The sequence below is a fragment of the Serratia sp. TSA_198.1 genome (assembly GCF_052686505.1).
This window is the reverse complement of record NZ_JBQZFP010000009.1, coordinates 1-115,343: the sequence shown is the minus strand read 5'-3', so window position 1 is coordinate 115,343 and position 115,343 is coordinate 1. Positions and strand designations below refer to the sequence as shown.

The 115,343-nt window shown below is 57.8% G+C and carries 98 protein-coding genes, 1 tRNA gene, 1 rRNA gene and 1 riboswitch (1 of these 101 running past the window's edge); of the genes, 46 read left to right on the top strand and 54 right to left on the bottom strand.

Annotated features, from left to right (window positions below; genetic code table 11):
* From ACUTSW_RS23820 to csrD, 10 genes are all read right to left on the bottom strand, one after another.
* A protein-coding gene (locus tag ACUTSW_RS23820; protein WP_445585504.1) for a ShlB/FhaC/HecB family hemolysin secretion/activation protein crosses the window boundary here: on the bottom strand, positions 1 to 243 show its 5' portion. It extends 1,431 nt beyond the left edge of the window; the window shows 243 of its 1,674 coding nt (coding positions 1-243); its start codon is at positions 241 to 243; its stop codon lies beyond the left edge, outside the window.
* Positions 244 to 511: 268 nt separating this feature from the next.
* The gene (gene tldD / locus ACUTSW_RS23815) at positions 512 to 1,957 is read right to left on the bottom strand and encodes a metalloprotease TldD (protein ID WP_004948634.1); all 1,446 of its coding nucleotides are present in this window, start codon (positions 1,955 to 1,957) and stop codon (positions 512 to 514) included.
* Between the two features lie 7 nt (positions 1,958 to 1,964).
* The gene (gene nit1, locus ACUTSW_RS23810; protein ID WP_445585503.1) at positions 1,965 to 2,825 is read right to left on the bottom strand and encodes a deaminated glutathione amidase; all 861 of its coding nucleotides are present in this window, start codon (positions 2,823 to 2,825) and stop codon (positions 1,965 to 1,967) included.
* Positions 2,822 to 6,634 (bottom strand): AsmA2 domain-containing protein YhdP, encoded by a 3,813-nt coding sequence (gene yhdP / locus ACUTSW_RS23805; RefSeq protein ID WP_445585502.1) that lies wholly within the window; start codon positions 6,632 to 6,634, stop codon positions 2,822 to 2,824. The genes nit1 and yhdP overlap by 4 nt, the downstream gene beginning before the upstream one ends.
* A gap of 95 nt (positions 6,635 to 6,729) precedes the next feature.
* Positions 6,730 to 8,199 carry a ribonuclease G gene (gene rng / locus ACUTSW_RS23800; protein WP_062868848.1) on the bottom strand — a complete coding sequence of 490 codons (1,470 nt, stop codon included), beginning with the start codon at positions 8,197 to 8,199 and terminating at the stop codon, positions 6,730 to 6,732.
* 37 nt (positions 8,200 to 8,236) lie between these two features.
* Positions 8,237 to 8,821 (bottom strand): Maf family protein, encoded by a 585-nt coding sequence (locus tag ACUTSW_RS23795; protein ID WP_004948648.1) that lies wholly within the window; start codon positions 8,819 to 8,821, stop codon positions 8,237 to 8,239.
* An 8-nt stretch (positions 8,822 to 8,829) separates the two neighbouring features.
* Positions 8,830 to 9,318, bottom strand: a complete 489-nt coding sequence (mreD, locus tag ACUTSW_RS23790; protein ID WP_004948651.1) for a rod shape-determining protein MreD — start codon at positions 9,316 to 9,318, stop codon at positions 8,830 to 8,832.
* Entirely contained in the window at positions 9,315 to 10,319 is a 1,005-nt protein-coding gene (gene mreC / locus ACUTSW_RS23785; RefSeq protein WP_445585501.1) for a rod shape-determining protein MreC, read from the bottom strand. The genes mreD and mreC overlap by 4 nt, the downstream gene beginning before the upstream one ends.
* Before the next feature lie 94 nt (positions 10,320 to 10,413).
* Positions 10,414 to 11,457, bottom strand: a complete 1,044-nt coding sequence (gene mreB, locus ACUTSW_RS23780; RefSeq protein ID WP_004948655.1) for a rod shape-determining protein MreB — start codon at positions 11,455 to 11,457, stop codon at positions 10,414 to 10,416.
* A gap of 412 nt (positions 11,458 to 11,869) precedes the next feature.
* Entirely contained in the window at positions 11,870 to 13,801 is a 1,932-nt protein-coding gene (gene csrD, locus ACUTSW_RS23775; protein WP_445585500.1) for an RNase E specificity factor CsrD, read from the bottom strand.
* Positions 13,802 to 14,109: 308 nt separating this feature from the next.
* Between csrD and acuI the strand changes: the two genes are divergently transcribed.
* The 14 genes from acuI (at position 14,110) to ACUTSW_RS23705 (ending at position 26,900) form a co-directional block, all read left to right on the top strand.
* Positions 14,110 to 15,087: an acrylyl-CoA reductase (NADPH) gene (gene acuI, locus ACUTSW_RS23770; RefSeq protein WP_020439877.1), complete on the top strand. Its 978-nt coding sequence runs from the start codon at positions 14,110 to 14,112 to the stop codon at positions 15,085 to 15,087.
* Positions 15,088 to 15,334: 247 nt separating this feature from the next.
* The gene (gene msrP, locus ACUTSW_RS23765; protein ID WP_004948661.1) at positions 15,335 to 16,336 is read left to right on the top strand and encodes a protein-methionine-sulfoxide reductase catalytic subunit MsrP; all 1,002 of its coding nucleotides are present in this window, start codon (positions 15,335 to 15,337) and stop codon (positions 16,334 to 16,336) included.
* Positions 16,337 to 16,936, top strand: coding sequence for a protein-methionine-sulfoxide reductase heme-binding subunit MsrQ (gene msrQ, locus ACUTSW_RS23760; protein WP_004948663.1), 600 nt, complete (start codon positions 16,337 to 16,339; stop codon positions 16,934 to 16,936).
* Positions 16,937 to 17,177: 241 nt separating this feature from the next.
* Positions 17,178 to 17,630 carry a type II 3-dehydroquinate dehydratase gene (gene aroQ, locus ACUTSW_RS23755; protein WP_004948665.1) on the top strand — a complete coding sequence of 151 codons (453 nt, stop codon included), beginning with the start codon at positions 17,178 to 17,180 and terminating at the stop codon, positions 17,628 to 17,630.
* Between the two features lie 32 nt (positions 17,631 to 17,662).
* Positions 17,663 to 18,130, top strand: coding sequence for an acetyl-CoA carboxylase biotin carboxyl carrier protein (gene accB, locus ACUTSW_RS23750; protein ID WP_062868854.1), 468 nt, complete (start codon positions 17,663 to 17,665; stop codon positions 18,128 to 18,130).
* Positions 18,131 to 18,140: 10 nt separating this feature from the next.
* Positions 18,141 to 19,490, top strand: a complete 1,350-nt coding sequence (accC, locus tag ACUTSW_RS23745) for an acetyl-CoA carboxylase biotin carboxylase subunit (protein ID WP_004948672.1) — start codon at positions 18,141 to 18,143, stop codon at positions 19,488 to 19,490.
* A gap of 153 nt (positions 19,491 to 19,643) precedes the next feature.
* Positions 19,644 to 19,886, top strand: a complete 243-nt coding sequence (locus ACUTSW_RS23740) for a YhdT family protein (protein ID WP_063203017.1) — start codon at positions 19,644 to 19,646, stop codon at positions 19,884 to 19,886.
* Positions 19,876 to 21,321, top strand: coding sequence for a sodium/pantothenate symporter (panF, locus tag ACUTSW_RS23735; RefSeq protein WP_004948678.1), 1,446 nt, complete (start codon positions 19,876 to 19,878; stop codon positions 21,319 to 21,321). Before ACUTSW_RS23740 ends, panF begins: the two co-directional genes overlap by 11 nt.
* A gap of 11 nt (positions 21,322 to 21,332) precedes the next feature.
* Positions 21,333 to 22,214: a 50S ribosomal protein L11 methyltransferase gene (gene prmA / locus ACUTSW_RS23730; protein ID WP_004948683.1), complete on the top strand. Its 882-nt coding sequence runs from the start codon at positions 21,333 to 21,335 to the stop codon at positions 22,212 to 22,214.
* A 192-nt stretch (positions 22,215 to 22,406) separates the two neighbouring features.
* Positions 22,407 to 23,141, top strand: a complete 735-nt coding sequence (locus tag ACUTSW_RS23725; protein WP_445585499.1) for a carbonic anhydrase — start codon at positions 22,407 to 22,409, stop codon at positions 23,139 to 23,141.
* Positions 23,142 to 23,511: 370 nt separating this feature from the next.
* Complete coding sequence (gene dusB, locus ACUTSW_RS23720; RefSeq protein ID WP_063203023.1) at positions 23,512 to 24,477, top strand: tRNA dihydrouridine synthase DusB; 966 nt, start codon at positions 23,512 to 23,514, stop codon at positions 24,475 to 24,477.
* A 21-nt stretch (positions 24,478 to 24,498) separates the two neighbouring features.
* A complete protein-coding gene (gene fis / locus ACUTSW_RS23715) occupies positions 24,499 to 24,795 on the top strand; it encodes a DNA-binding transcriptional regulator Fis (RefSeq protein WP_000462905.1) in 297 nt (98 codons plus the stop codon).
* 361 nt (positions 24,796 to 25,156) lie between these two features.
* A complete protein-coding gene (lpxP, locus tag ACUTSW_RS23710; protein ID WP_063202311.1) occupies positions 25,157 to 26,077 on the top strand; it encodes a kdo(2)-lipid IV(A) palmitoleoyltransferase in 921 nt (306 codons plus the stop codon).
* Positions 26,078 to 26,204: 127 nt separating this feature from the next.
* A complete protein-coding gene (locus tag ACUTSW_RS23705) occupies positions 26,205 to 26,900 on the top strand; it encodes a CTP synthase C-terminal region-related (seleno)protein (RefSeq protein ID WP_062868857.1) in 696 nt (231 codons plus the stop codon).
* A gap of 43 nt (positions 26,901 to 26,943) precedes the next feature.
* On the opposite strand, the gene ACUTSW_RS23700 is transcribed toward ACUTSW_RS23705, so the two are convergent.
* Together ACUTSW_RS23700 and ACUTSW_RS23695 are read right to left on the bottom strand one after the other, a co-directional pair.
* Positions 26,944 to 27,633: an LrgB family protein gene (locus ACUTSW_RS23700; RefSeq protein ID WP_004948704.1), complete on the bottom strand. Its 690-nt coding sequence runs from the start codon at positions 27,631 to 27,633 to the stop codon at positions 26,944 to 26,946.
* Complete coding sequence (locus ACUTSW_RS23695; protein ID WP_037433711.1) at positions 27,626 to 28,048, bottom strand: CidA/LrgA family protein; 423 nt, start codon at positions 28,046 to 28,048, stop codon at positions 27,626 to 27,628. The genes ACUTSW_RS23700 and ACUTSW_RS23695 overlap by 8 nt, the downstream gene beginning before the upstream one ends.
* 135 nt (positions 28,049 to 28,183) lie before the next feature.
* Here ACUTSW_RS23695 and ACUTSW_RS23690 point away from each other — a divergent pair, with 135 nt between their 5' ends.
* Positions 28,184 to 29,071, top strand: coding sequence for a LysR substrate-binding domain-containing protein (locus tag ACUTSW_RS23690; RefSeq protein ID WP_445585498.1), 888 nt, complete (start codon positions 28,184 to 28,186; stop codon positions 29,069 to 29,071).
* Positions 29,072 to 29,100: 29 nt separating this feature from the next.
* Here ACUTSW_RS23690 and ACUTSW_RS23685 read toward each other — a convergent pair whose 3' ends face one another.
* From ACUTSW_RS23685 to ACUTSW_RS23665, 5 genes are all read right to left on the bottom strand, one after another.
* A complete protein-coding gene (locus tag ACUTSW_RS23685; RefSeq protein ID WP_062868858.1) occupies positions 29,101 to 30,750 on the bottom strand; it encodes a Na+/H+ antiporter in 1,650 nt (549 codons plus the stop codon).
* A gap of 184 nt (positions 30,751 to 30,934) precedes the next feature.
* Positions 30,935 to 32,296, bottom strand: a complete 1,362-nt coding sequence (locus tag ACUTSW_RS23680; RefSeq protein WP_004948711.1) for an NCS2 family permease — start codon at positions 32,294 to 32,296, stop codon at positions 30,935 to 30,937.
* Between the two features lie 348 nt (positions 32,297 to 32,644).
* Complete coding sequence (locus ACUTSW_RS23675) at positions 32,645 to 33,052, bottom strand: VOC family protein (protein WP_062868859.1); 408 nt, start codon at positions 33,050 to 33,052, stop codon at positions 32,645 to 32,647.
* Between the two features lie 47 nt (positions 33,053 to 33,099).
* Entirely contained in the window at positions 33,100 to 33,768 is a 669-nt protein-coding gene (locus ACUTSW_RS23670) for a glutathione S-transferase family protein (RefSeq protein WP_004948715.1), read from the bottom strand.
* Positions 33,747 to 33,890 (bottom strand): hypothetical protein, encoded by a 144-nt coding sequence (locus ACUTSW_RS23665; RefSeq protein WP_445585497.1) that lies wholly within the window; start codon positions 33,888 to 33,890, stop codon positions 33,747 to 33,749. The genes ACUTSW_RS23670 and ACUTSW_RS23665 overlap by 22 nt, the downstream gene beginning before the upstream one ends.
* A gap of 193 nt (positions 33,891 to 34,083) precedes the next feature.
* Here ACUTSW_RS23665 and bhsA point away from each other — a divergent pair, with 193 nt between their 5' ends.
* Positions 34,084 to 34,344: a multiple stress resistance protein BhsA gene (bhsA, locus tag ACUTSW_RS23660; RefSeq protein WP_062868861.1), complete on the top strand. Its 261-nt coding sequence runs from the start codon at positions 34,084 to 34,086 to the stop codon at positions 34,342 to 34,344.
* 56 nt (positions 34,345 to 34,400) lie between these two features.
* On the opposite strand, the gene ACUTSW_RS23655 is transcribed toward bhsA, so the two are convergent.
* A complete protein-coding gene (locus tag ACUTSW_RS23655; protein WP_445585496.1) occupies positions 34,401 to 35,318 on the bottom strand; it encodes a LysR family transcriptional regulator in 918 nt (305 codons plus the stop codon).
* 129 nt (positions 35,319 to 35,447) lie between these two features.
* Here ACUTSW_RS23655 and ACUTSW_RS23650 point away from each other — a divergent pair, with 129 nt between their 5' ends.
* A complete protein-coding gene (locus ACUTSW_RS23650; protein WP_445585495.1) occupies positions 35,448 to 36,197 on the top strand; it encodes a 3-oxoacyl-ACP reductase family protein in 750 nt (249 codons plus the stop codon).
* Positions 36,198 to 36,260: 63 nt separating this feature from the next.
* On the opposite strand, the gene ssb1 is transcribed toward ACUTSW_RS23650, so the two are convergent.
* Complete coding sequence (ssb1, locus tag ACUTSW_RS23645) at positions 36,261 to 36,797, bottom strand: single-stranded DNA-binding protein SSB1 (protein ID WP_006317814.1); 537 nt, start codon at positions 36,795 to 36,797, stop codon at positions 36,261 to 36,263.
* Between the two features lie 277 nt (positions 36,798 to 37,074).
* Here ssb1 and uvrA point away from each other — a divergent pair, with 277 nt between their 5' ends.
* The gene (gene uvrA, locus ACUTSW_RS23640) at positions 37,075 to 39,909 is read left to right on the top strand and encodes an excinuclease ABC subunit UvrA (protein ID WP_006328337.1); all 2,835 of its coding nucleotides are present in this window, start codon (positions 37,075 to 37,077) and stop codon (positions 39,907 to 39,909) included.
* Between the two features lie 223 nt (positions 39,910 to 40,132).
* Positions 40,133 to 41,185, top strand: coding sequence for an NAD(P)-dependent alcohol dehydrogenase (locus tag ACUTSW_RS23635; protein ID WP_062868864.1), 1,053 nt, complete (start codon positions 40,133 to 40,135; stop codon positions 41,183 to 41,185).
* A gap of 34 nt (positions 41,186 to 41,219) precedes the next feature.
* Here ACUTSW_RS23635 and maa read toward each other — a convergent pair whose 3' ends face one another.
* The 6 genes from maa to ACUTSW_RS23605 all read right to left on the bottom strand — a co-directional run bounded on the left by maa (position 41,220) and on the right by ACUTSW_RS23605 (position 45,629).
* Positions 41,220 to 41,777, bottom strand: a complete 558-nt coding sequence (gene maa / locus ACUTSW_RS23630; protein ID WP_062868865.1) for a maltose O-acetyltransferase — start codon at positions 41,775 to 41,777, stop codon at positions 41,220 to 41,222.
* A 164-nt stretch (positions 41,778 to 41,941) separates the two neighbouring features.
* The gene (locus ACUTSW_RS23625; RefSeq protein ID WP_004948738.1) at positions 41,942 to 42,295 is read right to left on the bottom strand and encodes an MmcQ/YjbR family DNA-binding protein; all 354 of its coding nucleotides are present in this window, start codon (positions 42,293 to 42,295) and stop codon (positions 41,942 to 41,944) included.
* Between the two features lie 4 nt (positions 42,296 to 42,299).
* On the bottom strand, positions 42,300 to 42,716 hold the full coding sequence (locus ACUTSW_RS23620; protein WP_062868866.1) for a secondary thiamine-phosphate synthase enzyme YjbQ: 417 nt from the start codon (positions 42,714 to 42,716) through the stop codon (positions 42,300 to 42,302).
* 279 nt (positions 42,717 to 42,995) lie between these two features.
* Positions 42,996 to 44,189, bottom strand: coding sequence for an amino acid aminotransferase (locus ACUTSW_RS23615; protein WP_006328339.1), 1,194 nt, complete (start codon positions 44,187 to 44,189; stop codon positions 42,996 to 42,998).
* Between the two features lie 41 nt (positions 44,190 to 44,230).
* On the bottom strand, positions 44,231 to 44,848 hold the full coding sequence (locus ACUTSW_RS23610; protein ID WP_006317804.1) for a YitT family protein: 618 nt from the start codon (positions 44,846 to 44,848) through the stop codon (positions 44,231 to 44,233).
* A 313-nt stretch (positions 44,849 to 45,161) separates the two neighbouring features.
* Positions 45,162 to 45,629, bottom strand: a complete 468-nt coding sequence (locus tag ACUTSW_RS23605) for an Lrp/AsnC family transcriptional regulator (RefSeq protein ID WP_004948752.1) — start codon at positions 45,627 to 45,629, stop codon at positions 45,162 to 45,164.
* Positions 45,630 to 45,982: 353 nt separating this feature from the next.
* Here ACUTSW_RS23605 and ACUTSW_RS23600 point away from each other — a divergent pair, with 353 nt between their 5' ends.
* Together ACUTSW_RS23600 and ACUTSW_RS23595 are read left to right on the top strand one after the other, a co-directional pair.
* Complete coding sequence (locus tag ACUTSW_RS23600; RefSeq protein ID WP_062791596.1) at positions 45,983 to 47,371, top strand: amino acid permease; 1,389 nt, start codon at positions 45,983 to 45,985, stop codon at positions 47,369 to 47,371.
* Positions 47,372 to 47,384: 13 nt separating this feature from the next.
* Positions 47,385 to 48,152, top strand: a complete 768-nt coding sequence (locus tag ACUTSW_RS23595) for a transporter substrate-binding domain-containing protein (RefSeq protein ID WP_006328341.1) — start codon at positions 47,385 to 47,387, stop codon at positions 48,150 to 48,152.
* Between the two features lie 43 nt (positions 48,153 to 48,195).
* Here the strand turns inward: ACUTSW_RS23595 and alr are convergent, their stop codons facing one another.
* Both alr and dnaB read right to left on the bottom strand, forming a co-directional pair.
* Positions 48,196 to 49,275, bottom strand: coding sequence for an alanine racemase (alr, locus tag ACUTSW_RS23590; protein WP_445585494.1), 1,080 nt, complete (start codon positions 49,273 to 49,275; stop codon positions 48,196 to 48,198).
* A gap of 17 nt (positions 49,276 to 49,292) precedes the next feature.
* On the bottom strand, positions 49,293 to 50,717 hold the full coding sequence (dnaB, locus tag ACUTSW_RS23585) for a replicative DNA helicase (RefSeq protein ID WP_004948763.1): 1,425 nt from the start codon (positions 50,715 to 50,717) through the stop codon (positions 49,293 to 49,295).
* A gap of 180 nt (positions 50,718 to 50,897) precedes the next feature.
* On the opposite strand from dnaB, the gene ACUTSW_RS23580 reads away from it, so the two are divergent.
* The gene (locus ACUTSW_RS23580) at positions 50,898 to 51,881 is read left to right on the top strand and encodes a quinone oxidoreductase (RefSeq protein WP_241921606.1); all 984 of its coding nucleotides are present in this window, start codon (positions 50,898 to 50,900) and stop codon (positions 51,879 to 51,881) included.
* 306 nt (positions 51,882 to 52,187) lie between these two features.
* Here ACUTSW_RS23580 and pspG read toward each other — a convergent pair whose 3' ends face one another.
* Positions 52,188 to 52,406 carry an envelope stress response protein PspG gene (gene pspG, locus ACUTSW_RS23575; protein WP_013814742.1) on the bottom strand — a complete coding sequence of 73 codons (219 nt, stop codon included), beginning with the start codon at positions 52,404 to 52,406 and terminating at the stop codon, positions 52,188 to 52,190.
* A 156-nt stretch (positions 52,407 to 52,562) separates the two neighbouring features.
* Positions 52,563 to 53,573, bottom strand: a complete 1,011-nt coding sequence (gene dusA, locus ACUTSW_RS23570; protein ID WP_004948772.1) for a tRNA dihydrouridine(20/20a) synthase DusA — start codon at positions 53,571 to 53,573, stop codon at positions 52,563 to 52,565.
* Here dusA and ACUTSW_RS23565 point away from each other — a divergent pair.
* The 5 genes from ACUTSW_RS23565 to zur all read left to right on the top strand — a co-directional run bounded on the left by ACUTSW_RS23565 (position 53,572) and on the right by zur (position 56,305).
* Positions 53,572 to 53,796 (top strand): hypothetical protein, encoded by a 225-nt coding sequence (locus ACUTSW_RS23565; RefSeq protein WP_445585493.1) that lies wholly within the window; start codon positions 53,572 to 53,574, stop codon positions 53,794 to 53,796. The two genes, dusA and ACUTSW_RS23565, sit on opposite strands and share 2 nt — an antisense overlap.
* Positions 53,780 to 54,313 carry a tetratricopeptide repeat protein gene (locus tag ACUTSW_RS23560; RefSeq protein ID WP_013814744.1) on the top strand — a complete coding sequence of 178 codons (534 nt, stop codon included), beginning with the start codon at positions 53,780 to 53,782 and terminating at the stop codon, positions 54,311 to 54,313. The genes ACUTSW_RS23565 and ACUTSW_RS23560 overlap by 17 nt, the downstream gene beginning before the upstream one ends.
* An 89-nt stretch (positions 54,314 to 54,402) precedes the next feature.
* Positions 54,403 to 54,852: an RNA polymerase sigma factor gene (locus tag ACUTSW_RS23555; protein ID WP_445585492.1), complete on the top strand. Its 450-nt coding sequence runs from the start codon at positions 54,403 to 54,405 to the stop codon at positions 54,850 to 54,852.
* Positions 54,849 to 55,607: an anti-sigma factor family protein gene (locus ACUTSW_RS23550; RefSeq protein WP_445585491.1), complete on the top strand. Its 759-nt coding sequence runs from the start codon at positions 54,849 to 54,851 to the stop codon at positions 55,605 to 55,607. The genes ACUTSW_RS23555 and ACUTSW_RS23550 overlap by 4 nt, the downstream gene beginning before the upstream one ends.
* A gap of 185 nt (positions 55,608 to 55,792) precedes the next feature.
* Positions 55,793 to 56,305, top strand: a complete 513-nt coding sequence (gene zur / locus ACUTSW_RS23545; RefSeq protein WP_004948787.1) for a zinc uptake transcriptional repressor Zur — start codon at positions 55,793 to 55,795, stop codon at positions 56,303 to 56,305.
* A 114-nt stretch (positions 56,306 to 56,419) separates the two neighbouring features.
* On the opposite strand, the gene ACUTSW_RS23540 is transcribed toward zur, so the two are convergent.
* The 4 genes from ACUTSW_RS23540 to ACUTSW_RS23525 all read right to left on the bottom strand — a co-directional run bounded on the left by ACUTSW_RS23540 (position 56,420) and on the right by ACUTSW_RS23525 (position 59,482).
* On the bottom strand, positions 56,420 to 56,629 hold the full coding sequence (locus tag ACUTSW_RS23540) for a CsbD family protein (protein WP_004948789.1): 210 nt from the start codon (positions 56,627 to 56,629) through the stop codon (positions 56,420 to 56,422).
* A 318-nt stretch (positions 56,630 to 56,947) separates the two neighbouring features.
* Positions 56,948 to 58,285, bottom strand: coding sequence for an MATE family efflux transporter DinF (dinF, locus tag ACUTSW_RS23535; protein WP_445585490.1), 1,338 nt, complete (start codon positions 58,283 to 58,285; stop codon positions 56,948 to 56,950).
* A 101-nt stretch (positions 58,286 to 58,386) separates the two neighbouring features.
* On the bottom strand, positions 58,387 to 58,995 hold the full coding sequence (gene lexA, locus ACUTSW_RS23530) for a transcriptional repressor LexA (protein WP_004948794.1): 609 nt from the start codon (positions 58,993 to 58,995) through the stop codon (positions 58,387 to 58,389).
* Between the two features lie 118 nt (positions 58,996 to 59,113).
* On the bottom strand, positions 59,114 to 59,482 hold the full coding sequence (locus ACUTSW_RS23525) for a diacylglycerol kinase (RefSeq protein ID WP_445585489.1): 369 nt from the start codon (positions 59,480 to 59,482) through the stop codon (positions 59,114 to 59,116).
* A 149-nt stretch (positions 59,483 to 59,631) separates the two neighbouring features.
* Between ACUTSW_RS23525 and plsB the strand changes: the two genes are divergently transcribed.
* Positions 59,632 to 62,097, top strand: coding sequence for a glycerol-3-phosphate 1-O-acyltransferase PlsB (gene plsB, locus ACUTSW_RS23520; RefSeq protein ID WP_445585488.1), 2,466 nt, complete (start codon positions 59,632 to 59,634; stop codon positions 62,095 to 62,097).
* A gap of 61 nt (positions 62,098 to 62,158) precedes the next feature.
* Here plsB and ubiA read toward each other — a convergent pair whose 3' ends face one another.
* Together ubiA and ubiC are read right to left on the bottom strand one after the other, a co-directional pair.
* Entirely contained in the window at positions 62,159 to 63,031 is an 873-nt protein-coding gene (gene ubiA, locus ACUTSW_RS23515) for a 4-hydroxybenzoate octaprenyltransferase (RefSeq protein ID WP_197912981.1), read from the bottom strand.
* Positions 63,032 to 63,048: 17 nt separating this feature from the next.
* Positions 63,049 to 63,573 (bottom strand): chorismate lyase, encoded by a 525-nt coding sequence (ubiC, locus tag ACUTSW_RS23510; RefSeq protein WP_006328360.1) that lies wholly within the window; start codon positions 63,571 to 63,573, stop codon positions 63,049 to 63,051.
* A gap of 392 nt (positions 63,574 to 63,965) precedes the next feature.
* Between ubiC and ACUTSW_RS23505 the strand changes: the two genes are divergently transcribed.
* From ACUTSW_RS23505 to ACUTSW_RS23495, 3 genes are read left to right on the top strand one after another with little or no spacing between them, the layout of a single operon-like run.
* Positions 63,966 to 65,348, top strand: a complete 1,383-nt coding sequence (locus tag ACUTSW_RS23505) for an MFS transporter (protein WP_004948804.1) — start codon at positions 63,966 to 63,968, stop codon at positions 65,346 to 65,348.
* Between the two features lie 21 nt (positions 65,349 to 65,369).
* Positions 65,370 to 66,371 (top strand): LacI family DNA-binding transcriptional regulator, encoded by a 1,002-nt coding sequence (locus ACUTSW_RS23500; RefSeq protein ID WP_445585487.1) that lies wholly within the window; start codon positions 65,370 to 65,372, stop codon positions 66,369 to 66,371.
* Between the two features lie 21 nt (positions 66,372 to 66,392).
* On the top strand, positions 66,393 to 67,376 hold the full coding sequence (locus ACUTSW_RS23495; RefSeq protein WP_445585486.1) for a nucleoside hydrolase: 984 nt from the start codon (positions 66,393 to 66,395) through the stop codon (positions 67,374 to 67,376).
* Positions 67,377 to 67,431: 55 nt separating this feature from the next.
* Here ACUTSW_RS23495 and malM read toward each other — a convergent pair whose 3' ends face one another.
* The 4 genes from malM to ACUTSW_RS23475 form a co-directional block, all read right to left on the bottom strand.
* Positions 67,432 to 68,334: a maltose operon protein MalM gene (gene malM, locus ACUTSW_RS23490; RefSeq protein WP_062791587.1), complete on the bottom strand. Its 903-nt coding sequence runs from the start codon at positions 68,332 to 68,334 to the stop codon at positions 67,432 to 67,434.
* A 97-nt stretch (positions 68,335 to 68,431) separates the two neighbouring features.
* On the bottom strand, positions 68,432 to 69,727 hold the full coding sequence (locus tag ACUTSW_RS23485) for a maltoporin (RefSeq protein WP_139281263.1): 1,296 nt from the start codon (positions 69,725 to 69,727) through the stop codon (positions 68,432 to 68,434).
* A 29-nt stretch (positions 69,728 to 69,756) separates the two neighbouring features.
* Positions 69,757 to 70,866 carry a maltose/maltodextrin ABC transporter ATP-binding protein MalK gene (gene malK, locus ACUTSW_RS23480; protein WP_004948818.1) on the bottom strand — a complete coding sequence of 370 codons (1,110 nt, stop codon included), beginning with the start codon at positions 70,864 to 70,866 and terminating at the stop codon, positions 69,757 to 69,759.
* Entirely contained in the window at positions 70,859 to 71,830 is a 972-nt protein-coding gene (locus ACUTSW_RS23475) for an alpha-amylase family glycosyl hydrolase (RefSeq protein ID WP_445585485.1), read from the bottom strand. The genes malK and ACUTSW_RS23475 overlap by 8 nt, the downstream gene beginning before the upstream one ends.
* Positions 71,831 to 72,190: 360 nt before the next feature.
* Here ACUTSW_RS23475 and malE point away from each other — a divergent pair, with 360 nt between their 5' ends.
* The 3 genes from malE to malG all read left to right on the top strand — a co-directional run bounded on the left by malE (position 72,191) and on the right by malG (position 75,927).
* A complete protein-coding gene (malE, locus tag ACUTSW_RS23470) occupies positions 72,191 to 73,384 on the top strand; it encodes a maltose/maltodextrin ABC transporter substrate-binding protein MalE (RefSeq protein WP_063202276.1) in 1,194 nt (397 codons plus the stop codon).
* Positions 73,385 to 73,447: 63 nt separating this feature from the next.
* Entirely contained in the window at positions 73,448 to 75,025 is a 1,578-nt protein-coding gene (malF, locus tag ACUTSW_RS23465; protein WP_006328367.1) for a maltose ABC transporter permease MalF, read from the top strand.
* 11 nt (positions 75,026 to 75,036) lie between these two features.
* On the top strand, positions 75,037 to 75,927 hold the full coding sequence (gene malG / locus ACUTSW_RS23460; protein WP_004948829.1) for a maltose ABC transporter permease MalG: 891 nt from the start codon (positions 75,037 to 75,039) through the stop codon (positions 75,925 to 75,927).
* Between the two features lie 95 nt (positions 75,928 to 76,022).
* Here the strand turns inward: malG and psiE are convergent, their stop codons facing one another.
* Entirely contained in the window at positions 76,023 to 76,430 is a 408-nt protein-coding gene (psiE, locus tag ACUTSW_RS23455; protein WP_062868883.1) for a phosphate-starvation-inducible protein PsiE, read from the bottom strand.
* 224 nt (positions 76,431 to 76,654) lie between these two features.
* On the opposite strand from psiE, the gene ACUTSW_RS23450 reads away from it, so the two are divergent.
* A complete protein-coding gene (locus ACUTSW_RS23450; protein WP_063202272.1) occupies positions 76,655 to 78,088 on the top strand; it encodes a capsule assembly Wzi family protein in 1,434 nt (477 codons plus the stop codon).
* A gap of 63 nt (positions 78,089 to 78,151) precedes the next feature.
* On the opposite strand, the gene pgi is transcribed toward ACUTSW_RS23450, so the two are convergent.
* Complete coding sequence (gene pgi, locus ACUTSW_RS23445; RefSeq protein ID WP_445585484.1) at positions 78,152 to 79,798, bottom strand: glucose-6-phosphate isomerase; 1,647 nt, start codon at positions 79,796 to 79,798, stop codon at positions 78,152 to 78,154.
* 228 nt (positions 79,799 to 80,026) lie between these two features.
* Here pgi and ACUTSW_RS23440 point away from each other — a divergent pair, with 228 nt between their 5' ends.
* From ACUTSW_RS23440 to ACUTSW_RS23420, 5 genes are all read left to right on the top strand, one after another.
* Positions 80,027 to 81,835: a cation:proton antiporter gene (locus ACUTSW_RS23440; protein ID WP_445585483.1), complete on the top strand. Its 1,809-nt coding sequence runs from the start codon at positions 80,027 to 80,029 to the stop codon at positions 81,833 to 81,835.
* Between the two features lie 52 nt (positions 81,836 to 81,887).
* A riboswitch (Lysine riboswitch) is annotated at positions 81,888 to 82,082 on the top strand.
* Positions 82,083 to 82,191: 109 nt separating this feature from the next.
* Positions 82,192 to 83,559, top strand: a complete 1,368-nt coding sequence (lysC, locus tag ACUTSW_RS23435) for a lysine-sensitive aspartokinase 3 (protein WP_004948843.1) — start codon at positions 82,192 to 82,194, stop codon at positions 83,557 to 83,559.
* A 147-nt stretch (positions 83,560 to 83,706) separates the two neighbouring features.
* The gene (panS, locus tag ACUTSW_RS23430) at positions 83,707 to 84,624 is read left to right on the top strand and encodes a ketopantoate/pantoate/pantothenate transporter PanS (RefSeq protein WP_445585482.1); all 918 of its coding nucleotides are present in this window, start codon (positions 83,707 to 83,709) and stop codon (positions 84,622 to 84,624) included.
* Between the two features lie 410 nt (positions 84,625 to 85,034).
* Positions 85,035 to 86,711 (top strand): ShlB/FhaC/HecB family hemolysin secretion/activation protein, encoded by a 1,677-nt coding sequence (locus ACUTSW_RS23425; protein WP_445585481.1) that lies wholly within the window; start codon positions 85,035 to 85,037, stop codon positions 86,709 to 86,711.
* Between the two features lie 45 nt (positions 86,712 to 86,756).
* Positions 86,757 to 91,580 carry a hemagglutinin repeat-containing protein gene (locus ACUTSW_RS23420; RefSeq protein ID WP_445585480.1) on the top strand — a complete coding sequence of 1,608 codons (4,824 nt, stop codon included), beginning with the start codon at positions 86,757 to 86,759 and terminating at the stop codon, positions 91,578 to 91,580.
* Positions 91,581 to 91,631: 51 nt separating this feature from the next.
* On the opposite strand, the gene ACUTSW_RS23415 is transcribed toward ACUTSW_RS23420, so the two are convergent.
* The 6 genes from ACUTSW_RS23415 to ACUTSW_RS23390 form a co-directional block, all read right to left on the bottom strand.
* Positions 91,632 to 93,281 (bottom strand): Na/Pi cotransporter family protein, encoded by a 1,650-nt coding sequence (locus tag ACUTSW_RS23415; protein WP_445585479.1) that lies wholly within the window; start codon positions 93,279 to 93,281, stop codon positions 91,632 to 91,634.
* Positions 93,282 to 93,576: 295 nt separating this feature from the next.
* Positions 93,577 to 94,569: an ABC transporter ATP-binding protein gene (locus ACUTSW_RS23410; protein WP_062868889.1), complete on the bottom strand. Its 993-nt coding sequence runs from the start codon at positions 94,567 to 94,569 to the stop codon at positions 93,577 to 93,579.
* A 3-nt stretch (positions 94,570 to 94,572) separates the two neighbouring features.
* Positions 94,573 to 95,358, bottom strand: coding sequence for an ABC transporter permease (locus tag ACUTSW_RS23405; RefSeq protein WP_445585478.1), 786 nt, complete (start codon positions 95,356 to 95,358; stop codon positions 94,573 to 94,575).
* A gap of 17 nt (positions 95,359 to 95,375) precedes the next feature.
* Positions 95,376 to 96,215: an ABC transporter permease gene (locus tag ACUTSW_RS23400; protein ID WP_013814769.1), complete on the bottom strand. Its 840-nt coding sequence runs from the start codon at positions 96,213 to 96,215 to the stop codon at positions 95,376 to 95,378.
* Positions 96,216 to 96,224: 9 nt separating this feature from the next.
* Positions 96,225 to 97,022 (bottom strand): alkaline phosphatase family protein, encoded by a 798-nt coding sequence (locus ACUTSW_RS23395; protein ID WP_013814770.1) that lies wholly within the window; start codon positions 97,020 to 97,022, stop codon positions 96,225 to 96,227.
* Positions 97,023 to 97,033: 11 nt separating this feature from the next.
* Positions 97,034 to 98,095, bottom strand: a complete 1,062-nt coding sequence (locus ACUTSW_RS23390) for an ABC transporter substrate-binding protein (RefSeq protein ID WP_445585477.1) — start codon at positions 98,093 to 98,095, stop codon at positions 97,034 to 97,036.
* A gap of 191 nt (positions 98,096 to 98,286) precedes the next feature.
* On the opposite strand from ACUTSW_RS23390, the gene ACUTSW_RS23385 reads away from it, so the two are divergent.
* Positions 98,287 to 99,012, top strand: coding sequence for a UTRA domain-containing protein (locus ACUTSW_RS23385; RefSeq protein ID WP_445585476.1), 726 nt, complete (start codon positions 98,287 to 98,289; stop codon positions 99,010 to 99,012).
* 74 nt (positions 99,013 to 99,086) lie between these two features.
* On the opposite strand, the gene metH is transcribed toward ACUTSW_RS23385, so the two are convergent.
* Entirely contained in the window at positions 99,087 to 102,797 is a 3,711-nt protein-coding gene (metH, locus tag ACUTSW_RS23380) for a methionine synthase (RefSeq protein WP_445585475.1), read from the bottom strand.
* Between the two features lie 182 nt (positions 102,798 to 102,979).
* Here metH and iclR point away from each other — a divergent pair, with 182 nt between their 5' ends.
* The 5 genes from iclR to ACUTSW_RS23355 all read left to right on the top strand — a co-directional run bounded on the left by iclR (position 102,980) and on the right by ACUTSW_RS23355 (position 108,529).
* Complete coding sequence (iclR, locus tag ACUTSW_RS23375) at positions 102,980 to 103,810, top strand: glyoxylate bypass operon transcriptional repressor IclR (protein WP_004948889.1); 831 nt, start codon at positions 102,980 to 102,982, stop codon at positions 103,808 to 103,810.
* Positions 103,811 to 104,046: 236 nt separating this feature from the next.
* Positions 104,047 to 104,586, top strand: a complete 540-nt coding sequence (gene gntK, locus ACUTSW_RS23370) for a gluconokinase (RefSeq protein WP_062791567.1) — start codon at positions 104,047 to 104,049, stop codon at positions 104,584 to 104,586.
* Positions 104,583 to 105,920: a gluconate transporter gene (gene gntU / locus ACUTSW_RS23365; RefSeq protein ID WP_445585474.1), complete on the top strand. Its 1,338-nt coding sequence runs from the start codon at positions 104,583 to 104,585 to the stop codon at positions 105,918 to 105,920. The genes gntK and gntU overlap by 4 nt, the downstream gene beginning before the upstream one ends.
* 109 nt (positions 105,921 to 106,029) lie before the next feature.
* Positions 106,030 to 107,844 carry a phosphogluconate dehydratase gene (edd, locus tag ACUTSW_RS23360; RefSeq protein ID WP_445585473.1) on the top strand — a complete coding sequence of 605 codons (1,815 nt, stop codon included), beginning with the start codon at positions 106,030 to 106,032 and terminating at the stop codon, positions 107,842 to 107,844.
* A gap of 43 nt (positions 107,845 to 107,887) precedes the next feature.
* Positions 107,888 to 108,529 carry a bifunctional 4-hydroxy-2-oxoglutarate aldolase/2-dehydro-3-deoxy-phosphogluconate aldolase gene (locus ACUTSW_RS23355; RefSeq protein ID WP_062868896.1) on the top strand — a complete coding sequence of 214 codons (642 nt, stop codon included), beginning with the start codon at positions 107,888 to 107,890 and terminating at the stop codon, positions 108,527 to 108,529.
* Between the two features lie 27 nt (positions 108,530 to 108,556).
* Here ACUTSW_RS23355 and aceK read toward each other — a convergent pair whose 3' ends face one another.
* From aceK to ACUTSW_RS23325, 6 genes are all read right to left on the bottom strand, one after another.
* Positions 108,557 to 110,311 carry a bifunctional isocitrate dehydrogenase kinase/phosphatase gene (gene aceK, locus ACUTSW_RS23350; protein ID WP_241921597.1) on the bottom strand — a complete coding sequence of 585 codons (1,755 nt, stop codon included), beginning with the start codon at positions 110,309 to 110,311 and terminating at the stop codon, positions 108,557 to 108,559.
* 70 nt (positions 110,312 to 110,381) lie between these two features.
* Positions 110,382 to 111,689: an isocitrate lyase gene (aceA, locus tag ACUTSW_RS23345; protein ID WP_004948909.1), complete on the bottom strand. Its 1,308-nt coding sequence runs from the start codon at positions 111,687 to 111,689 to the stop codon at positions 110,382 to 110,384.
* Between the two features lie 46 nt (positions 111,690 to 111,735).
* The gene (gene aceB / locus ACUTSW_RS23340; protein WP_445585472.1) at positions 111,736 to 113,334 is read right to left on the bottom strand and encodes a malate synthase A; all 1,599 of its coding nucleotides are present in this window, start codon (positions 113,332 to 113,334) and stop codon (positions 111,736 to 111,738) included.
* A 388-nt stretch (positions 113,335 to 113,722) separates the two neighbouring features.
* The gene (metA, locus tag ACUTSW_RS23335) at positions 113,723 to 114,652 is read right to left on the bottom strand and encodes a homoserine O-acetyltransferase MetA (RefSeq protein ID WP_004948912.1); all 930 of its coding nucleotides are present in this window, start codon (positions 114,650 to 114,652) and stop codon (positions 113,723 to 113,725) included.
* Positions 114,653 to 115,034: 382 nt separating this feature from the next.
* Positions 115,035 to 115,150: ribosomal RNA gene (rrf, locus tag ACUTSW_RS23330) — 5S ribosomal RNA — on the bottom strand.
* Between the two features lie 51 nt (positions 115,151 to 115,201).
* Positions 115,202 to 115,277, bottom strand: a tRNA-Thr gene (locus ACUTSW_RS23325).
* Positions 115,278 to 115,343 lie beyond the last annotated feature (66 nt).

The following is a 115,343-nucleotide window of genomic DNA, read 5'->3' as shown; positions in this document are numbered from 1 at the left end:
CCGAAGGGTGGTGATGGTGAAGCAGGGTCCTCCAGAACTGGCGTTTGATTCTGCAGGCGCGGGCAACGTCGGCGTCAGGCTGCGTTGCAGCTCCTGCCGCTGCTGCTGATTTTGCTCAAGCAAGCCACGCTGCTGCTGTTGAATACTGTCGCGATCCGCCGGGCTAAGCAGGCTAGCGCCGGCAGTGGAGGAAAAGAAAATGCAGAGTAAAGCAGCTGAGAGCCGCCGAGTTACTGAATCCATTCAGAAGGCCATCCGTATGATTTTTCGGCATTCTAAAGGCTACGCGCGGCGGGTAACAAGGCATAAATTATGGGTAAACCATTAGGTAGACTAACCAAACAAGAAAAATCTTAAACAAAAACTCCATAAGATCAGTTTTTACACTTAAAAATGGCTTATTGGTTTTCTCTAATCGGAAAAAGCAGCGAATCCGTCTTAATTATGGCTAATGCGATAAGCGCCGCAAAAAACGAATTTCTTGGGGCCGTGAACCGGCCCCGGAAAAGGACTAGGCGGTACCGCCAACGGTCAGCATATCCAGCTTCAGGGTCGGCTGGCCGACGCCCACCGGCAGGCTTTGCCCTTCTTTGCCGCAAACGCCCACGCCTTTATCCAGCGCCAGATCGTTGCCGACCATCGAAATCTGCTGCATCGCCTCAATGCCGGAGCCGATCAGCGTCGCGCCCTTCACCGGCTTGGTGATGCGGCCTTTTTCGATCAGATAGGCTTCGGTGGTGGAGAACACGAACTTGCCGGAGGTGATGTCCACCTGGCCGCCACCAAAGTTCGGCGCATACAGGCCGTACTCCACGCTGGCGATGATCTCTTCCGGCGTGGACTTGCCCGCCAGCATGTAAGTGTTGGTCATGCGTGGCATCGGCAGATGCGCATAGGACTCGCGGCGGCCGTTGCCGGTCGGCGCAACGCCCATCAGACGCGCATTAAGCTTGTCTTGCATGTAGCCTTTCAGGATGCCGTTTTCGATCAGCACATTGTACTGGCCCGGCACGCCTTCATCATCGATGGCCAGCGAACCGCGGCGCCCCTGCAAGGTGCCGTCATCCACCACGGTGCAAAGCTCGGAAGCCACCAGTTGGCCCATCTGGCCGCTGAATACCGAAGTGCCGCGACGGTTGAAATCGCCTTCCAGGCCGTGGCCTACCGCTTCATGCAACAGCACGCCAGGCCAGCCGGCGCCCAGCACTACCGGCATATTGCCGGCCGGGGCCGCTACGGCGGAAAGGTTAATCAACGCCATGCGCACCGCCTCTTTGGCGTAGGCGTCGGCACGGACGTCGCCATCGACGACTTCCAGGAAGTAGTCATAACCGAAACGGCCGCCGCCACCGCTGGAGCCGCGTTCACGCTTGCCGTCCTCTTCCACCAGCACGCTGACGGAAAGACGCACCAGCGGGCGAACGTCCGCCGCCAGGGTGCCGTCGGTCGCGGCCACCAGGATTTGTTCATACACGCCGGTGATGCTGGCGCTCACTTCCTGCACCCGCTTGTCGGCCGCACGGGCAACCTTGTCAACGCGGTGCAGCAGGGCAATTTTCTCTTCGCGCGGCAGGCTTTGCAACGGATCGAGCAACGGATACAGCGCCTTGTGGCTGATTTCACCGAGCGTATGCACCCGGCCGTCACCGCTGTCGCGCACGATGCTGCGCGCCGCCTGAGCGCTTTGATTCAGGGCGTTCAGGGTTATCTGATCGGCATAGGCGAAACCGGTTTTCTCGCCGCTGACGGCGCGTACCCCAACGCCCTGGTCGATATTATAAGAACCATCCTTGATGATGCTGTCTTCAATCACCCAGGCTTCGTGGTAGCTGGACTGAAAATAGAGATCGGCGTAATCGAGGCGGCGTTCGGCCAGTTGCCCCAAGACAGAGAACAGGTCCTGGTGGCTCAACTTATTCGCAGCAAGTAACTGCTCACTGACAAACGTCAGGCTCATAATTTTTTCACTCTTTATTGGAGGAGGTTTTTTCAAACGGCGCCGTCAGCGACGTCTGGAATCTGTTGTGTTGCAATACCGGCATTTGCGCACGAAGGGTGTTGAGGCCGGCCGTATCGACCCGCACTTTTAACGCCGAAACCGCATCCGGGTTTTCGGCCAGCACCTTGCCCCAACCGTCCACCGCCAGTGAATGGCCCCAGGTGCGGCGGGTCGGGCCGTGGCTGCCCACCTGCGCAGGCGCCAGGATCACGCACTGATTTTCAATCGCCCTGGCGCGCAGCAGGATTTCCCAATGCGCCTCGCCGGTTACGCGGGTAAAGGCGGCAGGCACGGAAATCAGCTCTGCACCCTGAGCGCGCAGCGCCTGATACAGGGCCGGGAAGCGCAGATCGTAACATATCGTCATGCCAAGCCGGCCGACCGGCGTATCCACCACGGTCAACTGCTGACCATGCTGGTACGTGTCCGATTCCCGATAATGGCCGTGGGAGTCGTTAATGTCCACGTCGAACATATGCAGCTTGTCGTAGCGCGCCCGGATTTCACCCTGGTCGTCAAACAGCAGGCTGCTGGTGGTGATCAACGCAGGATTTTCGCGGCTGATCAACGGCATCGAACCGACCAGCAACCATATGCCATAGCGCCGCGCCAACTCGCGTACCGCCTGCTGCAGCGGGCCATCACCCTGCGGCTCCGCATGCTGGCGATAAGCGGCAGAGTTGGCGAACAACAGCGCGTTCTCCGGTGTCATGACCAGTTTTACCCCGGCATTGAGCTGCTTAATCTGCTGTTCGATCTGGGCCAGGTTATCACGCACCCGATCGCCACTGCACAACTGTAACAACGCAACGTTAGCATTTCTCATGACGCCTTATTCTCCTTTGGCTTGCGCAACACCTCGTTAATTTTCGGCTGATCAAGGCTGCCGCTGATGTGATAGCGAATCAGCGAGATCTTGTTCCACAACGGTGCCAGTACCTTAGAAGCGGCAAACACCGCCGCGCCGACGATCGGATTGATCACGAACGCCGTCGCCACGCCGACCGTGGCTGATATCTCCGGCGCCACCACCGCTTCCATATCAATCTGCCGACGCGCCAGATCGATTTGGCCGTTCATGGCGATATCCGCCGCCAGCCCGTCAACCAACAGATTGTCGGTATGCATTATGCCATCTTTCATCCACGCGGTGCTGCGGATGGAATCAAAGTAGAAGCCTTTACCGAAGGTATCGCTGAAATCAAACTGCAGCTTGCGTAACAGGGCGTCGAAACTCACCAAACGCAGCAACTGGCCGGCACGGCCGCCGCCGATGCTGTCGATCTCGCCCTTGCCCATTTTAATCGTCAACGCGCCGCTGAGGGTGTCTACCTGCGGTTTCCACGGTTGGCCACGCCAGTAGAGGTCGAAATCGACATCGTAAGGCGCCCCCTTCAGCGGGGTGGTGATACCAAAGAAGGCGGCGGTTTCGTCGATCTTGCTGCCCAGCAGCTTGCCTTTCAGCGAGCTGCGCTCTTCCTGCGCGTTTTGCTTCCACAGGCCGCTGGCGGTCATGCGCCCTTTGCCGGTATCGATGAGCCCATGATCCAGCGTCAGGGTATCGCCTTGATTGACCAGATCGGCTTCGACCTTGCCGAGGTTTTGGCCCATCACCCAACACGACTTGCAGCGCAACATCAACGACGGCCAGTCACGGAAAGAGACTTTCTCCGCAGCGGCCAACGGGTTGGTCGCAGCCGGGCCGTTCTTGTCCGTGCTGAACTGCGGGTTGTAATAGAGGTAGTTGATGTCAGCACGCCACGGCCCGCGATCCGCGATTCGCAGGTTGCCGTCGACTTCATCGCCCTTGGCGCTGACCAACGTGCCGCCAAGCTGTTTTTCCGCCGTCAGTTGCAACTTATGCCATGCCTGGCCGCCCAACATCAATTGCGGCGTTTTCAGCGCTACTGTGGTCGGGAAATTAAAACCGCCCACCTGGCCTGAACCACCGCCTTGTTTTATCGCAGGCGCCAACAGCGCCAGCCATTTCTCACCGTCCAGCGGCGGCAGGTTCAGCGTCAACGAGGGGCTACCTGGCAACGGCGGCGTAGCGCCGGCGTCGGTTTGCCATGCGGCGCGCGCCAGCGTCACCTGCTTTTTGGCAAAGATCCATTCGCTGTTGAACCGGTTCTGCTTGCCTGCGCTGCCGGTCAGCATGAAGCCATTCAGGCCGCCCTTCACCTTAACGCTCAATGGCAAGGGCTCCCCCGCCGGTTTATCCAGCGGTGACGGTAAGTGACTGCTTACTTTTCTGAGGTCGGCATCGAGGCCAATGTCATAGCTGGCCGCGCCCTGATGTGGCAGGACGATCGCAACCTGGCTCTGCCACGGCGCGCTACCGCTCAGCGCGTCACTCGCTTCCTGCGGTATGCCGGGGAATTTGGCCGGCAACCAGTCAGCTTTCAGGCCAACATTGACCTTATAGTCACTTTGGCCCTCTTGGGTGGTGAAATTCACCGCCACCGGCTGCCCGAACCAGTTAGCCGACAGCGTGTCGCTTGTCAGATTGCCATTATCAAAGCGGAATTTGCCGCTGACCTTTTTCAGCTCGCTTTCAATCGGCTTAACCAGCAGTGAATTGTTGTTCAGCTCGACCTCACCCTGCGCACGCACATCCTCGCCGTTCAAGGGGATATCGAGATGTAAGCGCCCACTGACATTACCGCCAATCTGCAGCTCATCCAAGGCGGAACCGAGCGAATCATGCAACGGGGTCTGGTTGAAATAGTTATGGATCTCTGCGCCTTCGCCCGCCACCTCGGCGTCAATCAGCAAGCGTTCTTTCAGATAGTCCGGAATGACCGCCGTAATATTCTTGCCGTCCACCTTGCCCAATTTGGTTTGCGGGGCATTCATCCACAACCCCTCGTTGGCAAAGTCGAGATCAATCGCCAGATCGGTCAGCGCCGGCCAGCCCGGCTGGAACTGGAAGGTAGAATGACGCAGCGGCACAAACACTTCAAACTGCCCTTCGTTCTTGCGATAAGGGAAATGTTGCGGATCGCCGGCGTAAATCAGCGTGGCGTTATCCACCTGCCCACCCTGAATCGCACCGCCAAGATAATCCACCAGGTGCTTGCCCATCAGCGGTTCGGGGAAGTAACGCCAGGCATCTGCGCCGTCATACAAACGAATACCGGCCAAAATGCTCAGCCAGGGATCGCCTTTCGCCGGCTGCTGATAGCGGAAATCGCCGTTAACCCACAGCGATTTGGCCTTCACATCCAGGTTCTTGCTGGCCAACTCCCAGCCTTGGTCGTTGTTAAGCCAGGTCAGCGCACCGCGCGCGCTGCTGATTTCCAACGGGGCGCGGAACATGTCGCCGTAAGGTAAGGTGCTGTTGTCGAGATCAAGCTGCAGGCGGCCATTCTCCACGCCGCCACTCAGCGCGCCGGAGAAGTGATTAACCCCCGGCAGCAGTTTCCAGTGCTGCCAGCTGACATCCTGCCAGCGGGCCTGGAAACGGGTTTTTTCCGGCTGTTTCAGCGGAATGTCCAGCGCCAGCGCATCGAGTTTTCCCTGCGGCTGCAAATCGTTCCAACGCTCCAGTACGTCCGGGCTGAGGAATGAGAACGTGGGCAACAGCGCCGACAGCCGCTCAAGCTGAATATCGGTAGCGCGGACACGTAATTCTTCGTTCTGCCCCGGCCCCATAAATTCGGTATTTTCCGGCAGCCACAGCGCTGAAAGCCAGCCCTTCGGCCAGGTCTTGCCGTCGGTTTGCAAACTGAGCTGCGGCACGTCAACTTGCCAGCCGTTGCCTTGGCGACTGAGCGCCAGCGCCTGATTATCCACATCCAGCCGGTGCTGTTCGGTTCCCACGCGCCAGTTAGCCGCGCCTTGTTTCAGCAGCACATTGCCACCGGCTATCTCGCCGTTTTTGATCTGCAGCCAGGCCGCCAGGCTGAAATCCGCGCTCTCCAGGCCGGTATTGGCGCGCAGCCAGCGGGTAAACCACGGTTTCATGTCAATATTATCGGCCTGCATATAGACCGTACCGGTGTTTAATAACCCCTGGTTATCACGCAGATCCATGCGCAGCTGTACCACGCCGTGCTGGCCATTCAGCGTGGACAGGCTAAGCTGCCCTTCAGCGCGGTGGCGATCGCGGCCATTGAGCCAGGTGAGCTGTGGGATTTCGAATTCGGCGCGCGCGCCGGAAGGCATGAGAAAAGAGATACGGCTGTCGCGCAGATCAAAATGATCGAGCTGATGCAGCATCAGATCGCTGATTTTACCCGGCTCGATGGTGTTACCCTTACGATCATCACCGCCCAGGGTGGTATTCATGTCGAGCTGGAATTGATAAAAGGTGAGATCGCGGAACTGCCAGCGCCAGTGCAGCAGCGACTGCCACACATCCAGCGCCAGCGTCACGCGTTCGATGTGCAAATTGCTCTTGGGCAGCGTGGCGCGCACGTTACGCATTTCAAGCTGTGGGCCGAAGGTTTCCCAGCTCCCCTGCATGAAATCGACCTGGAAAGGCACGCCGGAGAGGCTTGCCACTTTTTCCAGCACCTGAGGGCGGTACTTGTTCAGTTCAGGCAGCGCCAGACGCAGCCCGCTGACCAGTAACGCCACAACAACAACCAGAGTGGCGCCTGTTGCTAACAAAATCCCAGGCAGTCGCCTCACACAGTTCTCCTTGCTTCCGCTGCCTGGCAACGGGAATATCTCGACTGTTCGTCCTCACCCTACCTCAGGGAGAGGTATGGGGCGAGGGCCAACGATCACATCATGACAACGTCAAACTGTTCCTGGCTGTACAAGGGTTCGATTTGCACCTTAACCTGTTTGCCAACAAAGATTTCCACTTCCGCCAGCGCATGTGACTCTTCGCTTTTCAGCGCTTCGCCAACCGCCGCAGAGGCATATACCAGGAAACGATCGGAATCGTAAGCATGGTGTACGCGAACAATTTCACGCAAAATTTCGTAGCAGACGGTTTCCACCGTTTTCACGGTGCCGCGCCCATTACAGGTAGGACAGTCATGACACAGCACATGTTCAATGCTTTCTCGCGTGCGTTTACGCGTCATTTCCACTAAGCCTAGCTGAGAGAAGCCGTTGATCGTGGTTTTTACCCGATCTTTACTCAGCGCCTGCTCCAACGAGTGCAGCACCCGGCGGCGATGTTCGTCATTGTTCATGTCGATGAAGTCAATGATGATGATGCCGCCGAGGTTGCGCAGCCGCAGCTGGCGTGCAATGGCCTGCGTCGCTTCGATATTGGTATTGAAGATGGTTTCGTCGAGGTTGCGGTGGCCGACAAAGGCGCCGGTGTTGATGTCCACGGTGGTCATCGCCTCGGTCTGGTCGATGATCAGGTAACCGCCGGACTTCAGCTCCACCTTGCGCTCCAGCGCCCGCTGAACTTCGTTTTCGACATCGTACAGGTCGAAGATCGGTTGCTTGCCGGCGTACAACTCCAGCTTGTCGGTGATGTCCGGAATGTATTCGCCGGTAAATTCCACCAGTTGATCGTGGGTCTGGCGCGAATCAATGCGGATCCGGTCCAACGCCGCACCGGCGAAATCGCGCAGAATACGGTGCGCCAACGCCAGCTCGCCGTACAGTTTGTATTTGGTCTGATTGCGCTTTTTGCGCTCCATGACCTTGGTCCACAGGCGCTTGAGGAATGCGGCGTCCTGCGACAATTCTTCTTCGCCGATGCCTTCTGCCGCCGTGCGGATGATAAACCCCCCCAGCTCGTCGCAGTAGGCGGATACGGCCTTTTTCAACCGCTCGCGTTCGGCTTCGCTTTCAATGCGCTGCGAGACGCCAACGTGCGCCGCACCCGGCATGAACACCAGATAACGCGAAGGCAGGGTTATGTCGGTGGTCAGGCGCGCGCCTTTGGTACCAAGGGGATCTTTCACCACCTGCACCATCAGATCCTGCCCCTGGCGCACCAGTTCGGCGATATCGCGCACGTGGAAATTCTTCTGCTCATCGCCGGCAACGCATTCGGTGTGCGGCATGATATCGGAGGCGTGCAGGAAGGCGGCCTTGTCCAGGCCGATATCGACGAATGCCGCCTGCATGCCCGGCAAGACGCGGCTTACGCGCCCTTTATAAATATTGCCGACGATGCCGCGTTTGGATTCGCGCTCGATGTGGATCTCTTGCAGGATGCCGCCATCAATATAGGCAACCCGCGTTTCAGACGGTGTGATATTAACCAGTAGCTCAGCTGTCATGCCTTCTCCTCAGAGCCGGTCGATATGGCAGCGCCCATCAACCGGTTCTTACATCACGTAATGCGACAAAATGACTGAGCAGCTCATGTGTTTCGACCAGCGGCAGGCCCATCACCGCGTGATAACTCCCGGTTATCGTTCTGACGAAACAACCACCCTTTCCTTGAATTCCGTAGGCGCCCGCTTTATCCATTGGCTCGCCCGTTGCAATATAATCGCAGATATCCTGTTGTGACAGGTTGCGGAACGTCACGTCCGTGACCACCAGTTGGCACAAAACGTCCTGGCTATCGGCGATCGCCACTGCGGTCATCACCTGATGTTGCTTGCCCGAGAGCACCGCCAGCATTTCTGCCGCATGCGCTTCGTCGCGCGGTTTTTCCAACACCCGGCCGTTGAGCACCACAATGGTATCCGCGCCCAGCACCGGCCAGTTCTGCTGCGCCAGCGCCACGCCCGCTTTGGCCTTGTCCTGCGCCAGACGGCGCACGTAAGTTTCCGCGGCTTCCCCTTCCCGACGCTGCTCTTCGGTATCCGTCAGGATAATTTCAAACGGAACGCCCAGCAGGGTCAGTAATTCACGTCGACGCGGAGAGCCGGAGGCCAGATAAAGCGAAGTCATTGATATCCTCATTGTACGGCGAACTGACGGCGTATTTTGCGCATCAGCAGGAACAACCACGGCCACAGAATGCCGTTAACCACACTACTCCAGAACACCTCTGGGCGGAAAGAGACGTTGATCACTAAAAACTCAGCCCAGAACACCACAACGTCCATCGCCAAGGATAACAGTACGACGATCAGCGCCTGTTGCCATAGCGCCATGTTGCGGAACAGCTGGAATTTGAACGCCACCAGATAGGCGATGATGCCCAACGCCAGCGCGCGTACGCCCAGCGTGGAGCCGAGGATCAGATCCATGACCAGCCCCAGCACAAAGCCGGTGCCGACATTCACCCGGTGTGGCAGCGCCATCACCCAGTAAATCAGGATCAAAGCCAGCCAGGACGGCCGGAACATATAGATTTGCTCCGGCCACGGCATGATTTGCAGCACCAGCGCCACCAAAAATGACAGCCAGATTACCCAGCGCCCGTTGCTGCGGTAGCGGTTCATTGCGTGGCTCCCGCAGCCGGTGCGGCGGTCTGCGTCGCAGCGGCACCGGTTGCAGCAGCAGGCAGGGAGGGCTGCGGGCCCATGGCATCGGCCGGCGGCAGCACCTGCGGCATCATCTGCATCAGGCGTTCATTGGCGACACGGTGAACTTCGTCCGGTGGCAGCGGCATATCGCCATTGCGATCGGCACCCCACAGCAGCAGCAGGTAGCGCAAGCGTTGCAGGCCTGCGGTTGGCCGCGCCTGGATCACGGTATAAGCACGCTGGTTATCCACTTTAACCGAGGAGACCACCGCTACCGGATAACCTTCCGGGAAGCGGCCGCCCAGGCCGGAAGTGACCAGCACGTCCCCCACGCGGATATCGGTATTGTTCGGCAGGTGCTCGAGTTGCAAGTCGTCAGCGCAACCGCTGCCTGCGGCAATCACCCGGATATCGTTGCGCAGCACCTGAATCGGCAATGCGTGCGAGGCGTCGCAAATCAGCAGCACGCGGCTGGTGAACTTCGCCACCGCAACCACCTGGCCGACTACGCCTTTATCGCTGATCACCGGCTGGCCTTCATAGACGCCGTTGTCCGAACCTTTGTCGATCACGACCTGATCGCTATAAGGATCGGAACCGGTAGAGATCACCTGGGTGACCATTTTGTGTTCATCCTGGCGCAGCGGCGAGCCTAGCAGCTCACGCAAGCGGGCGTTTTCCTGCTTGAATTGGCCAAGAAGAAGAGTGTCGCTGTTTTTCAGCAGCAGTTCCTGCCGCAGAGCTCGGTTTTCCAGCTCCAGCTGTTGGCGGGTAGCCAGCGTTTCTGAAACGCCGTCCAAAACTTTACGTGGCCCATTGGCCAAAAAATAGAAAGGGCTGACGGCCGTGTCCATGTAGTTGCGAATTTTCACGAACGTACCGAGACGGCTATCGGCAACGATCAGGCCAATGGCCGCAATCACCGCCAAAAAAAGTCGGAGTTGCAGGGAAGGCCCCCTGCTAAAAATCGGCTTCATAAATTATGCGAGTTCCTCGACAACAGAAAAAGGAACCGTACCTGATTTCCGCTTTGCGCTGTCATCCGATACGGTTCCTCTTTCCTGGGGCTGACTATTCTTCGCTGAACAAATCGCCGCCATGCATGTCGATCATTTCCAACGCCTTGCCGCCGCCGCGGGCTACGCAGGTCAGCGGATCTTCTGCCACGACAACCGGGATCCCGGTTTCTTCCATCAGCAGGCGATCCAGGTTGCGCAGCAGTGCACCACCGCCGGTCAACACCATACCGCGTTCGGAAATGTCGGAGGCCAGCTCCGGCGGACACTGTTCCAGCGCCACCATCACCGCACTGACGATGCCGGTCAACGGCTCCTGCAGCGCTTCGAGGATTTCATTGGAGTTCAGGGTAAAGCCGCGTGGCACGCCCTCAGCCAGGTTACGGCCGCGAACTTCAATTTCATGCACTTCATCGCCCGGATAAGCTGAGCCGATGCCGTGCTTGATACGCTCGGCGGTCGCTTCACCAATCAGCGAGCCATAGTTACGGCGCACATAATTAATGATGGCTTCGTCGAAGCGATCGCCGCCGATACGTACGGAAGATGAGTACACCACACCGTTCAGTGAGATCACCGCGACTTCAGTGGTACCGCCACCGATATCAACCACCATGGAACCGGTCGCTTCAGACACCGGCAAGCCGGCACCGATCGCGGCAGCCATCGGTTCTTCAATCAGAAACACCTCACGCGCACCGGCCCCTTGGGCGGATTCGCGAATGGCGCGGCGTTCAACCTGAGTTGCGCCAACCGGTACACACACCAACACGCGCGGGCTTGGCCGCATGAAGCTGTTGCTGTGAACCTGTTTGATAAAGTGCTGCAGCATTTTTTCGGTCACGAAGAAGTCGGCGATTACGCCGTCTTTCATCGGGCGAATAGCCGCGATATTGCCGGGCGTACGGCCCAGCATCTGTTTTGCCGCATGACCCACGGCCGCAACGCTCTTGGGTGAACCGGCACGATCCTGGCGAATGGCAACCACCGACGGTTCGTTCAGTACAATGCCTTGCCCTTTAACATAAATCAGGGTATTGGCGGTACCCAAGTCGATGGACAAGTCATTGGAAAACATGCCACGAAATTTCTTAAACATAACTAAAGGATAATCCTGCAAGCTGGGGGCGGAAAATAAAATCCGCCTACTTTACCAACCACACGAAGCAGCGACAAGGCGCAAAAACGTTCTACTTCGGTGAAAAATAGTCTGTATTGTTTCTGCTCGAATGCACGGAAATTGGATGAGGCCTGAATTCCCTGAACAAAGGCTCAGTTTACCACCCTGTCAGCGTACGAAACGGCGTAACACAGCTCATAAAATCTAACATATTCCCTGATTGACGCGGGTGGTAAGCACCTACCAACGTACAACAGAAAAGGACTGACAAGAGCCTATATCAAATAGGCGTTCTTGTCGCAGGCAGTTTGGGGATAATCCCAAAATGACAGATAAGATAGCCCGGATGAATTGGCGCTCATTCTACGTCAATTTTTGCCCGGCATTCAGGTTAAACGCGATAACGACGCGAATATTTTTTACGCCCCACGTCTATCGGCTCCGGCGGCGCAAAAAAGTCACCTTGTCCGCCAAGGATCCCGCGCTCTTTCAGCGTCTGCCATTCGTTGCTCGTCCGCACGCTGGCGGCAAACACCTTGGCACGGGTGCCTTCGCAGGCGCCGGTCAGGCTCTGAACGAACAGCTGATTTTCATCACGCTTATCAATCCCCCGCACTAAACCCGGGTGGAGTTTGACGATCTCCACCGGTAAGGACTTGATATAAGAGGCACTGACCACGGTTAACCCCGCCTGAGAAACGGCAAGACGACACCCCAATCCTGAAAGCAATCTCAGCACCGGTCGCAAACGGTCGATATGTTGACACACGTCTGCCTCCGCAAGTTCAATCAGAATTCGTCGACGGTGGTTTTTTTCACACTGTAGCAGGGTATCGCGCAGCCAGCGCTGGAAACTGCGCTGCAATAATGAATCGACGCACAGCGTAAATGCCAGCGTCTCTTCCGGCCACAACGCCAGCAAGGGAAGAATGCGGCTGATATGCTGACGATCGTAACTTTCGGCCAGCCCCAACTGCTGCACCAGCGGCATATATTCCGAGGGTAGCAACTCTTGGGTTCCATCATAAATCCGGCTCATGATCTCGCGGTGATGAACGTCCCCTTCCACCGTTACCGCCGGTTTCTGATACAGGCGTGGGCCGCCCCGTACCAATACCTGTTCCAGCAGGGTGCGCCATTTAACACTGCCGCGCCCTTTCTCGGGCACCTGGCTGTCGTAAACGTACCAGCCGTTTTCCCCCTGTAACGTGGCGTGACGCGTTGCCTGCTCCGCGTAATCAATCACCTGTTCCGGGGTTTGCCCACTGCGATACGCCACTATGCCGATATGCAAGAACGCTTCGCGATCGATAAGCGCCGTTGAAGGCAATGAGTCAATGGCATTCACCAACTGCGCGGCGATGCCGTCTGCCTCTTTCAACGTGCGGTGCGGCAACAGCACGGTGAAATCACTGTGGAAATAGCGCGCCAACAGCGCCGCCGGATAGCGCATCACAAAGGTCGACAGCAAATTGACCAGCGAGTACATCAGTTCCTGCACCGCCGTGTTGCCGTGGGTTTCCCGCAGCGTATCGAAATCGGGTAACCGCACCATCATGACAATGCCGTGCGAGCCTTGCTCCTCCAATTGAGTGGCCAGTTGGTTATCAAAAAACAATCGGTTGTTCAGCCCGGTTTTTGCGTCCTGTGCGGCAAAGGCGCGGATCAGCGTATCGACCCGGCTGCGTTCTTCACGCGCTTCCGCCAAATCCGCCAGCAGGCGATCAAGCGCACCGCTGACGTTGGCCGGCCATTCGCGCACATCGCCCTGCATCACGTTTTCTCGTTCACCGTTAAGGATGCGGCGCGCACGGCGCTCCAGCAGATCCTCCCCCTCGGCCTGCTCACGCAACCAGCGCAGGCTGAACAACAAAATCACCACCATCGCGACAATCGACAAGGTCACAGCCCCGGTGGATTGCAGCGAGCGCACATCGCTGACGAACGGATCGATATAGGTAATATGGAGCGAACTGCCTGGGTGCTGCAGCAGCGACCGGGAAACCTGGCGGTAGCCGTTCAGCGAATCCCAGGGCAACTTCAAAGTCGGCAGTTTATAAGTGAAGAGATTGGTGCGGCCGCTATCGACGCTGACGGCCACGATACCAAGCGGGCGCATCACCAGCGGCAACCATTGTTGCTGTTCATCGGGGGAACCATGCAGCATTGACTGATCGAGCGACGTCACCAGCGAATCGAAGCGGCGCTCCAGACGATCCTGAGTCACGTAGAAGAAACTGTATGAGCACCCCATCAGCATCAAAAACATCGCCAGAGCAATAAGCAGGGTGATCAGCGCAGACAGTTTAGTGGTAAATCGCATCCCTGTGCCTTGTCCGTTATGGTTACGTGAATTTTCACCTTTGGAGGTATAAAGGCCCCAAATCCGCTCAAATGAATGCAACTCAATACCTTGATTTCTTAATTGATAACTGACTTTTCACTGCACTCGTTCCGTCAACATCAGGCAGTAAATCGTGCCGCTCAACCTATCAAGCCCGGCCTGAGAAGGAAACCTTAAAACGTCATTTTTTGCCCTTTATCAGGACATAAGCGTCTTAGTAAGCATATAGTCAAATAAGTCTGATTCAGCCATATATGGCAAAAAATGATAACGAGAGGAAGAGTGACATGCGTGCACTGTTATTGGAACAACAAGACGGGCAAACTTTGGCGCACATCAAAGACATCAACAGCGATCAACTGCCCGATGGCGATGTGACGATCGATGTCAACTGGTCCAGCCTTAACTATAAAGATGCGCTCGCGATCACCGGCAAAGGCAAGATCATCCGCCAGTTTCCTATGGTGCCGGGCATCGACTTCGCCGGCACGGTGCGTGACAGCCGAGACCCGCGCTTTAAAGAGGGCCAGAGCGTGGTGCTCACCGGCTGGGGCGTCGGCGAGAATCACTGGGGCGGCCTGGCAGAACAGGCGCGGGTATCCGGCGAATGGCTGGTGCCGCTGCCGCACGGGTTGGATGAGCGTAAAGCGATGATCCTCGGCACTGCCGGCTTTACCGCCATGCTATGCGTGATGGCGCTGGAGGAAGGCGGCGTACATCCGGATGACGGCGACATTCTGGTGACCGGCGCCAGCGGCGGCGTTGGCAGCGCGGCAATCGCCATTCTTACGGCCCTGGGCTATCACGTCACCGCGATCAGCGGCCGCGAAAGCAACGTCGACTACCTGAAAGCGCTGGGCGCCAAAGAGGTGCTGTCGCGTAGCGGCTACCTGGAAGCGCCGCGTCCGCTGGAGAAACAGCTGTGGGCCGGTGCGATAGATACCGTCGGCGACACCCTGTTGGCGCGAGTGCTGGCGCAGATGAACTACAACGGCGTCGTCGCCGCTTGCGGGTTGGCCGGCGGTTACCACCTGCCAACCACGGTGATGCCGTTTATTCTGCGCAACGTACGCCTGCAGGGTGTGGACTCGGTACACGCCCCGCTGCACCGCCGCCAAACCGCCTGGGAACGCCTGGCCGGTATCCTGCCGGACAGCTTCTACCAGCAGGCCACGCAGGAAATTACGCTGGAACAGGCGCCGGCCACCGCCGCAGCGTTGCTGGATAACCAAGTCACCGGCCGCACGCTGGTGAAGATCCGCTAAATCTTCTCGCCCCCCGGCGACGGGGGGAAACCGCTCTGCGAAATTTCATATTTTCCTGCCACCTCTCGCATAAGCCCTGCTTTCACGCCATGCTTACCTTTATATACCCCAGCGTATTGCAGGGGCGCGGCTACTGCACCCGCGTTCATCGGGGCGAATATACGCGGCCTCTACAGTCAGTCTGACCGGCACAGCTTTGAACGCCCCATTTTGCAAGGCGACGGGTAAAAATGCGGAGAAAAACACCATGAGCAAATCCCCAAAATTGACCGAGGCCGACGTCACGCCCGAGAGCGTGTTTTATCAGCGGCGCAAAGTGCTGCAGGCGTTAGGTATCACCGCCGCGTCCTTGGCGCTGCCGCTTAATGCGCAGGCCGATGTGTTGTCATGGTTCAAAGGTAACGATCGGCCCAAAGCTCCGGCGGGCAAGCCGCTGGCGTTCAGCAAGCCGCCCGCCTGGCAGGCGCAACTGGCCATGACGCCTGAAGACAAGGTTTCCGGTTACAACAATTTCTACGAATTCGGTCTCGATAAGGCCGATCCCGCCGCCAATGCCGGGGGATTGAAAACCGAAGGCTGGAAGGTGCGCATCGACGGTGAAGTCGGTAAACCCATCACGCTGGATATCGATGATTTGATCAAACGCTTCCCACTGGAACAGCGCATCTACCGCATGCGCTGCGTGGAGGCCTGGTCGATGGTCGTCCCCTGGATTGGCTTTGAGCTGGGTAAACTCATCAAACTGGCGGAGCCGAACAGCAATGCGCGCTATGTCGCCTTCCAGACGCTGTACGATCCGGAACAGATGCCGGGCCAGAAGGATCGTTTTATCGGCGGCGGCCTGAAGTACCCGTATGTCGAAGGACTGCGTCTGGATGAGGCCATGAACCCGCTGGCGCTGCTGACCGTTGGCGTGTACGGCAAAACGCTGCCGCCGCAAAATGGCGCGCCGCTGCGGCTGATCACCCCATGGAAATACGGTTTTAAAGGCATTAAATCGATTGTCCATATTCGCCTGGTGCGCGATCAACCGCCGACGACCTGGAATGAGTCCGCACCAAATGAATACGGTTTCTACGCCAACGTGAACCCGCACGTCGATCATCCGCGCTGGTCGCAGGCGACCGAGCGTTTTATCGGCTCCGGCGGCATTCTGGATGTCAAACGTCAGCCGACGCTGCTGTTCAACGGCTATGCCGATCAGGTGGCGTCGCTGTATCGCGGAATGGACCTGCGGGAGAATTTCTAAGTGCGTTTAACTCCGACTCACATCAAAGGGATCAAGGTCGCCATTTATCTGGCGGCATTCCTGCCTTTTCTCTGGCTGGTGCTGGCGGTGGATCAGGGCTGGTTCAGCGCCGATCCGGCCAAGGATATTCAGCATTTTACCGGCAGGATGACGCTGAAACTGCTGTTGGCGACCCTGATGATAGCCCCGCTGGCGCGCTATGCCCGCCAACCGCTGCTGATCCGCTGCCGCCGCCTGGTGGGGTTGTGGTGTTTTGCCTGGGGCACGCTGCATCTGATAAGCTATTCGACGCTTGAGTTGGGGCTGAGCAATATCGGTCTTCTGGGGCGCGAGCTGGTGACTCGTCCTTATCTGACACTCGGCATTATCAGTTGGCTGATTCTGCTGGCGCTGGCTGCCACCTCTACGCTGTGGGCCATGCGCAAACTGGGCGCCAAATGGCAGACATTGCATAACTTCGTCTATCTGGCGGCGATACTGGCACCGATTCACTACCTGTGGTCGGTAAAAACTTTTTCGCCGCAGCCTTTCATTTACGCCCTGTTGGCTATACTGCTGCTGGCGCTGCGATACAAGAAATTCCGCAATTGGTGGCGTTAAAGGGCGGAACTTTTCTGTGTTCTATCCCTCATAATGCGATAACGCCATCGTCAGTTTGCTGATTTAGGGTTGAATATCTTCGCTGATAAGACCAGTATTTAGCTGCGAATTGCTACGATATCGTTATAATGCCCGGCCTTGCACCTGTTCACAGGGTGAATTTCCCCCTTAACAGGTGACAAATCGGTGACATCGGGTTATTTTCTACGATGATGGTTTTATTGCCGGAGATACCAGCACAATGGCAGACAAGTCTCACATTTTGCTTCTAAACGGCCCCAATCTGAATCTGCTGGGGACGCGTGAGCCGGAGAAGTACGGCAGCACGACGCTGACAGAGATCGTTAACGGATTGGAAAACCAGGCATCTGCGCTGGATATCACCCTGAGCCATCTGCAATCCAACGCCGAGTATCAGCTGATCGATCGCATACATCAGGCACGCGGCAACACGGATTTTATTCTGATCAACCCTGCCGCGTTCACGCATACCAGCGTGGCGCTGCGCGATGCATTGCTGGCGGTGCAGATCCCGTTTATCGAGATCCACCTCTCCAATGTGCACGCCCGCGAGCCTTTCCGCCATCATTCCTACCTCTCCGATGTTGCGGTAGGCGTGATTTGCGGCCTCGGCGCGGATGGCTACACATTTGCTTTACAGGCAGCGGTTAACCGTCTGTCAAAAACCCACTAATTGCTACGCAAAAAGAGTACGGAATCACACTCATGGATATTCGTAAAATCAAGAAACTGATCGAACTGGTTGAAGAATCAGGCATTTCTGAACTGGAAATCTCTGAAGGCGAAGAGTCGGTTCGCATCAGCCGTGCCGCTCCGGTGCAGGCTTACCCAATGATGCCACAGGCCTATGCCATGCAGCCTCAGCCGCAGCCAGCTCTGGCTAGCGCCGTTGCCAGCGCGCCTGCCGCAGAAACCCCGGCAGCACCAGCGGCCATGAGTGGCCACATCGTTCGTTCTCCAATGGTCGGCACTTTCTACCGCACGCCAAGCCCGGATGCGAAAGCCTTCATCGAAGTCGGCCAGAAAGTGAACGCCGGCGACACTCTGTGCATCGTTGAAGCCATGAAAATGATGAACCAGATCGAAGCGGACAAATCCGGCGTTGTTAAAGCTATTCTGGTAGAAAACGGCCAACCGGTTGAATTTGACGAGCCACTGGTCGTCATCGAATAACGAGGCGAACATGCTTGATAAAATTGTTATCGCCAACCGCGGCGAGATCGCGCTTCGTATCCTGCGTGCTTGTAAAGAGCTAGGCATCAAAACCGTTGCCGTGCACTCCACAGCCGATCGCGATCTGAAACACGTACTGCTGGCTGACGAGACCGTCTGTATTGGTCCTGCGCCCTCGGTAAAAAGCTATTTGAACATCCCGGCCATCATCTCTGCGGCGGAAATCACCGGCGCAGTGGCGATCCACCCGGGCTACGGCTTCCTGTCCGAAAACGCCGATTTCGCCGAGCAGATCGAGCGCTCCGGCTTTATCTTCATCGGCCCGAAAGCCGAAACCATCCGCCTGATGGGCGACAAGGTTTCTGCGATCAACGCCATGAAGAAAGCCGGCGTGCCTTGCGTTCCAGGCTCCGATGGCCCGCTGACCGACGACATGGATAAAAACCGTGCCTTCGCCAAGCGCATCGGCTACCCGGTGATCATCAAGGCGTCCGGCGGCGGCGGCGGCCGTGGCATGCGCGTCGTGCGCAGCGACAAAGATCTCGAGCAATCCATTGCCATGACCAAAGCTGAAGCCAAAGCGGCGTTCAACAATGACATGGTTTACATGGAGAAATACCTGGAAAACCCACGTCATATCGAAATTCAGGTTTTGGCGGACGGCCAGGGTAACGCCATCTATCTGGCCGAGCGCGACTGCTCCATGCAGCGCCGCCACCAGAAAGTGGTTGAAGAAGCTCCGGCACCGGGCATCACCAGCGAAATGCGCCGTTACATCGGCGAGCGTTGCTCGAAGGCCTGTGTGGAAATCGGTTATCGCGGTGCAGGCACCTTCGAGTTCCTGTATGAAAACGGCGAGTTCTATTTCATCGAAATGAACACCCGTATTCAGGTTGAACATCCGGTGACCGAAATGATCACCGGCGTGGATCTGATCAAAGAGCAGCTGCGCATCGCTGCCGGTCAGCCGCTGTCGATCAAACAAGACGAAGTGAAGGTTCACGGCCACGCGGTGGAATGCCGTATCAATGCCGAAGACGCGAACACCTTCCTGCCAAGCCCGGGCAAGATCACCCGTTTCCATGCGCCAGGCGGTTTCGGCGTGCGTTGGGAATCTCATATTTACGCCGGTTATACCGTACCGCCGTACTATGATTCCATGATCGGCAAACTGATCACTTACGGTGAAAACCGTGACGTGGCCATTGCCCGCATGAAGAATGCCCTGGCTGAGCTGATCATCGATGGCATCAAAACCAACGTTGAACTGCAGCAAAAGATCATGAGCGACGAAAACTTCCAGCACGGTGGCACCAACATCCACTACCTGGAGAAAAAGCTGGGTCTGCAGGAAACCTAAGACAGGCTACTCGCATTGCCTGACAGAAGGCCGGTTAATCACCGGCCTTTTTCTTTTTCGTTTCAGGCAAGTAACGGCTTGGCAAAACGCCGACATGCCGTAAAATTCCCTACCTTTGATACATCCCTCACCCTAAACCTGTGGGAGACACTGATGGACAAACGCTTTATTCAAGCACACCGCGAAGCGCGCTGGGCGCTGGTGCTGACGCTGCTCTATCTGCTGGCCTGGTCGCTGGCGGCCTATCTGCCGGACAACGATGCCGGCATCACCGGCCTGCCGCACTGGTTCGAAATGGCGTGCCTGCTGGTGCCTCTGCTGTTTATCGGCCTGTGCTGGCTGATGGTACGCGGCGTGTTCCGCGATATTTCGCTGGAGGATGGCGATGCAAACTGAAGTGATCCTGCCGTTGATCGCTTATCTGCTGCTGGTGTTCGGCCTGTCGGTATATGCTTACAGCCGGCGTCAGAGCGGTAACTTCCTCAGCGAATATTTCCTCGGTAACCGGTCAATGGGCGGCTTTGTGCTGGCCATGACGCTGACCGCCACCTATATCAGCGCCAGTTCGTTTATCGGTGGCCCCGGCGCCGCCTACAAATACGGCCTGGGCTGGGTGCTGCTGGCCATGATCCAGCTGCCTGCGGTGTGGTTGTCGCTCGGCGTGCTGGGCAAAAAGTTCGCCATTTTGGCACGCCGGTATAACGCCATCACCCTGAACGACATGCTGTACGGCCGCTATCAAAGCCGCCTGTTGGTATGGTTGGCCAGCCTCAGCCTGCTGGTGGCTTTCCTGGGCGCCATGACGGTGCAATTTATCGGTGGTGCGCGCCTGCTGGAAACCGCTGCCGGTATCCCTTACGACACCGGCTTGCTGATTTTCGGCATCAGCATCGCGCTGTATACCGCCTTTGGCGGCTTCCGCGCCAGCGTGCTCAATGACGCCATGCAAGGGCTGGTGATGCTGCTTGGCACCGTGCTGCTGCTGGTTGCGGTGATCCACGCTGCCGGCGGCCTGCACAGCGCGGTGGACAAACTGCAGCAGATCGACCCGGCGCTGGTATCGCCGCAGGGCGGAGAGCAGATCCTCAGTCTGCCCTTTATGGCATCGTTCTGGATCCTGGTGTGCTTTGGCGTGATTGGCCTGCCGCACACTGCGGTGCGTTGCATCTCATACAAGGACAGCAAAGCGGTGCATCGCGGCATTATCCTCGGCACCATGGTGGTGGCGGTGTTGATGTTCGGCATGCATCTGGCCGGCGCGCTGGGCCGCGCGGTGTTGCCGGATCTGAAGATCCCCGATCAGGTGATCCCGACTCTGATGATCACCGTGCTGCCGCCGTACGCCGCCGGCATTTTCCTGGCCGCACCGATGGCGGCAATCATGTCGACGATTAATGCCCAACTGCTGCAATCTTCCGCCACTATCGTCAAAGATCTCTATCTTGGCGTGCGCCCGCAGCAAATGCAGAACGAAAGGTTGATCAAGCGTTTCTCCAGCCTCACCACGTTGATCCTTGGTCTGCTGGTGCTACTGGCGGCCTGGCGGCCACCGGAAATGATCATCTGGCTGAACCTGCTGGCGTTTGGTGGCCTGGAAGCGGTCTTCCTGTGGCCGCTGGTGCTTGGCCTGTACTGGGAACGCGCCAACGCGCAGGGAGCGCTTAGCTCAATGGTGACGGGTGCGGTATGCTATACGCTATTGGCCAGCTTCAAGCTGCAGTTGGCGGGGTTGCACCCCATCGTGCCTTCGTTGTTACTCAGCCTGCTGGCGTTTTATATCGGTAACGTCGTCGGCGAAAAGCGCCGGGTGACGTCATCATTACCCTCTTAAAGAGAATTGCTATGCCTTGGATCCAACTAAAACTGAACACCACCGGCAGCCAGGCGGAAGACCTGAGCGACGCGCTGGTTGAAAGCGGCGCGGTATCGGTAACCTTCCAGGACACCCACGACAATCCGGTGTTCGAGCCGCTGCCGGGTGAAACCCTGCTGTGGGGCGATACCGACGTGATCGGGCTGTACGACGCGGAAACCGACATGGCAGAAGTGGTGGCGATACTGGAACAGCATCCGCTGCTGGGCGCCGGTTTCCGCCACAAGATTGAACAGCTGGAAGACAAGGACTGGGAACGCGAGTGGATGGATAACTTCCACCCGATGCGCTTTGGCGAGCGTCTGTGGATCTGCCCGAGCTGGCGCGACGTGCCCGATCCGGACGCGGTCAACGTGATGCTCGACCCCGGCCTGGCGTTCGGTACCGGCACCCATCCGACTACCGCGCTGTGCCTGCAGTGGCTGGACGGCCTCGATCTGACCGGAAAAACCATTATCGACTTCGGTTGCGGTTCCGGCATTCTGGCGATTGCCGCACTGAAGCTCGGTGCAGAGCGCGCCATCGGCATCGATATCGATCCCCAAGCCATTCAGGCCAGCCGCGACAATGCGCAGCGTAACGGCGTTTCAGAGCGTCTGGAGTTGTATCTGCCGAAAGACCAACCGGCCGACCTGCTGGCAGACGTCGTGGTCGCCAACATCCTGGCCGGCCCCTTGCGCGAGCTGGCGCCGCTGATCGGCTGCCTGCCGAAGTCCGGCGGCTATCTGGGCCTGTCCGGCGTGCTGGCCACCCAGGCGGCAAGCGTAGCGGAAGCCTACGAAGATAAATTCACGCTCGATCCGGTCGCAGAGCGCGAAGAATGGTGCCGCATCACCGGCCAGCGTAACTAATCACACCGCCCTTTCATGCAAAAATCCATCGGAAGTTACTCCCTTCCGGTGGATTTTTTTATTTCCCTCTCGCCTGACCGATTTATACCTACTATTAGTAGGTGTATTCTCTTCCCCGTGACGCCAACGCCCACAGAGGCGACGGCGACTCTTCAAACAAACCTCACACCGTCGTTTTTAAAGGGAGTTAACATGAAAGGTCACTTATTGATTGCCGCGCTTTTAGCCGGCAGTTTTGCGGTCACTGCGGCTGAACAGGCGCATTGGGGCTATGACGGCCAGGAAGATCCGGCGCACTGGGGCAAACTTTCCCCAGACTTTTCGCTGTGCGAAACCGGTAAGAATCAGTCGCCGATCAATATCAAAGGCGCCCTGGAAACCCATCACGCCCAATTGCAGTTGGCATTCCAGCCAGGCAAGCAGCAGATCGTCAACAACGGTCACACCCTGCAGGTCAACGTCAGCGGCGGCAATACATTGGTGCTGGATAGCAGCACCTTCACGCTGCAGCAGTTCCACTTCCACGCCCCAAGCGAAAACGAAATTGACGGCAAACAGTTCCCGTTGGAAGCCCACTTTGTTTATAAAGGCAAAGACGGCGAACTGGCGGTGCTGGCGTTGATGTTCCAGCCAGGCAAGGCAAACGCGCAACTGGCGAAGGCGTGGCAACAGATACCGACTGCCGTCAATCAAACCGCGGTGCTGAGTGCTCCGCTGGATATCCAGGCCCTGCTGCCGAAGCAGTTTAACTTCTATCGCTTCAGCGGTTCGCTGACCACGCCCCCCTGCTCCGAAGGCGTTAGCTGGATGGTGCTGGATAAACCGGTCAGCGCGTCGGCCGAACAGATTGCTCAATTCAAGAACGTAGTCCGGCATGCGAACAACCGCCCGATACAGCCGCTGAATGGCCGGGTCATCATCGACTAAGGGCATCCGCAGGGCTTCACCGCCGGTTTTGACCACCGGCGGCGAATAAACACCTGTTCAGTCGGTTAAGCGTAATTCAGCCTATTCTCAACGGAATACCCTGATAAACACCGTATATTGATACCGTTCTCCAGTGGAATCCGCGCTGATTACAGATAAAATTCTGTTGTGTCGGGAATATTTTATTGTGCGAAAAACAATCGATTAAAGTCAACTCATTGTAAAATATATACAATATTTTTATGAAACCTGACGCAGCCCCTTTTCTCTGCCCGATAACGGCAAATTGGTCAAAGTTTGGCCTTTCATCTCAACGCAAAAATGCGTAATATACGCGCCCTTGCGGACACAGTATGGTTACTCTTTGTCTATGCGCATTGGACACCACCAGCTTACAAATTGCTTGATTGCGGCCCCTATGGCCGGCATTACAGATCGCCCGTTTAGAACCCTATGTCATGCAATGGGTGCTGGGATGGCTGTATCCGAAATGCTCTCCTCCAATCCGGAGGTATGGCGGACGGATAAGTCGCGTCTGCGTATGGTACATAGCGATGAACCTGGGATCCGTTCCGTGCAGATTGCCGGATGCGATCCCGATGATATGGCTGCCGCGGCGCGGATTAACGTGGCCGGCGGCGCACAGATCATCGACATCAATATGGGATGCCCGGCCAAAAAAGTGAACCGGAAGCTTGCAGGGTCTGCGTTGCTGCAGTACCCGGATCTGGTTAAACAGATCCTCCACGCGGTGGTTAACGCAGTGGATGTGCCGGTAACGCTTAAGATTCGCACCGGCTGGGAGCCAGAACACCGTAACTGTGTAGAGATTGCCCAACTGGCCGAAGACTGTGGTATACAGGCCCTGACTATTCATGGCCGAACCCGTGCCTGCCTGTTCAACGGCAACGCGGAGTACGACAGCATTCGGGCAGTTAAGCAGAGTGTTTCCATTCCGATTATCGCGAATGGGGATATTACTGACCCGCATAAAGCCAGAGCAGTGCTCGACTACACCGGGGCCGATGCCCTGATGATAGGCCGCGCTGCTCAGGGGAGACCCTGGATCTTCCGGGAAATCCAGCATTATCTGGACACTGGGGAGTTGCTGCCGCCTTTGCCGCTTGGCGAGGTTAAGCGCTTGTTGATAGGGCATATTCGGGAATTGCACGGCTTTTATGGCCAAGGCAAGGGATTCCGGATTGCTCGTAAGCACGTGTCCTGGTATCTACAGGAACACGCCCCGAATGACCAGTTTCGGCGCACATTCAACGCCATAGAGGATGCCAGCGAACAGCTGGAGGCGTTGGAGGCATATTTCGAAAATCTTGCGTAACAAAAAAGAGCTGACAGAACTATGTTCGAACAACGCGTAAATTCTGACGTACTGACCGTTTCTACCGTGAACTCACAGGATCAAGTGACTCAAAAGCCTCTGCGTGACTCGGTTAAACAAGCACTGAAGAACTATTTTGCTCAACTGAATGGTCAGGACGTTAATGACTTGTATGAGCTGGTTTTGGCTGAAGTTGAACAGCCACTGTTGGACATGGTGATGCAATACACCCGTGGCAACCAAACCCGTGCTGCTCTGATGATGGGCATCAACCGCGGTACGCTGCGTAAGAAATTGAAAAAATACGGCATGAACTGATACTAGTCAGTCAGGTTGTTGAAAAAAGGCGCTTTATCTCATTTGATAAGCGCCTTTTTCTTTGTCTTTACACCGCATCAGCGCCGGCGTAATGCGAATGAGAATATTCGTCTACTCCTCTTCCTTCGTAACCCGTATTGTGTGATACAATACGCATTCCTGGAGCCGCCTTCGCTGGCCTACAGCCATCCTTCCGAAGCCTGATAGCAGCGCGAACCGCCCCTTCGAGTGTAAAGATTTAGTCAATTATGGAATCTGGCTAAACCATAATGATGTCTGGGTGTCTTAGTAGTCGTATCGCAATTGAGTGGATCCTTTATGCGTTACAGGTTGCTGCCCCCTACTGCATAAATGAGTTGATATGAAGCGTCCACAAGAATTCCGTTCGGCCCTGCTGCACCCGCGCTACTGGTTTACCTGGTTCGGCCTGGCCATTTTGTTCCTGCTGGTTCAACTGCCTTACCCGCTGCTGCACAAGCTCGGCATATGGATGGGCCGCACCTCGATGCGTTTCCTGAAACGCCGCGTCGCCATTACCCGCCGTAACCTGGAGCTGTGCTTCCCGGATATGGACGAGGCGCAACGCGAGCGCAAAGTGATCGGCAATTTCGAATCCCTCGGCATGGGTCTGCTGGAAACCGGTATGGCCTGGTTCTGGTCAGATAAACGCGTCAAACGCTGGTTCAACGTCTCCGGCATCAATCACCTGAAAATGGCGCAGCAGAATGAACGTGGCGTGCTGGTGATTGGCGTGCACTTTATGTCGCTGGAGCTGGGCGGCCGTGCTATGGGGCTGTGCCAGCCCATGATGGCGATGTACCGCCCGCACAACAATAAAGCGATGGAATGGGCGCAGACCAAAGGTCGCATGCGCTCCAACAAGGCGATGCTCGATCGCAAAGACCTGCGCGGCATGGTGCATGCACTGAAGCGCGGTGAAGCCGTGTGGTTCGCTCCGGACCAAGACTACGGCCCACGAGGCAGCGTATTCGCGCCGTTATTCGCCGTCGATCAGGCCGCCACCACCAGCGGCACCTTTATGCTGGCGCGTATGGCCAAGCCGGCACTGGTTCCGGTGGTATTAATCCGTCGCGAGAAAGGCCGCGGCTATGACCTGTTGATCCAGCCTGCCCTGGAAGATTACCCGATAGGCGATGAGCTCGCGGCGGCAGCCTATATGAACAAAGTGGTCGAGAAAGAGATCATGCGGGCACCGGAGCAGTACATGTGGCTGCATCGCCGCTTCAAAACCCGGCCGATCGGTGCGCCCTCACTGTACTGAGCCCAGATTCTGTTTCCCAGCCCGGCCAAAACGCCGGGCTTTTTTGTGCGTTGCGTTTAAAAAACCTGCTGTCGGCCCTTCGGCTTTGCTGTAACCTCTTTTTTTACCCGCACAGGAAAAGGAAACGATGAAAACTCACGTCCGCATTGCTCTGGTCGGTGACTACAAACCCCAGGCCGTATCTCACCAGGCCATCCCCGTCGCTCTCCAGCTCACCGCCGCACACCTTAACGTCGATATTCAATCCCACTGGCTGCCCACAGAAACCCTTACCGACACCTCGGTATTGCAGGATTATGATGCTATCTGGGTGGTACCCGGCAGCCCATACAACCATGACGACGGCGTCTTTATGACCATTCGCCATGCTCGCGAACAGAATATCCCCTTCCTCGGCTCCTGCGGTGGCTTCCAGTATGCGATTGTGGAATACGCTCGTAACGTTATGGGCTGGCACGATGCCGGACATGCGGAAACCGATACCGGCGGCCGGCTGGTTATCGCTCCGTTGAGCTGTTCGCTGGTGGAAAAAAGCGGGGACATTATTTTCCAGCCAGACACACTGGTCGCCCGCGCTTACGGCAAGCTGGAAACGCATGAAGGCTACCACTGCAATTTCGGCGTTAACCCGGAGTTCGTTGCCGATCTGCAGCAACACCCGCTGATTATCAGTAGCCATGACCACGAAGGCGACGTACGTTCGATAGAGCTGCCGGGGCACCGTTTTTACGCCGCTACGCTGTTCCAGTCCGAACGTGCCGCGTTGCGCGATGAGCTGTCGCCGCTGCTGGTCGAACTGATTAAAACCGCGGCTAACAGCTGAAAAAAAGCCCTCGTACGAGGGCTTGTAGTATTGCTCAATATCTTTACCACATCAGTTGGCCAATCAGCGGGGCGGCGATCACCGTGATAACCCCCGCCAACATCATCACCAGGCTGGAAACCACGCCTTCTTCCTGTCCCATTTCATAGGCTTTCGCCGTGCCGGCACCGTGCGACGACGCCCCCAGCCCGGCGCCCTTGGCCAGGCTGCTGCGCACCGCCAGCCGCAGGAACAGAATGTCCCCCACCGCCATGCCGAATACTCCGGTAATCACCACGAACAACGCCACTAAATCCGGCTGGCCCCCCATCTGTTTGGCGGCCTCCAGCGCAAACGGCGTGGTGATGGAACGCACCGCCAGGCTGCGCTGTACCTCTTCAGGCAGCGTTAGCAGCCGCGCCAGCCACACCGAGCTGTAAACCGCCACCAGCACCGCCGTCAATACCCCGGCGGTGAGCGACAGCCAGTGGCGGCGGATAATATGCAGGTTTTCATAGACCGGCACCGCAAACGCGATAGTCGCCGGCCCCAACAGCCACAGCAGCCAGTGCGTTTCACCGATGTAATCCTGATACGAGATATGCGTCACCACCAGCAGCAGCACCAGGATCATGGGGGTCAGCACCAACGGCATCAGCAGCAGAGTGCGATGGCGGCGATAGAGCTTCTTATTGGCGAAGTACAACGCCAGCGTCGCCAGAAAGCAGGCCAGGCTAAGGATAAAATCATTCATCGCGCTGTTTCCGCCGCTGCAGCCAAACCTCTAGACGGTATACCCGATCGACCACCAGCCCGGTTGCGCCGAGCGTCAGCATGGTACTGATCGCAATCACCAGAAAAATCTTCCAGCCCTCCACCATCAGCAACTGGGCATAGTTGACCACCGCCACCACCGCCGGGACAAAAAACAGCAGCATCTCTGCCAGCAGCCAGCGTGAACCGGCCCTGACCCAGCTCAACGGTAAAACTCTCAGCAGGATCAGCGCCAGCAACATCAGCATGCCGACAATGTTGGCGGGTAGCGGCAGATGAAATTGCTTTACCAACCGGTCGGCAATCAGAAACAGCACCGCGTACAAAACAACCTGAACCGGCACCTGCAGGCGGGTCAACAGAGAGGGGGCTGCGCGGCGTAACGCCAATGACATGGAAGATAACCTCAAAAAAATTCAAGGCTTGCAGTATACGCGGCCAGGAAACCTTGCCTGAAATGAATTAAAATCATCAATATCATGCCATCAGGGAATAGTTTCCCGCCGGTATTGCCCTGAGGAGAGCCCAACGTGGATGTCCGCACCCTGCGTTACTTCGTGGAAGTCGTGCGCCAGCAAAGCTTCACCCGCGCGGCGGAGAAACTGTTCGTCACCCAGCCGACCATCAGCAAGATGCTGCGGCATCTGGAAGAAGAGTTGGAGTGTACGCTGCTGATCCGCGAAGGACGCAAGCTGCACCTGACCGACAGCGGCCAGGCAGTGTACCAGCGTGGGTTGGCGATCCTGGATGAGTTCCGCCAACTGGAGGCCGAACTGGAAGACATCAGTTCGGTGAAAAAAGGCGTGTTGCGGCTGGGTATCCCGCCAATGGTCGGCCGGCAGATAGCAGATTTGATCCGCCAGTTTCGCCAGACCTATCCTGGCATTGAACTGAAAATTTCCGAGCTGGGCGGGTTGTCGGTCGAGCAGGCGGTGATGTCCGGAGAACTGGATCTGGCGATGACGATATTGCCCGTCGACCTGGATCAACCGCTGACTTTCTTGCCGCTGCTGAGCCATCCGATGTGCGTGGTTGCGCCGCGTACGCCGCACTGGCTTAACCGCACCAGCATCGATATCGCCGAATTGGCCAACTGGCCGATCCTGATTTATAACGAGGACTTCTCGCTGTACAAAATGCTGATGAAGGCGTTCCGCCTGGCCGGTTTTGAACCGCAGATTGCCGTGCGTAGCGGGCAGTGGGATTTTCTGGCATCGATGGTACAGGCCGGGGTCGGCATCGCTACCCTGCCGGAGCCGGTTTGCCAGTGGCTGGATAAAGAAAACCTGATCTGGCTGCCGCTTGAGCCGCGGATGGAATGGCGTGTAGGGCTCATCTGGCGCCAGGGTAACTACCTGTCGCACGGCGCCCAGGCCTGGATCGCCTGCTGCCGCGACTACTGGCCGCCGATCAAATAACTGGGGCCGCGTCTGCGGCCCCGTTGGCATTACCCTTCGCGCTCTATCAGCAGCGCTTCCAGCAGGTCGAGATCGTGCAACAGCTTTTGCAGCGTCTCGTTGCTGATTTTCTGCGTTGCACGCAGGTGATACAGCTCCCCGCGCTCGGCGCGCAGTGCAGTCAGGCGGAAGCGTCGCTCGAGGTTCTCCAGCATCAGCGCATTTTCGATATCGTCTTTGGTGGTGATCCGCCGCCGCAACGTGCCCACGACCCGTGAACTGATCTCTTTCAGCACCTGCGGGTCGATGTTTTCTTCCACGTCGACGGCCAGGCGTTCTTCCATCTTGTTGATGCTTTCGATCGCCACTTCCGCCGCCATGGCAATCGCCATCCGCTCCTCGCTCTTGCTGGCGCTCTTGTCCGCCACCACTACGCCGCGCAGCAGCAACGGCAATGCCATCACGCCGACGATCAGTGAAAGCAGGATCACGCCGGCGGCGATGAACACCAACTGATAGCGCGCCGGGAAGGCGGTGCCGTCACTTAACAGCAGCGGAATCGACAGCACGCCGGCCAGCGTGATTGCCCCGCGCACCCCAGCGAACGACGCTATCCACAGCTCACGCGTACTGTAATCGCCAAACTGCAATGGCCGTTTTTTCATAAAACGCCGGCTGGCGTTTTTCATCAACCACAGCCAGGTAAAGCGCAACAACAACAACGCTGCGTAGATAATCGCCACATCGGCGAACAGGTACCAGGTCTGAATGGTCGGATCCAGCTCCGCCTGCAGGATTGAGGTTTCCAGGATCCCCGGCAGTTGCAGGCCCAACATGATGAACACCATGCCGTTAAACACGAACTCCAGCATCGCCCAGACGCTGTTGGCGCGCAGGCGCATCGCCAGTGGCGCATTGCGGATCACGCCGGACTGGCTGATGGTCATCCCCGCGGCAACCGCAGCCAGAATGCCGGAGACGCCGATATGTTCGGCAATCAAATAGGAAGCGAACGGCAACAGCAGCAGGAACACGATCTGCGTGGCCGGATCATCGCCGCTCCAGCGGCTCATCATCCGCAGCGATTTGCTGTAGCACCAGGTGACAGCCACACCGGCCAGCAGGCCGCCGATAGCGACCTTCAAGAACTCCAGGGTAGCGCCACCCACGGTAAACACCATGGTGCCCATCGCCACCGCGATGGCGAACTTGAGCGAAACCAGGCCGGACGCATCGTTCATCAGCGCCTCGCCTTCCAGCACGCCCATGATCGGTTTCGGAATACGCCCTTTACCGACGATGCCGCCCAGCGCCACGGCGTCCGTTGGCGACAGCACTGCCGCCAGCGCAAACGCCGCCACCAGCGGGATACCCGGCACCATGGCGTAAATCAGGTAACCGACCCCGACCACGGTAAGCAACACCAGCACCAGCGCCAGCCCCAGGATTTCACGGCCGTGATGCAGAAATTCGCGCGTTGGGGTTTTCCAACCGTCGGCAAACAGCAGCGGCGGGATAAACAGCACCAGGAACAGTTCGGGGTCAAAGTCGACATGCAGCCCGAAATGCGGCCAGGCCAGCAGAGCCCCGATGGCAATTTGCATTAACGGCAGCGGTATCTGGAACGGCAACATACGTGTCACCACCCCGGACAGGGAAACCACCAGGATCAAAATGAGGATTGTAAAAAATATTTCCATGCTTTCCTTAGACTCTCGGGTTCAGACTACATCTCTGATATATACCCCGATAGTAGATCACTTTTTTTACAGCGATTAAAGCTTGTTGTGCCTTTCAAAACGCAGCACAGAAAGAAGAAGACTTTTCTGAAGGGGAAGAAGGTCAGACTTTCCCCCACCCAACGGGTGGGGGAAACACAGCGGATTAAATCGCCCAACCGCCGGCATAGAACACCACCAGCGCCACCGCGATCAGCACGGTGCCGATATTCAGCTTGCGCCATTCACCGGAGCAAATGCGGCCAATCACCAGCGAGCTGAAGCCCAGCATGATACCGGTGACGATATTGCAGGTCAGCACGATAAACACCGCGCACAGCAGGCCGGACATGGCGTCGACAAAATCATTGAAGTCCAGCTTGGTGACGTTGCTCAACATCAGCAGGCCGACGTACATCAGCGCCGGTGCAGTAGCGTAAATCGGTACCAGATAAGACAGCGGCGACAAGAACAGGATCAGCAGGAACAGCAGGCCGACCACAGTTGCGGTCAGGCCGGTTTTACCGCCCGCCGCGGTGCCCGCTGCGGATTCGATATAGACCGCCGCCGGGGCCGCGCCCACCAGGCCGGAGAAAATGCTGCTCAGGGAATCCGAGGTCAGCGCCTTGCCGCCGTTGATGATCTGCCCGTCCTTATCCAGCAGGTTGGCCTGCCCGGCCACCGCGCGAATGGTGCCGGTAGCGTCAAACACTGCGGTCATCACCAGTGCCAGCACGCTCGGCAACACCACAGGTTGCAACGCACCCATAATATCCAGGCTGAAGATCAACGAATTGCCATTGGCGTCCGCCAGGCTTGGCATGGCGAACAGCCCCTGATATTTCACCGCGGGGTCAAACAGCAGGCCAATCACCGAAATGGCGATGATCACCAGCAAAATACCGCCGGGTACACGCAGTTTTTCCAACCCGAAAATCACCGCCAGACCGAGCAACGTCATCACCACCGGGAAAGAGGTGAATGCGCCCAGCGCCACCGGCAGGCCATCCAGCGGATTCTTCACTACCAGACCCACGCCGTTGGCGGCGATCAGCAGCAGGAAAAGACCGATGCCGATACCGGTACCGTGCGCCACGCCCATCGGCAAATTGCGCAAGATCCAGGAACGGATGCCGGTTATCGAGATGATGGTGAACAGCACGCCCATCAGGAAGACCGCGCCCAGCGCCACCGGGATGCTGATGTGCTGGCCCAGCACCAGGCTGAAAGCGGTAAAGGCGGTCAGGGAAATCGCACAACCGATGGCCATCGGCAGGTTAGCCCATAGCCCCATCAGCAATGAGCCGAGACCGGCGACCAGGCAGGTGGCAACAAACACCGCCGTTGGCGGGAAGCCCGCTTTGCCCAACATGCTCGGCACCACGATCACCGAGTAAACCATCGCCAGGAAAGTGGTTAATCCCGCCACCACTTCCTGACGCACGGAGCTGCCGCGTGCGGAAATATTAAAATAGCCATCAAGCCCGCCTTTTGGTTTAACGGCGTTGTTCGCTTGAGAATTCGACATGTTGCTGTCCCCTGTATTTCATTGCCAGCCCGTTTCACAAGGCTTGTTATTCCGCCCACGCATGTTCATTACGGAATCGTTTCCATCACGTCAGCTTCCCTGCCCTTCGGCCGCACCGCCCATCGGCGTGGCGTTAAAAGGCAAACGTTTAACTCTCATCGCGTGATACGGGTGATTTATGGTGGTTTATTCAAGGCAAACGATTATCCGGCCTTCCATACCCTCTGATCAACCAAGATCGCGGCAATTCATGCAGAAAAGCGCCGGGATCAATCATTATCGAAATGGCGAGATTTGTCACATAGGTAAATCCGATGGGGCGCCCCCGGCTCAGGGGGCAAAAACCGGCTACTGAGCCTGTGCGGCTTTTTCATCCATGTACATCAGTTCCCAGATATGGCCGTCCAAATCCTGGAAACCGTGGCCGTACATAGAACCGTAATCCTGCGGCTGATTATAGGTATTGCCGCCGGCGGCAATCGCCTTGCGCACCAGGCTGTCCACCGCCGCCCGGCTGGGCTGCGACAGGCAAAGCAGCACTTCGGTCGCCCTCCTGGCATCGCCAATCGGGTTCGGGGTGAACATTTTGAATTTATCGTGAGTCAGCAACATTACATAAATGGTCTCGCTGACCACCATGCAGGCGGCGGTATCATCGGTAAACTGCTGATTAAAGCTGAAACCCAACTGGGTAAAAAACTCGATGGATGCGGGCAAATTGTCCACCGGCAGGTTAACAAAAATTTGCGTAGGCATAGGCTATCTCCGAACAGACGTTAACCCGTCAAGTATAGTTCATGCCCTCAGCTCAGCAGTTCATAAGGGCCGCCCTGCTCCAGTGCCCGCTGGTAGGCTGGCCGGGTATGGATACGCTGCAGATAGCCGCGCAGCTTCGGGCAATTGTCCAGCGAACCGCGCGCCGCCATCGCTTCCAGCGGAAAGCTCATCTGGATATCCGCCGCGCTGAATTCATTGCCGACAAACCAGGTGCTTTTGCTCAGGTGCTGCTCAAGATAATCGCGATGCGTGGCGATCTGTTTGTCCAGATATTCCCGCTGAACCCCTTTGCCAATCGCCCCCGCTAGCGGCCGCAACAACCAGGGGACCGGCGATTGCCCCAGGCGGCTGAATACCAGCTTCATGACCTGCAGCGGCATCAGCGATCCTTCCGCATAATGCAGCCAGTAACGGTATTGTTGGCGAGCATGATGGTCGGTCGGGATAAACAGCCCCTGGGCATCGTAGGCTTCTTGCAAATATTCGATAATGGCGCCGGATTCCGCCAGGGTCAGATCGCCATCGACAATCACCGGGGATTTGCCCAACGGGTGGATCTTTTTCAGCTCCGGCGGCGCCAGCAGGGTTTGCGGATCGCGTTGGTAACGCTGTACCTGATAAGGCACACCCAGTTCTTCCAGAAACCACAAGATACGCTGCGAGCGTGAATTATTCAGATGGTGCACGATAACCATGAAGTTTCTCCAATCCGTTGCCAACCCAGTTCGCCAGTCTGCACGCCGTTACCGATTTGCAGCGACACGGTGCGCAGCCTCAGTCGATCGTCAGTGATGCGGTAAAGCGGATCTGATGCCATTGCGCTCCCCTTTAAGAATCACCTTTAAAGGGTAGTGGCGATTATTCCAGCACGCCAGCCTTCAAAATTAAGTCAATTTATTTGAATTAAATACTCAAAACTCTCCGATTTTCTCTTTGGGCATGCAGGTCTATTATTCAACGCATCGAGAGGATACAACCTCTCATCTGACAAATACCCTGAGGATTGAATCATGAAGAACATCAAAATTTTTGCTACCGCTCTGTTGCTGACTACCGCTTCTTTCGCTTCCGTTGCCGCTGAGCAGCCTTCCAGCCAACCTGCGGCCGACGCTCAGAAAATCGGTGTCGTCTCCGTTGCCGGTGCCTCTAACCTGAGCGCACTGGAAGCCGAACTGGCTAACAAGGCCGCTGCATCAGGCGCCAGCTCTTACCGCATCATCGCCGCCGGTGGCCAGAACAAACTGCACGGCACCGCTGAAATCTTCAACTGATCGTCAGACAGCCCACTGACGGAAGAAAGAAGCCCCGCGAGGGGCTTTTCTCGTTTCTAGCGCGCATCAAAACGCGTCGCCAGCTTCTGCAGGCGAAATTGCTCGGTGATGTAATCGACAAACGCCCGGGTTTTGCTGGGCAGAAATTTGGTAGTGGGAAAGTAAAGATAGACGCTGCCGCGATCGACATACCAGGCTGGCAGCACCCGCAATAAGCGACCACTTTCCAGATAAGGCAAGGCGCTTGGCATGGAGATCAACGCAATGCCCAGCCCCATTTCCGCCGCTCGCGCCGCCGCCTCCGGCTCATTCACCGTCATGTTAACGGTCATCAAGGGCGCCCGCTGTTCGTTATCCGCATTACGCAGCGGCAGGTTGCGAATCCGCCCGGTTTGCGGCGAACGGATAAAAATCCCCGCGTGGTTCGCCAACTGTTCCGGTTGGCTCAAAAGCGGATGACGCCGCAGATACTCCGCCGAGGCCACCAATACCCCGTGGGCCGGCGCCAATTCACGCGCAATCATTCCCTGCGCCAATTCAATACCGCCGCCAATTGCGGCGTCGAAGTGTTCGCCAATCATATCCACTTTGCGATTGTCAAAATGCCAGTCTGGCACGATCGCCGGGTAACGTGACAAAAACGCCGGCAACAGAGGCATCACGAAATGCAGACCGAAAGCGGTACCCATGCTGACCTTTAGCGTACCTGCCGCGACAGAGCCACTGCTGTTCACCCTTTTCAGCGCGCACTGGATCGACTGCAAACCGCCGCTCACTTCCTGAAGAAAACGTTCCCCCTCTTCGGTCAGGATCAACTTGCGCGTGTTGCGCTGGAATAGCCGTACACCCACCAGCGTCTCCAGCTTGGTGACATTTTTCCCCACCGCCGCAGAGCTGATGCCCAGCTTGCGGCCGGCAGCGGAAAAACTGCCGTTTTCCGCGCTGCTGACAAAACATTCCAGATGGCCGAGCATGGCTTTCCTCTGTTGATTTCAAACCTATGGTTTAAGCTGATTATAGCGCTTTGGGGCTAGTGGCCACGTTGCGTTTCTCCGATACTGGTCCGGTAGATTTTTTAACCTTACCCACTCTGGAGAAACATCATGTCAGCAACCCTCTCTCTGCAAGGCAAAGTCGCATTCGTTCAGGGCGGTTCACGCGGTATCGGCGCCGCCATCGTCAAACGGCTGGCGCACGATGGTGCCGCGGTGGCATTCACCTACGCAGCTTCCGCCGACCGGGCCGATGCCGTGGTGAGTGAAATCGCCGCCGCCGGCGGCAAGGCTATCGCCATCAAAGCCGACAGCGTCGACGCCGCCGCAGTACAGCAGGCGGTACGCCAGGCGGTGAACAGCTTCGGCAATCTGGACATTCTGGTGAACAACGCCGGGGTGTTTACCTTGGGCAGCACCGAAGAACTGGCGCTGGAAGATCTGGACCGTATGCTCGCGGTGAACGTACGCAGCGTCTTTGTTGCCAGCCAGGAAGCTGCGCGCCATATGAACGACGGTGGCCGCATCATTCACATCGGCAGCACCAACGCCGAGCGCGTGCCCTTTGGCGGCGCCGCCGTTTACGCGATGAGCAAATCCGCGCTGGTCGGCCTGACCAAGGGCATGGCGCGCGATCTCGGCCCACGCGGTATCACCGTCAACAACGTGCAGCCCGGCCCGGTGGATACCGAGATGAACCCGGACGACGGCGATTTCGCCGAGCAGTTGAAACAGCTGATGGCCATCGGCCGCTACGGTAAAGACGAAGAGATCGCCAGCTTTGTCGCCTATCTGGCCGGCCCGCAAGCGGGCTACATCACCGGAGCCAGTCTGAGCATCGACGGCGGCTTCTCGGCTTAAGGTTGGCAGAAAAGCAAAAAGCCCCGAAAAGGGGCTTTTTTATTGGCTTCAGACAGCCCGATATCAGAAAGGAATATCGTCGTCGAAGTCCATTGGCGGTTCGTTGCTGCTGGCTGCCGGCGCGTTGTTCTGCGCTGGGCGCGCCTGCTGGCCGCCGCTGAACTGGTTGCCACCCTGTGGTTGCTGAGGCTGGCCCCAACCGCCCTGGCCGCCTGCTGCCTGACCACCGCCTGCAGGTGCGCCGCCGCCTTGACGGCCGCCCAGCATCTGCATGGTGCCGCCAACGTTAACCACAACTTCGGTGGTGTATTTTTCTACGCCAGCCTGATCGGTCCATTTACGGGTCTGCAGGGCACCCTCGATATACACCTGGGAACCTTTACGCAGATATTCGCCCGCAACTTCAGCCAGCTTGCCGAACAACACAACGCGGTGCCACTCGGTTTTTTCTTTCTGCTCGCCAGTCGCCTTGTCACGCCAGCTTTCGGAGGTCGCCAGGGTAATGTTGGCCACTGCGCCGCCATTCGGCATGTAACGGACTTCCGGGTCTTGGCCCAGATTCCCGACCAGAATTACTTTGTTTACGCCTCTGCTGGCCATGAGAACTCTCCTGATGATTGATTTTTACACAGTATAAACGAGTAAGTTTAACACGCTCAGCCTGAAACGACACCCGTGTTGATAACTGCGTATTGTATTCCAGAATTGTCCTTTCGAACGACCTTGTTGCATTCGTATACTGGATATTCATTCAGGTTTTTTTGTGTCATAATTATGCGTTTCGTACTGGCTGTGCCGGTTTTTTGCGCGGTTGATCACAAAATCACCCGCACTAAACCCAGACAGGCGCGGTGTATCATCAAGACGGGAAGTGTAAATGGACAATATCGAAGTTCGTGGTGCTCGAACCCATAATCTCAAAAACATCAACCTGATTATCCCGCGTGACAAGCTGATCGTCGTCACCGGTTTGTCCGGTTCAGGCAAGTCCTCGCTGGCTTTTGATACCCTGTATGCCGAAGGGCAGCGCCGCTACGTCGAGTCGCTCTCCGCCTATGCACGCCAGTTTCTTTCGCTGATGGAAAAACCGGACGTCGACCATATTGAAGGTCTGTCGCCGGCGATTTCCATCGAGCAGAAATCCACCTCGCATAACCCGCGATCCACGGTCGGCACCATCACCGAGATCCACGATTACCTGCGCCTGCTGTTCGCCCGCGTCGGCGAACCGCGCTGCCCGGATCACCATGTGGAACTGGCGGCGCAAACCGTCAGCCAGATGGTGGACAACGTTCTCAGCCAGCCGGAAGGCAAACGCCTGATGCTGCTGGCACCGGTGGTGAAAGACCGCAAGGGCGAGCACACCAAAACGCTGGAAAACCTGGCGACCCAGGGCTATATCCGCGCGCGCATCGACGGCGAAGTGTGTGACCTCTCGGATCCGCCGAAGCTTGAGCTGCAGAAAAAGCACACCATTGAAGTGGTGGTCGATCGCTTCAAGGTGCGTGAAGATCTGGCGCAGCGCCTGGCGGAATCGTTCGAAACCGCGCTGGAGCTGTCCGGCGGCACGGCGGTAGTGGCCGACATGGACGACGAAAAAGCGGATGAGCTGCTGTTCTCCGCCAACTTCGCCTGCCCGATCTGCGGCTACAGCATGCGCGAGCTGGAACCGCGTCTGTTCTCGTTCAACAACCCGGCCGGCGCCTGCCCGACCTGTGACGGCCTGGGCGTGCAGCAGTTCTTCGATCCGGAACGCGTGGTGCAGAACCCCGAGCTTTCGTTGGCCGGCGGTGCGATCCGCGGTTGGGATCGTCGCAACTTTTATTATTTCCAGATGCTGCGTTCGCTGTCGGAACATTATGCCTTCGACGTCGAAGCGCCGTTCAACTCTCTGGACGCCAACGTGCAGAAAGCGGTGCTGAGCGGTTCCGGCAAAGAGTCGATCGAGTTCAAATACATTAACGATCGCGGTGATACCACCGTGCGCCGCCACCCGTTCGAAGGCGTGCTGCACAACATGGAACGCCGTTATAAAGAGACGGAATCCAGCGCGGTGCGCGAAGAGCTGGCGAAGTTTATCAGCAACCGCCCTTGCGCCTCGTGTCACGGCACTCGCCTGCGCGAAGAAGCGCGCAACGTGTTTGTCGAAGACACCACGCTGCCGGAAATCTCCGATCTGAGCATCGGCCACGCCATGACCTTCTTCCAGAACATGAAGCTCAGCGGCCAGCGCGCCCAGATCGCCGAAAAAGTCCTGAAAGAGATTGGCGACCGCCTGAAATTCCTGGTGAACGTCGGGCTTAACTACCTGTCGCTGTCTCGCTCGGCGGAAACCCTGTCCGGCGGCGAGGCGCAGCGTATTCGTCTGGCCAGCCAGATCGGCGCCGGCCTGGTGGGCGTAATGTACGTTCTTGATGAGCCGTCGATCGGCCTGCACCAGCGTGACAACGAACGCCTGCTGGAAACGCTGATCCACCTGCGTAACCTGGGCAACACGGTGATCGTGGTCGAGCATGACGAAGACGCCATCCGCGCCGCCGATCACGTGATCGATATCGGCCCCGGCGCCGGTGTGCATGGCGGCCAGGTGGTGGCGGAAGGTACCGTCGAAGACATCATGGCGCAGCCCGAATCGCTGACCGGCCAGTTCCTCAGCGGCAAACGCGAGATTGCCATCCCTGAGCAGCGCGTACCTGCCGATCCGACCAAGGTGTTGAAGCTGAGCGGCGCGCGCGGCAACAACCTGAAAGACGTGACGCTGACGCTGCCGGTGGGGCTGTTTACCTGCATCACCGGGGTCTCCGGCTCAGGCAAATCCACGCTGATCAACGACACGCTGTTCCCGATCGCCCAACGCCAGCTCAACGGCGCCACCATTGCCGAACCTGCGCCGTTCCGCGAAGTGACCGGCCTCGAACATTTCGACAAAGTGATCGACATCGATCAGAGCCCGATCGGCCGCACCCCGCGCTCCAACCCGGCCACCTACACCGGCATCTTCACCCCGGTGCGCGAGCTGTTCGCCGGCGTACCGGAGTCGCGCAGCCGCGGCTATAACCCAGGCCGCTTCAGCTTCAACGTCAAGGGCGGGCGCTGCGAGGCCTGTCAGGGCGATGGCGTGATCAAGGTGGAAATGCACTTCCTGCCGGATATCTACGTGCCCTGCGACCAGTGCAAAGGCAAGCGCTATAACCGTGAGACGCTGGAAGTGAAGTACAAAGGCAAGAGCATCCACGAAGTGTTGGAGATGACCATCGAAGAAGCGCGCGATTTCTTCGACGTGGTGCCGGCGCTGGCGCGCAAGCTGCAAACGCTGATGGACGTCGGCCTGTCCTACATTCGCCTCGGCCAGTCGGCGACCACGCTGTCCGGCGGTGAGGCGCAACGCGTCAAGCTGGCGCGCGAGCTGTCTAAACGCGGTACCGGCCAGACGCTGTATATCCTTGATGAGCCGACCACCGGTCTGCACTTCGCCGATATCCAGCAACTGCTGGCGGTGCTGCATCAGCTGCGCGATCAGGGCAACACCATCGTGGTGATTGAGCACAACCTGGACGTGATTAAAACGGCGGACTGGATTGTCGACCTGGGGCCGGAAGGCGGCAGCGGCGGCGGTGAAATCCTGGTCTCCGGCACGCCGGAAACCGTGGCCAACTGCGAAGCTTCGCATACCGCGCGCTTCCTCAAGCCGTTACTGAAAATGAAGAAATAACCTTTCTTGCCGGCGGGCCCTTTTGCGGCCCGCCATTTTAACCGTTCTGCCCAAATTAAAGAGAAACAGGCAAGATTTAGACATTTTCAGGCATTTCCCTCCCTGCTCGCCCCTTTTATCATCAATGTTCCCTCTGCGCCGCCCGTATGACCTGGGCCGCGTCTCACCGGCACTCTGCCGCCGGAAAGCATTCTCCCCCCATTCACTGATGACTGGAGTTACCATGAACATTACGCATGCCTATGCCGCGCATGACGCGAAGTCAGCGCTCGTACCTTTCGATTACACACCGCGTGCCCTACGCGACCACGATGTGCAAATCGAAGTTCTGTTCTGTGGCGTTTGCCATTCGGATCTGCACCAGGCCCGCAACGAATGGAACAACTCGATTTTCCCGGTGGTGCCCGGCCATGAAATTGTTGGCCGCGTGACCGCCGTCGGCAACCACGTATCCCGCCATCAGGTTGGCGATCTGGTCGGCGTCGGCTGCATGGTCGATTCCTGTCGCAGCTGCCCTAGCTGTGACGAAGGGCTGGAGCAATACTGTGAAAACGGCTTTACCGGCACCTATAACGGCCAGGATCGGCAAACCGGCGCCATCACCTACGGCGGCTACTCAACCGCTATGGTGGTGGATCAGGACTTTGTGCTGCGGGTGCCGGCAAACCTCGATCCGGCCGGCGTCGCGCCGCTGCTTTGCGCCGGTATCACCACCTATTCGCCACTGCGCCAATGGGGTGCAGGGCCAGGCAAGAAGGTCGGTATCGTCGGCCTAGGCGGCCTGGGGCATATGGGGGTCAAGCTGGCGCGGGCAATGGGCGCTCATGTGGTGCTGTTCACCACGTCGGCTTCCAAAGTTGAAGACGCCAAACGCCTCGGCGCTCATGAGGTAGTGATCTCGCGCAACCCGGAAGAAATGGCGCAGCACACCAACAGCTTCGATTTTATTCTCAACACGGTGGCGGCTCAGCACGATCTGAACCCGTTCCTCAACCTGCTGCGGCGTGATGGCACCTTGACGCTGGTCGGTGCGCCGGAACATGACCACCCGTCACCGCAGGTGTTTAACCTGATCATGAAACGCCGCCGCCTCGCCGGTTCACTGATCGGCGGTATTGCAGAAACCCAGGAGATGCTGGATTTCTGCGGCCAGCACGGCATTACTTCGGATATCGAACTGATCCCGATGCAGCAAATCAACGAAGCCTATGAGCGCATGCTGAAAAGCGACGTGAAATACCGTTTCGTGGTGGATATCAACTCTCTGCGAGCATAATGCTACGGGCGCCCACTGCGGCGCCCGTTTTTTGTTATAGCTGTTTAATCACCCGCGCCGGATTGCCGCCGACCACGCAGTTGGCCGGTACGTCTTTGGTGACGACCGCCCCAGACGCCACCACCACGTTATCTCCCAGAGTAACGCCGGGGTTAATGACCGCCCTGCCGCCGATCCAGACATTATTGCCAATGCTTACCGGTTTGCCGAACTCCGCACCGCCGACGCGGGTTTGCGCATCCAGCGGATGGGTAGCGGTATAAATATGCACCCCCGGCGCCAACAGGCAGTTATCACCAATATGCACTTCGCACACATCCAGGATGACGCAGTCAAAATTGGCGTAAAAATTCTTCCCCAGATAGATGTTATAACCGTAATCGCAGCGGAACGTCGGTTCGATGGTTCCCCCCTGATACTGGCCCAACAGCGCCGTCAGCCACTGTTTACGCAGATCGCCCTCGTCCGGGGATGAATGGTTGTAATGGTGCACCAGTTGGCGCGCACGCTTGCGTTCGCTGCGCAGCAGCTCGTCACCGGCATCGTACAGTTCGCCGGCAATCATCTTGCGTTTTTCTTCACTCATGGCCATCTCACGGCATCCTTTGGTCTCGCGGCTCATCGATTAAAAAGCCTAGTCCTTCCTGGTGCGCAATGAAACGGGAACGTTCCCATTCTCGAATCGCGATCACAATTTAAAGAGAAAAAAGGAGACAACGGAACGGAAAAGGCAGGCGGCCACGCCTGCCCTGACGGTTAAGCGCGCAGTTCCTGCCGCACGTGGTCGGGTAACCCTTCCAGCACCAGCTGATATGAACTGTCGATCAAGGTGTAAAATTGCGAGTTCGGCAGGTTACCGTCGAGAAACACCGTATTCCAGTGCGCCTTGTTCAGGCCAGCGCAGGCGACGATCTCCGGGTGATGCTCGCGCAGACTTTCCGCCAACTCCGGGCTTGATTTCACCGCCAGGGCCGGCCGGCCCTGTACCTCGCACACCATGGCGAACATCACGTCGCCGACCTTGATCTGGCTGGCCTGCCACTGGTTCTGGTCGCTTTGTTCCGCGCCCGGCTTCGCCATGCAGTATTCCAGCAGTGCTGTGTTATTCATTGGGTTACTCCCCCTGTAAAGTGGCCACAATACGGCGTGAACCGCCGTGGATGCGGTGCTCCCCCAGCCAAATTCCCTGCCATGTGCCCAACATCAGCCGCCCATGGCCGACGGGCAGCATCAAAGATGTGCCCAGCAGCGAGGATTTGATGTGTGCCGGCATGTCGTCCAGCCCTTCGTAGTCGTGCTGATAGGGTGCGTTCTCGGGTACCTGACGCAGGAAATGCTGCTCCATATCGGCTCGCACCGTGGGATCGCAGTTCTCGTTGAGCGTCAGCGAGGCCGAGGTATGCTGCAACAACAGATGCAGCAGGCCGGTTTGCAGGCGGTGTAAGTGGGTTAACTGGTCGGTAATCTCTTCGGTAACCAGATGAAAACCACGCGCTTTTGCGCTGAGGATAAGCGTTTGCTGATGCCACATGAGTGAGCGCCCCTCAATCAGTATATTCTCTATCCGGTTTGCGGCAACTTTGGCGGCAAACCGACAACAAAAAAGGAGCGATATCGCTATCGCTCCTCAGACTGCTGACAAAGCCCGTTATTAGGGAGAGCGTGCCGAAGGGGTCGTAGCGGCTTGCCCGCCGGAGCGCCCCTCGGTGCGCTAGGCCCGGGTATCTCAGGTTCAAAGACAACTTTGTCATCAAACTCAGGAGCGATATCGCTATCGCTCCTTTGCGAACGTCAGTTCACCCTAACAACATTACTGCACCGCGGCAAACGCCTCGGCCACCTGATGCACGTTGTTGTGGTTCAGGCCAGCCATGCAAACGCGCCCGCTGTGGATCAGGTAGACGCCGAACTCTTCACGCAGGCGATCAACCTGCGCCGCGCTGAAACCGGTGTAGCTGAACATGCCACGCTGCTGCAGCAGGTAATCGAAGTTACGCTGCGGCAACGCGATTTTCAGCGCCTCTACCAGCGTTTTGCGCATCTCAAGGATACGGGTGCGCATGCTTTCCACTTCCGCCAGCCACTGGGCCTTCAACTGCGTATCGTTCAGCACCTTCGCCACCACCTGCGCACCGAAGTTCGGCGGGCTGGAGTAGTTGCGACGTACGGTGGCCTTCAATTGCCCCAGCACGCGTCCGGCGGCTTCTTCGCTTTCGCACACTACCGACAGGCCGCCGACGCGTTCGCCATACAGCGAGAAGATTTTCGAGAATGAGTTACTCACCAGGCACGGCAGGCCGGCGGCGGCGATAGTGCGGATAGCGTAAGCATCTTCGGTGATACCGCCGCCAAACCCCTGATAGGCGATATCGAGGAACGGGATCAGCTCACGCTCGGCGATCACCTTGACCACCTCGTCCCACTGGGCATTGGTCAGGTCAGAGCCGGTCGGGTTGTGGCAGCACGGATGCAGCAGCGCGATGCTGTGTTTCGGCAGCTGTTTCAACGCGCTCAACATGGCGTCGAACTTCACGCCCAAGCTTTCGCCATCAAAGTACGGGTAGGTGTTCACTTTGAAACCGGCCCCGCCGAAGATGGCGATATGGTTTTCCCAGGTAGGATCGCTGACCCACACCTGCGAATCCGGGAAGTAGCTTTTCAGGAAGTCGGCACCCACTTTCAGCGCGCCGGAACCGCCGACGGTCTGAATGGTGGCGATGCGCCCCTGCTGCAGCATCGGGTGCTCGGCACCGAACAGCAGATGCTGAATGGCAGTACGGTAAGGCAGCAGGCCTTCCATCGGCAGGTAGACCGACGCGCCCTGATCCACGCTGTTCAACTGCGCTTCCGCTGCGGCAACCGCCTTCATCTGCGGGATAATACCCCGCTCGTCATAGTAAAGGCCGATACTCAGGTTAACCTTGTGCGCACGTGTGTCTTTTTTGAATTTTTCCATCAGCGACAGGATAGGATCGCCTGCATAGGCATCAACGTTCTGGAACACGGGGTCGTTCTCCTAGATTGGGTTATTCAGAAGGTACAGATTCAAACGCTGTAACGACCAGGGCGATGGTTCATCGCGATAATCAGATTCAGCACCATTGCACCTAATATAGACGCAATTAGCAGGGAAATATTCACCACAAACAGTGAGGCTAACACGATAGAAATATCGACCGCCATTTGCAATTTGCCGGCGCGCAAACCGTATTTATCCTGCAGATACAGCGCGAGAATATTGACGCCGCCCAGGCTGGCCTTATGGCGAAATAATACAATAAACCCTAACCCCATGATCATGCTACCGAACACCGTTGCATAAAAAGGCTGCAGGCGGTCGAAATGGATGAAATAGGGGTGCAAATCGGAAAATATCGACACCAGCGCCACCGAGCAGAAGGTTTTGACGGTGAACGCCCACCCCATACGGCGGATCGCCAGATAATAGAACGGCAGGTTAAGCAAAAAGAACGCTACGCCGAACGACAGCGGTGTCAGGTAATTGATTAAGAAGGCCAATCCGGCGGTGCCACCGGTCAGCGCGCCGGCCTGCCGCAGCAGGATCACGCCGAACGACACCATCAGCGTGCCGATCAGGATCGCCAGCACGTCTTCCAGCAGAGTATGGGAAATATTGTCTTCAGGGCTGATGCAGTTATCCATGGTGTTATTACTCAAAGTAGGTTGCCATCACCGCCCGGTGAACCGGGTTTGTACGCTGAATAATGCAAAAGCCACACCATAAGATAAGTAAAACAGCCGTCATCATGCGATTTCGCAGGATGTTCGGCATTTACGCACAATAAGCCGCTGTTTTTATTTAAAATAAAAAATGCACAAAATACGCATAAAAAACAAAACAACCGCAAGCATCACGCATTAAATGCAGATTTATAGACCAACCTCCGCATTAAATGCCCATTAATGGTGCAGATCGCCCCTAAATGGTTCATTAAATGGATGCGGCAATGTCCGATCAGCGCGCTACCGGCAGCAGTCCGTTTTCTTTCAGCCGATTCAGTACCACCGCGGTTTTCACGTGCGCTACGCTCTTGTGCATAGACAGAGTCTTGCTGATAAAGTCGCTCAGCGCTGCCAGATCGGCCACGGCCACCTTTAACAGATAGTCAGCGTCGCCGGTGGTTTTATAGGCGTCGAGAATAGCGTCAACCTCTTCCAGCATGCGATGAAAGCTGTCCACATGCTCCTGGGCATGGTTGGTCAGGCTCACTTCGATTAACCCCACCATGCCCAACCCAACGGCCTCCGGCGCCAGCCGCGCATGGTAGCCGCGGATCAACTGAGCCTGTTCCAGGCTGATGCGCCGCCGTGAGCACTGGGAAGCGGACAACCCCACCAGCTCGCTCAATTCCTGATTGGTCAGACGGCCATTGGCCTGTAACAGCGTCAGGATTTTCATATCAAAATCGTCAATGTTGTACATAGCCACCTGTAAACCCGTTAAGAAATGTTGACGTTACAGACTATCAGTTTTTTTGCCCCTGTAATCCCCCCGTTTTGATTCCCCGGCGACGCCTCACAATTTCATTGCACCACCCTGGCCCATTTCCGGTCATCACAGGCACCCAATACGGGCATTACGTGCGAGAAATAAGGTTAAAACGCCATAAATTCTGCAATAAACACAGTTTAATGCACGGTTCGTGAGTTAAAGTGAAAAAATAATTAAATAACGTTTTCAGCAGGTTATTAGTGATGTGTCCCCATCCCCATACTCACTGGCCCGATAGTTGCTAAATCCCCAGCGACACGCATTTACCTTTTTGGGGAACACAGATGGACAATCATCAGTCAGAAAACCAGTTGAAAAGAGGGTTAAAAAACCGTCATATCCAGCTGATCGCTCTCGGCGGCGCCATCGGCACCGGTCTGTTTCTCGGCATTGCCCAGACCATAAAAATGGCTGGCCCCTCGGTGCTGCTCGGTTACGCCATCGCCGGGGTTATCGCCTTCTTTATCATGCGCCAACTGGGTGAAATGGTGGTGGAAGAGCCGGTGGCCGGTTCCTTCAGCCATTTTGCCAATAAATACTGGAGCGGCTTTGCCGGCTTTATGTCCGGCTGGAACTATTGGGTACTGTACGTGCTGGTGAGCATGGCGGAACTCACCGCCGTGGGCATTTACGTACAGTACTGGTGGCCGGAAATTCCGACCTGGGTCTCCGCAGCGGTATTCTTTGTGGCGATCAACGCCATCAACCTGACCAGCGTCAAAGTGTACGGCGAGATGGAGTTCTGGTTTTCCATCATCAAAGTGGCGGCGATCATCAGCATGATCGCATTTGGCGCCTGGCTGTTGGCCAGCGGGCACGGCGGGCCGGACGCCAGCGTGGCCAACCTGTGGCAATACGGCGGTTTCTTCCCTAACGGCATCAGCGGCCTGGTGATGGCAATGGCGGTGATCATGTTCTCGTTCGGCGGTCTGGAGCTGGTCGGCATTACCGCCGCCGAAGCAGATAACCCGGAGAAAAGCATCCCACAAGCCACCAATCAGGTGATTTACCGTATTCTGCTGTTTTATGTCGGCGCACTGGCGGTGCTGCTGTCACTGTATCCGTGGCAGAAGGTGGTGGAAGGCGGCAGCCCGTTCGTCCTGATCTTCCATGCGCTGGACAGCAATCTGGTGGCGACGCTACTGAACATGGTGGTGCTGTCCGCCGCCCTGTCGGTGTACAACAGCTGCGTGTACTGCAACAGCCGCATGCTGTTTGGGCTGGCGAAACAAGGCAACGCCCCCCGCGCACTGCTGAAGACCAACCGGCGCGGCATTCCGCTGGCGGCGCTGAGCGTGTCGGCGCTGGTGACCGCACTGTGCGTGCTGCTCAATTACCTGATGCCGGGCAAGGCGTTTGAATTGCTGATGGCGTTGGTGGTGTCCGCATTGGTGATCAACTGGGCAATGATCTGCATTACTCACCTGAAGTTTCGGCGCGCCAAGCGGCTGGCCGGGCAGCAAACGCGTTTCCAAAGTTGGGGTTACCCGTTCACCAATCTGATTTGTCTGCTGTTTTTAGCCGGGATTTTGGTCATTATGTTTATGACGCCAGGCATCCGGATTTCGGTATGGTTGATTCCGGTTTGGCTATTGGTGCTGGCGGCAAGCTATCTGCTGAAGAAAAAGAACGCCGCCGCACCGGGCGCCATTGCTGAATCCAATAACGTATAAGCAAGGGAAACAGATGAAAAAGCTATTACCTCTCGCACTGCTGGTCGCCGCAGGGAGCGCCAGCGCCCAATCCCATCTGGATAAGGTGACACAACAGGGCACGCTGGAAGTGTGCACCACCGGCGATTACAAGCCCTACACCTTTTTGAAGGAAGACGGCAGCTACGAAGGCATTGATATCGCCATGGCGGAATCGTTGGCCAAGAGCCTGGGCGCCAAAGTGAAGTGGGTGAAAACCAGTTGGAAAACCCTGACGCCGGACTTTGTCGCCGGCAAGTGCGACATCGCCATGGGCGGCATTTCCGTCACGCTACAGCGGCAAAAACAGGTGTTCTTCGCCGATAAGCTGGATACCGACGGCAAAATCCCGCTGGTGCGCTGCACCGACGTGAAGAAATACCGGACGGTCGAGCAGATCAACAAGGCATCCGTGCGCCTGCTGGAACCGGCGGGCGGCACCAACGAAGCGTTCGTACATGCTTACCTGCCCGACGCCAAGCTGACGTTGACCCATGATAACGTGGGTATTTTTCAGCAGTTAGTGGACAAGAAAGCCGATGTGATGATTACCGACGCTTCCGAGGCGCTGTATCAGCAAAAACACTATCCGAAACTGTGCGCGGTCAATCCGGACAAACCGCTGCAATACGGCGAGAAGGCCTATATGTTGCCGCGTGATGATCTGAGCTGGAAGCTGTATGTGGATCAGTGGCTGCACCTGGCCAAAGCGACCGGCGAGTATCAGAGCATTATCGATCAGTGGCTGGCGGTAAAGAAGTAACGCGTTGAAGATTAGGGCCGGCACCTTGCCGGCCCACGACAGGTTATTCGCCGATATATTCCATCGCTACGCGCTGTGTCAGCTTGGTAATCAGCTCATAGGCGCTGATGCCGGTACAGGCAGCAATGCGCTCAACCGGCAACGCCTTGCCCCATAGCACCACTTCATCACCGACCTTATCGGTAGCGTTTGGCCCGAGATCGACCGAAATCATGTCCATAGATACCCGGCCGACCACCGGCACTTCACGGCCATTAAGCCATACCGGGGTACCGGAGGGCGCACTGCGCGGGTAACCATCACCGTAACCCATCGCCACCACGCCCAGCCGGGTGTCGCCTTCGCTCACCCAGGTGCCGCCGTAACCCACCGACTCGCCGGCCTTGTGGTCGCGCACCGCAATCAGATTGGATTTCAGCGTCATCGCCGGCTGCAGATCAAACTGGCTGCCGCAGGCATCCTCCATCGGAGAAACGCCGTACAGGATAATGCCCGGCCGTACCCAGTCATTGTGCGCATCCGGCCACAACAAGGTGCCGCCCGAAGCGGCGATAGAGCGCTGGCCCGGCTTGCCACGGGCAAAACTTTCGAAACACTGCATTTGCTTGAGCGTAGCGTCAGAGTCCGGTTCATCGGCGCGGCTGAAGTGGCTCATGATATTGACCGGCTGCGCCACGTTACGGCAGGCGCTCAGACGCTGATAAAACGCCTCGGCCTGTTCCGGACGCACGCCCAGGCGGTGCATGCCGGTATCGAGCTTCATCCATACCGGCACCGGGCGCGCCAGCTCGGCCTGCTCCAGCGCTTCAAGCTGTTCGATGCTGTGCACTGCGGTTTCGATGTTATTCGCCACCAGCACCGGCAGATCTTCAGCGCAGAAAAAGCCTTCCAGCAGCAGGATCGGTTTCACGATGCCGCCGGAGCGCAGCATCAGCGCCTCGCCAATGCGCGCCACGCCGTAGCAGTCGGCGTCTTGCAGAGTGTGGGCTGTTTCCAGCAGGCCATGTCCATAAGCGTTTGCTTTCACAACGGCAATCAGGCGGCTTTGCGGCGCCTGGCGGCGCACCTGTTGCAGATTATGTCGCAGAGCGCGGCGGTCGATTACAGCGGTTGCCGCTTTCATTTCAGTTCCTTAGCTGATTATTCATCATCATATTGTGGCCCCGCGTAGTTATCGAAACGCGACCACTGGCCGTTAAAGGTAAGGCGCACGGTACCGATCGGGCCGTTACGCTGTTTACCCAGAATAATTTCGGCAATCCCTTTCATGTCGCTGTTCTCGTGATAAACCTCATCACGGTAGATGAACATGATCAGGTCGGCATCCTGCTCGATGGAACCGGACTCACGCAGGTCTGAGTTGACCGGGCGTTTGTCGGCGCGCTGCTCCAGGCTTCGGTTCAGCTGCGACAGCGCCACCACCGGCACCTGCAGCTCTTTCGCCAGCGCCTTCAGCGAGCGGGAGATTTCTGCGATTTCCAGCGTACGGTTGTCGGACAGGGCCGGCACACGCATCAGCTGCAGGTAGTCGATCATGATCAGGCTGAGGCCGTCATGTTCGCGGAAAATACGGCGCGCGCGGGAGCGCACTTCGGTTGGCGTCAAGCCAGAGGAGTCGTCAATGTACATATTGCGCTTCTCCAGCAGGATCCCCATGGTGCTGGAAATGCGCGCCCAGTCCTCGTCGTCGAGCTGGCCGGTACGGATACGCGTCTGGTCGACGCGCGACAGCGACGCCAGCATACGCATCATGATCTGGTTGCCGGGCATCTCCAGGCTGAAGATCAGCACCGGCTTTTCCTGCGTCATCGCGGCGTGTTCGCACAGGTTCATGGCGAAAGTGGTTTTCCCCATCGAAGGACGGGCGGCGACGATGATCAGATCCGATTTTTGCAAACCGGCGGTTTTCTTGTTGAGATCCTGATAGCCGGTGTCTACCCCGGTAACGCCGTCGTGCGGCTGCTGATACAGCTGCTCAATACGCGAAACGGTGTCTTCCAGAATACGCTCGATGCCTTTCGGGCCTTCATCTTTACTGGCGCGATTTTCCGCGATCTGGAATACCCGCGATTCGGCCAGATCGAGCAGATCTTCGCTGCTGCGGCCCTGCGGATCATAACCGGCGTCAGCGATCTCGTTGGCTACCGAGATCATTTCGCGCACGACCGCACGTTCACGCACGATGTCGGCATAAGCACCGATGTTGGCGGCACTTGGGGTGTTTTTCGACAGCTCGGCCAGATAGGCGAAACCGCCCACCGAATCCAGTTCGCCGCGCTGCTCGAGCGATTCGGACAGGGTGATCAGATCGATAGGCCGGCTCATTTCCAACAGCCGCTGCATCTCGGTAAAGATCAGGCGGTGCGGGCGGCTGAAGAAATCGTTGGAGACCACGCGTTCCGATACGTTATCCCAGCGTTCGTTATCCAGCATCAAACCGCCCAACACGGACTGTTCCGCCTCCAGCGAATGTGGCGGCATCTTCAGCCCTTCCATCTGGCGATCTCGAGGGCGATCTCTGGCTTCGTCCGCGTAAGTTTTGTTGGTTGGTTTTTTTCCTGCCATGAAGCGTATTCTTTATCCGGTTGCGAATGGAGAATCCTGACGCGAGAGTATACGTGATTTTTATCTGTGATTCCCGCGGCATAACCGATGCAAAAAAGGTATCAATCCGCACCCGGCTAAACTGGATCGTCGATACTAAAACGCGTAGGGTGAAATCAGACACCCCAACGAGGTAATGAAATGGCAAAGCGCATTCAATTCTCCGCCACCGGCGGCCCGGAAGTGTTGCAATACGTTGATTTTACACCTATCGATCCGGCAGCCGGTGAGGTACAGGTTGAGAATAAGGCGATCGGCATCAACTATATCGATACCTATATTCGCAGCGGCCTCTATGCGCCCGCCAGCCTGCCAAGCGGGTTGGGCACCGAAGCGGCCGGCGTAGTGATCAAGGTAGGCGCCGGCGTCAGCGCGGTGAAACCGGGCGACCGCGTGGTTTACGCCCAGTCGTCACTCGGCGCCTACAGCGACGTTCACAATGTTTCGGTGGAAAAAGTGGCGATCCTGCCGCACAACCTGAGCTTTGAGCAGGGGGCCGCCTCGTTTCTGAAAGGGCTGACGGTACACTATCTGCTACGTCAAACCCATGAAGTGCAGCCGGGCGAAGTGTTTCTGTTCCATGCCGCCGCAGGCGGCGTCGGGCTGATTGCCTGCCAGTGGGCCAAGGCGCTCGGCGCAAAGCTTATCGGCAGCGTCGGTTCTGACGAAAAAGCTGAACTGGCTAAACGCGCTGGCGCCTGGGCGACCATCAATTACCATCAAGAAGATATCGCCCAGCGCGTGTCTGAACTGACGCAGGGCGAAAAAGTCGGCGTGGTGTACGATTCGGTGGGCCAAAGCACCTGGCAGGCTTCACTCAATAGCCTGAAGCGCCGTGGGCTGATGGTCAGCTTCGGCAACGCCTCCGGCCCGGTAACCGGCGTCGATCTGGCATTGCTGAACCAGAAAGGTTCGCTGTACGTCACCCGCCCTTCGCTCAACGGTTACGTCACTAACCGCGCGGAGTTGCAGTTCGCCAGCAATGAACTGTTCTCGTTGATCGGCAGTGGCGCCATCAAGGTCGACGTAAAAGAAGAGCAAAAATTTGCGCTGGCCGATGCGCAACGTGCGCATGAGGTGCTGGAAAGCCGCAAGACCAGCGGTTCAAGCCTGCTGATCCCCTGATCCCCACGCAAAAGAAAAGGGCTCCGTAAGGAGCCCTTTCTATTACTGCATTTGTAGGGGTAGAGCAGAGTCCGCCAGAGACAGGGGGGTTGCTTCAGCAACGCTCGTATTGGGTATTATTGTCTCTTGCGGTGATGAAATAGGTCGCATCGCTGCATCGACAAATATCCTACCAGCCCCTAAACGCAAAAAACACGCTTAATGTGCCGCATTCGCATTTAAAACACCAAGGTGTGATCGTCGCCGCATTCACGATGCATTCGTTACGCAAATTTCAGCGTGACTGTCTGATTACTCGACAAAAAATCAGTAACGGCGTATTTGCGGCTTCTGCATCGAACGGTATATCCAAACGCCCACCACCGCCAAAATCAACCAGGGCAGCAGCTTGATCACCATCGCCAACAGGCCGCCCAGCAGCATAAACGCCGCCGCGACCAGTAACGCGGCGAAGACACCCAGCAGCGAAATTCCGGTCACCATCAGCATCACTACAAAGCCAATGAGAAAGAAGAGTTCTAACATGATTGCTCCTTCGCAAAACAAAGTCTCTGCAGGAGTATTACAAGATGCGTGCCAGAACGGCGGAAAAGATAAGTAGTTGAAATATAAAAACAGGCAAACAGCAGAGTGCTGAATGCCTGATGAAAAAGACTAACTGTTAGTCAAATTCTTTGCGTATTACGCCACTTCGGTACGCGGCAGACGAACCAGATCCAGCGCAGCTTCCACCACGCGCGCATCAGCACCCGGTTTATGGGCGTTCTCGCTCAGATGGCGACGCCACTGGCGCGCCCCCGGTACGCCCTGGAACAGGCCGAGGATATGGCGGGTGATGTGCCCCAAATAGGTGCCGTTCGACAGCTCACGTTCAATATACGGATACAGCGATTCGATAATCGCCACGCTGTCCATGACCTCGGTCTGACGACCAAACAGCTCGCTGTCGACCCGCGCCAAAATGCCCGGATTCTGATAAGCCTCGCGCCCCATCATCACGCCGTCCAGATGCTCCAGATGCTGCTTTGCTTCTTCCAGCGTTTTCACACCGCCGTTGATGGCGAGAGTCAGCTGCGGGAAATCACGTTTCAATTGATACACGCGCGGATAGTCCAGCGGCGGCACTTCACGGTTTTCTTTCGGGCTGAGGCCGGACAACCAGGCCTTGCGTGCATGGATAGTAAACATGTCGCACTCGCCGCGCCCGGCAACGGTGGCGATAAAATCGCACAGAAACTCGTAGCTGTCCTGGTCGTCGATGCCGATGCGGGTCTTGACCGTTACCGGGATCGACACCACGTCGCGCATCGCCTTGATGCAGTCGGCAACCAGCGTCGCCTGCCCCATCAGACAGGCGCCGAACATGCCGTTTTGTACGCGATCGGACGGGCAACCGACGTTGAGGTTAATCTCGTCGTAGCCGCGCTGTTCGGCCAGTTTGGCACAATGCGCCAGCGCAGCCGGATCGCTGCCGCCCAGCTGCAACGCCACCGGATGTTCTTCTTCGCTGTAGGCCAGATAGTCGCCCTTGCCATGAATAATCGCGCCGGTGGTCACCATTTCGGTGTACAGCAGCGTTTCTTTGGTCAGCAGGCGATGGAAGTAACGGCAATGACGATCGGTCCAGTCGAGCATCGGCGCAATGGAGAAACGATTGGCGGCATATTTTGAGGCGTGGTTGTCTGTCGTCATGCTGAGTTACTGGCTACCTGATTCTGTCTGGGATTCAACGAACGGCGTACTGCCGCAAACGGCTATTATAACGACAATCGGCGGCGTTGGGAAAACCGCCGTGTCATCAGGCCAAAAAGAAAAAGAAAAAACGAATAAAAACGCCTCTTCAGGTGTTCTCTCACCAAGGGGGCAATTCGTCTCCCCCTCCAATGAGGAAAAAAACCATGAACAGTTTCGTTAAACGCCTGTTGCTGCCCGTGATTGCCGGCTCTCTGCTGTTTTCCGGCGCGGCCCTGGCAATGGGGGGTGACGGCAGCGGCCAAACCACGCCGACCTGCCCGAAAGGCCAGATATACGATACAAAAACCAAGACCTGCATGGTGGATAAAAGCAGCATGATCGGCGACAACGATCGGGCGAACTACGCCTATGCACTGGCAAAAAGCGGCCGCTATCAGGATGCCCTCGACGTGCTGAATACCCTGAAAAACCCCAACACTGCCGTGGCATTGAACTACCGGGGTTATGCCACCCGCAAACTCGGGCGCACGGATGAAGGGATCGGCTACTATTTAAAATCAGTAGCGCTCGATCCCAACTACCCAAAAGTCCGCGAATACTTGGGTGAAGCCTATATGGTGAAAGGCCGTCCGGACCTGGCGAAAGAGCAGCTCACGGTGATCCAGTCGCTGTGCGGCACCGGTTGCGAAGAGTACCGCGACCTGGCGGCAGCCATAGATCACCATCCCGAATCATAAGGTAGCCAGGCCCGGAGGCGAGCATCAGCAACGACGCAATCCGCAACGAAATCGGCCAGTATCTTTCCCGCCTGTGGCGCTATGGTTTAGTGCTCTCCCACCGGCGGGATATCGCCGACGATCTGGTACAAGCCACCTGTGTGCGGGCGCTGGAGCGCGCCGCACAGTTTACTCTGGGCTCGCGTATGGATCGCTGGCTGTTTTCGATTCTGCATTCCATTTGGCTGAACGAAGTCCGTGCCCGGCATATCCGTCAGGGGCAGGGTTTTGTCGATGCCGACGATCCGGCCGGCGAGGAAAACGGTGAAGATACGATATGGGCCAATGAAGTGATGCAGCGGGTCAATCGCCTGCCGGAGGCGCAGCGCAATACGCTGTTCCTGGTGTACGTGGAGGAGCTTTCTTACCGGGAAGCGGCCGAGGTGCTGGGCGTCCCTATCGGCACCATCATGAGCCGCCTGGCGGCGGCACGTCTACGGCTTGCGAACGACAGTGTGCTGCAACCCCATATCCCGCAGTCAAAAGGAGAACGATCATGAGCTCATACTATACTGCGGATGAACTGCTGGTCGCCTATCTGGACAATCAACTGGATCCCCAGCAGCGCCGCAGCCTGGAACAGCGCCTGGTCGACGAACCGGCATTGGCCGACCGTTTGTCGCTGCTGGAGCGCAGCAGTCTGCCGTTCAAACAGGCGTTCGCCCCTTTGCTGGATGAGGCACCGGTGCAACAACTGCAGGACAGGTGGCCACTTGCCATGCCGGTCCCACAACGCGGCGTCAGCCGCCGTGTCCTGATTGCCGCTGCCGTCGGTTTTCTGGCTGTGGGGGTCGCAGGCGATCGCGCCTGGCTGCAAGCGAGTCAGCCTGAAGACAACTGGCGCGGCCTGGTGGCCCAATATATGGCGCTTTACACCCCGGAAACGCTGGCGGGCTTCGATAGCGCCCCTGCGTTACTCGCCAGTCAATTGCAGCACACCGGCGAACGACTCGGCATTGCCCTCCCCGCTCCCAAACTGGCATTGAACGGCGCTGAGCTGAAAAATGCCCGCGTGTTGGCTTACGACGATCGCCGCATTGCTCAGTTGACCTGGCTGGACGCGCAGTTTGGCCCGCTGGCGCTGTGCATCATTCAGCAACCGGGCAAGCCGGAGTCCGCACAGAGCGAACGCCGCCAGGGGATGAACGTGGTGTATTGGGCCGATGGCAGCCACAGCTTTATGCTGATTGGCCATAATCCTGCGGCGGAGATGACCAGGCTGGCGGAGCACTTGCAGCGTTCACTGTCCGCCTGAGAAGGCATCACGGCGCTTGCCCACCGCTCAGATGCCGGTGTAGCGCGTGAAGGGTCACTCATTTTTCATCGCGCCAGCCGTATCTCCGCATCAGGTTGCACCTTATCAGCGGAAAAGGGGGCGACTCTCGGCGATTGCGCTTAATCATGATAAAATCGTTTTTTTTACGTACCGGGATATTTGCCATGAACTCAAGCACCCAGGAAAAACTGCTGGCGCAGGCTGAACAACTCTGCCTGCAACGCAATGTGCGGCTGACACCGCAGCGGCTGGAAGTGTTACGCCTGATGGCACAACAACCCGGTGCCATCAGCGCTTATGACCTGCTGGATCTGCTGCGCGTGGCTGAACCGCAGGCGAAACCGCCAACGGTCTATCGCGCGCTGGATTTTTTGTTGGAACAAGGGTTTATTCATCGGGTGGAGTCGGCCAACAGCTACGTGCTGTGCCATCATTTCGAACAACCGATGCATACCTCCGCGCTGTTTATCTGCGATCGCTGTGCTCAGGTGACTGAACGTACCACCGAAGGGGTGGAGGAAACGCTGCAAAAACTGGCGAAAGAGTCGGGTTTTGTGCTGCGCCACAGCGTGGTGGAAGCGCATGGCCTGTGTTCGGGCTGTGTTGAAGTGGAAGCCTGCGACAGCAAGCATGATTGCGGTGAGCACGATCACAGCATTGCCATCAAGAAGAAATAAATTAAGCGGGATTGGTCAGGCACTTCCCTGTACCTGTGGCCGTGGCGTTAAGGGGATCAAAACACCAGGCCGGCTACAGTCGATTACGGCCACCGTATGCTGTGGCCCTGCTCGCTACCAGCGATACTTGCTGTGGTCTTCCCAGGATTTCACTTCTTTCTCGGCCGCCTCTTTCTGGTAGCCATAGCGTTCCTGGATTTTACCGACAAGCTGTTCGCGTTTCCCTTCAATGACCGCCAAATCGTCATCGGTCAGCTTGCCCCATTGTTCCTTCACTTTCCCTTTAAACTGTTTCCAGTTACCGTCGGCTTGATCTTTGTTCATAGTCTCTCCGTTAACCTGTCGTAAATCAGTTTGATACTGTGCTGACCGGGCGTATAACCAAGCAATTTTTATGGTCTATTACCGCTAACCAAAGGGTTGCCACTCCCCCATTTATTTCGCCAGCCACATGATTAATTGTAGACACAGATAACGACAAAAAAACAAAAACCAGAATAAAAAGCCATAAAAAAACAATTAAACAGAAAAAGACACTAACAAACAAGGTACTACCCGACTGGCATGTCGCTTGTGAACATGTAAGCAAATATAAATAAAAACATAAGAAAAATTACTCAATTATCTATAAAACTCTCTGACTTATTGCACCGTAAACCAGGTACCGCGCAGCCGGTGACGATGCCAGAACCAGCCCAGCGCAATGCCCCGCAGCGACAAAAACACCGCCAGCGCCAGCCATAATCCGTGATTGCCTAATACAGGGACGGTAAACAACGTCAGGCCGAAACCGACGGCCGCCACCGCCATGCTGTTGCGCATTTCGGCGCCGCGGGTCGCACCAATAAACATGCCGTCCAGCAGGTAACACCACACACCGACTAACGGCAGCACCACCTGCCACGGCAGATAATGGCTCGCCAGCGTACGCAACTCGGGTAAAGAGGTTAATGCCGAGATGATTTGCTGCCCGGCAACGGCATACACCACCCCAAAAGCCAGTGCCACCAAACAAGCCTGGCGACAGGCGGCGCGCCACACCTTGCGCAGTTGGCTGTCGTCGCGAGCGCCATAGGCATGGCCGGAATGCGCCTCTACCGCGTAGGCAAAGCCGTCGAGCGCGTAGGCCGTGAAGGTCAGCAAATTCATCAGTACCGCGTTTACCGCCACCACGTCGCCGCCAAGCCGGGCACCGAAGATGGTCAGTGAGGCAAAACACGCTTGCAGCAGCAGTGAACGCAACATGATGTCGCGATTCAGCGCCAGCAGGCGCCGCAGATTACCGCGCCAGGCCTGGCGCAGCATCGGCGCGGAAATGCCTCGTATGCGCATCACCCGCCAGGCAAGCCATAGCCCCAGCAGCAGGGTGGCATATTCAGAGATGACGGTCGCCGTCGCCGCCCCTTGCACGTTCCAACCCAGCCCCATCACCAACCAGATATCCAGTACGATATTCAGCAGGTTACCGATAATCAGCAAGATCACCGGTGCACGCACGTATTGCACGCCAAGCAGCCAGCCCAGGATCACCATGTTGGCTAACGCCGCCGGCGCACTTAGCCAGCGGATTTCGAGGAATAACCGCGCTTGCTCCAGCACCGCGCCATCGCCGCCCACGATCTGCAACGCCATATCGATCAACGGGTGGCGCAGCAGCACAATCGCCACACCGGCCAACACCGCCAGCCACAACGGCTGCATAAAAGCGCGCGCCAACCCCTGAGGATCCTGTGCACCGAGCGCCTGTGCCGCCAGACCGGTAGTGCTCATGCGAAGGAACAGCAGCAACATAAACAGGAAGCTGGTAGCCATGGCACCAATAGCAACGCCGCCCAGATAGGTGGGGCTATCCAGGTGGCCAATCACCGCAGTATCCACCAGCCCGAGCAGCGGAACGGTAATATTGGAAAAGATCATGGGTAACGCAAGGCGCCATAGGGCTTTATCAGTATCGCTGGTGAAGGCAGAAAGCAGGCGCATAGTGAAATGTTCCCGTGGCGGTAAGGTTTGAATGAATCAGAAATGACATCGCCCCAGAGCTGGGGCGATTTAAATCAGAGGACAACGTTCAGGCGTAGCGATTAAATCCAGTCGCCGTTGCGGATCACGCCGACCGCCAGACCTTCAATGGTGAAATTTTGCTGACGCAGGTCGACCACGATAGGCTGGAACTCGCTGTTTTCCGGCAGCAGTTCAACCACATTGCCGTGTTTTTTCAGGCGCTTGACCGTAACTTCATCTTCAATACGCGCTACCACTACCTGGCCGTTCCGCACGTCCTGGGTTTTATGCACCGCCAGCAGATCGCCGTCGAGAATGCCGATATCACGCATCGACATGCCGTTGACCCGCAGCAGGAAATCCGCGCTCGGTTTGAACAGAGAAGGATCCACCTTATAGTGCCCTTCGATATGCTGCTGCGCCAGCAACGGTTCACCGGCGGCCACGCGGCCAATCAGCGGTAAACCTTCTTCATCTTCCATCAGCAGGCGAATGCCGCGTGAAGCGCCGGAGACGATCTCGATCACGCCCTTGCGCGCCAGCGCTTTCAGATGTTCTTCTGCAGCATTTGGCGAACGGAACCCCAGACGCATGGCGATCTCGGCGCGCGTTGGCGGCATGCCAGTTGACGAAATATGATCGCGAATCAGATCATAGACTTCTTGTTGTCTGGTAGTTAATGCTTTCATTCCGCCCCCTGTTTGTTTATACAGTCTTGCTGTGAGTATATACAGGTAAGCGCGGCTTGGGAACCGAAGAATGAATAAAAATCAGGGATTAGCGCCCCGCCGCAACGGAGCGTTCCACTCAGGCAAAGTGCTGCCACAATACCGAACCCCAGACAAACAGCGCCAGTATGATCGTCAGCGTTACCGCCGCCGACCCCATATCTTTCGCCCGCCCGGAAAGCTCGTGGTGTTCCGTGCCCACCCTATCGACAATGGCTTCAATCGCGCTGTTCAGCATCTCGACGATCATGACCAACAGCACCGATCCGATCAGTAAAATGCGCGCTATCACACCCACATCCAGCCAGATCGCCAGTATGATAGCCAGCACGGTCGCCACCAGCTCCTGGCGGAATGCGGCTTCGTGCTGCCAGGCAGCAGAAAAGCCTTTATATGAGTAGCCGGCGGCTTTAATAATACGGGTCAGGCCGGTTGCTTGGTTTGCCATGTTTTTTAGTGCCTTTCACAGAGGTAAGTCATAATTATAGAGCTTGGGTCAGGAAACTCTCCCGGCTCACGGTTTTCCAACACCACAGATCTGCTACCCGGTTTCTGGTATGCTTGCGGCGCATTGCTAACAAGAGGCTTCACGTTGTTATGTCAGGTTGGCGTAAAATTTATTATAAATTATTGAATTTACCACTCAAATTGTTGGTAAGAAGTAAGGTTATCCCTTCAGATCCGGTCACGGAGTTAGGGTTGGATCCCTCACGGCCGATTTTGTATGTTTTACCTTATAATTCCAAGGCGGATTTACTGACGCTGCGCACCCAGTGCCTGGCGCAGGATTTGCCCGACCCCCTCAATCCGCTGGAGATAGACGGCACCGTACTGCCAAGCCACGTGTTTATTCACGACGGCCCGCGCGTGTTCCGCTACTACACACCGAAAGAAGAGTCGGTAAAACTGTTTCACGACTATCTGGATCTGCACCGCAGCAACCCGGATCTCGATATTCAGATGCTGCCGGTGTCGGTGATGTTTGGCCGTTCCCCAGGCCGCGAAGGCCACGGCACGCCGCATCTGCGCTTGCTGAACGGCGTCCAGAAATTCTTCGCCGTCCTGTGGCTGGGCCGCGACAGCTTCGTGCGTTTCTCCAACACCGTTTCGCTGCGCCGAATGGCGACCGAACACGGCACGGACAAAACTATCGCACAAAAACTGGCGCGCGTGGCGCGCATGCATTTCTCGCGTCAACGTCTGGCCGCCGTCGGCCCAAGCCTGCCGGCTCGTCAGGATCTGTTCAATAAGCTGCTGGCGTCCAAAGCGATCGAAAAAGCGGTCGAGGACGAAGCGCGCAGCAAGAAAATTTCCCATGAAAAGGCCCAGCAGAACGCCATTGCGCTGATGGAAGAGATCGCCGCCGACTTCTCGTACGAGACGGTGCGCCTTTCCGATCGCGTGCTGAGCTGGACCTGGAACCGGCTGTATCAGGGCATCAACGTCACTAATGCCGAGCGCGTGCGCCAGTTGGCGCAGGACGGCCACGAGATCGTTTATGTGCCGTGTCACCGCAGCCATATGGACTACCTGCTGCTGTCCTACGTGCTGTATCACCAGGGCCTGGTGCCGCCGCACATCGCCGCCGGCATCAACCTCAACTTCTGGCCGGCCGGGCCGATCTTCCGTCGCCTGGGCGCGTTCTTTATCCGCCGCACCTTCAAAGGCAACAAGCTGTATTCAACGGTATTCCGCGAATACCTCGGCGAGCTGTTTACCCGTGGCTACTCGGTGGAATACTTCGTTGAAGGCGGCCGTTCCCGCACAGGGCGCCTGCTGGAACCGAAGACCGGCACCCTGTCGATGACCATCCAGGCAATGTTGCGCGGTGGCACTCGTCCTATCACGCTGGTCCCGATCTACATCGGTTACGAACACGTGATGGAAGTAGGTACTTACGCCAAAGAGCTGCGCGGTGCAACCAAGGAAAAAGAGAGCCTGTTGCAGATGCTGCGCGGCCTGCGCAAGCTGCGTAATCTCGGCCAGGGTTACGTCAACTTCGGTGATCCGCTGCCGTTGACCACCTACCTGAACCAGAACGTGCCGCAGTGGCGCGAATCGATTGACCCGATCGAAGCCCAACGTCCAAGCTGGCTGACGCCAACGGTCAACGACCTGGCGGCCAAGATCATGGTCCGCATCAACAACGCCGCCGCCGCCAATGCCATGAACCTGTGTTCCACGGCGCTGCTGGCCTCACGCCAGCGCTCGCTGACCCGCGAGCAGCTGCTTGAGCAGTTGGAGTGTTATCTGCAACTGATGCGCAACGTGCCTTACGCCGGCGACGTCACAGTGCCGACCCAAACGCCGGACGAGCTGCTGGATCACGCGCTGAACATGAACAAGTTCGAGGTGGAGAAGGATAACATCGGCGATATCATCATCCTGCCGCGCGAGCAGGCGGTGCTGATGACCTATTACCGCAACAATATCCACCATCTGTTGGTGCTGCCTTCGTTGATCGCCACCATAGTGATGCATCACCGCCGGGTGTCCCGCGCTGAACTGCTGCGGCAGATCGGCCTGATTTACCCGATGCTGAAGGCCGAACTGTTCCTGCACAACGACAAGGAACAACTGCCGGAAGTGCTGCGGCCGCTGATCGAGGAAATGATCCGCCAGCAGCTCATCTGCGACAAAGGCGAGGATCTGGTGCTTAACCCGGCGCGCATTCGCCCTCTGCAGTTGCTGGCAGCCGGCGTGCGCGAAACGTTGCAGCGCTATGCCATCACCATGTCTATCCTCAGCGCCAACCCGAGCATCAACCGCGGCGCGCTGGAGAAAGAGAGCCGCATCATGGCCCAGCGCCTTTCGGTACTGCATGGTATCAATGCGCCAGAGTTCTTCGACAAGGCCGTGTTCTCTACCCTGGTGGCGACGCTGCGTGAAGAAGGCTACATCAACGATGTCGGCGATGCAGTTCGTGAGCACACCCTGGAGGTGTACAGCATGCTGAGCGATTTGATTACCCCGGAAATCAAGCTGACTATCGAGAGCGTCAGCATGCCGGCGGAAACCAGCGTGCAGCCGGAAACGGCGGCGACGGAAGAGAAAGCTGAATAATTGATTGATAATAAAAAACAAAAAGGCACCGTAGGGTGCCTTTTTTATTGTCGGAATACCGCTAGCCCTGCCAATAACTCAATGCGATACCGATAAACAACACCAGCCCGACATAGTTATTATCCAGGAACGCCTTGAAGCAGGCGTCGCGATCGCGGGTAGCGATTTGCTTTTGCTGATGAATAAACAAGGCACCCGCCAATAGCAACGACCAATAAAACGCCCCGCTCAGTTGGGCCAGATAGCCCACCCACAGCAGCAGCAGCAGCGTCGCGAACTGCAGCAGACCGACGATCAGTTTGTCGTAACGGCCAAACAGAATGGCGGTGGATTTGACGCCAATCTTCAGGTCATCGTCACGGTCCACCATCGCATACAGCGTATCGTAAGCCACCGTCCAGCAGATATTGGCCAGCAGCAGCAGCCAGCAGCTTAGCGGCAGTGCCTCGCTAACGGCGGCGTAGCCCATTGGGATGCCCCAACCGAACGCCGCTCCCAGCACGAACTGCGGCAGATTGGTGACCCGCTTCATAAATGGATAGATCCACGCCAGCGCCAGCGCCGCCAGCGACAGCCAGATGGTCATGGCGTTCAGCGTCAGCACCAGCCCAAAAGAGACCAGCACCAGCACCACGAACAGGATCTTGGCCTCTTTCTCGCTCACCCGGCCGCTCGGCATTGGGCGCCCCGCTGTTCGCTTCACATGGCCGTCAACGGCGCGATCGGCATAGTCATTTACCACGCAGCCGGCAGCACGCATCAGGAACACCCCAATCACGAACACCAGCAGGATAGACAGTGGCGGCACCCCCTGCCCCGCAATCCACAGCGCCCACAGCGTTGGCCACAGCAGCAGCAGGCTGCCGATCGGTTTATCGAGGCGCATCAGATGGCCGTAAGCCCGCCATTTGCTTTGAGTCACGCTTCCCTCCAAGGTATTTCCTCTCCTCATCATGCGATTTCCGCGCTGCCCGCAGCGTACAACGGCGAAGCCGGTAAAAACAGTTCTGTCAGCAATAAGGGCTTGCCCGCCAGCCGTAAACGGGAGCGGCGTGCCCATAACGCATCCTGCCGCCCCATATGAATGTAATCGCGAGTCAATTCACCGCTGCTGAACAGATAGCGCCCCAGCGGGAGCGTGCCCAAATCCACCAGCGCCTGATCCGGGCCGGTCAAGGTCTCTTGCGGGATCACCGTGCGCCCCAGCAGCCAAGGCTGGTTATCGCCCAGCAGTATTATCTCTCGTAGCCAGTAACGCGGGCTATCCGGCAGGTGTTCGGCTTCTTCACCCAACTGGTCGCGGGTGACGAAACATTCGCGCTGCGGTTCAACGTGCACGCGACCACAGTGGCGTTCAAAACGGCGGGTCATGGATCCTGGCTCCATCAGCCAGTCACTGACGGCGGCGGGTACCGGGGGGTGTTGCGCAGATAACCACTCAAGCGGCGGCAGGATGGAATCCCTATTGCCAGACATTGTTCTACTCCAGGCCTGGCGCCGCACCCTGCGGCCGCACCAGACCATACAAACTGTTAACAGAAATTCATTGTAACGCAGAAATCCAAAAGCGGCAGGCTGATTCGTGGCGCGGCGGGCAGCAAAATCGCCGCGGTAAAAACGCCGCAATGTCATCTTTCTGCCATCTGTTTTCTTTACCTTCACTCCCCGGAGCGGTGGGGATTCTGTGATCGCCTGCAAACTTTCACCTCTGCAGCATTGTTTTATCTACGCGCGTAGATACCTTTGTCATGCAGCGTTGAATCGCCACCCGCTCGACACTTTTGTCAGCAAACCTTATTGCCGACGCCAGGGAAACCATCTTTAACGGCGCCACTCATGGCGCATGACGAAAAGAGGATATCAATGCCATGAGCGAAACAACGCTTGCCCCCCCACAGGCCACCGGCGATACGCTGGCAGCCGATGAACGCCTGGCCACCAAAGAAGGACGCAGTCAATTCTGGCGCGCCACCTTCTCATGCTGGCTCGGGACCGCTATGGAGTATGTCGATTTCGCCCTGTATGGCCTGGCGGCCGGCATGGTGTTCGGCGACGTGTTCTTCCCCGAAGCTACCCCTATGGTGGCGTTGCTGGCCAGTTTCGCCACCTACTCGGTCGGTTTTATCGCCCGCCCTATCGGCGCTTTGGTGTTCGGCTGGATTGGCGATCGCAAAGGCCGCCGCGTGGTGTTGATCACCACCGTGGCGCTGATGGGCGTCTCCACCACGCTGATCGGGCTGATCCCCTCCTACGCGCAAATCGGCATCTGGGCGCCAACCTGCCTGGTGATCCTGCGTTTTGCCCAAGGGTTCGGCGCCGGGGCGGAGCTTTCCGGCGGAGCGGTGATGCTGGCGGAATATGCGCCGGCCAAACGGCGTGGCCTGGTCGCCTCGATCATCGCTATCGGCTCCAACAGCGGTACCTTACTGGCCTCGCTGGTCTGGTTGCTGGTGTTGCAGTTGGATAAAGCCGATCTGATCGCCTGGGGCTGGCGCATTCCGTTCCTTGCCAGCATTCTGATCGCCGGGGGTGCCCTCTACCTGCGCCGACACGTGCGCGAAACGCCGGTATTTGAACGCGAGCTACAGCAAAACCACCAACGCATGCTGGACGCTTCCACCGCTGCGCCGGATGACCGCAGCTATCTGCAGCGCACCAAAGCCTTCTGGGTGATGCTCGGCCTGCGCATCGGCGAAAACGGCCCCTCTTACCTGTGCCAGGGCTTTATCGTGGGTTATGTCGCCAAGGTGCTGATGGTGGATAAGTCGGTGCCGGCATTGGCGGTGATGATCGCCTCACTGTGCGGCTTCCTGGTGATCCCGCTGGCCGGTTGGCTTTCCGATCGCTTCGGCCGCCGCATCACCTACCGCTGCTTCTGCCTGCTGCTGGTGTTGTACGCCTTCCCGGCTTTCTGGCTGCTCGACAGCCGCGATCCGGCGACGGTGATTTCGGTGATTGTCGTCGGCATGTGCATTGCGTCGCTGGGGATTTTTGGCGTGCAGGCCGCTTACGGGGTGGAGCTGTTCGGCGTCAAAAATCGCTACTCAAAAATGGCGTTCGCCAAGGAGCTGGGCTCGATCCTCTCCGGCGGCACCGCGCCGCTGATCGCCACCGCGTTGCTGTCCGGCTTCGGTCACTGGTGGCCTGTCGCCTGCTATTTTGTTGTAATGGCGGCCATTGGCTTAATCACTACCTTCTTTGCACCGGAAACCCGCGGCCGCGATCTCAACCTGCCGCAGGATGCGGTGTAACCAGGGGCACAGGAACCCAACTTGAATAATCAACCCGCGCGGCGCATCACCCGCGCCGACGTTGCTCGCGTGGCGGGCACGTCGGTCGCCGTAGTCAGCTACGTGATCAACAAAGGCCCGCGCCCGGTCGCAGAAGCCACTCGCCTGCGCGTGCTGGCGGCGATCGAGCAGACCGGTTATCGGCCAAACGACGTCGCCCGGGCGCTGGCCTCGGGCAGCACGCAGACCTACGGTTTGGTCGTGCCCGATATCTCCAACCCGTTTTTTGCCATGTTGGCGCGGGCGCTGCAGCGTGAGGCATTCAGCCACGGCCGCGTGTTGCTGCTGGGCGACGCCGGTGATGACCGCCAGCGCGAGTACGAATTAATTAACCATCTGCTAAACCGTCAGGTCGACGGCCTGCTGTACACCAGCGTCGACCGCCATCCGTGGTTCGATTTGATCCGCACCTCCGGCACGCCGTGCGTGATGATCGACACCATCGACAGCCATGCCGGCATCTGCGCCATTCGCGTCGACGAACGTGACGCCGCCCGCCAGGCAACCCGCCACCTGTTACAGCACGGCTACCTGGAGATCGGCATTTTTGTTGGCCCGCTGACCATGCTTAACGCACAAGATCGCCTGAACGGCTGGCGTGATGCTCTGCGCGAAGCGGGCATCACGCCGCGCGAAGAGTGGATTTTTGAAGCGCCCTATACCCGCCAGGGTGGGTTCCAGGCCGCACAGAAAATGGTTCAAGGTCCCCGCCCTCGGGCGATATTTACCTCCAACGAACAGCAGGCGCTCGGCTGCCTCTCCGCGCTGGCGGAACATCGCCTGCATGTGCCGGACGATCTGGCTATCATTTGTTTTAACGGCACGCAGCAATCCGAGTTCAGCGTACCGCCGCTCAGCGCAGTCGAGCAGCCGATTGACGCCATGGCCAGGCAGGCCATCGCCATGCTGGCCGCCGGTGCCGCGCAGCCGGAGCTGCACGAGTTCGCCTTCCAGTTGCATATCCGCCGTTCATGCGGCTGTTAGTTTTTTATTCAGGTAACCGTTATGCGTTTGATTATTGATTGCGATCCCGGCAACGGCGTTCCCGGCGCCAACGTGGACGACGGGCTGGCGCTGGCATTGGCGCTGGCGGCCAGACCGAAAATCTCTCTGGAGTTGATCAGCATCGTAGCGGGCAATACGCCGCGCGACGTCGGCTTTGCCGTGGCCAACCACCTGCTGCTGCAAACCGGCTACCAGGTGCCGGTCGTGGCCGGAGCCGCCCGTGCATTGATCGAACCGCCGGAACCCTGGCGCGCCCACCTTGATCGGGCGATTACGCGACAGGATTTGGCCGCCCTGTGGCATAACGTCCCTTACCCGCACACGGCGGCGATCGTCACGCCAAACGCCGCCGTGGCCCTCGGCGAACTGATCTGCAATAACTCGGGTGAAATCACGCTGGCGGCGATAGGCCCGCTGACCAATGTCGCCCATGCTCTGCAGCTCTACCCGCAGATGGCGCAGGCGGTGAAGGAAATCGTGATTATGGGCGGGGTGTTCAACGTGGAGGGTTACCTCAAGGACACCAATTTCGGTCTCGATCCTGAAGCCGCCCGACAGGTGCTGACCAGCGGCGCCAACATCACGCTTGCGCCGCTGGACGTCACTACGCAAACCATGCTCACGCAGACGAGTCTGACGCGCATGACGCAGCCGGATACGCCGCTGTGCCGCTATCTGCGGGCCACTACCCAACCCTGGGTCCATTACTCGCGCCAGACCCGCCACCTGCCGGGTTGCTGGATCCACGATGCGTTGGTGATTGCCTGGCTGCTTGAGCCGCAGTTGGTGACCACCGCGGAGTATTATGTGGATGTGGCATTGGAAGGCGCCATGACGCGCGGCAGCTCTCGCCGCTGGCGACCGGACGGCCTGCGGTTGACGGTCGGCATGCCGGAGCCGCAGGGCAAACCGATACGGGTGATGGAGCAGGTAGATAACGCCCGTCTGCTGGCGCTGATTGGCGAAACGCTGGCCCGCGCATGAAAAAAGGTGCGCCGAGGCGCACCAATCATCGAGCCAGCATCGGCAGCGTCGGGTACTACCCCTTGCCTTTCACGCTGCCAATAAACGTTTCACGCGCTGTGGTGGAACCCAGTCTTTCAGCCTCATTCATCAGTTTCAGCGCTTTATCGATATCGCCCGCCTTCACCGCCTGCCTGATGCTGTTATTGAAGTAGCTTTCGGTGTCGTTCAGCATCGGCTCCGAAGGCTTGGCCGGTACTGCGGCAGGTGCCACCGTGGCCGGCGCGGTTGACCCCACCACCACCGGCGCAGCGGCCGGCGCCGGTTGCAGCATACCGATCATCACGTTGCCGGAACCCTGTTCAGCGGTAACCTTCAGCTTGAGCGTCCCACTGGTGCTGTGGCTGGCGATCGGGTCCGGGATATCCGGCACCGCGTTACCCACGCCGGCGGCATAGGCCTTGGCCGGGTTAGTCAACTGGGTGGTTTTGGCCAGATCCTGGCGGGTGGTGTACACCAACATATAAATCTGTTTTTGACCGAGCGCCGGGGTCAGCTTCAGCGTGCCCTCGAGGCGATCGGAGGACATCGCCCCCGGCGGCTGATACGGGAAGTAGCTGCTCGGGTAATACGCCGCCGGGCGCAGATGCTCATCCAGCACCAACACGCTTGGCGCGTAAATCGAATTATTCTTGCTGATGCTGCTCAGCGTAACTTCCAGCGAACCGCGATCGGCCGGCAGCGTATAGGCGGCAATGGCGCCCTGAATATCGCCCTGATTGATTTGCGGGCTGACGTTATCCAGTTTCACTTCCTGGCTGACCGGCGGCACCAGCGGTTGCCATGGCAGGCTTTGCAGCGTGGCGGCGCTGATGGCCGGGGCAACAGAAACATTGGCCGGCGTATCGGCATTGGCCGCCAATGGCGCACCAAGGCTCAGCGCCAGTGACAAGCAGAGTGACAGCAGATTCTTTTTCATTGTTATACCCTCTATCAGCGCCGATGCAGGTCAGGCAAGAGAGCCGGCGTCGGCGAATACATGTTGGGGAGAGCGCAAGGCTCTCCCCGTCCTGTCATTACCACCAGATTTCCATCTGGGCGCCGAAGGTGACTTCATCGTCATTGCCGCGGCTGAAGGTGTGTACGCTGGTGTCGTTATAAGCGGTCCCCGAGGTGTAAGCGGCGCCGGAATCGCTGTTGGCGTAGCCCCATTTCTCATCCCACTTGGCGTAGGTGGCGAATACGCGGATAGCCGGACGTGACCAAATGCTGTTGCCCGCCTGCCACTGTTGCGCCAGGGTGACTTTGTATTGGCCGTTGCGATCGCCGGTGCGCTGGGATTTCACGTTGTCGTAACCGGCTTCCAGCAAGGTGCTCATGATTGGCGTCCATTTGTACATCGGGCGTACGCCCACGGTGTACCAGGTCGTGCCGTTGTTGTTGTCGCGATCGATATCCTGGAACATGCCGACGTACATCAGCGCCCATTTATCGTTGAAGTCGATAGCGCCGTGATCCAACACGCGGATCATCTTGCCGTCGTTATTAATGGTCGCGCCCTGGCTGCGGCCGTTGTTTTGCGAGGTCATAGAGTCGGTGGCGTACTGCAGCACGAACTTGTTGTAACCGCTCAGGATGCTCTGGGTATGCTCAGCAGTTAACAGCCAGCCGTCTTTGCTGGCACCGTCGGCCAGGCGGAAATTATCCTGCGCGTTGGCGCGACCGTAGTCCACGCCGAGCTCCAGCGTACCGCCCGGGTTCAGTTCCAGACCGGCCAGGCGCACGTCGAAGGTGTCGTTGACGGTTGGGCGTTCTTTCCACTCATTGTCCAGGTAGCCGTAGGAGCCGCCGGATTCGGAGTTACGGGTCACGGCGGCAGACAGCTTGCCGAAGCCCAGATCGATGTTTTCCAGACCGGCGCCTGGGCCGGAGATATCCCAGTAGTAGAAGTCGATCATATGGACGTCATGACGCTGATAGAAGCGCTTACCTGCCCACATGTTGGCGCCCGGCAGCCAATCGATCAGGTTCTTACCCTGCACGTTTACTTCACGGAAGCCTGGCGTCACGTCTTCCCAGTCGGAACGTTGTGAAACGGAATACGCCAGATTGGTATCGAAGTAGAAGCTTTTATCGCCTTCTTTCCACACTTCCTGACCCAGCTTTAATTCAGCGTAGGTTTCACATTCGTTACCGAGACGGTATTTGCTGTCGGCGCCGGTGGCCTTGAAACATTGTTGTTCACCGCCGCTGCCGGTCCAGCCGATGCCGGAACGCGCATAGCCTTTAAAATCAACGGCCATTGCCTGGGTGGTCAGCACACCTGCGGCGATTGCCAGTGCCAGAGGAAGTTTGCGCAGAGTAGTCATCATTATTCTCCTGTTATACAGACTGTGATGCTTTAAACGCCCGGCTCCTGGTGCAGCCGTTTACATGCCGTACCGTCTTCACGGAACAGATGGCAGCGGTGAGGCGGCAGGCCTATAGCGAATGTTGCACCTTCTTCTACCAGCACCACGTCGTTCTGGCGGTAAACCAGGTTCTGACGAATTGCCGGGATTTGGATGTGGATTTGCGTCTCGTTACCGAGTTGCTCCACCACCTGTACGTCCCCTGAAAGCTGAACTTCAGAGGCATTGCTGGGCAGCAGATGTTCCGGGCGGATGCCCAGAGACATGTTCGCGCCGGCCTGAACCTGCGTACCTTCCACCGGCAGCCATACCAGTTGGCGGTTAGGCAGTTCGACCTGCACCTGTTGCGGCTCTGCGGCGGTCACTTTGACCGGCAGGAAATTCATTTTTGGCGAGCCGATAAAACCGGCGACAAAGCGGTTGGCCGGATAGTGATACAGCTCCAGCGGCTTGCCGACCTGGGCAACTCGCCCGGCGTCCAGCACCACGATCTTGTCGGCCAGCGTCATCGCTTCCACCTGATCGTGAGTGACGTAAATCATGGTGCGCTGCAGGCGTTTATGCAGACGGGAAATCTCGATGCGCATCTGCACCCGCAGCGCGGCGTCGAGGTTCGACAGCGGCTCGTCGAGCAGGAACACGTCGGGTTCCGCCACCAGCGTACGGCCGATCGCTACCCGCTGACGCTGCCCGCCGGACAGCGCTTTGGGGCGTCTGTCGAGCAAGTGAGCCAGTTGCAACACTTCCGACACCTGATTCACCCGCTGGCTGATCTCCGCTTTCTTGGCGCCCGCCAGCTTCAGACCGAACGACATGTTGTCGGCGACGGACAGATGCGGGTACAGGGCATAAGACTGGAACACCATGCCGATGCCGCGCTCAGACGGCGGCACTTCATTCATGCGTTTATCGCCGATCAGCAGGTCACCGGAGGTAATGTCCTCCAGCCCGGCGATCATGCGCAGCAGCGTCGATTTGCCGCAGCCCGATGGCCCGACAAACACCACAAACTCACCGTCATCGATGGTCAGATTGACGTCTTTGGAAATCACAGCTTCGCCGAAGGCCTTATAAACGCTGCGCAGTGTGACGCTAGCCATGCGTTACTCCCCTGCTTTCGCAGTTAACATTTCGTGTAAAAATGGCGGACGCAAAACCCGCCAAAACCCATTGATGACCCTCTTGCTGCGCGCCGTGCTGCCATGCCAGTGGCAAGGTCGCCTCAGACGGCGCGGCCGCCTGAGTATAAGGCTGCAGATTAATCAGCGCTTCAAGGCATTGATCCTGATGGGTAATAAGTAAACGAACCACACCGTTCTTTTGGCTGACTGCGCTCAGCTCACCGCGCTGGATCACCGGCAAGCGACGCAGCGCCAAAAGCGACTGGCAGTAACGTAAAGTGGATTGGCTGTCATGCTGTTGACGACTAATCGCCAGTGCGCGGTGCTCTATCGCCACCTGCTGATACCAATGAATCTCACCGGCAGTCACCTGTTCCGGCGCCTCGTGCCACGGCATCGGCGTTTGCGCGCCAAGCGGATCCTGCAGGCCGGCGGCGTGCGGCAGGCCAAGTTCCTCGCCCTGATACAAGCAGACAGGCGCAGGCAACATTGCCAGCAGCGTCAAAAACGCATCGGCGGAGCGTAAATTCCCCTGCCCCCAATGGCTGACCACCCGTGGCTGGTCGGCATCGCCGGTGCTCCACAGGCTGTCCGCCAGCGTGGCGCGGCGAGCATGCAATACCTCAACCAACCGCTCGATGCTGAAGGGCATGACCTCCAGAGCCAACGGGCTGCGGACGTACTGCTGCCGGGCGACAGAGTGCCGGACAGGGCTTTGCCCGTCGCAGTACCACAACCCCAGCCCCTGAGCGGCGACCGCAGCCGCGGCTTGCGCCGACAGCTCATACGGCAATACCAGCCCATCGATCGACAGAGTATTCAGATAAGGCAGCGCCGAAACCATGCCGTGTACGTCACCCACGCCGTCCCCGTTTCCATCACGGAAACTGACCGGATGGATCTGGTACAAGGTGGGTTGAGTGACGGTAGGCATTAGCGACATAAATCCGGTTCCCTGCTGCACATGACGACGAAAAATCAATGTGGCCGATAGTGCGGGAATCCCCACAAGGGGTAATCATCCGTAACAAGATTTTTCATGGGGGAGGAGATGGGAGGATGAGAGAACGATCGTCGCGGCGAGAAGTTCAACGCTAAAAGCAAATCTGTGATCCGTATGGCAAAAATCGTCACCCTATTTTGTGTCTTCCCCCACAGAATAGGGCGCAACGTTAACTGGATCACACTCCGCAGGCGTGGGGCGTAGAGGGGGGGAGGATGAGAATATGTCGCTTTGTGACCCACTATTACTGCGAAACCTCTCTCCTTGATTTACGTGCCCACAAAAAAGAAGGATTGGATTATGACTCGCAGCTTTACCACCGCCCGTACGCTGGTGCTTTCCGCTCTGACCACCTTGGTGCTTTCCTCTTCCGCCTTCGCCAAGATCGAGGAAGGGAAACTGGTTATCTGGATCAACGGCGATAAAGGCTATAACGGCCTGGCCGAAGTCGGCAAAAAGTTTGAGAAAGACACCGGCATCAAAGTCACCATTGAGCACCCGGACAAGCTGGAAGAAAAATATCCGCAGGTAGCCGCCACCGGCGACGGCCCGGATATCATCTTCTGGGCTCATGACCGCTTTGGCGGCTACGCGCAGTCCGGCCTGTTGGCCGAGATCCACCCTTCCAAAGCCTTCCAGGACAAGCTGTTCCCGTTCACCTGGGACGCGGTGCGTTATGACGGCAAGCTGATTGGCTACCCGATCGCGGTAGAAGCGCTGTCGCTGATTTATAACAAAGACCTGATCAAAGCCGCGCCCAAAACCTGGGAAGAGATCCCGGCGCTGGACAAAGAGCTGCGCGCCAAAGGCAAGAGCGCCATCATGTGGAACCTGCAAGAGCCCTACTTCACCTGGCCGATTATTGCCGCCGACGGCGGTTATGCCTTCAAGTATGAGAACGGCAAGTACAACATCAAGGACGTCGGCGTCGCCAACGCCGGTTCGCAGGCCGGCCTGCAGTTCATCGTCGATCTGGTGAAAAACAAACACATCAATGCCGATACCGATTACTCGATTGCCGAAGCGGCGTTCAACAAAGGCCAGACCGCAATGACCATTAACGGTCCTTGGGCATGGGCAAACATCGAGCAAAGCAAAATCAATTACGGCGTAACCCTGCTGCCGACCTTCAAAGGCAAGGCGTCCAAACCCTTCGTCGGCGTGCTGACCGCCGGGATCAACGCCGCCAGCCCGAACAAAGAGCTGGCGACCGAATTCCTGGAAAACTACCTGCTGACCAACGAAGGTTTGGCGGACGTCAACAAGGACAAACCGCTGGGCGCCGTGGCGCTGAAGTCCTATCAGGAACAACTGGCGAAAGATCCGAAGATTGCCGCCACCATGGCAAACTCGCAGACCGGCGAAATCATGCCGAATATCCCGCAGATGAGCGCCTTCTGGTACGCCGAACGCAGTGCGGTGATCAACGCCGTCAGCGGCCGCCAGACGGTGAAAGCCGCGCTGGACGACGTGCAAACCCGTATTACCAAGTAACAAACGACGCTGTGCGGGGCGCGGTAAAGCGCCTCGCTGTTGCTCCACAGAAAGGAACGCCCTATGCAATTAGCTCACGCCGGGTCGCCTGCGCGCAAGAAGTCGAAGTGGTGGCAGAGTGACGTACTGAAATGGCTGGTGATCGGCCTGTTCAGTCTGGTTACCTGCTACCTGATTGTGTTGATGTATGCACAGGGTGAATACCTGTTTGCCATTCTGACGCTGATTCTGGTCAGCGCCGGGCTTTACGTCTTCGCCAACCGCCGCGCTTACGCCTGGCGTTACGTCTATCCGGGCATCGCCGGTATGGGGCTGTTTGTCCTGTTTCCGCTGATTTGCACCATCGCCATCGCTTTTACCAACTACAGCAGCACCAACCAGCTCACCTTTGAGCGCGCCCAATCGGTGCTGATGCAACGTCAGTTCCAGACCGGCAAGACCTTCACCTTCGGCCTGTACCCGGCGGAAAACCAACAATGGCGTCTGCAGTTAACCCACCCTGACAGCGGCCAACAGCTGATTTCCGGGCCGTTCAGCTTTGATGCCAACGCGCCGCAAACGCTGAAACTGACGGCGGAAAACGCCGAGCCGACAGGCGAACGCGCCACGCTGCGGGTGATTACTCAGAACCGCCAGGCCCTGAGCCAACTGGTAGCGCAGTTACCGGAAGGCGGCGAGCTGCGCATGAGTTCACTGCGCCAATTTTCCGGCACCTCTCCGCTGTACCTGCTGGATAAAGACAGCAAGGTGCTGACCGACCAACAGACCCATATTCAATACCGGCCGAACCCGGACATTGGTTTCTATCAGGCACTGACTGCCGACGGCAACTGGGCCAAAGAAACCCTTAGCCCGGGATATACCGTCACCATCGGCTGGAAAAACTTCCTGCGCGTTTTGCAGGATGAAGGCATCAAAAAACCCTTTGTGTCGATCTTTATCTGGACCATCGTGTTCTCGGTGATGACCGTGATCCTCACCGTGGCCGTGGGCATGGTGCTGGCCTGCGTGGTGCAGTGGGAAGCGCTGAAAGGCAAAGCGGTGTACCGCGTCATGCTGATACTGCCCTACGCGGTGCCGTCGTTTATTTCGATTCTGATTTTCAAGGGGTTGTTTAACCAAAGCTTCGGTGAAATCAACATGATGCTCAGCCACCTGTTCGGCATCAAGCCGGCCTGGTTCAGCGATCCTATTACTGCCAAAAGCATGATTCTGATCGTCAACACCTGGCTGGGTTATCCATACATGATGATTCTGTGCATGGGGCTGTTGAAAGCGATCCCCGACGATCTGTACGAAGCCTCGGCAATGGACGGCGCCACCCCGATGCAGAACTTTTTCCGCATCACTCTCCCGCTGTTGATCAAGCCGCTGACGCCGCTGATGATTGCCAGTTTCGCCTTTAACTTTAACAACTTCGTCTTGATTCAGCTGTTGACCAACGGCGGGCCGGACATGATCGGCACCACCACGCCGGCCGGTTATACCGACCTGCTGGTCAGCTACACCTACCGCATCGCCTTTGAAGGCGGCGGTGGGCAGGACTTTGGTCTGGCGGCCGCAATTGCCACGCTGATCTTCCTGCTGGTAGGCGCCCTGGCGATCCTGAACCTTAAAGCCAGCAAGATGAACTTCGACTAGGGAGAAAAATAATGGCTATGGTCCAACCCAAATCCCAGCGCCTGCGCCTGTGGATGACTCACACCCTGATGCTGTGCTTTATTGCCCTGATCATGTTCCCGCTGCTGATGGTGGTGACGATTTCACTGCGCTCCGGCAACTTTGCTACCGGCAGCCTGATACCGGAGCAGATTTCGTGGGATCACTGGCGTTTGGCGCTCGGCATGAGCGTGACGCACGCCGATGGCAGCGTCACCCCGCCACCGTTCCCGGTGCTGCTGTGGTTGTGGAACTCGATTAAGATAGCGGTGATCACCGCTATCGGCATCGTCACGCTGTCCACCACCTGCGCCTATGCCTTTGCCCGCATGCGCTTTCGCGGTAAAAGTACGTTATTGAAAAGCATGCTGATTTTCCAGATGTTCCCGGCGGTGCTGTCGCTGGTGGCGCTGTATGCGTTGTTCGATCGCCTGGGCCAGTACATTCCGTTTATCGGCCTGAACACCCACGGCGGGGTGATCTTCGCCTATATGGGCGGCATTGCGCTGCACGTCTGGACCATCAAGGGCTACTTCGAAACCATCGACAACTCGCTGGAGGAAGCGGCGGCGCTGGATGGCGCCAGCCCGTGGCAGGCCTTCCGCCTGGTGCTGCTGCCGCTGTCGGTGCCGATTTTGGCGGTGGTGTTTATTCTGTCGTTTATCGCCGCGATTACCGAGGTGCCGGTAGCGTCTTTGCTGCTGCGCGACGTCAACAGCTACACGCTGGCGGTAGGGATGCAGCAATATCTGAACCCGCAAAACTATTTATGGGGCGACTTTGCCGCTGCGGCGGTGTTGTCGGCCATTCCAATTACCGCCGTATTCCTGCTGGCTCAGCGCTGGTTGGTGGGTGGCCTGACGGCCGGCGGGGTGAAAGGTTAAGGTTTTTGCCACTGCAATGCGCTTGATGTACTTCAGTTCTTTCCGATCAATACCTGTGTCTTCGGCGGCCCTGTGGGCCGCCATTTTTATGTCGGTTATTCGCGTTTCAAGCGGTCGGTATTGGCCAAATAGAGAGTCACTACCAGCAGCAATATCGCTCCGGCATAAATCAAGGTATCAAATGGATTTTTATGATCCACTATGATCAAACGAATAATCGCGGTAATGCCGATATAGATGAAATAACGCAGCGGAAAATGATATCCCGATTCAAAATACTTGACGATCAAGGCGATAAACTCAAAATACAGGAAGTAAATCACGATGCCTTCGATCAACAAGTAGGACGATGATTCCTCACTGTTTACAAACAATACTTTCGCCAAGTGAATAGTTTCTTTCACCAAAAAAACGATCAGGATCGCCGCCAGCAGCAGCAGCCCGACGTTCAGTACCCGCTGCAACCCCTTCGCAACCATTATCGAACGCGATGTTTTCGCCATAAGAACCCCCCTTAAATACCGCTAAAATTATCCGCGCATCCTAACATAGGCATTATCTTAAAATTTATTGCTCCTGATGAAATCACTTTAAACTCAATTTAATTCAATTAGTTACATTAGGATATTTCTGGTTGATATATTTGTAGCAAATTGAAATGTCAACTATGATGGGACATAGATCTTTACATAAAACTAATAACCTCGAATTAACAAGGGAATTCTTTATGCGCGCTAAACTTAACGGACTGGTCGCGGCGGGCCTGTTTACCTGTGCATTAACCGGCCACGCCGCCGGCCTGGTCACTCCTGATAACGATCTGCGTAACGATCTTGCCTGGTTGTCCGATCGCGGCGTGATTAACGTCAGCTTGTCCACATGGCCGCTGAGCCAGGAAGAAATCAGCTCGGTTATTTCACAAGCCAAGCCGGTAACCAGCACCGAGAAAAGCGTCATTGACCGTGTTCAGCGCCGTGTCGATTCCCTGAAAGCCAATATTCGCGTCAGCGGCTACGCCTCTACCGACAAACCCGGCACCCCACAGGGCTTCGGCCAGAATGAATATGCTGATGACCGCCTGACTATCGGCGCAGGTGCCAACGGCGAGTTCTGGGACGTGCGCGTCCAGGGTTCTGTCGAGGGTGATCAACGCGTCAGCGACGGTTCAAAATTCAACCTGAATGGCTCCTACGGTGCAGTAAAAATCTGGAACCAATGGCTGTCCTTCGGTGAAGTCTCCCAATGGTGGGGCCCGGGTTACGACGGCAGCCTGATTCGTTCCGACGCCGCTCGCCCGGTGGCCGGCTTTATGCTGCAACGCGCCGACCAGTCTCCGTTTGAAACGCCTTGGCTGTCGTGGATTGGCCGTTGGCAGTACCAACTGACCGCCGGTCAGCTGTCGCAATACTCTTCCGTACCCGATACCAAGCTGATTGGCGGTCGTTTTACCATGATGCCAACCGACTTCCTGGAGTTGGGCGCCTCACGCATCATGATGTGGGGTGGCGATGGCCGTCCGCATTCCTGGAGCTCATTCTGGGATGGTGTAACCGGCAACGACAACACCGGCGATGCTAAAAACGATCCGGGTAACCAGTTGGGCGGGTTCGACTTCAAGCTGAAACTGCAGCCGCTGATCGGTATTCCAGCCAGTTTCTACGGCCAAATCACCGGTGAAGATGAAGCAGGCATGTTGCCATCCCACAATGCCTACTTGTTAGGGTTGGAAGGCCATCCAGAGTGGGGCCCAACCACCATCAACTGGCATATTGAAGGGACAGACACTCGCTCTAATGGCAACGCAGACAACGTAATGTACCGCCACTATATTTACAAAGGCGGCTACTACCAGCAGGGTTACCCGCTGGGCCATGCGATGGGCGGCGATGGCCAAATGCTGTCCGGCCGTGTAGAGCTGGTGCTGGATGACAGCCAACGCTGGAGCACCCGTTTGGTGTATGCCAAAGTGAATCCGAACAACCAGACCGTAAACCAGGCGTTCCCGAAATCCGACACGCTGAAAGGCATTCAGCTCGGCTGGGGTTACACCCTGGATTCCCAGGTCAAGTTTGATACCAGCCTGTGGTATACCGATAACAATGCCAGCACCGCCGATGACGTGGGCGCAGGCATCAGTTTCGAAGTGCCTATCAATCTGTAATCATCCAGATGTAAAAAAACCCGCCGCGGCGGGTTTTTTGTTGGCATCAATCGGATACAGCTATTAACGCCATTCTTTAAAGCGGTTGATCAGCGCGTTGGTTGAGCTGTCGTGGCTGCTGACTTTCTCGTTACCCGCCAGCTCCGGCAGGATGCGGTTAGCCAGCTGTTTGCCCAGCTCTACGCCCCACTGGTCGAAAGTGAAGATGTTCAGGATCGCGCCCTGGGTGAAGATTTTGTGTTCATACAGCGCAATCAGGCTGCCCAGGCTGAACGGCGTGATCTCGCGCAGCAGGATGGAGTTGGTCGGGCGGTTGCCTTCAAACACCTTGAACGGCGCCACGTGTTTGACTTCTTCCGCAGTCTTGCCCTGAGCGGCGAACTCTTCTTCCACCACTTCCAACGACTTGCCGAACGCCAGCGCCTCGGTCTGCGCGAAGAAGTTCGACAGCAATTTAGCGTGGTGGTCGCTCAGCGGGTTGTGGCTGATGGCCGGCGCGATAAAGTCGCAAGGAATCAGCTTGGTGCCCTGGTGAATCAGCTGGTAGAACGCGTGCTGGCCATTGGTGCCCGGCTCGCCCCAGATGATTGGGCCCGTCTGGTAATCCACCGGATTGCCGTTACGGTCTACGTATTTACCGTTCGATTCCATATTGCCTTGCTGGAAGTAAGCGGCAAAACGGTGCATGTACTGGTCGTACGGCAAAATCGCTTCAGTCTCTGCGCCGAAGAAATTGTTGTACCAGATGCCGATCAGCGCCAGCAGTACCGGCAGGTTTTGCTCCGCCGGCGTTTGCGCGAAGTGTTTGTCCATCTCGTGCGCGCCGCTCAGCAGCTGTTCAAAATTCTCATAGCCCAGCGACAGCGCGATAGACAGACCAATCGCCGACCACAGCGAGTAACGGCCGCCGACCCAGTCCCAGAACTCGAACATATTGGCTGTATCAATACCAAACTCACCTACCGCCTTGCCGTTGGTGGACAGCGCCGCAAAGTGTTTCGCCACGTGCTTTTGATCGCCGGCGGTGTTCAGGAACCAGTCGCGCGCGCTGTGGGCGTTGGTCATGGTTTCCTGAGTGGTGAAGGTTTTGGACGCCACCAGGAACAGCGTGGTTTCCGGGTTCAGCGGTTTGAGCGTTTCGGCGATATGGGTGCCGTCAACGTTGGAGACAAAATGCATATTCAGGTGATTTTTGTAAGGGCGCAGCGCTTCGGTCGCCATATAAGGGCCGAGATCCGAACCGCCGATACCGATATTCACCACGTCGGTAATCGCTTTGCCGGTGTAGCCTTTCCAGTCGCCGCCAATCACGCGGTCGCAGAACTGTTTCATCTTGGCCAGCACCGCGTTCACTTCCGGCATCACGTCTTTGCCGTCAACGATAATCGGGCTGTTGCTGCGGTTGCGCAGGGCAACGTGCAACACCGCACGGTCTTCGGTACGGTTGATTTTCTCGCCGGCAAACATCGATGTGATCGCGCTTTGCAGATCGGTCTCTTTCGCCAGTGCCTGCAGCTTCTCCAGCGTTTCTGCGGTAATGCGGTTTTTAGAGTAGTCCACCAGCATCTGATCGTTGAAGGTGGCCGAGAAGCGGGAGAAACGCTCTTTGTCCTGAGCGAACAGATCGCTGATCCGGACATCTTTCATCTGTTCAAAATGTTGCTGCAGGGCTTGCCAAGCAGCGGTTTGACTAGGATTGATATTTTTCATAGCAACACTCTTAGGCTTGAGAATAAATGTGACGTGATTGTCCGATTGTAGCCTGTTCGCCTGTGATTATGATCTCTTTTCTTGCGATAGGCGCTAACTGTCAAACGTCTCCTGCATCGTTTCAGCCATTCCCCTATACTTTTGGATAACAGCCTGTTATCGGGGTTGCCGAACTGTCACTGAAATGTGCCATTGTTGCTGATAGCCAATTAGAGAAGGACCTCCGCCATGGAATTATCTGCCCCACTGATGTTGGTGATCATCGGGTTAAGTTCACTGCTGGCGCAATGGCTGGCCTGGCTGCTGCGCCTGCCTGCCATTCTGCCGCTGCTGCTGTTTGGCATCGTGCTGGGGCCGGCGGTGCATCTGGTCCAGCCGGACGCGCTGTTCGGCGATCTGCTGTTCCCGCTGGTGTCGCTGTCGGTGGCGATCATTTTATTTGAAGGTGCGCTGACGCTGCGGGTAGAGGAGATACGCGGCCTCGGCGGCGTGGTGCGTAACCTGGTGACCATCGGCATGCTGATGACCTTCCTGGTGATCGGCGTCGCCTGCTGGTGGCTACTGGACTTTCCGCCCGAGCTGGCAGCGCTGATCGGCGCGGTGACGGTGGTGACCGGGCCTACGGTGATAGCCCCGCTGATGCGCGTGGTGCGGCCCAATGCCAATATCAACCAGGTGCTGCGCTGGGAAGGGATAGTGATCGACCCGGTTGGCGCTATCTTCACCCTGTTGGTATTTGAATTTATCGTGCTGAAGCAGCATTCGGAGTCCTATACCCACCTGTTCTGGACGCTGGGCATCACCGTCGCCGTCGGCCTGGCGATCGGCGCGCTGTTCGGTTATCTGCTGGGGCTGGCGCTGCGCCGCGTCTGGCTGCCGCGCTACCTGCAAAACCTGGCGGTGCTGGCGATCATGTTGACCGCCTTTGGCGTGTCCAACGCCATTGCCGACGAATCCGGCCTGTTGACCGTGACGGTGATGGGCATTTGGCTGGCCAATATGCGCGATGTGGATACCAGCGACATTCTGGCATTCAAGGAAGAGCTGTCGGCTATCCTGATTTCTGCGCTGTTTATCATTCTGGCGGCGCGGCTGGATATTCATGCGCTGTGGAACATGGGCTGGCCGCTGTTGGGCCTGCTGCTGGCGGTACAGTTTATCGCCCGGCCGCTGTGCATTGCGGTGTCGACCTGGCGTTCTTCCCTGCATTGGCGCGATCGCCTGCTGCTGTGCTGGATCGCCCCACGCGGCATCGTCGCCGCAGCGGTCAGTTCGCTGTTTGCCCTGACATTGCAACGCAGCGGTTATCAGGGTGCCGATCGGTTGGTGACCGTGGTGTTCGCCGTCATCATCGGCACCGTGGTGTTGCAAAGCCTGACCAGCGGCATGATGGCCCGCTGGCTGCGAGTACAGCAGCAAAAACCGCGTGGCGTGCTGATCGTCGGTGCCAACAGCGTGGCGCGTATGCTGGCGCAGGCGTTGATCAAAATGAATATCCCGGTGCTCGTCACCGACAGCAGCTGGGAATATTACCGCCAGGCGCGTATGGAGGGTATTCCCGCCTATTATGGGCATGCTTACTCCGAACATGCCGAGAACTATCTCGATCTGAGCGATACCGCGCAAGTGTTGGCGCTCTCGCCCAACCGCCATCAGAATGCGTTGGCGGTGTACCACTTCGGCCATCTCTTTGGTGACGAACAGGTCTTCGCCATCCGCTCCGGCGCGCCGCTGAAAGGGCGCGGCAACAGCGCGGAAAGCTCGCGCTTCCGCCGGCACGAAATCCTGTTCAATCAAGAGGCTACCTACAGCCGGTTAAGCAGCCTGATCGCCAAAGGCGCCACCATCAAAGCCACCAAGCTGAACGAAAACTTTGGCTGGCTGGAGTATCTGGAAAAACATCAGGGCGTTATTCCGCTGTTGTGCCAACGCGAGGACGGCAAGCTGCAACCGATAGGCACCGGTTTCGTTCCCGCCATGCCCTGCACGCTGATAGCGTTAGTGCAAATTGAAAATACCTCAACGTCTGACCGTTGACACAAGCGCAATAACCGGCTATTCCTATCAGCCTACTTGTGCACCCGGTGCGCAAGCCAGAAGAGGCGCGTCGCCCAGGTAGAGTGTCAGAGGAGCCGTTTTCCCATGACGGCACTTGAGGGGGAGCGACGCCGAGGTAGGGTGATGTACGGCATTCATCGTATCGGCTACAGGGGCTGAATCCCCTGGGTTGTCACCAAAGTTTGCCCCGCGGGGGCAATCAGCAAGGTGGGGCGCTTCTGGGTGTATCGTAGTTTCAACCTCTACGTCTGCCCCCTGTTTATCGCTCTCCCCTTGTGCCAAGGCTATGGAAAAAAGTGCTCTCAAAATAGGGCAACCCTGACACGAGGTTTTACATGAACCAAGCAGCACCCCAAAATTCTACCGTTGTGGCTAAATTCGGTGGCACCAGCGTTGCCGACTATGCAGCCATGAACCGCAGCGCCGACGTCGTGCTCGCCAATCCGCAAGTGCGCCTGGTGGTCCTGTCCGCTTCGGCGGGCGTCACCAATCTGCTGGTCGCGCTGGCTGAAGGCTGCGATGGCGACAAACGCAGCGCCCGGCTCGATGAAATCCGCCGCATCCAGTACGCCATTCTCGACAGCCTCGACAAGCCGGCGGTGATCCGCGACGAAATCGACCGCATGCTGGAAAACATCGCCATGCTGTCCGAAGCGGCAGCGCTGGCGACCTCTACGGCGCTGACCGACGAGCTGGTCAGCCACGGCGAACTGATGTCCACCCTGCTTTTCGTTGAGATCCTGCGGAGCCGCAACGTGCAGGCTGAGTGGTTTGACGTGCGCAAAGTGATGCACACCGACGATCATTTCGGCCGCGCCACGCCGGACAGCGCCGCATTGCACGAACTCACCCAAACCCTGCTCAAGCCGCGCCTGCAGGAAGCGCTGGTGGTCACTCAAGGCTTTATCGGCAGCGAGCCGAAGGGCCGCACCACCACGCTGGGCCGCGGCGGCAGCGATTACACGGCCGCCCTGTTGGGCGAAGCGCTGAACGTCAGCCGGGTAGATATCTGGACCGACGTGCCGGGCATCTACACCACCGACCCGCGCGTTGTTCCTACGGCGAAGCGCATCGACAGAATCACCTTTGAAGAAGCGGCTGAAATGGCCACCTTCGGCGCGAAAGTGCTGCACCCGGCGACCCTGCTGCCGGCAGTACGCAGCGATATTCCGGTGTTTGTCGGTTCCAGCAAAGATCCGTCTGCCGGCGGCACCCTGGTGTGCAATACCACCAAAAACCCGCCGCTGTTCCGTGCATTGGCGTTGCGCCGCAAACAAACCCTGCTAACGCTGCACAGCCTCAATATGCTGCACGCACGCGGTTTCCTGGCCGAAGTGTTCAGCATTCTGGCGCGCCACAATATTTCGGTGGATTTGATCACCACCTCCGAAGTCAGCGTGGCACTGACCATGGACACCACCGGCTCCACCTCCACCGGCGGCAGCCTGCTGACCACCTCGCTACTGACCGAGTTATCGTCGCTGTGTCGGGTAGAAGTGGAGGAGAACCTGGCGTTGGTGGCGATCATCGGCAACAAGCTTTCCCAGGCCTGCGGCGTGGGCAAAGAGGTGTTCGGCGTGCTTGACCCGTTCAATATCCGCATGATCTGCTACGGTGCCAGCAGCTACAACCTGTGCTTCCTGGTACCGGGCGATGACGCCGAACAGGTAGTACGTACTCTGCACCACAATCTGTTCGAATAACCGGATCTCATCCCATTGCGGGCGCAGCAGGCTGCGCCCCTACTTCTAAAAAAGGTCGTTCATCATTCGCAGGGGTCCTGCACGCTGAACCCGCAAAAAACACAACTCCACCCCACAGTTCCCTTTTGGCTAAGGAAAACCGTATTCATGCTGGCATTACTAACCCGATTATTCCCCCTGTGGGCGGTGCTGCTCGCCGTCGCCGCCTACGCTACGCCCACCACCTTCACCGGTATTGGCCCGTACGTCAGCCCGCTGCTGATGCTGATCATGTTCGCCATGGGCGTCACGCTACGGCTGGATGACTTCAAGCGCGTGCTGTCGCGCCCCGCGCCGGTGGCCGCCGGCATCTTTCTGCATTACCTGATCATGCCGCTGGCGGCCTGGTTGCTGGCGATGCTGTTCCATATGCCACCGGATCTTTCCGCCGGTATGGTGCTGGTCGGCAGCGTCGCCAGCGGTACCGCTTCCAACGTGATGATCTATCTGGCAAAAGGAGACGTTGCGCTGTCGGTGACCATTTCGGCGGTCTCCACGCTGGTGGGCGTATTCGCCACGCCGCTGCTGACCCGCCTGTATGTCGATACCGAAATCAGCGTCGATGTCATGGGTATGCTGCTGAGCATCCTGCAGATCGTCGTGATCCCGATTGGCCTCGGCCTGATCGTGCATCACACCTTTACCAAAACCGTCAAACGCATTGAGCCGTTCCTGCCGGCGCTGTCGATGGTCTGCATTCTGGCGATCATCAGCGCGGTGGTCGCAGGCAGCCAGAGCCACATCGCCTCCGTCGGGCTGGTGGTGGTCATCGCGGTGATCCTGCATAACGGCATCGGGCTACTGAGCGGCTACTGGGGCGGCAAGCTGTTCGGCTTCGATGAATCCACCTGCCGCACGCTGGCCATTGAAGTCGGCATGCAGAACTCCGGGCTGGCGGCGACGCTGGGCAAGATTTACTTCTCACCGCTGGCCGCGCTGCCGGGTGCCCTGTTCTCCGTGTGGCATAATCTCTCCGGCTCTCTGCTGGCAGGTTACTGGTCCGGGCGGCCAATCAAGAAAAAATAATCTCACGCCGGGGCGCAGCCATTTGCGCCCCGCTCCACTTCTGCGAAATTTCGTATTTCCTCCCGGTTGGATTGTCATAATTATCCCCATCCCTTATTATCCCCCGACAAAATAAAATTCAGATTCTTCTTAATCCTGCCGATAACGGGGAGTAAGAGCGAAAAAGAAAAAACCCAACAAGTGGGTCTTATTACCTCCTTTGGGGTAATTAACGGGCATGCATTGAAAAATAAAAACAAGCAGCCTAATTATTATTGGAAAGAATAAAAACCCACCTTCTTATTTGCCCTGAGCAATAAAAGAACCCCGCAATGTGATTGTCGCTCGCTGTTTCGGGCCGGCCGCCGGCCGTCCGTTATTGACCTCATGGATTGAGCAGGCTGCCCGGCAGCTTCTCATAATGGATTACAATGATTAAAAAAACCCTTGTCCTGGCGCTGCTGTTCAGCAACGCACTCCCCGCCGCTACGCTGCCAGAAATGGGTGATTTTTCACCGATGAGCGAATCACGCCGCGCCCTGCAAGACAGCACGCGTGAAGTGAATCAGCAGATAGAACAACGCCGTTATCAGCAGCTCAAGCAACAGCAACTCTTGGCGGAACCCGCACCTGCGGCCCCGGCGCTACCGCGTTCTGCGCAGTGCTTGCCGATCGGTGGCGTGTATTTACAGGGGATCACCCTGCTGTCCGCGAAAGATTTGGCAACGCTGAGCGCCTTGCCGCAGCGCTGTATCAGCAGCAATGACATTAACCGACTTACACGCGAATTAACTCGGTTATACGTCGATAAAGGTTACATCACCGCGCGCGTGCAATTTGTTCGCCCTAATACCGATGGCGAATTAGGGCTGCGGGTCACCGAAGGGTTTATCGAAAAAATAGAGGGTGGCGACCGCTGGGTGAATAGCCAATTATTATTCCCCGGGCTCGAAGGCAAACCCTTGCAATTAACTCAACTCGATCAGGGATTGGATCAAGCCAATCGTTTGCAATCAAACAAAACCCGGTTGGATATATTGCCGGGAAATCAAACAGGCGGCTCCATTATTCGCCTGAATAACCAACACGCCAAGCCTTGGCAACTGACGGCCACGACGGACAATTACGGCCAAAAAAACACCGGCCAGTGGCTGGCACGCACGACCGCCACGCTGGACAGCCCATTCGGCCTGTCGGATTTCGTCAGCCTGAACGCCACCAGCACGCTGACAAACCCGGCGCAGCGCTATAACCGCGCCTACACCCTGCTCTATTCTCTGCCCTATGGCGCTTTCACCTTCAGCGGATTCGCCAGCTATTCGGAATACGTAAACCATCAACAGCTGACGTTCAACCGCTATAAGCTGCACGGCCAGACTCAGCAATACGGCCTGCGCGGCGACTATGTGTTTTACCGCGATCGCGATCAGATCAATGCCCTCAACGGCCAGCTCACCCATAAACGCATCGATAACTATTTCGACACCCTGCGCATCGGCCTCAATAGCCCAACGCTCAGCCTGTTTGAACTGGGGATCAACCACCTGCAGATCCTGCCCACCGGCCTGATCAGCGCCAACCTCAGCGTGGAGCAGGGATTACCCTGGTTTGGCGCGGATCGCCACGCCGCTGCCGGGCTACCCGACGCTCAATTCACCAAGGGCAAACTGTTTGCCAACCTCAGCCAACGTGTGCAGCTTGCCGGTTCAACTTATCAGCTCAGCAACCTGCTGTATGGGCAATACAGCCGCGACAACCTGCCTGGCGTGGAATGGCTCAGCCTGACCGACCGCAGTGCGATCCGCGGGTTCAGCCGCAGCACGCTGTCCGGCGACAACGGTTGGTATCTGCAAAATACCCTGTCGCGCAGCTTCAACCTGGGCCAGAGCACCCTCACCCCGCGCGTCGGCGCCGACGTCGGCCGGGTCCTGCCGCGCGACAACCGGCCATCAGGCTGGCAAAGCAGCGCCGGCCTGAGTACCGGTGCCACTCTGCGTTACCAGCGGGCAATTCTCGACATAGAAGCCAGCCGTGGCTGGATCCTCTCCGGGCACCCGATACCCGATGATCCGATCCAGCTACTGGCACGCTTCTCATACACCTTTTAGTCAGCGCTTTTTTGCACTACCACAGCGATATAGGGAGATACATGGATGAAAAATAATAACTTCAGGCTTTCCGCAGCGGGCAAGCTGGCCGCGTCACTGGCGATTATTCTCGCCTCGTACGGCGCCGGCTACGCGGGGGAGATCGTGGCGGCCAACGGGGCTAATGGCCCCGGCGTTTCAACCGCCGCCAACGGCGCGCAGGTAGTCAACATCGTGACGCCCAACGATCACGGACTGTCGCATAACCAGTATCAGGACTTTAACGTCAACCAGCCTGGCGCCGTGCTGAATAACTCGCGCGACGCCGGGCTGTCGCAGCTGGCCGGCCAACTGGGCGCCAACCCAAACCTGAATGGCCAGGCAGCCAGCGTGATCCTCAATGAAGTGATCAGCCGCAACCCGTCACTGTTGCACGGCCAACAGGAAATCTTCGGCATGGCGGCCGACTACGTGCTGGCGAATCCGAACGGTATCAGCTGCGATGGCTGCGGCTTTATCAATACCAGCCGTTCATCGCTGGTGGTGGGTAACCCGTTGGTCGAAAACGGCATGCTGCAAGGCTACAGTACGCTGGGCAACCGCAATGTCTTGAGCCTGGAAGGCAAGCTGAACGCCGGCGGCGTGCTGGATCTGATCGCGCCGAAAATCGACAGCCGTGGCGAGGTGATCATCGCACCGACATTCGATAAAAAAACCGGAAAAATGCTGTCGGATATTAATGCCATCAGCGGCAATAACCGCCTATCGCGCGATGCGCGAGTGCTCAGCAGCGAGCAGCCGCTGAGCGCGCTGGACAGCTACTACCTCGGCAGCATGCAGGCCGGGCGCATCAACATCATCAACACCGCGGCGGGCAGCGGCGTGAAGCTGGCAGGCAGCCTGCGGGGCAGCGACGAAATCAGCGTGAAAGCCTATGACATTCGCGCCGAGAGCCAGATCAGCAACGCAAGCACCCAGCATGACAGCAATGAGAACTACCAAAACTATCGCGGCGGCATCTACATCAACGACCGCAGCACCAACCAGAAACTGACCCGTACCGAGCTGGCGGGCAAAAATATCAGCCTGCTGGCCGATAACAACCACCACCTGACCGCTACCGATATTCGTGGCGATGAGATAAAGCTGCAAGGCGCCAGCCTGACGTTAGACAGCCAACAACTGAAGCAAACTCAGGGTCAGACCAACGACCGATGGTTCTATTCCTCGCAGTACGACGTTACGCGTGAAAATGAGCAGCTCCAGCAGGTTGGCAGCACCATTACCGCGACCAAAAACGCCACGCTGACTGCCACGGTGCAAGATGTGAAGTTGCTCGGCGCCACGGTTGCAGCAGGCGACGCGCTAAAAATCGAAGCCAGGCGCGATGTGCAGATCGCTGGGCTGGTCGAACGGGACAAAACCAGCGAACGCGGTTATCAACGCAACCACACTTCCAGCCTGCGCACCGGCAATTGGAGCAACAGCAACGAAACCGAAAGCCTGAAGGCCAGCGATTTGCGCGCCGGCGGTGAACTGGATCTGACGGCCGGCAATAACCTGGTCACTCAGGGGGCCAAGGTCCATACGAAGGGCAACCTCACGGTAAACGCCAAAGAACGGATCAACATCGACGTACAAAAGACCGTCAATACGAAAACGGTTAGCGACAATACAACCTCATGGGGCGGGATCGGCGGCGGCAATAATCAAGACAACAGCAACCGCCGCGAGATCAGCAACGCCTCCGAACTGACCGCCGATGGCGTGTTGAGGCTCAACGGCAAACAGGGCGTGACCATTACCGGCAGCAAAGCGAGAGGCAAACAGGGCGGTTTCGTCGAAGCCACCGCCGGTGGCCTGCGTATTGATAACGCCCTCAGCACCACCGTGGACAAGATTGATGCCCGCACGGGCACCGTTTTCAACATCACCAGCAGCTCGCAGAAATCCAACAACAGCCACCAGCAGACTACCGGCAGTGAGCTGGTTTCCGATACCAATCTGCAGTTGGTCAGCCATAAAGATACCGACGTGGTAGGCAGCCAGGTGAGCAGCGTCGGCAAACTGGACGTCCGCTCCGGCGGCAATATCAACGTCAAGGCCGCCGAACAGCAGCAAAGCATCGACGAACAGAAAACAGCGCTCGCCATCAACGGCTATGCCAACGAGAAAGGCGATAAGCAATACCGTGCAGGTCTGCGCATCGAACATACCCGCGACAGCGAGAAAACCACCCGCACCGAGAACCAGGCCGCCATGCTGAGCGGCGGCAGCGTGGCGCTGAACGCAGATAAAGACGTGACCTTCAGCGGTTCCAAACTGGTCGCCACCCAGGGCGATGCCAGTATCAGCGGCGATAATGTCGCTTTTCTGGCGGCCGATAACAAAACCGCCTCTGACACCGAACAAACCAACATCGGCGGCGGCGTCTATTACACGGGCGGCATCGACAAACTCGGTTCCGGCATCGAGGGGGGCTATGAGAACAGCAAAACCCATGCAGAAAGCAGCAAGGCCGTCACCGCCGGTACCCATGTCGCAGGCAACCTGACCATTACCGCTAAAAATCGGCTCACCCAGCAGGGCGCGCAGCATCAGGTAGGTGGGAAATATCAGGAAAACGTCGCCAACGTCTCCCATATTGAGGCCACTAACAGCGAAAGCAGCACCACCCGCAAAACAGACGTCGGCGTGGATATCGGTGCTAACGTCGATTACAGCGCGGTCACCCGCCCGGTGGAACGCGCGGTGGGTAAAGTTGCCCAGTTGGATGCCAACGGCGTAATTAACGAAATCGGCGGTATCGGCGCGCCGAATGTCGGGCTGGATATCGGCGCCAAAGGCGGCAGCAGTGAAACACGCACCGGCGATTCAAAGGCGGTAGTCAGCAAAATTACCGCCGGGGAGATAGAGGTGACCGCCACCGGCGAGGTCCACGATCGCGGTACCCAATATCAGGCGACTCAAGGTGCAGTCACGCTGACGGCGGATAGCCATCGCAGTGAGGCGGCGGAAAACCGCCAACAGGAAAACCACAGCGAAACTCACGGCAGCGCCGGCTTACGCGTCTATACCACCACCGGCAGCGATTTGACTGTGGACGCCAAAGGCGAAGGCGGCAGCAAACGCAGTGAAAGTTCGGCCAGCCAGGCGGTCACCGGCAGCATCAGCGCCGCCAAGGGTATCGACATCCGGGTTAAAAAGGACGCCGTTTATCAGGGCACCGCGCTGGACGCCGGTGACGGCAAGGTGCGGGTGAAAGCCGAAGAGGGCAACATCCGTTTTGATCAGGCCACCGATACCCACCATGAGAGCCACAGTGGCTTCACGGTCAAGGCCTCGGCCAAAGGCGGCTCCACGCCAGAAACCAAAAACGTTGGCGTCGGGTTAGGCGGTGGTCGCAGCCAGGGTGAAAGCGACGGCAGTAGCGCACATGTCAGCAACATCGGCGGCAAACAGGGTGTGGAGCTGGATGCAGGCCGCGATCTGTCGCTGCAAGGCAGCGTGCTGACCAGCGACGGTGACGTTACGCTCAAGGCGGGCAATCAGGTTGCACTGACGACGGCGGACGCCCACCAGAGGCGTAAAGATGACAGCCTGTCGGGCAATGTCGATCTCGGTGGCAACAGCACCGACTCCGCCAAAAAGAGCGGTGGCGGCATCTCCCTTGGCGGCGCATTTGATATCGCCAAGGTGGATGAATCCTCCACCACCCATCAGGGCGGCAAGATCACCAGCGGCGGTACCGTGAAGATTACCGCCGGCGGCACGGGGAGTAACGCGTTGCATTTACAGGGGGCTGAAGTCACCGGTAATAGCGCTACGCTCGAAGCGAAAGACGGCGGTATCGTGCTGGAGTCGGTGCAAAACCAGGAGCAGAAAAACAATCTGAACCTGGGGCTGAAGGCCAACGCCAAAGGCGGTCAATCCTTCAACAAGGATGCCAACGGCCAGGTTGATGCCATCAGCGGCAGCGACACCCACACCCTGGGCGCCAGCGTGAAGGTCGGCGTGGATAAACTGGAGAAAACCACTCAGGGCAATACCCTGATTAACGCCGGGAAAGTGACGCTCAACAGCGGTAAAGATACCCGACTGGCCGGCGCCAGGGTGGACGCCGATCAGGTACAGGGCAAGATCGATGGCGATCTGCACGTCGAAAGCCGCAAAGACAGCGAAAGCAGCGTGAAGGTTAATGTGGATGTCGGCCTGAGCCACACCAACGATCCGGCCAGCAGCATCACCTCCAAATTGTCGAAAGTGGGCACCCCGCGCTATGCGGGTAACGTGAAAGAGAAGCTGGAAGGCGGCATCAATAAAGTGGCCGCAGCGACCACCGATAAGTACAACAGCGTAGCGCGTCGCCTCGATCCTAAGCAGGACACCGCCGGTGCGGTCGGTTTCAGCAAGGCCGATGGCAAGGTGACGCTGCCGGAAACGCTGGCCGGGGAAAAAGAGAAAGGCCCCTTGTGGGATCGCGGCGCTCGCTTCCTGGGCAACAAGTCCAAAGAAGCCCTGACCGGCCCTGCCGGGCTGCAAGGGCAGTTCAAAGTGAACGCCGATGTGGTCGATAACGATGCGGTTGGCGTGCAGTCCGCCATCAGCGGGAAAAATGGCGTTGCGCTGAACGTGCAAGGCGAAACCCACCTGACCGGCGGTGAGATCCGCAGCCGGCAGGGCCAGGTAGCGCTGGGTAACGGCAAGGTGGAACAGCAGGACGTGGCGGGCAACCGCTATCAGGGCGGCGGGCATCTTGATGCGGCGGCGTCTGCCGGCGCGCTGCTCGGTATCGCCGGTAAAAGCGCGGTCAAACTGGAAACGCCGGTTGGCGGCTACATCAATAATCAGGCCGCCGATGCCAAGGCGGGGATCTTTTCGGGTAAATAACCCGCGGTAAATAAACCTGGCACTGCCCCCGGTTAAACCGGGGGCAGTTTTTTACAGGGTGCTCGGCGTATCATCCCACTCACGCTCATCATCGCGTTCATCCTGGTCCAGCACGTTATACGCCACGGCGCAAAACAGCGAGTTCAGGCGTTTCATATCCCCCAACAGCCCCAGATGCAGCGAACTGGTTTCGATGCTTTGCACGTTTTGTTGATGCAGACGATCGACGTGCGCATGCGCGTAACGGCGATCCAGAATGCGAAAACGGTGTTTGGAGCGTCGCAGCCGTTTGGCGCTGGTAATATCGCCGGACAGGAACACCGACAGGCTCAGGCGCAGGTTGCCGACCAGCCGCTCATGCAGCGTATCCAGCTCCGCCAACCCTTCCGCCGAGAACGCCCGCCGCGCCGCGTGCGATTTCGCCGCCACATCGCCGGTCATGCGCTCAATGATGTCCCCGGCTTGCTCCAGGTTCAGCGCCATTTCGATGATTTCCGCCCAACGGCGCGAATCCTCTTCGCCCAAATCCTCTTTCTGGATCTGCGCCAAATATAGCTTGATGGCGGTATACAACACGTCGACATCGTCGTCCAACCGCCGCACCTCTTTATCCTGCCCATTCTTGCCGTGCAGCACTTCGCGCAGCAGGATCATCATGTGTTCCACCACGTCGCCCATACGCAGGGTTTCGCGTGCCGCATTGGCCAGCGCCAGCGTCGGCGTATCCAGCGCGCTGGCGTCCAGATGCCGCGGCCGCAGGCGGGGATCGTCGGCCGCCACGTCGGCGATCAGGGTTTCGCATAAACGCGCCATCGGCCCGGCCAGCGGGATCAGTATCAGGCAGCGGATCAGGTTGTAGAAGACGTGAAAATAGATCACCAGTTCTTCGTTTTCGCCCGGCAGGCGGGTCATTACCTCTGCCAGATAAGAGACAAACGGCAGCACCAGCACGCAGCCTATCAGCTTGAACAGCAGGCTACCGAGCGCCACCCGACGGCCGGCGGCGTTCTGGCCGCTGGTATTGATGACCGCCAACAGGCCACTGCCGAGATTGGCGCCAATCACCAGACACAGCGCCACTTTCAGCGAGATCACGCCGGATGCGGTCAGGGTGGCGGTCAGCAACACTGCCGCCAGGCTGGAATAGCTGACGATGGCGAACAGAGCGCCGGTAAGGGCATCCAGCATCACGTCGCCGGTCAGCGACGAGAACAGCACTTTCACACCCGCCGCCTGGGTAATGGGCGTCGCGGCGGCCACGATCAGCTCCAGCGCCAGTACGATCAGCCCGAGGCCGATGCACACACGCCCCATTTGGCCAACCCGGGTTTGCTTGCGGCTGAGGAACAAGAAAACACCGACCAGAATCAACAGCGGCGATAGCCAGGAAAGATCGAAGGTCAGCACCCGCGCCATCAAGGCGGTGCCGACGTCGGCGCCCAGCATGATCACCAGCGCAGGCGCCAGCCCCACCAGCCCTTGCGCGACGAAAGAGGTGACCAGCAGCGCGGTGGCGTTGCTGCTTTGCACCAGCGCGGTTACGCCGATACCGGAGACGAACGCCAGCGGTTTTTTCTCGACGCTGTCGCTCAATACCCGGCGCAGGTTAGCGCCGTAGACCCGCATAATCCCGGTGCGCACGATGTGGGTACCCCACACTAACAACGCCACGGAGGAAAGCAGGTGAAGAAGGGTCAACACGGAAAATACGCTCCATTAACGCCCGGCAGGAAAAATCAAATCCATACCCTATGAATTTCGGGCTGCAGGACGGCGGCAAGCGGGTGAATCCCCAGGAGCTTACCCAAGTAAGTGACTGGGGTGAGACCGCGCGGCCAAGACACCTGCAGCTTGAAAGGTGACGGGTATAGCAGGCTATCCTGCCTGCCGGGCGGTAGTCGGGCAGGACAGCGGTAACAGGCTGCAGACCGCATATTGGAAGGTTAACGCAACGGCAGGCATTACCCTGGAGTTATCATTGATTGCCGCAGCGAAGTCATGCAACTTCCCGTAATGTAACAGTTTCCAAGTGTAGCCCAATTTCGCTGCCGTCGGGCCGCAAATCCTCGACCGACCGGTTGAGCGCGTCAACCAACAGCTCAACGCCACGAACCTGGACACGGTAGCGTACCACATTCCCCAGCAGGCTATGGCTGAGGATCACCCCCTCGATCCCCTGCCCGGCCGGCAGCAACGCGATGGATTCAGGGCGTATCGCGACCTTGCCGGCGTAGCGGCGGCCGGTGAGTGCGCTCGCCTGTTCGGCGCTCAGCAAGTTGTAGTTGCCGATAAACCCGGCGGCGAAGACGTTAGCCGGCTGGGTGTACAGGGTTTCCGCATCGCCGCTCTGCACGATTTGGCCCTTGTTCATCAGCACGATGCGATCCGACAACGTCAGCGCCTCTTCCTGATCGTGGGTAACGAAGATTGCCGTCAGGTTCAGTTCACGCTGGATACGGCGGATCTGCTCGCGCAGATGCTTGCGGATACGTGCATCCAGCGCCGACAGCGGCTCGTCGAGCAGCAGCAGACGCGGGCGGGTCACCAGCGATCGCGCCAGCGCTACCCGCTGACACTGCCCGCCGGACAGTTGATGCGGATAACGCTTCGCCAGTTCGGTCAACTCCACCAGCGCCAGCACTTCCTCTACCCGATGCTGGATCTGCCCGGCCGCCAGTTTCTGCATTTTCAGGCCAAACGCCACGTTGCCTTCAACGGTCATGTTCGGGAACAGCGCATAACTCTGGAACACCATACCTATGCCGCGCTTTTGCGGCGGCACCGGCACCAGATCCTGGCCCTGCAGCAAGATTTGCCCGCTGTCGACCGATGTCAGCCCCGCCAGGCAACGCAGCAGCGTGGATTTACCGCAGCCGCTCGGCCCGAGCAGCGTGACGAACTCGCCCTCCTCGGCGGTAAAATCGATATCCTGAAACACCTGGGTCTGGCCATAGCGTTTATTGAGGCGGGTGACAGTGAGATATGCCATGCGTTAACCCTTATTTTTATTCAGCAAATTCGCCAGCAAGGTGACAATCAGCACCACGGCGAAATAAGAAATGACCAGTGCGCTGGTGAAGTGGCCGCTGCCGTTGCGCATGTTATAGAGGTAAACCTGCAGCGTTTCATACTGGCTGCCCACCAGCAGGTTGGCGAAGACGAATTCGCCAATCAGGAACGAGAACGACAGCAGCACCGCAATCATTCCGCCCTTGTGCAGGTTCGGCAGCACCACCAGCAGCGCCGCCTGCCAGGTGCTGGCGCCCAATAGGTGTGCCGCGTCCATCAAATCACGCAGGTTGATCGCCTGCATGTTGTTGCTGATGGCGCGGTAAATAAACGGCAGGGCAATCGAGAAGTAACAGCCGATCAGGATCCAGGGCGTGCCGAGCAGCGGCAGCGGATCGGCGGCGAACAGCTGCATCAACCCGACTGCCGACACCACCGGCGGTACGGCGAACGGCAACAGGATCAGCACGTTCATCACCGCGTCCAGTTTGGGAAAATAGTACGCAATCACGAACATCATCGGCAAAATCACCACCACCGCCAGCACCAGGGTGCCGAAACAGATCAGCAACGAGTGCCACAGCGCCAGCAGGAAACGGGGATCGCTCCACAACGCCGTCACCCACTTCAGGGTAAAACCGTCCGGCAGGATGGTGGCGCCCCACTGAGTGGCCAGCGCGTAAATCAGCGTCGCCGCCAGCGGTAACAGCAGGATCAGCAACAGCAGACTGGTCACCACACGGTGGTAGCCGGTTTCAAAACGGGACATGGCCGCCCTCCGCAACATTATGAGCGCGCATTCAGGTAACTCCTGCGCAACAGCCATTGGTGGATCAGGGTAATGAACGCCATCATCGCCACCAACAGCATCGCCAGCGCGCTGGCCAGGTTCGGGTCGAGGGAAATATCCCCCGCCACCAGCGACGAAATACGTATCGGTATCACGTTGAAATTGCCGGTGGTCAGCGCATATACCGTGGCATAGGCGCCCAGCGCGTTAGCCAGCAGGATGACAAAGGTGCCCATCAGCGCCGGCGCCAGCACCGGCAGGCCGATATGCCGCCAGTAGCGCCATGGGCTGGCGCCAAGCAGCGATGCCGACTCGCGCCAGTCCTCACGCAGCGCGTCGAACGCCGGGTACAACAGCAATACGCCCAGCGGGATCTGGAAATAGGTGTAAAGCACGATCAGCCCGGTTTTGGAGTAAAGGTTAAAGCTCTCCATCAGGCCGTACTTGCGCAGCAGCAACGTCAGGCAGCCGTTCAGCCCCAACAGGATGACAAAGGCGAAGGCCAGCGGCACCCCGGCAAAGTTGCTGGTCATATTGGTAAACGACATCACAAAATCGTGGAACCGCGTCTGACCCAATTGACGCAGTGAGTAACTGCCGACCAGGGCAATCAGCAGCCCGTAAACGCTCGACCAGAGGGAAATCTCCAGCGAGAACTGAAACGCCTGCAGATAGAACGGCGAGGTCAGGACGTCAACGTAATTGCCCAGCCCCCAACCGCTGGTCTGGCTGAAAAAACTGCTGACCGCAATCCACACCAGCGGCGCGATTTGAAACGCGCCGAACAGCAGGATAAACGGCAGCAGGCACAGCGCGGCAATCCACTTAGCTTTCATTATTCACCCTTATGCCAACAGCGCACGGCAACGCGGCTTGTCGTGCGCTACCTGTAGCACCTCGCACAGCGTGCCGCACAGGTCAGTTTGCTGCGGGTTAGCGTCGTTCTGACTGAAAGCCGCACCGAACACGAACAGCGGTACCTGTCGCTCCTCCGGCAATACACCGCCGTGGCTGCGGTCGTCATTCATACCGTGATCGGCCGTCACCATCACCTGATATCCGGCGCTTAGCCAGTCGCCCAGATAGCGAGACAGCACGCCATCGGCATTGCGAGCCGCGTTACGGTACTGCGGTGAAGACAAGCCGAAGCGGTGTCCGGCATCGTCGATGTTCATCGGATGGATCAGCAGGAAATCGGGCTGATGACGGCGACGCAGGCTTTCGGCGTCGTCAAACAGATGGGAGTCCGGGTAACGGTCGTCGTAATAAAAATGGCCGTGCTGAATGGGCAGCCCGGCATCGTCGGTATGGCGATCGCGCGCGGCGTCGAACGGGGTACGGTTATACAGCTCACTGAACCAATGGTAGGCGGCCGCAGCGGTAGTCAGCCCTGCGGCGCGCGCATAGTGAAACACGCTTTGCTGATGCGAGAGGCGCGATACCTGGTTATGCACCACGCCGCTTTCCACCGGCGGCACGCCGGTGAGAATGCATTCATACAGAGGCCGAGAGAGCGAAGGCAGCTCGCTCTCCAGCTGATACAACCGTCCGCGCCCTGCCGCACACTCGGCCTGCAGATACCCCATGGCGTCATGCGCCACCTGATAGTTCAGACCGTCCAGCAGTACGAGGATCGTTTTCATGATGGCTTAACTCACTGCTGCATAAACATAATGACGTTTTCCTGCCACTGGCGCGGCAGCGTTTTGGCGCTTTGTTCCCAGGCCGCCGGATCGGCGATCGGGTGGGCGTTTTTATACTGTTCGGCCGGCAACAGCTTGGCTTTTACGTCGTCCGGCAGCGTCAGGTGCTCCGCACGGATCGGGCGAGCATAACCGCGCGCCAGATTGATCTGACCGGCGTCGGAGAAGATGTATTCACGCGCCAGCTTGGCGGAGTTCGGGTGTTTGGCGAATTTGTTGATGATGGTGGTATAGCCTGACGTGATTGAGCCGTCGGACGGGATCAACACTTCAAAACGGGTTTTGTCGATCTGGTCACGGTAGTTCAGGCCGTTAAAGTCCCACACCACGCCGACCTGCACTTCGCCTTTTTCCAGCGAGGCGATCACCGGGTTGCTCAGGCTCAGGCGCCCGGCCTTGGCCAACTTGCCGAAGAACTCCAGACCCGGCTTCAGGTTTTTCTCGTTGCCGCCCATGGCGTAAGTGGCCGCCAGCACGCCGCTTGCCGCCTGCGAGGCGGTGCCGACGTCACCGATGGTGACCTGATAAGTGCCTTTCAGCAGATCGGCCCAGCTATGCGGGATCTCTTTCACCTGCTGTTTGTTGATAATGAAGGCAATGGTGCCGGTATAGGCCAGCGCCCAATGGCCATCCTTGTCTTTCGCCCAGCCAGGCACCTGCTCCCAAGTGGACGGCTTATAAGGTTGGGTTACCCCTTTTTGCACAGCGATGGGGCCGAATGCCGCGCCCACGTCACCGATATCCGCCGTGGCATTGCCCTTTTCCGCGTCGAACTTGGCGATTTCCTGCGCCGAGCTCATGTCGGTATCGAGATGCTTCAAGCCGTACTTGCTCTGCAGATCCTGCCAGGTGTCTTTCCAGTTGGCCCAGCTGTCCGGCATGCCGACGCTGTTGACTTCACCTTCCTTCTTGGCAGCCTGCTCCAACGCAGCCAGATCGGGATCCGCGGCCCAGCTCATCTGGCTGGTCAGTACAATGGCACTGGTTAACACAGAAGCGCACAAACGTTTCATAACAGATGCTCCAGGTGGTAGTGTGGGAAGTCACTGGACTAGTCCAGCAAGAACCAAGCCAATCTAACGGACGAATGTGATAATTATATGTCAGCCCAAAAAAGCAGCAGTTTTATCTCATTTACGCCTCAAGGGGCCGCCCGCTGGTCTACCTTAACGGGAGCAATGCGCACTGAAATGGGGCATGTGGAATGAGTGAAGGATCAACCGCCGTGGCGGCAATCTGCCAGACGTTGAACGCCCGCATCATCGCAGGGGAATTCAGCGCCGACGGCAAGCTGCCTTCCGAACGCGCCCTGAGCGAGCAGTTTTCCACCACCCGCATTACGCTGCAGGAAGCGCTCGGTCAGTTGGAGGCGCAGGGGGTGATTTACCGTCAGGTGAGGCGCGGCTGGTTTATCTCACCGCCACGGTTGGTGTACAACCCGTTGCAGCGCAGCCACTTCCACGCCATGGCCCAGCAGCAGGGGCGCGACGCCCACACCCAGGTGATCGACAGTGGCCACGTGCAGGCCGACGCCGCCCTGGCGCGGCGGCTGGAGCTGCCGGAGGGCGCAGAGGTTTACCGCATCCGCCGGCTACGCTTTATCGACGGGCGTGCAGTGTTGTATTGCGAGCACTACCTCAACCCGGCCTACTTCGCCGGTATCCTGGATGCCGATTTGACGCAGTCGCTGACCGCGCTGTACGCAGAGCACTACGGTATCCGTTATGGCCGGGTACGCTTCGATATGCTGCCGACCCTGTTACCGCAGGAGGCAGCCACGATGCTGAAGGTCACCTACGGCAGCCCGTCGCTGTTTATTACCCGGGTGAACCGGGATCAACACGATCGGGTGATTGATTGCGATTTGGAGTATTGGCGCTACGACGCGCTGCACATTGATGTCGAAGCGGTGGCGAACGACGAGGGATAAGAAGAGGCCAACATGTTGGCCCCTTACGAGAGGAACTGGCTGACAGGGGCGCCGCGTGCAGCGCCCCTGCGTCATCAGTCGGCGTCGTAGCCCAGGTTAGGCGCCAGCCAGCGTTCAACTTCGCTGATGCTCATGCTTTTGCGCGCCGCATAGTCTTCCACCTGATCGCGCTGGATCTGCGCCACCGCAAAGTACTTGCTCTCCGGATGGCTGAAGTACCAGCCCGACACCGCCGCTCCCGGCCACATGGCGAAGGATTCGGTCAGCTCCATGCCGGTGTGGCGGTTAACGTCCAACAGGCGCCAGATCTCCGCTTTCTCGGTATGCTCCGGGCAGGCCGGGTAGCCCGGCGCCGGGCGGATGCCCTGGTAATTCTCGCGTATCAGCTCTTCGTTGCTAAGGTTCTCGTCAGCGGCAAAGCCCCAGTGCAATTTACGCACCTGCTCATGCAGGTACTCGGCGAAAGCTTCCGCCAGGCGATCGGACAACGCCTTGATCATGATTTTATTGTAATCATCATGCTGCGCATCATAGGCCACCGCCAGCTCATCCTCTTCCAGACCGCCGGTCACGGCGAAAGCGCCGAAATAGTCGGCCTTGCCGCTGCTTTTCGGCGCGACGAAGTCCGCCAGGCAGTAGTTCGGGAAGTCGGTTTTCTCGGTCTGCTGGCGCAGGTGACGGCTGACCACCAGCACCTCGTCGCGGTTTTCGTCGCGATACACCTCAATGTCGTCGCCGACGCGGTTGGCCGGGAACAGGCCGTAGACGCCGCGCGGGTTGAGGCTGCCGTTGGCGGCCAGCATGTCCAGCATCTGGTTGGCATCGGCGAACAGGCGCTTGGCCTCTTCACCCACCACCTCGTCCTCCAGAATCCGTGGGTATTTACCTGCCAGCGACCAGGTCATGAAGAACGGTGTCCAGTCGATGTACTGCCTCAGCGTCTCGATACCGGCCTCTACCGCATGTACCCCAAGCTGCTTCGGCACCGGCGGCCGGTAGTTTTCCCAATCCAGCGCCATGGCGTTATCGCGCGCTTTTTGCAGGCTGACCGGCGGGGTGCGCGGTTTTTTACGCGCATGCTGGATACGCACGGTTTCGTATTCTTTACGGGTACGCGCCACAAAATCGTCGCGCTGGGTAGCGGACAGCAACGCCGACACCACGCCCACGGTGCGGGAGGCATTTTGCACGTAGGTGGTCGAGCCGCTGTAGTTCTGTTCAATCTTCACCGCCGTATGCGCCTTGGAGGTGGTCGCGCCGCCAATCAGTAAAGGCAGGGTAAAGCCCTGGCGCTCCATCTCTTTCGCCACGTTGACCATTTCATCCAGCGACGGGGTGATCAGCCCCGACAAGCCGATGATGTCCACGTTCTGTTCGCGGGCGGTTTTCAGGATTTTCTCCGTCGGCACCATCACGCCCAGATCGACGATTTCGTAGTTGTTGCACTGCAACACCACGCCGACGATGTTTTTGCCGATGTCATGCACGTCGCCCTTCACCGTCGCCAGCAGGATTTTGCCCGCAGTGGTGCCTTTCTGCTTGCTGGCTTCAATGTAGGGCTCCAGATAGGCCACCGCCTGCTTCATCACGCGGGCGGACTTCACCACCTGCGGCAGGAACATCTTGCCTTCGCCGAACAGGTCGCCGACCACGTTCATCCCCGCCATCAGCGGCCCTTCGATCACTTCGATCGGGCGATCCGCCCGCTGCCGGGCCTCTTCGGTATCCAGCTCGATAAACTCGGTAATGCCTTTCACCAGCGAGTATTCCAGCCGCTTTTCTACCGGCCAGCCGCGCCATTCCGCCTGCTGCACCGCCACTTCGTTGTCTTTGCTGCCGCGATATTTCTCCGCCAGATCCAACAGGCGCTCGGTGCCGTCGTCACGGCGGTTGAGGATCACGTCCTCCACCGCGTTACGCAGTTCGTCACTCAGATCGTCGTAGATCGCCAGTTGCCCGGCGTTGACGATGCCCATGTCCATGCCGTTGCGGATCGCGTGGTACAGGAAGACCGCGTGGATCGCTTCGCGCACCGGATCGTTGCCGCGGAACGAGAACGACACATTGGACACCCCGCCGGAGATCATCGCGTGCGGCAGGTGGGTTTTGATGTCGGCGCAGGCCTCGATAAAGTCGACGGCATAGTTGTTATGCTCTTCGATACCGGTGGCGACGGCAAAGATGTTCGGGTCAAAAATAATGTCTTCCGGCGGGAAGCCGACGCGTTCGGTCAGAATTTTATAGGCGCGGCGACAGATCTCGAACTTGCGCTCGCGGGTATCGGCCTGGCCAACCTCGTCAAACGCCATGACCACCACCGCCGCGCCGTAGCGGCGCACCAGTTTGGCGTGGTGAATAAAGGCCTCTTCACCTTCTTTCATCGAGATGGAGTTAACGATGCCTTTGCCCTGAATGCACTTCAGGCCTTTTTCGATCACCGACCATTTGGAGGAGTCGATCATGATCGGCACCCGGGCGATGTCCGGCTCGCCGGCAATCAGGCTGAGGAAACGCACCATCGCCGCTTCGGCGTCCAGCATCCCTTCATCCATGTTGATATCTATTATCTGCGCGCCGCTTTCCACCTGTTGGCGCGCCACGGCCAAAGCTTCGTTATATTTTTCTTCTTTAATCAGCCGTTTGAAGCGCGCAGAGCCGGTGACGTTGGTCCGTTCACCGACGTTGACGAACAGCGTTTTGGCGTCGATATTCAGCGGTTCAAGGCCGGCCAAACGGCAGGCTACCGGGATATCCGGCAAGGGGCGCGGCGGTACGCCCGCCACCGCATCGACCATTGCGGCGATATGCTCCGGCGTGGTGCCGCAACAGCCGCCGATAATATTGAGGAAACCGGCCTGCGCCCACTCGCCCACCTGTTTCGCCATCTCTTGCGCGTCCAGATCGTACTCGCCGAAAGCGTTGGGCAAACCGGCGTTAGGGTGTGCGGTGACGTAGGTTTCCGAGATGCGCGACAACTCGGCAACGTATTGACGCAGCTCGTCCGGCCCCAACGCACAGTTCAGGCCAAAACTCAGCGGCTTGACGTGGCGCATCGAGTTATAGAAGGCTTCGGTGGTTTGGCCGGACAGGGTACGGCCGGAGGCGTCGGTGATGGTGCCGGAGATCATGATCGGCAACTCCACCCCCAACGCTTCGAATTCGGTTTCCACCGCAAAGGCGGCGGCTTTGGCGTTCAGGGTATCGAAAATGGTTTCGATCATGATCAGATCGACGCCGCCTTCCACCAGCGCGCGCGTTGATTCGCGGTAGGCTTCCACCAGTTCGTCGAAGGAGACATTACGGAATGCCGGATCGTTGACGTTCGGCGAAATGGAAGCGGTGCGGTTGGTCGGGCCCAGCACCCCGGCCACGTAGCGCGGTTTATCCGGGGTACGCGCGGTCCATTCGTCGGCGCAGGCGCGCGCCAGGCAGGCGGCCTGATAGTTAATCTCGGCTGACAGCGACTCCATGTGGTAGTCGGCCATGGCGATGGTGGTGGAGTTGAAGGTGTTGGTTTCGAGAATATCGGCGCCCGCTTCCAGATAACCGTAGTGGATCGCGGTAATCACTTCCGGCTTGGTCAGCACCAGCAGGTCGTTATTGCCTTTCAGATCGCTCTGCCAGTCGGCAAAACGTTCGCCGCGAAAATCGCTCTCTTCCAGCCGGTAGCTCTGGATCATGGTGCCCATGCCGCCGTCCAACACTAAAATGCGCTGTGCTAACTGCCGGCGCAGTTGTTCTACTCGATTTGTCACTGTAACCCCTTCAATTACCATCCAGCCCATCGCTTAACTGCCGCAAAAACCAACGAGTCATCCTAGCACAGCTTGTGGGGCCAAAGTGGCGCGCGGCAATTGAGAGTTTTTCAGGTTGCCCGACAACACATCCGATGAGATGACAGACGGCTTGCAATTCATCTGCAAAAAACGAAAATGAATTCCATCATACGGAAAGAGGAATGCGAATTATGGTCACCCCCGCTCCCGCCAAACGCGGCAAAAAGCCCCGCGCCGCCTCGCCGGCCGCCAGCGCGGCGACCGGTCAGGTTCAATCGCTGACCCGCGGCCTGAAACTGCTGGAATACATTGCCGAAGCCCAGGGAAACGTGGCGCTGACCGATCTGGCCCAGCAGGCCGGGCTGCCGAATTCCACCACTCACCGCCTGCTCACCACCATGCAACAGCAAGGATTCGTGCGGCAGGTGGGCGATCTGGGCCTGTGGACCATTGGCTCACACGCCTTTGTGGTCGGCAGCAGCTTTCTGCAAAGCCGTAATCTGCTGGCGATGGTGCACCCGACGCTGCGCCGTCTGATGGAAGAATCCGGCGAGACGGTCAATCTGGCCGTGCTGGATACCAGCGAGTATCAGGCCATCATTATCGATCAAGTGCAATGCACCGCGCTGATGCGCATGTCGGCGCCGATCGGCGGTAAACTGCCGATGCACGCCTCCGGCGCGGGGAAGGCTTTTCTCTCTACCCTGTCGGATGAGCAAGTCACCAAACTGCTGCATAAAAAGGGCATGCAGACCTACACCCAGCATACGATGACGCCGCATAACCTGAAGGAAGGGCTGGCGCAGATCCGCAAACAGGGCTTTTCCTTCGACGACGAAGAGCATGCCCTCGGCCTGCGCTGCGTGGCGGCCTGCATCTTCGACGAGCACCGGGAAGCCTTCGCCGCCATTTCCATCTCCGGCCCGGTGTCGCGCATCACCGACAACCGCGTAATTGAGCTGGGCGCGCTGGTGATCCACGCCGCGAAAGAGATCAGTCTGGAGTACGGCGGCGTACGCTGAAGTGACCCCGGGGCGCCGCCAGCGGCGCCCCGTATCCCATGCTGTTGTCAGCATGTAAAACTCTGTAGGCAGAGTGTTTCCAGCCCCGAAAAAACCTTGAAGCCGATCACAGTTAACGATCCTCACCGCTAAAGCCCATTGCAACCGGCCAAACTTCCTTCGACAATGTTACCGATAACATGTTACCGGTAACAACGCCTGTCAATTAACCCTGTTTGCCGTTTTGGAGCTAAGCCATGACCAACAATCAAAACCGAATCTACGTCATCATGGGCGTTTCCGGCAGCGGCAAATCCGCCGTGGCCGCGGCGACCGCCCGCCAACTGTCCGCCGGGTTCCTCGATGGCGATTTCCTGCACCCGCGCAGCAATATCCTGAAAATGGCTGCCGGTGAGCCGCTCAACGATGATGACCGCGCCCCGTGGCTGGCCGCGCTCAACGACGCCGCCTTCGCCATGCAACGCACCCATAGCGTGTCGATCATCGTCTGCTCTGCGCTGAAAAAGCATTACCGCGATCGCCTGCGCGCCGGTAACGGCAACCTGTCATTCATCTATCTGCACGGTGATTTCCCGGTGATCGAAGCCCGCCTGGCGGCGCGCAACGGCCACTTCTTCAAACCGCAAATGCTGGTCACCCAGTTCGCCGCGCTGGAACAACCGGGCGTCGATGAAAGCGACGTGATGGCCGTCGACATCAACCAGCCGCTGGAAGGCGTCATTGCCGATACGGTGCGCCATATCCAAAGCTTCCTGCCGCAGGACGTGTGCGCGTGAGTACGATAACGCTGGTCGGTACCGCAGTCGGCTCGGTTTTACTGCTGTTATTCCTGGTGATGAAGGCGCGCATGCACGCCTTCGTCGCGTTAATGCTGGTGTCTATCGCCGCCGGTATTTTCTCCGGCATGCCGCTCGGCCACATTGCCGACACCATGCAGAAAGGCATGGGCGATACGCTGGGATTTCTGGCGATTGTGGTGGCGCTGGGCGCCATGTTCGGCAAGATCCTGCATGAGGTCGGCGCGCTGGACCAAATTGCGACGCATTTACTGAAACGTTTCGGTCAGAGCAAGGCGCATTATGCCCTCGGCATCGCCGGTTTGATCTGCGCCTTGCCGCTGTTCTTTGACGTGGCGGTGGTGCTGCTGATCGGCATCGTATTTGCCGTGGCGCGCCGCACCGACGGTAACATCGTCAAGCTGGCTATTCCACTGTTTGCCGGCGTCGCGGCAGCCGCTTCGTTCCTGCTGCCGGGGCCGGTACCGATGCTGCTGGCTTCGCAGATGAAGGCCGATTTCGGCTGGATGATCGCCATCGGGCTGGTCGCCGCCATTCTCGGCATGTTGATTGCAGGTCCGTTGTACGGCAGCTTTATCAGCCGCTTCGTTAACTGGCCAATGCCGGCGGAGGAAAACGAACCTACGCTCAATAAAGGCAATCTGCCGTCATTTGGCTTTAGCCTGGCGCTGGTACTCTGCCCGCTGGTGCTGGTCGGCATGAAAACCATTGGCGCACGGCTGGTCACGCCCGGCTCACAATTGCAGCAGTGGCTGGAGTTTATCGGCCACCCGTTCACCGCCATTCTGATCGCCTGTCTGATCGTGATTTACGGCCTGGCTAAACCGCGCGGCATGACCAATGAACAAACGCTGGCCATCTGCTCTGCGGCAGTGCAACCCGCCGGGATTATTCTGCTGATGACCGGCGCGGGCGGCGTGTTCAAACAGATCCTGGTGGATTCCGGCGTTGGCCCGGCGCTGGGTGATGCCATGATCGGCGCCGGCCTGCCGATCGCCGTAGCCTGTTTCGCGCTGTCCGCCGTAGTGCGGGTGATTCAGGGGTCTGCGACCGTCGCCTGCCTGACTACCGTCGGCCTGGTGCTGCCGGTCACCAGCCAGTTGGGGCTTGGCGGCGGACAACTGGCCGCGCTGGCTATCTGCATCGCCGGCGGCTCGATCGTACTTAGCCACGTGAACGACGCCGGTTTTTGGCTGTTCGGTAAATTTACCGGCGCCAACGAACTGCAAACGCTGAAAACCTGGACGGTGATGGAAACCATTCTGGGCAGCGTGGGTGGGATCATCGGCATGGTCGCCTTCACCCTGTTTTAAAAAATATAACGACATAACCCGCCCCCGGTCATTGCACATCAGGGCTGCAATCAACCACCGGGGGCAGCGCCACTGGCGACGTCAATAACAACAGCAATGTGAGGAAGGTATGCTTAATCCAACCCTATCTCGTGTCACACAGCGCATCATCGACCGCTCCAAAGAGAGCCGAACCGCCTATCTGGCGCGCATCGAGGCCGCCCGCTCCCAAACCGTGCACCGCGCGCAACTGGCCTGCGGCAACCTGGCGCATGGCTTTGCCGCCTGCCAACCGGATGACAAGACCGCGCTGAAAAATATGGTGCGCAGCGATATCGCCATCATCACCGCCTATAACGACATGCTTTCCGCCCACCAGCCGTATGAGAACTACCCACAGCGGCTGAAACAGGCGCTGCACGCGGTGGGCGCAGTCGGCCAGGTGGCCGGCGGCGTACCGGCTATGTGCGACGGCGTGACCCAGGGGCAGGACGGCATGGAGCTGTCGCTGATGAGCCGCGACGTAATCGCTATGTCTTCAGCCATCGGGCTGTCGCACAACATGTTCGACGGCGCGCTGTTCCTCGGCATCTGCGACAAAATCGTACCGGGTCTGGTGATGTCCGCCCTGTCCTTCGGCCATTTGCCGGCGCTGTTTGTGCCCGCCGGCCCGATGAGCAGCGGTCTGCCGAACAAAGAGAAAGTGCGCGTGCGCCAGTTGTACGCCGAAGGCAAGGCTGACCGCCTGGCGCTGCTGGAAGCAGAGGCTGCCTCTTATCACGGCATCGGCACCTGCACCTTCTACGGCACCGCCAACACCAACCAGATGGTGATGGAAGTGATGGGCCTGCACCTGCCGGGCGCGTCCTTTGTTCACCCCGCCACGCCGCTGCGCGATGCCCTGACCGACGCCGCCGCGCGCCAGGTTACCCGCCTGACCGAAACCGCCGGCAATTATCTGCCTGTCGGCCAACTGGTGGATGAGAAAGTGGTGGTGAACGGCATTGTTTCACTGCTGGCCACTGGCGGCTCCACCAACCTGACCATGCACATGGTGGCGATGGCGCGCGCTGCCGGCATCATCATCAACTGGGACGATTTCTCGGAACTGTCGGATGCGGTGCCGCTGCTGTGCCGCATCTACCCGAACGGCCCGGCGGACATCAATCAGTTCCAGGCTGCGGGCGGCGTAGCCTTGGTGGTACGCGAGCTTTTGAAGCATGGCCTGCTGCACGAGGATGTGCACACCGTGGCCGGTTTTGGCCTGGCGCGTTACACCCAGGAGCCGTGGCTGGATAACGGCCAACTGGCCTGGCGTGAAGGGGTGGAAAGTTCGCTCGACGCCAAGGTTATCGCCAGCCTTGCCCAACCGTTCGAACATCACGGTGGCACCAAGGTGCTTTCCGGCAACCTCGGCCGGGCGGTGATGAAAACCTCGGCGGTGCCGACCGACAATCAGATTATCGAAGCGCCGGCGGTAGTCTTCGAAAGCCAGCACGACATCGTACCGGCGTTCGAGGCCGGCAAACTGGATCGCGACTGCGTGGTGGTCGTGCGCTTCCAGGGGCCACAGGCCAACGGCATGCCAGAGCTGCACAAGCTGATGCCGCCGCTGGGCGTGTTGATGGACCGCGGTTTTAAAGTGGCGCTGGTGACCGACGGCCGCTTGTCCGGCGCTTCCGGCAAAGTGCCCTCCGCCATCCACGTTACCCCGGAAGCCTACACCGGCGGCATGCTGGCCAAGGTGCAAAACGGCGACCCGATCCGTGTTAACGGCCGCACCGGCGAGCTGGAGTTGTTGGTCGATGCCGATGTGCTGGCGCAGCGCGCCCCCTCTCAGCCGGACCTGAGCGCGGAACACGTCGGTTGCGGCCGCGAACTGTTCGGCGCCTTGCGCAGCCAGCTTTCCGGCGCTGAACAAGGTGCCTGCTGCATCAAATTTTAATCGTTAGCATGGCCGCGGCGGCCATAACTGGAGAACATCGTTAATGAACAATTGGAAGACAAGCGCAGAGCAAATCCTGATGGCCGGGCCTGTCGTACCGGTGATCGTCATCAACAAGCTCGAACATGCGGTTCCGCTGGCAAAAGCCCTGGTCGCCGGCGGCGTGCGGGTACTGGAAGTGACGCTGCGCACCGCCTGCGCGATGGATGCGATCCGCGCCATTGCCCAGGAAGTGCCGGACGCGATTATCGGTGCAGGCACCGTGATTAACCCGCAGCAGTTGCAGCAGGTGGCCGACGCCGGCGCACAGTTCGCCATCAGTCCGGGCCTGACCGACGAGTTGCTGAAAGCGGCCACCGCCGGTTCGATCCCGCTAATTCCCGGTATCAGCACCGTGTCTGAACTGATGCTGGGTATGGATTATGGCCTGCGCGAGTTCAAGTTCTTCCCGGCGGAAGCCAACGGCGGCGTGAAAGCGCTGCAGGCGATCGGCGGCCCGTTCCCGCAGGTGCGCTTCTGCCCCACCGGCGGCATTTCTCCGGGCAACTACCGCGACTATTTGGCGCTGAAAAGCGTGCTGTGCATCGGTGGCTCCTGGCTGGTGCCGGCGGATGCACTGGAAAACGGCGACTACGCGCGCATCACCGAGCTGGCTCGCGCAGCCGTTGCGGGTGCCGCAGCTTAATCGTATCGGGCGCGGCATGCCGCGCCCCTATGCGGTGGCTGATGTCGCGGGCAACTCCGTGCCGCTACGCTGGCTGAAACGCCGTTTCTTGCGGTAAGCGAACACATCTTCCACATGCCCATCGCGGATTCGCTGTTGCAACCCGCGCCAGTAGTCGGCCTCGAACAGGTCACTGTGCATCTCTTCAAACACCTGGCGGATGCGTCGATCGCCGCACAGGAAATGCCTGAACTCCTCCGGAAACACGTCGTTCGGTGACACGCTGTACCACGGCTCGCTGGCCAGTTCGTCTTCCGGATAGCGCGGCGGCGGAATATCGCGGAAATTCACCTCGGTCATGTAGCAAATTTCATCGTAATCGTAGAACACCACCCGCCCGTGACGGGTCACGCCGAAGTTCTTGAACAACATATCGCCGGGGAAAATATTGGCCGCCGCCAGTTGCTTGATGGCGTTGCCGTACTCCTCAATCGCATCGCGTATCTGCTGCTCACTGGCCTGCTCCAGATACAGGTTCAGCGGCGTCATGCGCCTTTCCATATACAGATGCTTGATCACGACGCGATCGCCCAGATCCTCCAGCTTGTCCGGCACTTCGCGCTGCAACTCCGCCAACAGCTCCGGGCTGAGACGCGCCTTGTCGACGACAAAATTCTCGTATTCCTGGGTATCCGCCATACGCCCGACGCGATCGTGTTCTTTCACCAGTTGGTAACAGGCCATCACCTGCGCCTGCGTCACTTCTTTTTGCGGTGCGAACTGATCTTTGATCACTTTGAACACCCGATCGAACGACGGCAGAGTAAACACCAGCATCACCATGCCCTTAACCCCTGGCGCGATGATGAACTGCTCCTGCGAGCGCGCCATGAACCTAAGGTATTCGCGGTAACATTCTGTTTTACCGTGCTTCTGGCAGCCAATCGCCATGTACAACTCGGCGGTGGTTTTACCCGGCAGGATCTCGCGCAGCCACTCGACCATAGCCGCCGGCAAGGGTGCATAAACCATGAAGTACGAGCGGGCGAAGCCGAACACGATGCTCGCCTCGGCCTTGCTGGTCAGGCAGGTATCGATAAACAGCGCGCCGGAATCGCTGTGATGAATAGGCAACAGGAAAGGATAAACGCCCTCCGCCAATCGCAGTTTGCCGACCAGCCAGGCGGCCTTGTTGCGATAAAACAGCTCATTGGCGATCTGGAACGTCGCCCCCGCCAGTTGCTGTGCGCTAAAGCTTTGCTGCAATGCCAGGGTGATGTAATGAATATCGCGCGGCAAGTTTTCCCACGGCAGGCGCAGGGGTAAATCGGTCAGCAGGGTGTGCAGCATCGCCGGGACGTCGCCGCCGGCGGTAAAATTGCGCGACAGCGGGCGCGGGATATCGCGAAAACGCCCTTCCGGCTGTGAACTGAAAACAAACAGCTTTTCCGGCGTCAGATCGCGGTGCCGGAACAGGCGGCAGTAGACCGAATTAAAGAAGCTCTCGGCAATCTCGAAACGCGGGTACTCCGGCAACAAATCGGTATAGACCGCCTTCACCCGGCAAGGGAAATCCGCATCAAAATATTTTTGCCCGGTGATGCACTTGAGTTGCTCCACCACCAGACCGACATGATGATCATACAGATGGATACGCTTTTTCATCGCCTGCTGTACGGCAGGCCAATCCGCCCGCTCAAAGCGCTGCTGCGCGCCGGCGGTCACCTCGAGGAAACGGCCGTATTGCGCATCAAAGCCCTGCAGGATCGTCTGTGCGATCAACAACTCCAGTTTTGCCGCCATCCCTACCTCCCGCCAGAAAACAGAGCCTGCATAAGCAGGCTCCGGAATACCCGTTATCAGCGCAGTTCCATCAGAACTGTTGCTCTTCCGTCGAACCGGTCAGCGCGGTCACCGAGGATGCGCCACCCTGAATGATGGTGGTGACTTTATCGAAGTAGCCGGTGCCCACTTCCTGCTGGTGTGAGGCAAAGGTGTAGCCACGCGCAACGGCGGCGAATTCCGGCTCTTGCACCTTCTCGACGTAGTGTTTCATGCCTTCACCCTGCGCGTAGGCGTGCGCCAGATCGAACATGTTGAACCACATGCTGTGGATGCCGGCCAAGGTAATGAACTGGTATTTGTAGCCCATCGCGGACAGCTCTTCCTGGAAGCGAGCGATAGTCTGATCGTCCAGGTTCTTTTTCCAGTTGAACGACGGCGAACAGTTGTAAGCCAGCAGCTTGCCCGGGAATTTGGCATGGATCGCGTCGGCGAAACGCTTGGCCGCTTGCAGATCCGGGGTTGAGGTTTCACACCACACCATGTCCGCATAAGGGGAGTAGGCCAGCCCGCGGCTGATCGCCTGTTCGATGCCGGCATGGGTGCGGAAAAAGCCCTCGGCGGTGCGTTCACCGGAAACGAACTCGCTGTCGTAAGGATCGCAATCGGACGTCAGCAAATCAGCCGCATCGGCATCCGTACGCGCAATCACCAGCGTCGGCACGCCGAGTACGTCGGCTGCCAGGCGCGCGGCAACCAGCTTCTGAATCGCTTCCTGGGTTGGCACCAGCACTTTGCCGCCCATATGGCCGCATTTTTTTACCGCCGCCAGTTGGTCTTCGAAATGCACCCCGGCAGCACCGGCTTCAATCATCGCTTTCATCAGTTCGTAGGCGTTCAATACGCCGCCAAAGCCGGCTTCCGCATCGGCGACGATCGGCAGGAAGAAATCGGTGTAGCCTTTGCTGCCCGGTTCAATCTTGTTGGACCACTGGATCTGATCGGCGCGGCGGAAAGTGTTGTTGATACGCTCAACCACCGTCGGTACCGAGTCCACCGGGTACAGCGACTGGTCCGGGTACATCGCGGTCGCGGTGTTGGCATCCGCCGCCACCTGCCAGCCAGACAGGTAAATCGCCTCCACGCCCGCTTTGGCCTGCTGCAACGCCTGGCCGCCAGTCAGCGCCCCCAGGCAGTTAACGTAGCCTTTGCGTGATTTGCCATTCAGCAGATCCCAAAGTTTGGCAGCGCCGTTCTGCGCCAGAGTGCAAACCGGGTTGACTGAGCCACGCAGGTTGATCACGTCTTCGGCGCTGTACGGGCGAGTGATGCCTTTCCAGCGGGCCGATTTCCATTCCTGTTCCAGCTGTTGAATCTGTTGAGTACGTGAGGTAGACATAATTTTATCCTTTTCAATAATGTAGGGTTAATGTTCAGGAATGTTTTCAGGCCAGTAATTCGTAGCCGGGCAATGTCAGGAAATCGATCAGCTCATCTGAAACGGTGATTTTCTCCATCAGGCGCGCGGCCTCGGTAAAACGCCCGTGGCTGAAACGTTGCTCGCCGAGTTCTTCTTGAATAACGAGAACTTCTTCGGCAAGCATCTTACGAAACAGCGCTTTGGTGACCAGTTGGCCGTCGCTGAGGGATTTTTCATGGTGGATCCACTGCCAGATCGAGGTACGGGAAATTTCTGCCGTCGCCGCATCCTCCATCAGCCCGTAAATCGGTACGCAGCCGTTGCCGGAGATCCAGGCCTCGATGTATTGCACCGCCACGCGAATGTTGGCACGCATACCGGCTTCGGTCCGCTCGCCGTCGCAAGGCTCCAGCAGCTGCGCGGCACTGATGGGCGCATCACTTTCACGCAACACTTCCAGCTGGTTGCGGCGCTCGCCGAGTACCCGGCTGAACACTTCCATCACGGTGTCCGCCAGCCCTGGGTGCGCCACCCAGGTGCCGTCGTGACCGTTATTGGCCTCCAGCTCTTTATCCGCCCGCACCTTGTTCAGCACCCAGGCATTTTTCTCGGCGTCTTTGCTCGGGATAAACGCCGCCATACCGCCCATCGCGAAGGCGCCACGTTTATGGCAGGTTTTGATCAGCAAGCGGGAATAGGCGCTGAGGAACGATTTGTCCATCGTGACCGACTGACGATCCGGTAACACTCGGTCAGCATGGTTTTTCAGCGTTTTTATGTAGCTGAAGATGTAATCCCAACGACCGCAGTTCAACCCGACGATATGGTCGCGCAGGTGATACAGGATCTCATCCATCTGGAAGACCGCCGGCAGCGTTTCAATCAGTACCGTGGCTTTGATGGTGCCGCGCGGCAGATCAAAGCGATCCTCGGTAAAGCTGAATACCTCACTCCACCAGGCCGCTTCCTGCCAGGACTGGGTTTTCGGCAGATAGAAGTAAGGGCCGCTGCCTTTTTCCAGCAGTTGGCGGTAGTTGTGAAAGAAATACAGTGCGAAATCAAACAGGCCACCGGGGATCGCTTCCCCTTGCCACTGCACGTGTTTCTCCGGCAGATGCAGGCCGCGTACACGGGCGATCAATACCGCCGGGTTCGGCTTCAACTGATAAATCTTTCCGGCTTCGTTGGTATAGGAGATGGTGCCGTTCACCGCATCATGCAGGTTGATTTGCCCCTCGATCACTTTGTCCCAGCTAGGTGCAAGCGAGTCTTCGAAATCGGCCATAAACACCTTCACATTGGCGTTCAAGGCATTGATCACCATCTTGCGTTCAACCGGCCCGGTGATTTCTACCCTGCGGTCGCGCAGATCATCGGGAATACCCAGGATCTTCCACTCACCTTCACGAATGGAAGTGGTTTCCGAAATAAATTCTGGAAGATCGCCTTGATCGATCTTCTGCTGCCAGCAGGCGCGCGCAGCCAATAGCTTGTTGCGCTGTGGAGTAAATTTACTCACCAGTTCCGCCAGGAATTCGACCGCGTCATCCGTTAACACCTGTCGCTCAGCAGCGGTAAAACCCTGCGTAAACGTTAACTCCGTGCCTACTATCTGTTGCGTCATTGTCTTACTCCTTCCCATTGTTGCGCACCCGCCGTCGCCAGAAGACAGGTGCTTCTTCATCAGAAATCAATGTGGATCAGGGTATGCAAAACGATCTCGGCTGGTCAGATCTCAACCCCATTGGATCTAAGAATACTCAACTAAAAATAAAAATCAAAAACGATTTCCATTTTAATATTAAATATTTTATTAACCTATTATTATCAACAAGTTAATTTGAATAACGGATTTAACCTACAAGGAAACCGGTTCCATTAAATATCAGAATATAAAATAAGTATTTGTTAATGAATGGATTTTATTGAGAATTCGGAGTGGAAAATGGGTTCTGGCCAGGAGGGAAGAACATCGGCGGCCTCGATTCAGCCGCCGGTAAAGGTAAAAAACGTTACTCGAGAGTGGGGTTCATATGGCGCAGATCGTACGGCGTGATCTGGTAAACATAGTAGTTCAGCCAGTTGGCGAACAGCAGATGACCATGGCTGCGCCAGGAGGCTTTTGGAGTGAGTTCGGGGTTATCATCGGGGAAGTAGTTTAGCGGAACAACAGGGTTAAGGCCGGCCTCGTTATCGCGACAATACTCACCCGCTAACGTCAACGCATCATATTCAGGGTGGCCTGTCACAAATGCCAGTCGCTTGTCTTTGCTGGCGAATAAATACGCCCCGGTTTGCTCCGACTCGGCCAGAATGTCCAGATCCGTGTATTGACGAATAATCTCTGTAGGGAAGTCCGCATAGCGTGAATGCGGTGCCAGGAAGGTCTCATCAAAACCACGAGTCAGCAGTGCATGCTGCTGCAATGTCTGATGCTGATAAACGCCCGAGAGCTTCTCCTCACGCGTCATCTTCGGGATGCCGTAGAGGATATTCAGCGCGGCCTGGACCGCCCAGCACACGAACAGCGTGGAGGTGACGTGGTTCTTCGCCCAGTCGATAACGCGTTCTATCTGCGGCCAGTAGGCAACATCACAAAAATCAACCAACCCCAACGGGGCGCCGGTTACGATCAGGCCATCGAAGTTCTGATCCTGAATGTCTTCAAAATCACAGTAAAAGTTGTTCAGATGCTCCGCCGGCGTGTTCTTCGACTCACGGCTGTCGATGCGCAGCAGCTGGATGTCAATTTGCAGCGAAGAGTTGGAAAGTAGACGCAAAAACTGGTTTTCCGTCTCGATCTTCTTTGGCATCAGGTTGAGGATCAGTACTTTCAACGGCCTGATTTCCTGTGTTTTTGCCCGAGAGGATGTCATCACAAAGACATTCTCATTGCGCAAGAAACTGACTGCAGGTAACTCATCAGGAACACGAATCGGCATTGCTTAATCCTCACACATCCGTTTATACGTTTAGACTTCTAGATGCCCGAAGATAGCGTTTTTTTGGCTCAATGTCGAGTGTTCAACGGTAAGGTGAAAATGTTTCATTGCTGAGAACTGAAGGGAATGAAGCACCGTTATCGGGCAAATGCTGAAAAGCAAAAAGGCCATCCTTTCGGATGGCCTCTCGGCTTAATTGATGCTTGGCAGTGTCCTACAATATTCGTCTCATCCTGAGACTCACCCCTTCGGGGCCACCGCAAGCGGCGTTGAAGCCCGTTCCCGACGGGCTTTTCGCATTTCCATGCTCGAGTAGAACACCCAAAAATAGATAAAACAAAAAGCCCTATGCTTTCGCATAGGGCTTGTTGCTTTAATTGATGCTTGGCAGTGTCCTACTCTCGCATGGGGAGACCCCACACTACCATCGGCGCTACGGCGTTTCACTTCTGAGTTCGGCATGGGGTCAGGTGGGACCACCGCGCTATTGCCGCCAAGCAAATTCTTTTAATTCTTTTTGCCGAACTTCTAAACCCACTTTAAATAAAGTGGTGCTGATACCCAGAGTCGAACTGGGGACCTCACCCTTACCAAGGGTGCGCTCTACCAACTGAGCCATATCAGCACACTAATTTGATGCCTGGCAGTGTCCTACTCTCGCATGGGGAGACCCCACACTACCATCGGCGCT

Coding starts and splice junctions, on each gene's coding strand:
- panF (WP_004948678.1), top strand. CDS start 19,876: ATGCAAACTGAAGTGATCCTGCCGTTGATCGCTTATCTGCTGCTGGTG.
- ACUTSW_RS23600 (WP_062791596.1), top strand. CDS start 45,983: ATGGACAATCATCAGTCAGAAAACCAGTTGAAAAGAGGGTTAAAAAAC.
- zur (WP_004948787.1), top strand. CDS start 55,793: ATGAACTCAAGCACCCAGGAAAAACTGCTGGCGCAGGCTGAACAACTC.
- malG (WP_004948829.1), top strand. CDS start 75,037: ATGGCTATGGTCCAACCCAAATCCCAGCGCCTGCGCCTGTGGATGACT.
- lysC (WP_004948843.1), top strand. CDS start 82,192: ATGAACCAAGCAGCACCCCAAAATTCTACCGTTGTGGCTAAATTCGGT.
- accC (WP_004948672.1), top strand. CDS start 18,141: ATGCTTGATAAAATTGTTATCGCCAACCGCGGCGAGATCGCGCTTCGT.
- ACUTSW_RS23695 (WP_037433711.1), bottom strand. CDS start 28,048: ATGTCATTGGCGTTACGCCGCGCAGCCCCCTCTCTGTTGACCCGCCTG.
- ACUTSW_RS23620 (WP_062868866.1), bottom strand. CDS start 42,716: ATGTGGCATCAGCAAACGCTTATCCTCAGCGCAAAAGCGCGTGGTTTT.
- pspG (WP_013814742.1), bottom strand. CDS start 52,406: ATGTTAGAACTCTTCTTTCTCATTGGCTTTGTAGTGATGCTGATGGTG.
- psiE (WP_062868883.1), bottom strand. CDS start 76,430: ATGGCGAAAACATCGCGTTCGATAATGGTTGCGAAGGGGTTGCAGCGG.
- ACUTSW_RS23595 (WP_006328341.1), top strand. CDS start 47,385: ATGAAAAAGCTATTACCTCTCGCACTGCTGGTCGCCGCAGGGAGCGCC.
- accB (WP_062868854.1), top strand. CDS start 17,663: ATGGATATTCGTAAAATCAAGAAACTGATCGAACTGGTTGAAGAATCA.
- ACUTSW_RS23450 (WP_063202272.1), top strand. CDS start 76,655: ATGCGCGCTAAACTTAACGGACTGGTCGCGGCGGGCCTGTTTACCTGT.
- ACUTSW_RS23390 (WP_445585477.1), bottom strand. CDS start 98,095: ATGAAACGTTTGTGCGCTTCTGTGTTAACCAGTGCCATTGTACTGACC.
- uvrA (WP_006328337.1), top strand. CDS start 37,075: ATGGACAATATCGAAGTTCGTGGTGCTCGAACCCATAATCTCAAAAAC.
- dinF (WP_445585490.1), bottom strand. CDS start 58,285: ATGCGCCTGCTTTCTGCCTTCACCAGCGATACTGATAAAGCCCTATGG.
- dusB (WP_063203023.1), top strand. CDS start 23,512: ATGCGCATTGGACACCACCAGCTTACAAATTGCTTGATTGCGGCCCCT.
- dnaB (WP_004948763.1), bottom strand. CDS start 50,717: ATGGCAGGAAAAAAACCAACCAACAAAACTTACGCGGACGAAGCCAGA.
- ACUTSW_RS23550 (WP_445585491.1), top strand. CDS start 54,849: ATGAGCTCATACTATACTGCGGATGAACTGCTGGTCGCCTATCTGGAC.
- ACUTSW_RS23795 (WP_004948648.1), bottom strand. CDS start 8,821: ATGACTTCGCTTTATCTGGCCTCCGGCTCTCCGCGTCGACGTGAATTA.
- ACUTSW_RS23725 (WP_445585499.1), top strand. CDS start 22,407: ATGAAAGGTCACTTATTGATTGCCGCGCTTTTAGCCGGCAGTTTTGCG.
- panS (WP_445585482.1), top strand. CDS start 83,707: ATGCTGGCATTACTAACCCGATTATTCCCCCTGTGGGCGGTGCTGCTC.
- ACUTSW_RS23405 (WP_445585478.1), bottom strand. CDS start 95,358: ATGTCCCGTTTTGAAACCGGCTACCACCGTGTGGTGACCAGTCTGCTG.
- ACUTSW_RS23440 (WP_445585483.1), top strand. CDS start 80,027: ATGGAATTATCTGCCCCACTGATGTTGGTGATCATCGGGTTAAGTTCA.
- plsB (WP_445585488.1), top strand. CDS start 59,632: ATGTCAGGTTGGCGTAAAATTTATTATAAATTATTGAATTTACCACTC.
- aroQ (WP_004948665.1), top strand. CDS start 17,178: ATGGCAGACAAGTCTCACATTTTGCTTCTAAACGGCCCCAATCTGAAT.
- ACUTSW_RS23505 (WP_004948804.1), top strand. CDS start 63,966: ATGAGCGAAACAACGCTTGCCCCCCCACAGGCCACCGGCGATACGCTG.
- malF (WP_006328367.1), top strand. CDS start 73,448: ATGCAATTAGCTCACGCCGGGTCGCCTGCGCGCAAGAAGTCGAAGTGG.
- ACUTSW_RS23410 (WP_062868889.1), bottom strand. CDS start 94,569: ATGGCATATCTCACTGTCACCCGCCTCAATAAACGCTATGGCCAGACC.
- dusA (WP_004948772.1), bottom strand. CDS start 53,573: ATGACGACAGACAACCACGCCTCAAAATATGCCGCCAATCGTTTCTCC.
- ACUTSW_RS23540 (WP_004948789.1), bottom strand. CDS start 56,629: ATGAACAAAGATCAAGCCGACGGTAACTGGAAACAGTTTAAAGGGAAA.
- ACUTSW_RS23565 (WP_445585493.1), top strand. CDS start 53,572: ATGCTGAGTTACTGGCTACCTGATTCTGTCTGGGATTCAACGAACGGC.
- pgi (WP_445585484.1), bottom strand. CDS start 79,798: ATGAAAAATATCAATCCTAGTCAAACCGCTGCTTGGCAAGCCCTGCAG.
- ACUTSW_RS23635 (WP_062868864.1), top strand. CDS start 40,133: ATGAACATTACGCATGCCTATGCCGCGCATGACGCGAAGTCAGCGCTC.
- fis (WP_000462905.1), top strand. CDS start 24,499: ATGTTCGAACAACGCGTAAATTCTGACGTACTGACCGTTTCTACCGTG.
- rng (WP_062868848.1), bottom strand. CDS start 8,199: ATGACAGCTGAGCTACTGGTTAATATCACACCGTCTGAAACGCGGGTT.
- edd (WP_445585473.1), top strand. CDS start 106,030: ATGCTTAATCCAACCCTATCTCGTGTCACACAGCGCATCATCGACCGC.
- metA (WP_004948912.1), bottom strand. CDS start 114,652: ATGCCGATTCGTGTTCCTGATGAGTTACCTGCAGTCAGTTTCTTGCGC.
- ACUTSW_RS23420 (WP_445585480.1), top strand. CDS start 86,757: ATGAAAAATAATAACTTCAGGCTTTCCGCAGCGGGCAAGCTGGCCGCG.
- msrP (WP_004948661.1), top strand. CDS start 15,335: ATGAGCAAATCCCCAAAATTGACCGAGGCCGACGTCACGCCCGAGAGC.
- bhsA (WP_062868861.1), top strand. CDS start 34,084: ATGAAGAACATCAAAATTTTTGCTACCGCTCTGTTGCTGACTACCGCT.
- ACUTSW_RS23685 (WP_062868858.1), bottom strand. CDS start 30,750: ATGGAAATATTTTTTACAATCCTCATTTTGATCCTGGTGGTTTCCCTG.
- ACUTSW_RS23610 (WP_006317804.1), bottom strand. CDS start 44,848: ATGGATAACTGCATCAGCCCTGAAGACAATATTTCCCATACTCTGCTG.
- ACUTSW_RS23355 (WP_062868896.1), top strand. CDS start 107,888: ATGAACAATTGGAAGACAAGCGCAGAGCAAATCCTGATGGCCGGGCCT.
- ACUTSW_RS23395 (WP_013814770.1), bottom strand. CDS start 97,022: ATGAAAACGATCCTCGTACTGCTGGACGGTCTGAACTATCAGGTGGCG.
- ACUTSW_RS23495 (WP_445585486.1), top strand. CDS start 66,393: ATGCGTTTGATTATTGATTGCGATCCCGGCAACGGCGTTCCCGGCGCC.
- prmA (WP_004948683.1), top strand. CDS start 21,333: ATGCCTTGGATCCAACTAAAACTGAACACCACCGGCAGCCAGGCGGAA.
- maa (WP_062868865.1), bottom strand. CDS start 41,777: ATGGCCATGAGTGAAGAAAAACGCAAGATGATTGCCGGCGAACTGTAC.
- ACUTSW_RS23400 (WP_013814769.1), bottom strand. CDS start 96,215: ATGAAAGCTAAGTGGATTGCCGCGCTGTGCCTGCTGCCGTTTATCCTG.
- aceK (WP_241921597.1), bottom strand. CDS start 110,311: ATGGCGGCAAAACTGGAGTTGTTGATCGCACAGACGATCCTGCAGGGC.
- ACUTSW_RS23385 (WP_445585476.1), top strand. CDS start 98,287: ATGAGTGAAGGATCAACCGCCGTGGCGGCAATCTGCCAGACGTTGAAC.
- malM (WP_062791587.1), bottom strand. CDS start 68,334: ATGAAAAAGAATCTGCTGTCACTCTGCTTGTCACTGGCGCTGAGCCTT.
- ACUTSW_RS23525 (WP_445585489.1), bottom strand. CDS start 59,482: ATGGCAAACCAAGCAACCGGCCTGACCCGTATTATTAAAGCCGCCGGC.
- ACUTSW_RS23625 (WP_004948738.1), bottom strand. CDS start 42,295: ATGAATAACACAGCACTGCTGGAATACTGCATGGCGAAGCCGGGCGCG.
- ACUTSW_RS23475 (WP_445585485.1), bottom strand. CDS start 71,830: ATGTCGCTAATGCCTACCGTCACTCAACCCACCTTGTACCAGATCCAT.
- malE (WP_063202276.1), top strand. CDS start 72,191: ATGACTCGCAGCTTTACCACCGCCCGTACGCTGGTGCTTTCCGCTCTG.
- ACUTSW_RS23740 (WP_063203017.1), top strand. CDS start 19,644: ATGGACAAACGCTTTATTCAAGCACACCGCGAAGCGCGCTGGGCGCTG.
- mreD (WP_004948651.1), bottom strand. CDS start 9,318: ATGAACCGCTACCGCAGCAACGGGCGCTGGGTAATCTGGCTGTCATTT.
- mreC (WP_445585501.1), bottom strand. CDS start 10,319: ATGAAGCCGATTTTTAGCAGGGGGCCTTCCCTGCAACTCCGACTTTTT.
- aceB (WP_445585472.1), bottom strand. CDS start 113,334: ATGACGCAACAGATAGTAGGCACGGAGTTAACGTTTACGCAGGGTTTT.
- lexA (WP_004948794.1), bottom strand. CDS start 58,995: ATGAAAGCATTAACTACCAGACAACAAGAAGTCTATGATCTGATTCGC.
- ACUTSW_RS23675 (WP_062868859.1), bottom strand. CDS start 33,052: ATGCCTACGCAAATTTTTGTTAACCTGCCGGTGGACAATTTGCCCGCA.
- ubiC (WP_006328360.1), bottom strand. CDS start 63,573: ATGTCTGGCAATAGGGATTCCATCCTGCCGCCGCTTGAGTGGTTATCT.
- gntK (WP_062791567.1), top strand. CDS start 104,047: ATGACCAACAATCAAAACCGAATCTACGTCATCATGGGCGTTTCCGGC.
- mreB (WP_004948655.1), bottom strand. CDS start 11,457: ATGTTTAAGAAATTTCGTGGCATGTTTTCCAATGACTTGTCCATCGAC.
- metH (WP_445585475.1), bottom strand. CDS start 102,797: ATGGGCTGGATGGTAATTGAAGGGGTTACAGTGACAAATCGAGTAGAA.
- ACUTSW_RS23485 (WP_139281263.1), bottom strand. CDS start 69,727: ATGATGACTACTCTGCGCAAACTTCCTCTGGCACTGGCAATCGCCGCA.
- ACUTSW_RS23665 (WP_445585497.1), bottom strand. CDS start 33,890: ATGGCATCAGATCCGCTTTACCGCATCACTGACGATCGACTGAGGCTG.
- ACUTSW_RS23605 (WP_004948752.1), bottom strand. CDS start 45,629: ATGTACAACATTGACGATTTTGATATGAAAATCCTGACGCTGTTACAG.
- ACUTSW_RS23650 (WP_445585495.1), top strand. CDS start 35,448: ATGTCAGCAACCCTCTCTCTGCAAGGCAAAGTCGCATTCGTTCAGGGC.
- tldD (WP_004948634.1), bottom strand. CDS start 1,957: ATGAGCCTGACGTTTGTCAGTGAGCAGTTACTTGCTGCGAATAAGTTG.
- malK (WP_004948818.1), bottom strand. CDS start 70,866: ATGGCTAGCGTCACACTGCGCAGCGTTTATAAGGCCTTCGGCGAAGCT.
- ACUTSW_RS23705 (WP_062868857.1), top strand. CDS start 26,205: ATGAAAACTCACGTCCGCATTGCTCTGGTCGGTGACTACAAACCCCAG.
- ACUTSW_RS23670 (WP_004948715.1), bottom strand. CDS start 33,768: ATGGTTATCGTGCACCATCTGAATAATTCACGCTCGCAGCGTATCTTG.
- ACUTSW_RS23425 (WP_445585481.1), top strand. CDS start 85,035: ATGATTAAAAAAACCCTTGTCCTGGCGCTGCTGTTCAGCAACGCACTC.
- ACUTSW_RS23700 (WP_004948704.1), bottom strand. CDS start 27,633: ATGAATGATTTTATCCTTAGCCTGGCCTGCTTTCTGGCGACGCTGGCG.
- aceA (WP_004948909.1), bottom strand. CDS start 111,689: ATGTCTACCTCACGTACTCAACAGATTCAACAGCTGGAACAGGAATGG.
- ACUTSW_RS23560 (WP_013814744.1), top strand. CDS start 53,780: ATGAACAGTTTCGTTAAACGCCTGTTGCTGCCCGTGATTGCCGGCTCT.
- alr (WP_445585494.1), bottom strand. CDS start 49,275: ATGAAAGCGGCAACCGCTGTAATCGACCGCCGCGCTCTGCGACATAAT.
- iclR (WP_004948889.1), top strand. CDS start 102,980: ATGGTCACCCCCGCTCCCGCCAAACGCGGCAAAAAGCCCCGCGCCGCC.
- lpxP (WP_063202311.1), top strand. CDS start 25,157: ATGAAGCGTCCACAAGAATTCCGTTCGGCCCTGCTGCACCCGCGCTAC.
- acuI (WP_020439877.1), top strand. CDS start 14,110: ATGCGTGCACTGTTATTGGAACAACAAGACGGGCAAACTTTGGCGCAC.
- nit1 (WP_445585503.1), bottom strand. CDS start 2,825: ATGAGAAATGCTAACGTTGCGTTGTTACAGTTGTGCAGTGGCGATCGG.
- ssb1 (WP_006317814.1), bottom strand. CDS start 36,797: ATGGCCAGCAGAGGCGTAAACAAAGTAATTCTGGTCGGGAATCTGGGC.
- ACUTSW_RS23655 (WP_445585496.1), bottom strand. CDS start 35,318: ATGCTCGGCCATCTGGAATGTTTTGTCAGCAGCGCGGAAAACGGCAGT.
- csrD (WP_445585500.1), bottom strand. CDS start 13,801: ATGCGATTTACCACTAAACTGTCTGCGCTGATCACCCTGCTTATTGCT.
- ACUTSW_RS23680 (WP_004948711.1), bottom strand. CDS start 32,296: ATGTCGAATTCTCAAGCGAACAACGCCGTTAAACCAAAAGGCGGGCTT.
- ACUTSW_RS23580 (WP_241921606.1), top strand. CDS start 50,898: ATGGCAAAGCGCATTCAATTCTCCGCCACCGGCGGCCCGGAAGTGTTG.